The organism is Bradyrhizobium sp. 63_E2_N1_3, from assembly GCF_052076005.1.
GTDB lineage: Bacteria > Pseudomonadota > Alphaproteobacteria > Rhizobiales > Xanthobacteraceae > Bradyrhizobium > Bradyrhizobium barranii.
In genome coordinates this window covers 6791717-6904848 of record NZ_CP197235.1, presented here as the reverse complement: position 1 = coordinate 6904848, position 113132 = coordinate 6791717, and the positions used below count along the sequence as shown (strand labels likewise).

At 64.1% G+C, this 113132-nt stretch carries 108 protein-coding genes and 1 pseudogene (2 of these 109 running past the window's edge); 63 read left to right on the top strand and 46 right to left on the bottom strand.

The window, feature by feature from the left end; translation table 11 throughout:
* Positions 1-712 carry the 3' portion of an NAD-dependent epimerase/dehydratase family protein gene (locus AB7531_RS32850; protein ID WP_063984783.1) on the top strand. It extends 113 nt beyond the left edge of the window, so the window shows 712 of its 825 coding nt (coding positions 114-825); the start codon falls outside the window, past its left edge; the stop codon is at positions 710-712.
* Between the two features lie 69 nt (positions 713-781).
* On the opposite strand, the gene AB7531_RS32845 is transcribed toward AB7531_RS32850, so the two are convergent.
* Complete coding sequence (locus AB7531_RS32845; protein ID WP_187387771.1) at positions 782-1612, bottom strand: potassium channel family protein; 831 nt, start codon at positions 1610-1612, stop codon at positions 782-784.
* A 31-nt stretch (positions 1613-1643) separates the two neighbouring features.
* Entirely contained in the window at positions 1644-2549 is a 906-nt protein-coding gene (locus AB7531_RS32840; protein ID WP_063984782.1) for a transglutaminase family protein, read from the bottom strand.
* A gap of 193 nt (positions 2550-2742) precedes the next feature.
* On the opposite strand from AB7531_RS32840, the gene AB7531_RS32835 reads away from it, so the two are divergent.
* Both AB7531_RS32835 and AB7531_RS32830 read left to right on the top strand, forming a co-directional pair.
* A complete protein-coding gene (locus AB7531_RS32835; protein WP_063986569.1) occupies positions 2743-3006 on the top strand; it encodes a GlsB/YeaQ/YmgE family stress response membrane protein in 264 nt (87 codons plus the stop codon).
* Between the two features lie 23 nt (positions 3007-3029).
* Positions 3030-3416 carry a hypothetical protein gene (locus tag AB7531_RS32830; protein ID WP_371496045.1) on the top strand — a complete coding sequence of 129 codons (387 nt, stop codon included), beginning with the start codon at positions 3030-3032 and terminating at the stop codon, positions 3414-3416.
* Positions 3417-3844: 428 nt separating this feature from the next.
* On the opposite strand, the gene AB7531_RS32825 is transcribed toward AB7531_RS32830, so the two are convergent.
* Both AB7531_RS32825 and AB7531_RS32820 read right to left on the bottom strand, forming a co-directional pair.
* Positions 3845-4744 carry a hypothetical protein gene (locus tag AB7531_RS32825; RefSeq protein ID WP_063984779.1) on the bottom strand — a complete coding sequence of 300 codons (900 nt, stop codon included), beginning with the start codon at positions 4742-4744 and terminating at the stop codon, positions 3845-3847.
* Between the two features lie 32 nt (positions 4745-4776).
* On the bottom strand, positions 4777-5457 hold the full coding sequence (locus AB7531_RS32820; protein ID WP_063984778.1) for a GntR family transcriptional regulator: 681 nt from the start codon (positions 5455-5457) through the stop codon (positions 4777-4779).
* Positions 5458-5631: 174 nt separating this feature from the next.
* Here AB7531_RS32820 and AB7531_RS32815 point away from each other — a divergent pair, with 174 nt between their 5' ends.
* The 4 genes from AB7531_RS32815 to AB7531_RS32800 all read left to right on the top strand — a co-directional run bounded on the left by AB7531_RS32815 (position 5632) and on the right by AB7531_RS32800 (position 10515).
* Positions 5632-7350: an IlvD/Edd family dehydratase gene (locus AB7531_RS32815; protein ID WP_063986568.1), complete on the top strand. Its 1719-nt coding sequence runs from the start codon at positions 5632-5634 to the stop codon at positions 7348-7350.
* A gap of 61 nt (positions 7351-7411) precedes the next feature.
* Positions 7412-8407, top strand: coding sequence for a TRAP transporter substrate-binding protein (locus AB7531_RS32810; RefSeq protein ID WP_063984777.1), 996 nt, complete (start codon positions 7412-7414; stop codon positions 8405-8407).
* A gap of 192 nt (positions 8408-8599) precedes the next feature.
* Positions 8600-9178: a TRAP transporter small permease gene (locus AB7531_RS32805; protein ID WP_063984776.1), complete on the top strand. Its 579-nt coding sequence runs from the start codon at positions 8600-8602 to the stop codon at positions 9176-9178.
* Positions 9175-10515, top strand: a complete 1341-nt coding sequence (locus tag AB7531_RS32800) for a TRAP transporter large permease (RefSeq protein WP_063984775.1) — start codon at positions 9175-9177, stop codon at positions 10513-10515. The genes AB7531_RS32805 and AB7531_RS32800 overlap by 4 nt, the downstream gene beginning before the upstream one ends.
* Here AB7531_RS32800 and AB7531_RS32795 read toward each other — a convergent pair.
* Both AB7531_RS32795 and AB7531_RS32790 read right to left on the bottom strand, forming a co-directional pair.
* Positions 10508-11089, bottom strand: a complete 582-nt coding sequence (locus AB7531_RS32795; protein WP_063984774.1) for a histidine phosphatase family protein — start codon at positions 11087-11089, stop codon at positions 10508-10510. The genes AB7531_RS32800 and AB7531_RS32795 overlap by 8 nt on opposite strands.
* Positions 11086-11880, bottom strand: a complete 795-nt coding sequence (locus AB7531_RS32790) for an enoyl-CoA hydratase/isomerase family protein (RefSeq protein ID WP_063986567.1) — start codon at positions 11878-11880, stop codon at positions 11086-11088. Before AB7531_RS32790 ends, AB7531_RS32795 begins: the two co-directional genes overlap by 4 nt.
* A gap of 228 nt (positions 11881-12108) precedes the next feature.
* Here AB7531_RS32790 and AB7531_RS32785 point away from each other — a divergent pair, with 228 nt between their 5' ends.
* Positions 12109-13329 carry an NAD(P)/FAD-dependent oxidoreductase gene (locus AB7531_RS32785; RefSeq protein ID WP_063984773.1) on the top strand — a complete coding sequence of 407 codons (1221 nt, stop codon included), beginning with the start codon at positions 12109-12111 and terminating at the stop codon, positions 13327-13329.
* Positions 13330-13378: 49 nt separating this feature from the next.
* On the opposite strand, the gene AB7531_RS32780 is transcribed toward AB7531_RS32785, so the two are convergent.
* Positions 13379-14284, bottom strand: a complete 906-nt coding sequence (locus AB7531_RS32780; RefSeq protein WP_063984772.1) for a ribokinase — start codon at positions 14282-14284, stop codon at positions 13379-13381.
* A gap of 19 nt (positions 14285-14303) precedes the next feature.
* On the bottom strand, positions 14304-15197 hold the full coding sequence (locus AB7531_RS32775; RefSeq protein WP_014496984.1) for a sugar kinase: 894 nt from the start codon (positions 15195-15197) through the stop codon (positions 14304-14306).
* 207 nt (positions 15198-15404) lie between these two features.
* Here AB7531_RS32775 and AB7531_RS32770 point away from each other — a divergent pair, with 207 nt between their 5' ends.
* The 10 genes from AB7531_RS32770 to AB7531_RS32725 all read left to right on the top strand — a co-directional run bounded on the left by AB7531_RS32770 (position 15405) and on the right by AB7531_RS32725 (position 25838).
* On the top strand, positions 15405-16253 hold the full coding sequence (locus tag AB7531_RS32770) for a VOC family protein (protein ID WP_063986566.1): 849 nt from the start codon (positions 15405-15407) through the stop codon (positions 16251-16253).
* Between the two features lie 223 nt (positions 16254-16476).
* Positions 16477-17184 (top strand): TetR/AcrR family transcriptional regulator, encoded by a 708-nt coding sequence (locus AB7531_RS32765; protein ID WP_014496982.1) that lies wholly within the window; start codon positions 16477-16479, stop codon positions 17182-17184.
* Between the two features lie 317 nt (positions 17185-17501).
* Positions 17502-18311 (top strand): ABC transporter permease, encoded by an 810-nt coding sequence (locus tag AB7531_RS32760; RefSeq protein ID WP_063984771.1) that lies wholly within the window; start codon positions 17502-17504, stop codon positions 18309-18311.
* A 62-nt stretch (positions 18312-18373) separates the two neighbouring features.
* The gene (locus AB7531_RS32755) at positions 18374-19366 is read left to right on the top strand and encodes an ABC transporter substrate-binding protein (protein ID WP_063984770.1); all 993 of its coding nucleotides are present in this window, start codon (positions 18374-18376) and stop codon (positions 19364-19366) included.
* Positions 19363-20211: an ABC transporter ATP-binding protein gene (locus tag AB7531_RS32750; protein WP_231144403.1), complete on the top strand. Its 849-nt coding sequence runs from the start codon at positions 19363-19365 to the stop codon at positions 20209-20211. The genes AB7531_RS32755 and AB7531_RS32750 overlap by 4 nt, the downstream gene beginning before the upstream one ends.
* Before the next feature lie 4 nt (positions 20212-20215).
* A complete protein-coding gene (locus AB7531_RS32745) occupies positions 20216-21613 on the top strand; it encodes a hypothetical protein (protein WP_063984769.1) in 1398 nt (465 codons plus the stop codon).
* Entirely contained in the window at positions 21610-22761 is a 1152-nt protein-coding gene (locus AB7531_RS32740; protein ID WP_063984768.1) for a Gfo/Idh/MocA family protein, read from the top strand. Before AB7531_RS32745 ends, AB7531_RS32740 begins: the two co-directional genes overlap by 4 nt.
* Positions 22762-22771: 10 nt before the next feature.
* Positions 22772-23962: a dihydrodipicolinate synthase family protein gene (locus AB7531_RS32735; protein WP_063984767.1), complete on the top strand. Its 1191-nt coding sequence runs from the start codon at positions 22772-22774 to the stop codon at positions 23960-23962.
* A complete protein-coding gene (locus AB7531_RS32730; RefSeq protein WP_063984766.1) occupies positions 23962-24825 on the top strand; it encodes a sugar phosphate isomerase/epimerase family protein in 864 nt (287 codons plus the stop codon). The genes AB7531_RS32735 and AB7531_RS32730 overlap by 1 nt, the downstream gene beginning before the upstream one ends.
* A gap of 767 nt (positions 24826-25592) precedes the next feature.
* Positions 25593-25838: a hypothetical protein gene (locus AB7531_RS32725; protein ID WP_310473371.1), complete on the top strand. Its 246-nt coding sequence runs from the start codon at positions 25593-25595 to the stop codon at positions 25836-25838.
* Between the two features lie 138 nt (positions 25839-25976).
* Here AB7531_RS32725 and AB7531_RS32720 read toward each other — a convergent pair whose 3' ends face one another.
* The 3 genes from AB7531_RS32720 to AB7531_RS32710 form a co-directional block, all read right to left on the bottom strand.
* The gene (locus tag AB7531_RS32720; RefSeq protein WP_231144404.1) at positions 25977-27566 is read right to left on the bottom strand and encodes a Spy/CpxP family protein refolding chaperone; all 1590 of its coding nucleotides are present in this window, start codon (positions 27564-27566) and stop codon (positions 25977-25979) included.
* Between the two features lie 477 nt (positions 27567-28043).
* Positions 28044-29261, bottom strand: a complete 1218-nt coding sequence (rocD, locus tag AB7531_RS32715; RefSeq protein WP_063984764.1) for an ornithine--oxo-acid transaminase — start codon at positions 29259-29261, stop codon at positions 28044-28046.
* A 77-nt stretch (positions 29262-29338) separates the two neighbouring features.
* Entirely contained in the window at positions 29339-30571 is a 1233-nt protein-coding gene (locus AB7531_RS32710) for a cytochrome P450 (protein WP_063986564.1), read from the bottom strand.
* 108 nt (positions 30572-30679) lie between these two features.
* Between AB7531_RS32710 and AB7531_RS32705 the strand changes: the two genes are divergently transcribed.
* The 9 genes from AB7531_RS32705 (at position 30680) to cnbZ (ending at position 42150) form a co-directional block, all read left to right on the top strand.
* Positions 30680-31222 carry a phosphonopyruvate decarboxylase gene (locus AB7531_RS32705; RefSeq protein ID WP_063984763.1) on the top strand — a complete coding sequence of 181 codons (543 nt, stop codon included), beginning with the start codon at positions 30680-30682 and terminating at the stop codon, positions 31220-31222.
* The gene (locus AB7531_RS32700; protein WP_063984762.1) at positions 31219-31809 is read left to right on the top strand and encodes a thiamine pyrophosphate-dependent enzyme; all 591 of its coding nucleotides are present in this window, start codon (positions 31219-31221) and stop codon (positions 31807-31809) included. Before AB7531_RS32705 ends, AB7531_RS32700 begins: the two co-directional genes overlap by 4 nt.
* Positions 31810-31950: 141 nt before the next feature.
* Positions 31951-32652 carry a TetR/AcrR family transcriptional regulator gene (locus tag AB7531_RS32695; RefSeq protein WP_084795235.1) on the top strand — a complete coding sequence of 234 codons (702 nt, stop codon included), beginning with the start codon at positions 31951-31953 and terminating at the stop codon, positions 32650-32652.
* 1 nt (position 32653) lies between these two features.
* Positions 32654-33847 (top strand): efflux RND transporter periplasmic adaptor subunit, encoded by a 1194-nt coding sequence (locus AB7531_RS32690; protein WP_231144405.1) that lies wholly within the window; start codon positions 32654-32656, stop codon positions 33845-33847.
* A 70-nt stretch (positions 33848-33917) separates the two neighbouring features.
* Entirely contained in the window at positions 33918-37013 is a 3096-nt protein-coding gene (locus AB7531_RS32685) for a MexW/MexI family multidrug efflux RND transporter permease subunit (RefSeq protein WP_071915899.1), read from the top strand.
* 150 nt (positions 37014-37163) lie between these two features.
* The gene (locus AB7531_RS32680) at positions 37164-39761 is read left to right on the top strand and encodes a sensor histidine kinase (protein WP_063984758.1); all 2598 of its coding nucleotides are present in this window, start codon (positions 37164-37166) and stop codon (positions 39759-39761) included.
* A complete protein-coding gene (locus tag AB7531_RS32675; protein WP_014496960.1) occupies positions 39758-40147 on the top strand; it encodes a response regulator in 390 nt (129 codons plus the stop codon). Before AB7531_RS32680 ends, AB7531_RS32675 begins: the two co-directional genes overlap by 4 nt.
* On the top strand, positions 40144-41394 hold the full coding sequence (locus tag AB7531_RS32670; RefSeq protein WP_063984757.1) for an adenylate/guanylate cyclase domain-containing protein: 1251 nt from the start codon (positions 40144-40146) through the stop codon (positions 41392-41394). The genes AB7531_RS32675 and AB7531_RS32670 overlap by 4 nt, the downstream gene beginning before the upstream one ends.
* Positions 41395-41403: 9 nt before the next feature.
* Positions 41404-42150, top strand: coding sequence for a 2-amino-5-chloromuconate deaminase CnbZ (gene cnbZ / locus AB7531_RS32665; RefSeq protein WP_063984756.1), 747 nt, complete (start codon positions 41404-41406; stop codon positions 42148-42150).
* A 116-nt stretch (positions 42151-42266) separates the two neighbouring features.
* Here the strand turns inward: cnbZ and AB7531_RS32660 are convergent, their stop codons facing one another.
* From AB7531_RS32660 to AB7531_RS32605, 12 genes are all read right to left on the bottom strand, one after another.
* Positions 42267-43154: an ABC transporter permease gene (locus AB7531_RS32660; protein ID WP_039151440.1), complete on the bottom strand. Its 888-nt coding sequence runs from the start codon at positions 43152-43154 to the stop codon at positions 42267-42269.
* A 3-nt stretch (positions 43155-43157) separates the two neighbouring features.
* Positions 43158-44099 carry an ABC transporter permease gene (locus AB7531_RS32655; RefSeq protein WP_231144406.1) on the bottom strand — a complete coding sequence of 314 codons (942 nt, stop codon included), beginning with the start codon at positions 44097-44099 and terminating at the stop codon, positions 43158-43160.
* Between the two features lie 31 nt (positions 44100-44130).
* Entirely contained in the window at positions 44131-45642 is a 1512-nt protein-coding gene (locus AB7531_RS32650; protein ID WP_063984754.1) for an ABC transporter substrate-binding protein, read from the bottom strand.
* Between the two features lie 23 nt (positions 45643-45665).
* Positions 45666-46766, bottom strand: coding sequence for an ABC transporter ATP-binding protein (locus AB7531_RS32645; protein ID WP_063984753.1), 1101 nt, complete (start codon positions 46764-46766; stop codon positions 45666-45668).
* Positions 46766-47755 (bottom strand): ABC transporter ATP-binding protein, encoded by a 990-nt coding sequence (locus AB7531_RS32640; RefSeq protein ID WP_063984752.1) that lies wholly within the window; start codon positions 47753-47755, stop codon positions 46766-46768. Before AB7531_RS32640 ends, AB7531_RS32645 begins: the two co-directional genes overlap by 1 nt.
* Positions 47752-48462, bottom strand: a complete 711-nt coding sequence (locus AB7531_RS32635; protein ID WP_063984751.1) for a DUF1028 domain-containing protein — start codon at positions 48460-48462, stop codon at positions 47752-47754. The genes AB7531_RS32640 and AB7531_RS32635 overlap by 4 nt, the downstream gene beginning before the upstream one ends.
* 9 nt (positions 48463-48471) lie before the next feature.
* Positions 48472-50277, bottom strand: coding sequence for a gamma-glutamyltransferase family protein (locus AB7531_RS32630; RefSeq protein ID WP_063984750.1), 1806 nt, complete (start codon positions 50275-50277; stop codon positions 48472-48474).
* Between the two features lie 87 nt (positions 50278-50364).
* The gene (locus AB7531_RS32625) at positions 50365-51354 is read right to left on the bottom strand and encodes an ABC transporter ATP-binding protein (protein WP_085404388.1); all 990 of its coding nucleotides are present in this window, start codon (positions 51352-51354) and stop codon (positions 50365-50367) included.
* The gene (locus AB7531_RS32620) at positions 51351-52337 is read right to left on the bottom strand and encodes an ABC transporter ATP-binding protein (RefSeq protein WP_063984748.1); all 987 of its coding nucleotides are present in this window, start codon (positions 52335-52337) and stop codon (positions 51351-51353) included. Before AB7531_RS32620 ends, AB7531_RS32625 begins: the two co-directional genes overlap by 4 nt.
* 42 nt (positions 52338-52379) lie before the next feature.
* Entirely contained in the window at positions 52380-53351 is a 972-nt protein-coding gene (locus AB7531_RS32615; RefSeq protein ID WP_063984747.1) for an ABC transporter permease, read from the bottom strand.
* Between the two features lie 10 nt (positions 53352-53361).
* The gene (locus AB7531_RS32610) at positions 53362-54342 is read right to left on the bottom strand and encodes an ABC transporter permease (RefSeq protein WP_063984746.1); all 981 of its coding nucleotides are present in this window, start codon (positions 54340-54342) and stop codon (positions 53362-53364) included.
* A 104-nt stretch (positions 54343-54446) separates the two neighbouring features.
* Positions 54447-56042: an ABC transporter substrate-binding protein gene (locus AB7531_RS32605; protein WP_063984745.1), complete on the bottom strand. Its 1596-nt coding sequence runs from the start codon at positions 56040-56042 to the stop codon at positions 54447-54449.
* 385 nt (positions 56043-56427) lie between these two features.
* On the opposite strand from AB7531_RS32605, the gene AB7531_RS32600 reads away from it, so the two are divergent.
* The 6 genes from AB7531_RS32600 (at position 56428) to AB7531_RS32575 (ending at position 64148) form a co-directional block, all read left to right on the top strand.
* The gene (locus AB7531_RS32600; protein WP_063984744.1) at positions 56428-56685 is read left to right on the top strand and encodes a DUF6489 family protein; all 258 of its coding nucleotides are present in this window, start codon (positions 56428-56430) and stop codon (positions 56683-56685) included.
* Positions 56686-57486 carry an esterase/lipase family protein gene (locus tag AB7531_RS32595; protein ID WP_063984743.1) on the top strand — a complete coding sequence of 267 codons (801 nt, stop codon included), beginning with the start codon at positions 56686-56688 and terminating at the stop codon, positions 57484-57486.
* Positions 57487-57532: 46 nt separating this feature from the next.
* Positions 57533-59083 (top strand): WS/DGAT/MGAT family O-acyltransferase, encoded by a 1551-nt coding sequence (locus AB7531_RS32590; RefSeq protein WP_028157105.1) that lies wholly within the window; start codon positions 57533-57535, stop codon positions 59081-59083.
* Positions 59084-59093: 10 nt separating this feature from the next.
* Positions 59094-60089: an alpha/beta fold hydrolase gene (locus AB7531_RS32585; RefSeq protein WP_063984742.1), complete on the top strand. Its 996-nt coding sequence runs from the start codon at positions 59094-59096 to the stop codon at positions 60087-60089.
* Between the two features lie 117 nt (positions 60090-60206).
* Positions 60207-63443 (top strand): bifunctional cytochrome P450/NADPH--P450 reductase, encoded by a 3237-nt coding sequence (locus tag AB7531_RS32580; RefSeq protein WP_063984741.1) that lies wholly within the window; start codon positions 60207-60209, stop codon positions 63441-63443.
* Positions 63444-63473: 30 nt separating this feature from the next.
* Complete coding sequence (locus tag AB7531_RS32575; RefSeq protein ID WP_063984740.1) at positions 63474-64148, top strand: spermidine synthase; 675 nt, start codon at positions 63474-63476, stop codon at positions 64146-64148.
* Between the two features lie 99 nt (positions 64149-64247).
* Here AB7531_RS32575 and AB7531_RS32570 read toward each other — a convergent pair whose 3' ends face one another.
* Both AB7531_RS32570 and AB7531_RS32565 read right to left on the bottom strand, forming a co-directional pair.
* Entirely contained in the window at positions 64248-64712 is a 465-nt protein-coding gene (locus AB7531_RS32570; protein ID WP_063984739.1) for a nuclear transport factor 2 family protein, read from the bottom strand.
* 124 nt (positions 64713-64836) lie between these two features.
* Positions 64837-65751 (bottom strand): alpha/beta fold hydrolase, encoded by a 915-nt coding sequence (locus AB7531_RS32565; protein WP_063984738.1) that lies wholly within the window; start codon positions 65749-65751, stop codon positions 64837-64839.
* 164 nt (positions 65752-65915) lie between these two features.
* Between AB7531_RS32565 and AB7531_RS32560 the strand changes: the two genes are divergently transcribed.
* The 16 genes from AB7531_RS32560 (at position 65916) to AB7531_RS32485 (ending at position 79964) form a co-directional block, all read left to right on the top strand.
* Positions 65916-66299, top strand: a complete 384-nt coding sequence (locus tag AB7531_RS32560) for a hypothetical protein (protein ID WP_063984737.1) — start codon at positions 65916-65918, stop codon at positions 66297-66299.
* Positions 66296-67378: a PHA/PHB synthase family protein gene (locus AB7531_RS32555; protein ID WP_441280223.1), complete on the top strand. Its 1083-nt coding sequence runs from the start codon at positions 66296-66298 to the stop codon at positions 67376-67378. The genes AB7531_RS32560 and AB7531_RS32555 overlap by 4 nt, the downstream gene beginning before the upstream one ends.
* On the top strand, positions 67375-67968 hold the full coding sequence (locus AB7531_RS32550; RefSeq protein WP_063984735.1) for a GNAT family N-acetyltransferase: 594 nt from the start codon (positions 67375-67377) through the stop codon (positions 67966-67968). Before AB7531_RS32555 ends, AB7531_RS32550 begins: the two co-directional genes overlap by 4 nt.
* 202 nt (positions 67969-68170) lie before the next feature.
* Entirely contained in the window at positions 68171-68626 is a 456-nt protein-coding gene (locus AB7531_RS32545) for a phasin (protein WP_063984734.1), read from the top strand.
* A 163-nt stretch (positions 68627-68789) separates the two neighbouring features.
* On the top strand, positions 68790-70076 hold the full coding sequence (locus AB7531_RS32540; RefSeq protein WP_063984733.1) for a DUF445 domain-containing protein: 1287 nt from the start codon (positions 68790-68792) through the stop codon (positions 70074-70076).
* A gap of 201 nt (positions 70077-70277) precedes the next feature.
* A complete protein-coding gene (locus tag AB7531_RS32535) occupies positions 70278-71048 on the top strand; it encodes an esterase/lipase family protein (RefSeq protein ID WP_063984732.1) in 771 nt (256 codons plus the stop codon).
* Between the two features lie 202 nt (positions 71049-71250).
* Positions 71251-72117, top strand: a complete 867-nt coding sequence (gene paaX / locus AB7531_RS32530) for a phenylacetic acid degradation operon negative regulatory protein PaaX (RefSeq protein ID WP_063986563.1) — start codon at positions 71251-71253, stop codon at positions 72115-72117.
* A gap of 75 nt (positions 72118-72192) precedes the next feature.
* Positions 72193-73185 carry a 1,2-phenylacetyl-CoA epoxidase subunit PaaA gene (gene paaA, locus AB7531_RS32525; RefSeq protein WP_063986562.1) on the top strand — a complete coding sequence of 331 codons (993 nt, stop codon included), beginning with the start codon at positions 72193-72195 and terminating at the stop codon, positions 73183-73185.
* Positions 73186-73195: 10 nt separating this feature from the next.
* Positions 73196-73483, top strand: a complete 288-nt coding sequence (gene paaB / locus AB7531_RS32520; protein WP_014496929.1) for a 1,2-phenylacetyl-CoA epoxidase subunit PaaB — start codon at positions 73196-73198, stop codon at positions 73481-73483.
* Positions 73483-74259 (top strand): 1,2-phenylacetyl-CoA epoxidase subunit PaaC, encoded by a 777-nt coding sequence (gene paaC, locus AB7531_RS32515; protein ID WP_063984731.1) that lies wholly within the window; start codon positions 73483-73485, stop codon positions 74257-74259. Before paaB ends, paaC begins: the two co-directional genes overlap by 1 nt.
* Positions 74253-74756, top strand: a complete 504-nt coding sequence (gene paaD, locus AB7531_RS32510) for a 1,2-phenylacetyl-CoA epoxidase subunit PaaD (protein WP_063984730.1) — start codon at positions 74253-74255, stop codon at positions 74754-74756. The genes paaC and paaD overlap by 7 nt, the downstream gene beginning before the upstream one ends.
* A 2-nt stretch (positions 74757-74758) precedes the next feature.
* Complete coding sequence (gene paaE / locus AB7531_RS32505; RefSeq protein WP_063984729.1) at positions 74759-75841, top strand: 1,2-phenylacetyl-CoA epoxidase subunit PaaE; 1083 nt, start codon at positions 74759-74761, stop codon at positions 75839-75841.
* 55 nt (positions 75842-75896) lie between these two features.
* Positions 75897-76346 (top strand): hydroxyphenylacetyl-CoA thioesterase PaaI, encoded by a 450-nt coding sequence (gene paaI, locus AB7531_RS32500; protein WP_063984728.1) that lies wholly within the window; start codon positions 75897-75899, stop codon positions 76344-76346.
* Between the two features lie 40 nt (positions 76347-76386).
* A complete protein-coding gene (gene paaK / locus AB7531_RS32495; RefSeq protein ID WP_063984727.1) occupies positions 76387-77718 on the top strand; it encodes a phenylacetate--CoA ligase PaaK in 1332 nt (443 codons plus the stop codon).
* 180 nt (positions 77719-77898) lie between these two features.
* Positions 77899-78903 carry a quinone oxidoreductase family protein gene (locus tag AB7531_RS32490; RefSeq protein WP_063984726.1) on the top strand — a complete coding sequence of 335 codons (1005 nt, stop codon included), beginning with the start codon at positions 77899-77901 and terminating at the stop codon, positions 78901-78903.
* A 2-nt stretch (positions 78904-78905) separates the two neighbouring features.
* Entirely contained in the window at positions 78906-79964 is a 1059-nt protein-coding gene (locus AB7531_RS32485; RefSeq protein ID WP_231144408.1) for a YeeE/YedE family protein, read from the top strand.
* On the opposite strand, the gene AB7531_RS32480 is transcribed toward AB7531_RS32485, so the two are convergent.
* A complete protein-coding gene (locus tag AB7531_RS32480) occupies positions 79943-80857 on the bottom strand; it encodes a DMT family transporter (RefSeq protein WP_063986561.1) in 915 nt (304 codons plus the stop codon). The genes AB7531_RS32485 and AB7531_RS32480 overlap by 22 nt on opposite strands.
* An 82-nt stretch (positions 80858-80939) precedes the next feature.
* On the opposite strand from AB7531_RS32480, the gene pdxR reads away from it, so the two are divergent.
* On the top strand, positions 80940-82385 hold the full coding sequence (pdxR, locus tag AB7531_RS32475; protein ID WP_063984725.1) for a MocR-like pyridoxine biosynthesis transcription factor PdxR: 1446 nt from the start codon (positions 80940-80942) through the stop codon (positions 82383-82385).
* Positions 82386-82737: 352 nt separating this feature from the next.
* On the opposite strand, the gene AB7531_RS32470 is transcribed toward pdxR, so the two are convergent.
* The 3 genes from AB7531_RS32470 to AB7531_RS32460 all read right to left on the bottom strand — a co-directional run bounded on the left by AB7531_RS32470 (position 82738) and on the right by AB7531_RS32460 (position 84377).
* Positions 82738-83397 (bottom strand): hypothetical protein, encoded by a 660-nt coding sequence (locus AB7531_RS32470; protein ID WP_231144410.1) that lies wholly within the window; start codon positions 83395-83397, stop codon positions 82738-82740.
* A complete protein-coding gene (locus tag AB7531_RS32465; protein WP_084795234.1) occupies positions 83397-83678 on the bottom strand; it encodes a hypothetical protein in 282 nt (93 codons plus the stop codon). The genes AB7531_RS32470 and AB7531_RS32465 overlap by 1 nt, the downstream gene beginning before the upstream one ends.
* Positions 83679-83816: 138 nt before the next feature.
* Positions 83817-84377 (bottom strand): hypothetical protein, encoded by a 561-nt coding sequence (locus AB7531_RS32460; protein ID WP_063984723.1) that lies wholly within the window; start codon positions 84375-84377, stop codon positions 83817-83819.
* A 484-nt stretch (positions 84378-84861) separates the two neighbouring features.
* Here AB7531_RS32460 and AB7531_RS32455 point away from each other — a divergent pair.
* Together AB7531_RS32455 and AB7531_RS32450 are read left to right on the top strand one after the other, a co-directional pair.
* A pseudogene (locus AB7531_RS32455) lies at positions 84862-85014 on the top strand (transposase); the annotation flags it as partial.
* A complete protein-coding gene (locus tag AB7531_RS32450) occupies positions 84981-86048 on the top strand; it encodes an IS3 family transposase (RefSeq protein WP_231142186.1) in 1068 nt (355 codons plus the stop codon). The pseudogene AB7531_RS32455 and the gene AB7531_RS32450, both read left to right, overlap by 34 nt.
* 153 nt (positions 86049-86201) lie before the next feature.
* Here AB7531_RS32450 and AB7531_RS32445 read toward each other — a convergent pair whose 3' ends face one another.
* The 6 genes from AB7531_RS32445 to AB7531_RS32420 form a co-directional block, all read right to left on the bottom strand.
* The gene (locus tag AB7531_RS32445) at positions 86202-86486 is read right to left on the bottom strand and encodes a hypothetical protein (RefSeq protein ID WP_231144411.1); all 285 of its coding nucleotides are present in this window, start codon (positions 86484-86486) and stop codon (positions 86202-86204) included.
* Between the two features lie 298 nt (positions 86487-86784).
* Complete coding sequence (locus tag AB7531_RS32440; RefSeq protein ID WP_063984722.1) at positions 86785-88008, bottom strand: bifunctional alpha/beta hydrolase/OsmC family protein; 1224 nt, start codon at positions 88006-88008, stop codon at positions 86785-86787.
* Between the two features lie 25 nt (positions 88009-88033).
* Positions 88034-88696 carry a sulfite oxidase-like oxidoreductase gene (locus tag AB7531_RS32435; protein WP_063984721.1) on the bottom strand — a complete coding sequence of 221 codons (663 nt, stop codon included), beginning with the start codon at positions 88694-88696 and terminating at the stop codon, positions 88034-88036.
* Between the two features lie 3 nt (positions 88697-88699).
* Positions 88700-90028 (bottom strand): MFS transporter, encoded by a 1329-nt coding sequence (locus tag AB7531_RS32430; RefSeq protein ID WP_063984720.1) that lies wholly within the window; start codon positions 90026-90028, stop codon positions 88700-88702.
* A gap of 32 nt (positions 90029-90060) precedes the next feature.
* Complete coding sequence (locus AB7531_RS32425) at positions 90061-91281, bottom strand: cytochrome P450 (protein ID WP_063984719.1); 1221 nt, start codon at positions 91279-91281, stop codon at positions 90061-90063.
* Positions 91282-91340: 59 nt separating this feature from the next.
* Positions 91341-91550: a ferredoxin gene (locus tag AB7531_RS32420; protein ID WP_007607931.1), complete on the bottom strand. Its 210-nt coding sequence runs from the start codon at positions 91548-91550 to the stop codon at positions 91341-91343.
* A gap of 152 nt (positions 91551-91702) precedes the next feature.
* On the opposite strand from AB7531_RS32420, the gene AB7531_RS32415 reads away from it, so the two are divergent.
* Positions 91703-92350, top strand: coding sequence for a TetR/AcrR family transcriptional regulator (locus AB7531_RS32415; protein WP_063984718.1), 648 nt, complete (start codon positions 91703-91705; stop codon positions 92348-92350).
* Here the strand turns inward: AB7531_RS32415 and AB7531_RS32410 are convergent.
* The 4 genes from AB7531_RS32410 to AB7531_RS32395 form a co-directional block, all read right to left on the bottom strand.
* Positions 92347-92985 (bottom strand): aspartate/glutamate racemase family protein, encoded by a 639-nt coding sequence (locus tag AB7531_RS32410; RefSeq protein WP_063984717.1) that lies wholly within the window; start codon positions 92983-92985, stop codon positions 92347-92349. The genes AB7531_RS32415 and AB7531_RS32410 overlap by 4 nt on opposite strands.
* A 158-nt stretch (positions 92986-93143) precedes the next feature.
* Positions 93144-94157: an amino acid ABC transporter substrate-binding protein gene (locus AB7531_RS32405; protein WP_063984716.1), complete on the bottom strand. Its 1014-nt coding sequence runs from the start codon at positions 94155-94157 to the stop codon at positions 93144-93146.
* Positions 94158-94169: 12 nt separating this feature from the next.
* Complete coding sequence (locus AB7531_RS32400; RefSeq protein WP_063984715.1) at positions 94170-95519, bottom strand: aspartate aminotransferase family protein; 1350 nt, start codon at positions 95517-95519, stop codon at positions 94170-94172.
* 3 nt (positions 95520-95522) lie between these two features.
* Positions 95523-96395, bottom strand: coding sequence for a MurR/RpiR family transcriptional regulator (locus AB7531_RS32395; RefSeq protein WP_063984714.1), 873 nt, complete (start codon positions 96393-96395; stop codon positions 95523-95525).
* A gap of 87 nt (positions 96396-96482) precedes the next feature.
* Here AB7531_RS32395 and AB7531_RS32390 point away from each other — a divergent pair, with 87 nt between their 5' ends.
* The 3 genes from AB7531_RS32390 (at position 96483) to AB7531_RS32380 (ending at position 99162) form a co-directional block, all read left to right on the top strand.
* Positions 96483-97670, top strand: a complete 1188-nt coding sequence (locus tag AB7531_RS32390; RefSeq protein ID WP_441280222.1) for an amino acid ABC transporter permease — start codon at positions 96483-96485, stop codon at positions 97668-97670.
* A gap of 2 nt (positions 97671-97672) precedes the next feature.
* Entirely contained in the window at positions 97673-98782 is a 1110-nt protein-coding gene (locus tag AB7531_RS32385) for an amino acid ABC transporter permease (protein ID WP_231144412.1), read from the top strand.
* 197 nt (positions 98783-98979) lie between these two features.
* On the top strand, positions 98980-99162 hold the full coding sequence (locus AB7531_RS32380; protein ID WP_135215961.1) for a hypothetical protein: 183 nt from the start codon (positions 98980-98982) through the stop codon (positions 99160-99162).
* 53 nt (positions 99163-99215) lie between these two features.
* On the opposite strand, the gene AB7531_RS32375 is transcribed toward AB7531_RS32380, so the two are convergent.
* Together AB7531_RS32375 and AB7531_RS32370 are read right to left on the bottom strand one after the other, a co-directional pair.
* The gene (locus AB7531_RS32375) at positions 99216-100634 is read right to left on the bottom strand and encodes an amidase (protein WP_063984710.1); all 1419 of its coding nucleotides are present in this window, start codon (positions 100632-100634) and stop codon (positions 99216-99218) included.
* Positions 100635-100750: 116 nt separating this feature from the next.
* Complete coding sequence (locus tag AB7531_RS32370) at positions 100751-101527, bottom strand: SDR family oxidoreductase (protein ID WP_441280221.1); 777 nt, start codon at positions 101525-101527, stop codon at positions 100751-100753.
* Between the two features lie 159 nt (positions 101528-101686).
* On the opposite strand from AB7531_RS32370, the gene AB7531_RS32365 reads away from it, so the two are divergent.
* Positions 101687-102760, top strand: a complete 1074-nt coding sequence (locus AB7531_RS32365) for a tartrate dehydrogenase (protein WP_063984708.1) — start codon at positions 101687-101689, stop codon at positions 102758-102760.
* Positions 102761-102886: 126 nt separating this feature from the next.
* On the opposite strand, the gene AB7531_RS32360 is transcribed toward AB7531_RS32365, so the two are convergent.
* The 5 genes from AB7531_RS32360 to AB7531_RS32340 all read right to left on the bottom strand — a co-directional run bounded on the left by AB7531_RS32360 (position 102887) and on the right by AB7531_RS32340 (position 107905).
* Positions 102887-103528 carry a suppressor of fused domain protein gene (locus AB7531_RS32360; protein WP_063984707.1) on the bottom strand — a complete coding sequence of 214 codons (642 nt, stop codon included), beginning with the start codon at positions 103526-103528 and terminating at the stop codon, positions 102887-102889.
* A gap of 167 nt (positions 103529-103695) precedes the next feature.
* On the bottom strand, positions 103696-104769 hold the full coding sequence (locus AB7531_RS32355) for a malate/lactate/ureidoglycolate dehydrogenase (RefSeq protein WP_063984706.1): 1074 nt from the start codon (positions 104767-104769) through the stop codon (positions 103696-103698).
* An 11-nt stretch (positions 104770-104780) separates the two neighbouring features.
* A complete protein-coding gene (locus tag AB7531_RS32350) occupies positions 104781-105692 on the bottom strand; it encodes an NAD(P)-dependent oxidoreductase (protein ID WP_063984705.1) in 912 nt (303 codons plus the stop codon).
* Between the two features lie 12 nt (positions 105693-105704).
* Positions 105705-106955 carry a Zn-dependent hydrolase gene (locus AB7531_RS32345; protein WP_063984704.1) on the bottom strand — a complete coding sequence of 417 codons (1251 nt, stop codon included), beginning with the start codon at positions 106953-106955 and terminating at the stop codon, positions 105705-105707.
* Positions 106956-106987: 32 nt separating this feature from the next.
* Positions 106988-107905, bottom strand: coding sequence for a LysR family transcriptional regulator (locus AB7531_RS32340; protein ID WP_063984703.1), 918 nt, complete (start codon positions 107903-107905; stop codon positions 106988-106990).
* A gap of 120 nt (positions 107906-108025) precedes the next feature.
* Between AB7531_RS32340 and AB7531_RS32335 the strand changes: the two genes are divergently transcribed.
* From AB7531_RS32335 to AB7531_RS32310, 6 genes are all read left to right on the top strand, one after another.
* Complete coding sequence (locus AB7531_RS32335) at positions 108026-108841, top strand: putative hydro-lyase (protein WP_063984702.1); 816 nt, start codon at positions 108026-108028, stop codon at positions 108839-108841.
* Positions 108842-108930: 89 nt separating this feature from the next.
* Complete coding sequence (locus tag AB7531_RS32330) at positions 108931-110175, top strand: ABC transporter substrate-binding protein (protein WP_063984701.1); 1245 nt, start codon at positions 108931-108933, stop codon at positions 110173-110175.
* Between the two features lie 150 nt (positions 110176-110325).
* Positions 110326-111204 (top strand): branched-chain amino acid ABC transporter permease, encoded by an 879-nt coding sequence (locus AB7531_RS32325; RefSeq protein ID WP_063984700.1) that lies wholly within the window; start codon positions 110326-110328, stop codon positions 111202-111204.
* Positions 111204-112187 carry a branched-chain amino acid ABC transporter permease gene (locus tag AB7531_RS32320; RefSeq protein ID WP_063984699.1) on the top strand — a complete coding sequence of 328 codons (984 nt, stop codon included), beginning with the start codon at positions 111204-111206 and terminating at the stop codon, positions 112185-112187. Before AB7531_RS32325 ends, AB7531_RS32320 begins: the two co-directional genes overlap by 1 nt.
* Positions 112184-112915, top strand: a complete 732-nt coding sequence (locus AB7531_RS32315; RefSeq protein WP_028146884.1) for an ABC transporter ATP-binding protein — start codon at positions 112184-112186, stop codon at positions 112913-112915. The genes AB7531_RS32320 and AB7531_RS32315 overlap by 4 nt, the downstream gene beginning before the upstream one ends.
* Positions 112899-113132 carry the 5' end (the start) of an ABC transporter ATP-binding protein gene (locus AB7531_RS32310; RefSeq protein WP_063984698.1) on the top strand. 471 nt of this gene lie beyond the right edge of the window, so only the first 234 of its 705 coding nucleotides appear in the window; it begins with the start codon at positions 112899-112901; the stop codon falls past the right edge of the window. The genes AB7531_RS32315 and AB7531_RS32310 overlap by 17 nt, the downstream gene beginning before the upstream one ends.

Genomic DNA, 113132 nt, shown 5'->3' with positions numbered 1-113132 from the left:
TCTCGGCGCGAACGAACAATTCAAGGCGGCGGATCTCGCCGATCTCGCGCAGTGCGAGGCGATCTGCGAGGGCGTCGACGGCATCATCCATTTCGGCGGCTATTCGGTCGAAGGCACCTGGGACCAAATCCTCCAGGCCAACATCATCGGCGGCTACAATCTGTTCGAGGCCGCCTACCGCAAGGGCGTCAAGCGCGTGGTGTTCGCCTCGTCCAACCACGCCGTCGGCTTCTATCCCCGCCACCACAACATCGGGACCGACGTCACCCCGCGCCCCGACGGCCGTTATGGCGTCAGCAAGGTGTTCGGCGAGGCCGTCGGCGCGCTCTACGCCGACAAGCATGGCCTGAAGGTGACCTGCCTGCGCATCGGCAATTTCGGCGACATGCCGCTCGACCAGCGCCGGCTCTCGATCTGGCTGAAGCCCGACGACCTCGTGCAGCTCTGCCGCATCGGGCTCGAACATCCCGACATCCATTTCGAGGTCTTCTACGGCGCCTCCCTCAACGAGCGCGCCTGGTGGGACAACCACCGCGCCTACGAATTCGGCTATCGCCCGACGGGGCGCGCCGAGGATTTCCGCGAGCACGCGATGGCCGAGCAGGCCAAGCTGAAGCCGGATCCGGTCGGCGACCACTACCAGGGCGGCGCGTTCTGCAGCAATGAGTTCGACGGCGATGCGAGCCGCATCATTGATTGGAGTAAGCGCTGAAATGCCATGCCCCTCTCTACAGTCATGAGGTGAGGGGGCCTCTCCGCGGCACTCGCGCCGGCATGCAGCCTAGTCCATGCCTTCATCGGGAATGTTCAAGACGGTGCCACAAGCTTTGCAATGCACCGCGTCGACATCGTGGCGCTGCAGGGCGCAAACCGGACAGGGGAAGCGTACCTTGGAGGGCGCGAGCAGTGCCTTGGCGAGATTCAGGAAAAGGGTCACGCCAAAGATCATGATGACGACGGTGATCAGGCGGCCGACGGTCCCGGGCAAGGTGATGTCGCCGAAGCCGGTCGTGGTCAGTGCGGTGACCGTGAAGTAGAGCGCGTCGGCATAGTTGGCGATCTGATGATTGTGAGACTTCTGCGTCTCGTAGACGATCCCGGTCATCACGAAAATAAACACGCCGAGGTTCACGACGGCAAAAACAACTTCCTCGTTTCGCCGGAAGAAGGGGCTGTCGACCCGGAGGCGCGCTACCATCTGGTAGTCGCGCAGCAGCCGCAATGTTCGAAATGCGCGCAAGAAGCCGCCGGCCTCTCCGGCGAGCGGCGCAAGGAACGAGATGATGACGACGATGTCGGTCCAGGTCGAAAGCCGCGCCAGGTCGTGCAGCGGCTGACGGCTGATGATCATCCGTGCGGCGAAGTCCGCAAGGATCAGGACGCCGAACACGACATCGAGCGACTCGACGGCCCTGTTGCGAGGCAGGAACGAGGTCGCGATGATGAACAGAACCGTGACGACGTCCAGCGCAAGCAGGGCGTATCGGAATTTTATGCAGCCGAACGTGTCGCCTTCGTAAAGTTGCCGGATCCTGCCCTTCAGGGCCTCAAATGGGACGGCGACGACGTCGAGCGGCCCATGTCCCTTCGTACTGTTGCGATAAAATGCCATGGTCAGCGACCGCCGCGCCTATCTCGGTAGCCTACGCTTCCGAAGGATCGAGCATTTCGCCAATCTTGTTGACGGCGACATTGATCGACATGCCCAAATAGTCGCCGGGATCGCCGAACCACGAGCCAGTCAGCGGCACGGCCTGGCCCGGATGCCGCGCAATGGCCACCGGAATGAGGTCGAATCCGGCGCTCAGACTGTTGGTTGGATCGTAATCCAGCCAGCCGGCACCGGGCAGGAATACCTGCACCCATGCGTGGGTCGCGCCGGAGCCGGTCATGCCCACGGCACCGCCATCGAGCGCCGCATCATAGAGATAACCGCTGACGAAGCGAGCGGCGAAGCCGAGCCGGCGCAACGTCTCGATCATCAGCCAGGCGAAGTCCCGGCAAGTGCCCGATTTCGTGCGCAGCGTTTCGCCGGGTGACTGTGTGCCTTCGGCATCTCTGCCGCGATAGTTGAAGTCGCTGCGAAACTTGCCGAGCATTCGGCGCAGCACGTCGGCGGTCCGATCCTGATCGCCGGCAACGAAGCTCTTGGTCCACGCCGCATGGCTGCCGTCTGCATCGTCGGCATGCGGGCGCAGGTAACCGGCAAGGTCGGTCCATTCGTCCGGGGTGTACTGCACGGGGACCTCCTCGGCCCGCGGCTCCAGCGGAAATGTCTCCAGACCCTTGATGCCGAAATAGACGCCACGAACCCTAAACGTGAATGTCAGCTCGCTGCCGGGTTCGCTGAAGTCCATCACCGTGACGGCATTGGAGCGGGAGTCGGTGACCCAATGCACCTTTGACGGCAGGCTGGTAGCAGCGGACCAGCGAAGCAGCCGGGTCGCGGCGCCGCGCCGCGGCAGGAACATCGCCCGGTGCGTGCCGAACGTCACCGGCTTTGCATAGCGGTAGGTCGTGGTGTGCGTGATCTCGCCAATGATCGCCATGCATTGATCCGCTTCGCGTTGCGGAGCGCATTGAGCGCCTTCCCGCGCAAGAGAGAGCAGGCGCCAGCTTTCGGCCCGGCCGCTTCCACCCATTGATCTAGATCAACGTCGTTCCCGGGATCGTCTGGCCCATCAAGCGATCACGCATTCCTTCAGACGTTGATGTGCAAACCGACCGAATGGAGCGATGGACATGGGTATCCTTTGGACGATCATCATTGGATTTATCGTCGGCGTGGTCGCGAAATTCATCATGCCCGGTGACAAGTCCGAGCCCACGGGGTTCATCCTGACGACGGTCTTGGGAATCGTCGGCGCGTTCGTCGCGACCTGGCTCGGTCAAGCCGTGGGCTGGTATCATTTCGGAGAGGCCGCCGGCTTCATCGGCAGCGTGGTCGGAGCCATCATCCTCCTCTTCCTGTACGGCCTTGTCATGGGTCGTCAGGGGCGCGCTTGAAAATCACGCTATCAGCCGTCGCGATGCTCGCGATGATCGTCTCAGAGCCGGCGCGAGCCGGAGCGCTCAGCGACGCCGAGGCGACGTTCCTCGACCAGCTCGTCACCGCATCCGTGGTGCTGGAGCAGCGATGCGACGGTTACGAGGTCGATGGCGCCGGCGGCGTTCAGCTCGGCGCGCGGCTTCTCGGCAGCCCTGAGGCGGCGATGGCCATGATCGACGCCTATGCTGCGGCCATCAAGGCCCGCGACGGCGAGACCTACGATCCCGGTAAATTCCGCCCCGAGGTGTCCGACGCGGCCGGCAAAACGTTCAGGCGCGTCCGGGCGGACTTGATCAAGAACCCGAAAGGAGCCTGCGCCGACTACGGCGATGCCAGCGTGGATCGTGGCCTGCTGAGGCGATACTAAACGGGAACAAGCTCTGATTGAGAATGGCCTGTCACTCGCGCTATGCTATCGTCTGCTCCGGGACGTGCATTTCCCGTCCCAGGCAACAAGAACAGGGAGGATGGCTATGAAGACGTTAGCGATGTCAGCGTTGATCCTTGCTACCTTGTCGGTCGCGCCGGTGAGCGCCGCACCGATCGGCTCCGCGGCTCACCTGAACCCAAACCAAGGTCCCGGATGCTCGCTCTCCGGCGCCGCGGTTGCGAATTGCAAGAACGTCCTCAACTTCAAGTCTTACTACGAGTGCCGCAGTAACCGCATGGAGCGAGGTTGGACTGGCGTTGAGAGCGGCTACTACTGCCGGGCTCTCGACCTCAAATAAGAGCGCGGGTCAGTTCAGAATTTTGGGAGGCCGCCTGCGTTGGCGGCCTCTTCTACCGCGATGAGTGTCAGGCACGCATCCCGATCGCCGGACGAAATGGCGGACCGTCCCAAGGCTGCGGTGCGGCGGCATAGCGGTCGAAGCGCATTGTGTGGCTGGCGAGCCCCTGGCTCATCACGCGGAGGCTGTTCGCATAGCCGAACATCGCTATGAGCGGTACCGTCGCATCGATCGCGACCGTGTCTTCGTCGACGACCCTGGAGTGGGCGGTCCCACGCCGCGATGTCAGGTCGTCAACGATCGATTGCGCGAACGGCGTCGGTGTCACCACTTCGACCTTCATGATCGGCTCAAGCAAGACCGATTCCGCCGTTTGCAGCGCCCTGCGGAACGCGGCATTAGCCGCGATCTCGAAGGCGAGCGGTGAAGAATCGACGTCGTGATACTTGCCGTCGATCAGCTGGACCCTGACGTTCACCACCGGAAAGCCCGCAATCACGCCGCAGGCCAGTACGCTTTCGAGCCCTTTCTCGATCCCGGGCATATATTTGTTCGGTAGCGCATCCACACCAATGTTGCGTTCAAGCTGGTATCCCTCGCCAAGCTCATTCGGCTCGATGGCAAGCTTGACGGCGGCAAACTCCCCCTTAGGCCCGTAGATCTTTTTGTGAGTGTATTCCGCTTCCGCACGTTTGGTCGGATGCTCAAGAAATGCCACCTGCAGGGCACCAATATTGACGGCTATTCCAGAGGTCCGGTTGAGGGCGTCGATCGCGCTCTCGATGTGGTTTTCGTTCGTTCCCTTCAGGATGATCTGAGCGGAGTCTTGATCAACCGACACGGCGAGCGCTCCGTCCTTGGCGGTGAGCTTCAAGAGCGCAGCAACGAGCTTCTCATGATCGGCCCTGGACTTCGCTTCGATGGCGACGTCAACAAGCAGGGGTGGCGTGCTCACATCATGCGGCATTGTAAGACCTGTAGCGTTGCCTTGGTCTAGCGTCAGCTCTCCTCACCCGCAATCCGCGCCAGATAATCCGACTTGCTGAACTGCATGTGATCCACGCACAGCTGCGCCAGCGCCCAGCTGTCGCGGCCCTTCAACAGCTCGATCATCAGCTCGTGCTGGCGCCGCGATTGCGCCAACCCCTCGCGGTCGGCGAGGTTCTTGGCGCGCATCGGCAGCGTCAGGTTCATGTAGTCCTGGAGCGAGCGCACCAGATAGGGATTGCCGCAGGCCGAGAACAGCGCGAGGTGGAAGGCGTCGTTGGCCTCGTGAATGCCGCGCAAATCCTGCACATCTGCCTTCGCGCAATATTGCCGCTGCAGCCCAGTCAGCTCGTCGATCAGGTCTTGCGGCGCGGGCAGGGGGATCATCAGCGCGGCCTGCCGCGTCAGCATCTCGCGGACCTCGTAGATCTGCCGGACTTCCTCGGCCGAGTAGAACCGCACGGTGGCGCCGACGTTCTTCTCGCGGCGGACGATGCCGCGGCGCTCGGCATCGACCAAGGCCTGCCGCACGAAGTGCCGGGAGGTGCCGTAGCGCGACATCAGCGCGTCTTCGGTGAGGCGCGCGCCCGGCGGCAGGCGGCCGAAGATGATGTCCTCTTCCAGCCGCGCGACGACATCGTCCGGATCGTCGCGCCGGACCAGCATGGCGTCTGCGGTGCGGATGTCGGACATGCCCTCAGCCTCCGGCTCATGCCGGTCCGCCTTGTGGAGCAGGGAGAACCCGGATTGTCAATAATTTGTGTCGGATGGCGGTGTATGGGGCAGAAAGCGCGACGATCTGGCCCAATCTTATTGACAATCAGGGGGCAGGCTGTAGCACAATGGCAAGCGAGAAGGAGCGGTATGATGACGAGTGGTTTGCGCAAAGGGCTGACGAGCTATGGCGATGCCGGCTTCTCGCTGTTCCTGCGCAAGGCGTTCATCAAGGCCATGGGCTATTCCGACGACGCGCTGGAGCGCCCGATCGTCGGCATCACCAACACCTATAGCGACTACAATCCCTGCCACGGCAACGTCCCGCAGATCATCGAGGCCGCCAAGCGCGGCGTGATGCTGTCGGGCGCGATGCCGTTCGTGTTTCCGACCATCTCGATCGCCGAGAGCTTTGCGCATCCGACCTCGATGTATCTGCGCAACCTGATGGCGATGGACACCGAGGAGATGATCCGCGCGCAGCCGATGGATTCGGTGATCGTGATCGGCGGCTGCGACAAGACCCTTCCCGCGCAGGTCATGGCCGCAATCAGCGCCGACCTGCCGACGGTGGTCATTCCCGTCGGTCCCATGGTGGTCGGCCATCACAAGGGCGAGGTGCTCGGCGCCTGCACCGATTGCCGCCGTCTCTGGGGCAAATATCGCGCCGGCGAAATCGACGATGTCGAGATCGAAGCGGTCAATGGCCGCCTCGCGCCGTCGGTCGGCACCTGCATGGTGATGGGCACGGCCTCGACCATGGCCTGCATGATCGAAGCCATGGGCCTGTCGCTGCCGATGAGCGCGACGATTCCCGCGCCGCACGCCGAACGCTTTCGCCTGGCCGAAGCGAGCGGCAGGGTTGCCGCCGAGATGGCCAAGACCAAGGGGCCGAAGCCGAGCGAATTGCTGACGCCGGCGTCTTTCAAGAATGCGCAGGTCGTGCTCCAGGCGATCGGCGGCTCGACCAACGGCCTGATCCATTTGACGGCAATGGCGCACCGCTCGCCCCACCGCCTCGATCTCGAGGTGTTCGACCAGATTGGCCGCGAAGTGCCGGTGCTGGTCGACCTCAAGCCGTCGGGCGAACACTACATGGAGCATTTCCACCACGCCGGTGGCGTGCCGAAATTGCTGGCGCAGCTCGGCGATCTCGTCGATCTCGACGCGAAGACCATCAGCGGCCAGACGCTGCGCGATGTCGTCGCGAATGCGGAGGACGTGCCGGGCCAGGATGCGATCCGTCCGCGCGACAATCCGATCAAGAAGGAAGGCGGCCTTGCCGTCCTGCACGGCAACCTCGCCCCGCGCGGTGCCGTCATCAAGCAGTCGGCCGCGAGCCCCAAGCTGTTGCAGCACACCGGGCGTGCGGTGGTGTTCGAATCCGTCGAGGACATGACCTTGCGGGTCGACCATCCCGATCTCGACGTGAACTCCGACGACGTGCTGGTGCTGCGCAACGCCGGCCCTAAGGGCGCGCCCGGCATGCCCGAGGCGGGTTATCTGCCGATCCCGAAGAAGCTCGCGCGCGGCGGCACCAAGGATATGGTGCGCATTTCGGATGCGCGCATGAGCGGCACCGCGTTCGGCACCATCGTGCTTCACATCACGCCGGAATCCGCTGTCGGCGGACCGCTCGCGCTGGTAAAGAACGGCGACATGATCCGGCTGGATGTTGCCAAGCGCAGCATCGAGCTGCTGGTCGATGCCGCCGAGCTGGAGCGTCGGCGCGCCGCATTGAAGCCGGCCGCAGCACCCGATGAGGCGCGGCGCGGCTACGCCTGGCTGTTCAACGAGACCATCATGCAGGCCGACGAGGGCTGCGACTTCGATTTCATGCAGAGGACTGGGAAGCAGACTGAGAAGGGGTGACGAACCACCCGAACGAGCGCTCAGACCGCACAAGCGGCGGGCGATAAAACAGGGGGAAACGATGATTGCACGATCCATGCGTGGGTTGGTGGCCATGGCCGCCGTACTTTTCGTCACCGGGGCCGGGGCACAGGAGGTGAAGCATTATCGCTTTGCCTACGATCAGCCGCGCAACACCGGCTATTCCATCGCGGGCGACCTCTTTGCCGACAAGCTCAAGGAATTGAGCAAGGGCACCATGATCATCGACCAGTATCCGGGTGCGCAGCTCGGGCAGGAGCCGCAGGTGCTCCAGCTCGTGAAGGCCGGCGACATCGAATTCGCCATCATCTCCTCGGCCAACACCGCTACGATCTCGCCGCAGGCCGGCGTGATGTCGCTGCACTTCCTGTTCCGCGACGAGAACCACGTGGTCAAGGGGCTGGCCGATCCCCGCGTGTTCGAAGCCCTCAAGACCATGATCGACGAGACCACGCAGGGCCTGCACGTGATCGCGACGGGCTCGCAGGGTGTACGCCACATGTACTCCAAGAAGGAGATCCACAATGTCGGCGACATCAAGGGGCTGAAGATCCGCGTCCAGGCGACCGCGACAGAGGACATGATGTTCCCGGCCTACGGCGCCCAGACCGTGCATATGCCGTTCGGCAGCGTCTATACGAGCTTGCAAACCGGCGTCGTCGACGTCGCCGAGAACAGCATCAACGTCTACCTCGTCAACAAGCACTACGAGGTCGCCCCGGTCCTCAACATCACCGAGCACGAGGCCAACAACGCGCTGGTGTTCGTCTCCGACAAGCTCTGGCAGAGCCTGTCGGCGGAGCAGAAGGGGTGGGTGCAGGCGGCGGCCAACGAGGTCAGCACGAAAGAGCCGCAGAAGGCGTTCGACCTCGAGCGCACCGCGGCCGACAAGCTGAAGAAGATGGGCGTGAAGATCGTCGACAACGTCGACAAGAAGAGCTTCACGGTGATCGCCGATCCCTATCTCGACAAGCTCGCCAAGGAGCTCGGCCCGCATGCCGAGAAGATCAAGAATTTGATCCGGTCGGTGAACTAGCCCGCCTGTGGCCATCCTTCGAGACGCCCGCCTATGGCGGGCCCTCAGGATGAGGTCGTGCTTTCCGGCGAGATTTTAGACCCTCATGGTGAGGAGCCCGCCAAAGCGGGCGTCTCGAACCATGCAGGCCGAGCACGTTCGGCAGCTTCCCAGCTGTCACATGCGATAGCTCCGGGACGAAGGGGAAATTGAATGGCCGTCGCCGACAAACTGCTCGTTCAACGCCAGCGTCACCTCAAGTGGCGCTGGCTCGACTGGCTCGAGCTTGCGCTGATGATCCTTTGCGGCGTGCTCTGCTTCGGCTTCTCGCTGTCGGTCACCGCCGACATCGTCACACGCACCATCGGCCACCCCTGGCTGTGGCTCCAGGAAGTCACCTCGACGCTGTTCATCTATGCGATCTTCGTCGGGACCGCGGTCGCGACCCGACGCAACGATCACCTCTATCTCACCGCGATCTCCGAAGCGATGCACGGCACGGCGCGGCTGATCGTCGAAGTGATCATTCGTCTCGTCGTGCTCGGCGTCGCCTTCTGCCTGATTTGGTACGGCTATCAGAACTATCTTCGCGGCTTCGGCAGCTTTCGCTTGCCGTCGGGCACCCCGATCGCCTCGCTCTATGCGATCATCCCGCTGTCTGGCGTGCTGATCGGCCTGTTCACCATCGAGCAGCTCGTCAACGGCTTGCGCAACGGCTTTGACCATCACGAGCCGCCCGAAGAGGACGGAGCGCCCGTCATCACGGACGTGCAGATGAGGGCGCAGCCGTGAGCGCACCTGTTGTCCTGGCGTTGATGTCGATCTGCTTCCTGTCGTTCGGCTATCTCGGCGTGCCCGTGCCGTTCTCGCTGATGGCCGGCGTCTTCATCGGTGCGATCCTGTCGGATGTCTCGCTGGCCGCGATCATCCAGAAGATATTTGACGGCGTGGACTCCGAGGCGTTGCTGGCGATCCCGTTCTTTCTGCTGGTCGGCGAGCTCATGAGCTCGGCCAACGTGGTGGTACGAATAGCCAACCTGTCAGTATCGCTGGTCGGGCACATCAGGGGCGGGCTGTCGCAGGTCGTCGTCGTCTTCAGCATGTTCTTCTCGGAAATGTCGGGCTCGACCACCGCCGACGTGGCCGTGATGAGCCGTGCGCTGGGCGGCCCGATGAAGCGCGAGGGCTACGAGCCCGCCTTCATCGCCGCGATCATCGCGTCTGCCTCGACCATCGCGGCGCTGGTGCCGCCGAGCATCACGGCGGTGGTCTATGGCGCCGTCGGCAACGTCTCGATCGCCGGCCTGTTCATGGCGGGCGTGGTGCCTGGGCTGATGATCGGCTTCGGGTTGATGATCTATTGCTACTTCTTCGGCCCTTCCGGCCTGCGCAAGCCGCGCGCGCCGCTGCGGCAGGTGGTGTTCGCCGCGGGTGACGCCGCCCTGCCGCTGATGATCCCTGTCATTTTGCTCGGCGGCATCCTCACCGGCTGGTTCACGCCGACGGAAGCCGGCGTCGTTGCGGTGGTCTGGATTGTCGTCGTCGTGATCCCCGCGCTGAACCGCGGGCATATCAAAAAGATCCCATACGATTTCTGCCTTGCAGGCCTGATCTTCTCGCTGCCGCTGATCACCATCGGCGCCGCCAATGCCTTCGGCTGGATGCTCGCTTACTTACGCGGTGCGAGTTACATCGCCGACATGATCACCTCGATTGCCGGCAACGATCCGCATCTGATCATGCTGCTGATGGTGCTGCTCTTCACCGTGGTCGGTGACTTCATCGAGCCGGTGCCGACCATCATCATCTTCATGCCGCTGGTCAACGCGCTGACCGAGGCCGGCGACATCAACGCCGTGCATATGGGCGTGGTGCTGATCGCCACGCTCGCCTTTGGCCTGATCACGCCGCCATACGGCCTGGTGCTGCTGATGGCCTCGAAATTCGTCGGCATCAGTTTTGCCAAGGCCTTACGCGCCGCCTTGCCGATCTATGTGGTGTTCCTGGCCACGATCGCGTTCGCGATCTATTTCCCGAGCGTGGTGCTGTGGCTGCCGCAGAAAGTGCTGCCGGAATCGGTCGGCTGCTTCAAGTCGCCGGCGGGGACAGGCTACATCTGTCCTAAGTGACGAGCTGCTCGACGCGCCATTGCTCGCCTTCACGGAGGTAGCGAAACGGCGTGCCGTGGCTGTTCTTGAAATAGCTGCCGGCGAGCGATTTCGCCATTCCCTGCATCACCGCGTCGTGGCAGACGAACAGGAAGTCGTCGTCAGGATGACGGTCGAGCCATGCGGAGACGCAAGCCAGCGACCGATCGGTCATGGCGTCCCAGTTTTCGCCGTCGGCGGGCAGGATCGAGACGAGGCCCGTCGCTGAGTTGACGCCGTGCTTGATCATGAGGTCGCGGACAGGGAGGCCCTCAAAGCTTCCGAAATCGAACTCGATGATGCCGTCGTCGATCGAGAGCGGCGCCGAAATGGCGTCCGCGATGATCTTGGCCGTTCGCGCCGCGCGCACCAGCGGGCTCGCGACGATGCGGCTGATGCCGGTACCGCGCAACATGTCCGCGGCCTCGTGCGCCTGCGCAAGGCCGTCCGCGTTCAGCGGGTTGTCGGTTCGTCCCTGAAACAGCCCCTGCCTGTTCCAGTCGGTCGCGCCGTGGCGCAGGCCGCAGAACGAGCGCGCCGGTGCCGGCGCGCTCACTTGCCTTTGCTCGTGAATTTTTTCACGGCGACGCGGAAATCCTCCGTGTTCATCGCCATGATGATCTTCTGCTCCTCGGCATCGAGCTGCTGCTTCACCGGTGTGGTCCCGGCCTGGTAGACCAGCGACTTGGTGCCGGCGATCGCCGCCGGCGGATTCTGCGCGAGGCGCTCGGCGAGTTTTCGCGTGGCCGCCTTCAGCTCCGCGGCGGGGACGACCTTCGCAACCAGGCCCCATTCATAGGCCTGCTGCGCGGTAAAACTGTCCTCCGACAGGAAGATCTGGAGCGCACGTCGCGATCCGACCGTACCGACGATCCCGACCGTCGAGCCGCCGTCCGGCGACACCCCGATCTTGGCATAGGCCGGCGTGAACTTGGCATCCTCCGCGGCGATGCAGAGATCGGTGACGAAGGCGAGGCCCATGCCGGCGCCGGCTGCCGAGCCGTGCACGCTGGACAGCGAGATCTTCGGCATGCGCCGGATGATCTCGATGAAGGCATGATAATGCTTCAGCAGCTCGCCGACGACCGGCGTGACCGTGCCGGTTTCGGCCGCAGCGCCGATCGTCTGCAGATCGCCGCCGGCTGAGAAGGCGCGGCCTTCTCCTTCGAGCACGACGACCCTGATGTCGTCGGCGCCTTCGAGATAGGCCGCGAGCTGTTCGAGCTTCTGCGCAATTGCAAGGTTGATCGAGTTGAACGCGGCGGGGCGGTTGAGCGTGATGGTTGCGATCGGGCCGTCGATCCGCAGCAGGGCGGGATCGTCGGGTTTTGAGACGGGAGCTGGCATCTGGAATATCCCCGGCATGAGGTCGTTGCTGCAACTAAATCGCAGAAGGTCGGGGGGGACAATCCCCGCATGCCGCTCTTGCGCAGGACGGAATGATGGGCTCAAATGGGGCCGCCTTCGTTTAGGAACGGACACGAGCGCCGGCTCCTCCTGGGCAAGCCAAGCCAATATCAGCGAGAGAGGAGACGACATGGGTGACGCTCGTGTCTCCGGAAATGGGCTGTTCCAATGACGGGTGGTCCGGTGATCATTGTCGGTGCCGGCCATGGCGGCTACCAGGTCGCGGCATCCCTGCGTCAGGCGGGCTTTTCCGACCGCGTCTGCCTGATCAACGACGAGGCGCATCTGCCCTATCAGCGGCCGCCGCTGTCCAAGGCCTATATCAAGGGCTCGGCCGGGCCGGAGAGCCTGATGTTCCGGCCGGAGAAATTCTACCAGGATCAGAAGATCGAGCTGATTGGGGGCCGCGCGGTGTCGATCGATCGCGCCGGCCACAAGGTGCATCTCGCATCCGGCGAGACGCTGCCTTACGGCCACCTCGTGCTGGCCACGGGCGCGCGCAACCGGCTGCTTGATTTGCCGAATGCGAATTTGCCCGACGTGAAATATCTGCGCATCCTCGACGACAGCGAGGCGCTGCGACAGATCATGCCGTCGAAGTCGCGTGTCGTGGTGATCGGCGCCGGCTTCATCGGCCTCGAATTCGCGGCCACCGCGCGGATCAAGGGCCTCGAGGTGGACGTGCTCGAACTCGCCCCGCGCGTGATGGCGCGCGCGGTGACGGCGGAGGTCTCGGAGTATTTTCAGGCGCGGCATCGCGAGGCCGGCATCCGCATTCACCTCGGTGTGCAGGCAACCTCGATCGAGGCTGAGGGCGGCAAGGTCACCGGCGTTTCCTTGAGCGACGGAAGGCATCTGCCGGCCGACCTCGTCGTGGTCGGTGTCGGCGTGCTGCCGAACATCGAGCTTGCGGCGGAGGCGGGGCTTGCCGTCGCCGCCGGCATCATCGTCGACGAATATCTCTCGACGTCCGATCCTGACATCTCCGCGATCGGCGACTGCGCGCTGTTCGCCAGTCCGCGCTTCGGCGGATCGCAGCGGCTGGAATCGGTGCAGAACGCCACCGATCACGCCCGCTGCCTCGCGGCGCGGCTGACCGGCGACCGCAAGGCCTACGACAGTCACCCCTGGTTCTGGAGCGACCAGGGCGACGACAAGCTCCAGATGGCGGGGCTGACCACCGGCTACGACCGCGTCGTGCTGCGCGGCGATCCCGCGAAGAAAGCGTTCTCGGCGTTCTGCTACAAGGGCGACAGACTGCTCGGCATCGAGTCGGTCAACCGTGCCGGCGACCACATGTTCGGCCGCCGCCTGTTCGGCCTGGAGCGCTCGATCACGCCGGAGCAGGCCGCGGATGAAGGCTTCGACCTGAAGAGCGCGCTGGCCTGATCTTTTCCCTCGGCCTGCTCTCGGGGCGAGGTGAAGAAGTCGCCGCGCTCTACAAGACCGCGGCGACTTCCGCTGCCGTCGGCATCGACGGCCCGGCGCCCATCCGCTGCACGCTGATCGAGGCGGCCGCGTTGGCGAAGGCGAGCGCGGTACGCAGGGACACGCCCTCCGCCAGCTGCGCCGCAAGTGCGCCGACGAAGCAATCGCCCGCGCCGGTGGTGTCGACCGCCTTCACCGCGCGGCCGGACACCGCGAATTCCTTGCGGCCGGCGAGCGCGAGCACGCCCCGCTTGCCGAGCGTCACGCAGATGATCTGGTCCTCGCGTGCCTGCAGTTGTCGCGCGACGTCGATGATTGTTGCGGCCTCGTCGCCGTCGGAGAGCTCCACGCCTGCGAGGAAGCCGAGCTCGGTCTCGTTCAGCACGAGGATGTCGACGAGCGCCAGCAGCTCGGCGGACATCGTTTGCGCCGGTGCGGGGTTGAGCAGCGTCGTGGCGCCGGCGCTACGGGCGCGTTGGAAGAAGGCGGCAATCGTCGGCAGCGGAATCTCGAACTGGCTGACGGCCACATCGCCCTTCGCCAGCGGCGCATCCGCGACGTCATCCGCACTGACCAGCGCATTGCTGCCGGGGATGACGACAATGGTATTGTCAGATTCTGCGACGGTGATGATGGCGGTGCCGCTATGCGTGTCGGCGTCGCGGACGGAGCCGAGATCGATGCCCTGGGCGCCGAGGAATGCCCGGAGCTCGGCCCCGAACGAATCCTTTCCGAGCCGCCCGATCAGCGTGGTTTTCACGCCGAGCCGTGACGCCGCGACTGCCTGGTTCGCGCCCTTGCCGCCAGGAAAATACAGCACCTGCCGGCCGGCGACGGTCTCGCCGACTTTGGGGTGGCGATCGGCGGTCGCCACCACATCCATGTTGATGCTGCCGGCGATAAAGACGCGCCCCATGATATGCCCTTACAAAACCCTAGACCCTGACTTCGAACTCGTGCCTGACTTTGGCGATGTCCACAAGGGTCGGCAGCCCGGCCTCGTTGCCGAGGCGCTGGATCTTGAAGGTCGAGGCGGCGCGGGCAAAATCAAAGTGTTCGCGCCAGCTTTTGCCGGGATGGGCGAGGTAGGAATAGACATAGGCGCCGTGGAAGACGTCGCCGGCGCCGTTGGTGTCGATCACGCGCTCGCGCGGGATCGGCATCGCCGGCATGACCTCGACCGCACCCGTCTCATTGTACCAGAGCAGGCCCTTCTCACCCATGGTGACGCCGCCGATCTTGCAGCCGCGGCTCTTGAGGTAGTCGAGCATCTTCTCGGGCGTCAGGTCCATCTGCTCACACAGGCGTTCGGCGACGATGGCGACGTCGATGAATGCGAGCAGCTCATGCGTGTTGGTGCGCAGGCCGCCGCCGTCGAGCGAGGTCAGGATTCCGGCCTCGCGGCAGACCTTTGCATAGTGGATCGCGGCATCGGGCTGATGGCCGTCGATGTGCAGGGCGCGACAGCCACCGAGATTGAGCATCGGGAACGGATGGATGTGCTCGTCATCGCGGCAGCGGACGATGGCGCGCTTACCGTCCTTGGGCATGATGAAGGACAGCGAGGACTGGTTCACCTTCCGCCCGTGCAGCGAGATCGCGTATTTCGCGCACATGTCCTGGAACATCCGCCCCAGCCAGTCATTGGCCGCCGTGGCGATGAGGTCGGGCACGATGCCGAGCTTGGCGCAGCAGAACGCCGCCGTCACCGCGTTGCCGCCGAAGGAGACCGCGTAGTCCGTTGCCACGTGCTTTTCGTCGCCGGTCGGCATGTGGTCGGTGATGAAGACGACGTCGATATAGGTCTGACCGATAAAGAGAGCCTGCATTGGTTGTCCGTGATGCGCTGGGTGGTCCCGGCCGGCGAGCTTACTCTAACACCGGTTCCGCTCTGGGGACGCTGAAATTATTCGCAAATCTGCCGCCCGAGCGCTTGAGGTCGGCATGGGGCCGGAATACGACCATCACCGGTCCATGCCAAGCCCGGACAAACGCCGTCCTTCGGAATGGTTCCAGGTCGATCAAGGGGGGGAATGATGATCACCGGCCTCGATCACGTCGTCGCCCTAGTGAGGGATATCGGTGCGGCCAAGGCGGCGTATCAGACGCTGCTCGGGCGCGCGCCGGCCTGGCAGAATTCCGGCGAGGGCGCCGACCGCGTGCTGTTCACGCTTGCGAACATGACGATCGAGCTGATGGCGCCGAGCGGCTTTAACGTCGCGGCGGACCGGATCCGCGCGCTGCTCGACGACCGCGAGGGCGTGCTCGCCAGCCTGTGCTTTCGTGTCGCAGACATGAGCAAGATGCACCGGCGGCTGGAGCGGGTGGCCTTGAGGCCTGATCCGGTCGCCGAGGTCGAAAGCAGCGACGTCGCGAGCGGCGCGGTCCTGCACTGGAAACGCACGCGTGCCGCAACCGAATTGACGCGCGACGTGCGCATGTTCTTCCTCGAGCTCGCCGAGGAGCGGCCGCTGTCGGCTGCGACCGACATCGCGCCGATCGATGGGCTCGACCACGTCGTGGTCACCACCGAGGATTCCGACCGCGCCGCTGCACTCTATGGCGCGCGGCTCGGCCTTGATCTCGCACTGGACCGCTCGCACCAGGATTGGGGTCAGCTGATGTTCTTCCGCTGCGGCGACCTCATCGTCGAAGTGGTGCGCCGCCCCGTGGCGGGTGGGGATTCCCTGCATGACCGTCTCTGGGGCCTGAGCTGGCGGGTCGCCGACATCGACGCCACGCGCGCCCGCCTGATCGCCGCCGGCCTCGACGTCACCGAGGTGCGCAACGGCCGCAAGCCGGGCACGCGGATCATGACGGTCAGGAACGGCACCTGCGGCATCCAGACGGTGCTGCTGGAGCGTTCGCCGAAGCCGGCGGAGTAAGGGGCCGTACTCTTCCCGCGTCGTTGTGCGGATGCGACGAAGACTCCCGTAGGGTGGGCAAAGCGGAGCGTGCCCACGTCTTTGCCCAATTGATGAGAAGACGTGGGCACGGCGCAAATGCGCCTTTGCCCACCCTACGAAGCTGCGTCCGGGGCACGAGATCGTTCTCAAACGCCCGCCCGCGTGTTACACGCGTCATGACAGCACCCAGCGAGCAACCGGTTTGGCGAAGGCAAAGCGAACTCTGAAATGGCAGCGCGACCCCGAGGGGATGCGGCTGCGCATTCTCGAAGCCGCCAAGCAGGAGTTTTCGGCGCACGGGCTCGCGGGCGCGCGTGTCGACCGCATCGCGGCGAAGGCCGGCGCCAACAAGCGCATGCTCTACTATCACGTCGGCAACAAGGACGAGCTCTATCTCGCGGTGCTTGAAGGCGCCTATGACAAGATCCGCAGCGAGGAGCGGGGGCTGGATCTCGAGCATCTCGATCCGCCCGAAGCGATACGGCGGCTGATCGAGTTCACCTGGAACTACTTCCTGCGCAACCCGGAATTCCTGTCGCTGCTCCAGACCGAGAACCTCGCGCGCGCAAAGCACCTCAAGCGCTCGACCAAGGTCAAGTCGATGCACTCGCCCTTCGTCGAGATGATCCGCACCGTGGTGCTGCGCGGCGTCGACAGCGGCGATTTCCAGGTCGCGGTCGATCCGGTGCAGCTCTACATCTCGATCGCGGGGCTCTGCTTCTTCTATCTCTCTAATTCGGCCACGTTGAGCGTGATCTTCGGCCGCGATCTGCTGGCCAAGGACGCCAAGGACGAGAGGCTTTCGCACATGGTCGGCCTCGTGCTGGCCGCGCTGACGGGCCGATCGACCGCGCTGTTCGAGATCGCCAAGGCGCCGAAGTCGCGCAGCGCCGTGGCGCAGACGGTTTAGCGGCCTAGTCCGCGCGTTGGTGGACTAATCGTCCGTCGTTTCCTCAATCTCCGCCGTCATTGCCCGCGAAGGCGGGCAATCCAGTATTCCAGAGACGGTTGAGATTGAACCGAGAAGCCGCGGCGTACTCCCCCGCCTTCGCGGGGAATGACACCGAAGGTGAGGCGGTCTCGTGCCCCGGACGTAGCGCAGCAGCGCGTCCGGGACACGAGAGGAGGCCAGGAACCGGCACAAAACGTCACAGGGAAAGCTCTGGACAGTATTTATCCAACGAGTTAATTTCTCCCCCGAACGAAGAAGAATGCCGGGAGTGAGACGTGGCTGAGTTGAAGCCGCAAGGTGCGGTATCCAAGATGCTGAATGCGGCCTGGGTCCGGCCGTTTTTGTTCCTGGTCTTCATCGTCGTCGCCTGGGATCTTGTGATCCGCCTGTTCAGGATCCCCGCCTATCAGATCCCGGCGCCGGCCGACGTCGTCGCGGTGCTGCGCACCGAATGGCCGGAATTGCTGCGCCAGTCCTGGCCGACCACCTATGCCACCGTCTGCGGCTTCCTGCTGTCGGCGCTGTTCGGCATCCCCGTTGCGATGCTGATCGCGGGGTCGAAGACAGTGGAGAGCTATGTCTATCCGCTGCTGGTGTTCTCGCAATCCGTGCCGAAGATCGCGATCGCGCCGCTGTTCGTGGTGTGGTTTGGCTTCGGCATCATTCCCAAAGTGATTTCCGCCTTCCTGCTCGGCTTCTTCCCGGTGGTGGTCTCCGCCGTGCAGGGCTTCAAGTCGGTCGACCCTGACATGGTCGATCTCGCGCGCGCCATGCAGGGCAGCCGGTTCCGGGTTTTCCTCGCGGTGAACCTGCCGCATGCGCTGCCGGCGATCTTCTCAGGCCTCAAAGTGTCGGTGACGCTGGCCGTGGTCGGCGCTGTCGTCGGCGAATTCGTCGGCTCCAATTCCGGCATCGGCTACGTGATGCAGCGCTCGATCGGCACGTTCGACCTGCCGACGATGTTCGCAGCGCTCGTGATCCTGGCGCTGCTCGGCGTGATCCTGTTCTGGATCGTGGACCGGATCGAGAAGCTGGTCATTCCCTGGCATGTCAGCCAGCGCGAAGACGTGATTTTCGCCTCGTAACAAAAACTAAGGCAACGAACGGCCATCAACGGCCGACGCAACAAGGGCAAGGGAGAGAAACGATGAAGCGGTGGATAGGAGCTGTCTCGGCTGCGCTGATGGTGTTTGCGACGATGCCCGCGCAGGCCGCCGACAAGGTCGTGCTGATGCTGAACTGGTACGTCTATGGCGAGCACGCGCCGTTCTATTACGGCAAGGCCAAGGGCATCTATGCGGCCGAGGGCATCGACCTCGAGATCCAGGAAGGCCGCGGCTCGGCTGCGACCACGCAGGCCGTGGCCGCCAAGACCGCCGATTTCGGCTATGTCGACGTCCCCACCATGATGCGCGCCGCAATCAAGGGCGCACCTGTCGTCGCGACCGGCGTGCTGCTCCAGACCAGCCCGATGTCGGCCATGGGCTTCGTCGACAAGAACATCAGGAAGCCTGAGGACATCAAGGGCAAGACGGTGGCGATCACACCGGCCGATTCCATGACCCAGATCTGGCCGCTGTTCCTGAAGAAGACCGGCCTGAAGGAGAGCGATTTCCAGACGGTCGCCGGCGACGGCCAGACCAAGCTCAATGCCGTCATCAACGGCCAGGCTGATCTGCTGCTCGGCTACGTCATGGACCAGTCGATGAAGATCAAGGACGCTACCGGAAAGGACGTGTTCCCGATCAAGTTCGCCGACTACGGCATCAACATGGTCTCCTCCGGCATCATCGCCAACGCCGACTATGTGAAGGCCAATGCCGACCTCGTCCGCCGCTTCATGTCGGCGACGACCAAGGCGGTCGAAGCCGCCGAGAAGGAGCCGAAGGCGGCTGCGCAATCGATCCTCGATGCCAACCCCAAGGGCGGCAAGATCGACACCCTGACGCAGGGCTTTGAGCTGACCATTCCGCTCTACCGGACCGCGGAGACCAAGAGCAAGCGGCCGTTCCAGGTCACCGACCAGAACATGACGGACTCCGTCAATCTGATGGTCGAATATGGCGGACTGGATGCCAAGGCCAAGGAGAACCCGAAGGCCTTCTACACCAACGATTATCTGCCGAAGAGCGGATCGTGAAGCAAGCCGCAGTCGTGAGCGAAATCGTGCAGCAGGCCGCGCATCTGAGACTGGTGAGCGACCGGGCTGCCGGCGATGCGTCGGGCATCAAACTTTCCGGCGTGTCGAAGACCTACCGGACGCGCGACGGCGACGTGCCGTCGCTGCGTCCGCTCGATTTCCACATCAACGACGGCGAATTCTTCGTCGTGGTCGGCCCAAGCGGTTGCGGCAAGTCCACGCTGCTCAAGCTGATCTCGGGGTTGCTGCCGCCGACGTCAGGCGAGGTCCTGGTCGAGGGTGAGAAGGTCACGAAGCCGCACGGCAATGTCGGCATCGTGTTCCAGAACGCGCTGCTGCTGCCCTGGCGCAACATCCTCGCGAACGTGATGCTGCCGATCGACATGAAGCGGCTGCCACGACAACACTATCTCGATCGCGCCAAGGCGCTGCTGAAGCTGGTCGGCCTCGAAGGTTTCGAGAAGAAGCTACCCTGGCAGCTCTCGGGCGGCATGCAGCAGCGAACCTCGATCTGCCGTGCGCTGGTGCACGATCCCAAGATCATGCTGATGGACGAGCCGTTCGGCGCGCTCGACGCGTTGACGCGCGAGCGCATGAATGTCGAGTTGATGCGGATCCAGCGCGAGACCAGGAAGACGGTGCTCCTGATCACGCATTCGATTCCCGAGGCCGTGTTCCTCGCCGACCGCGTGCTGGTCATGACCGAGCGGCCCGGCGCGATCGCTGCGATTTACGACGTGCCGCTGCCGCGCCCGCGTTCGCTCGATGTGATGGCCGATCCTGTCTTCACCGAGCTCGTGCAACGCATCCGCAAGCATTTCTTCTCGCAAGGTTCGCTGGATTGAAGTCATGGCGCCGCGCCTGAAGCTGCGAGACATCGCGTTCTTTGAACGTCCCGTGCATTTTGCGCGGCCGTTCCGCTTTGGCGCGATCACCATCAACGCGACGCCGCAGCTGTTCGTGCGGGTCGAGATCGAGGTCGAGGGCAGGGGGAGCGCGGTCGGTGCCAGCGCCGAGCTGCTGGTGCCAAAATGGTTCGACAAGCGGCCGGAGCTGTCGCCGGCGCAGACGGTCGACGGCCTGCGGCGTTCGCTGGAGATTGCGCGGGGCCTTTATCTTGCGCGGACTGGATTCTTGACGGCGTTCGATCTGCATGCCTCGTGCATCGGTGCCCAGATCGCGACTTGCGCGAAAAAGAATATTCCGGCGCTTGCGGCGGCTTATGGCCCCGCGGAAATCGACAAGGCGATCCTCGACGCACTGCTGCGTGGGGTTGAAACCAACTTTTTCGACGGCATGGTTGGCAACGTCGCGGGCATCGATGCGCGACTTTCTCCTGACCTGAAGGAAACGGATATCGCGCAGTTTCTCGCGGGCCGAAAGCCGCTGCCGCGCGTTGCCATCAGGCACACCGTGGGCCTCGACGATACCGTCGAAGGTGAGGGCGGTGTTGCCGATGCACGCGAGAACGCCGGTGCCAATTACTTCAAGCTGAAGCTATCAGGGGATTTCGCGGCTGATGCGGCTCGGTTGACGCGTATTGGCAAGGAGCTCGATACGCTGGGGCGTGACTACAAGGTGACGCTTGACGCCAACGAACAGTATGCCGATCTCTCCGCACTGCATGCGCTGACCGACCGGCTCGACCACGATGCAGCGCTGCGGTCGATCGCGTCACGGCTGCTCTATGTCGAACAGCCGATGCCGCGCGATATCACGCGGCAGTCGCCGCTCGGCTCGCTCGCCGCGCACGGCTTCATCATCGACGAGGCCGACGATTCCTACGATGCGTTCCCGGCGGCGCGCGCGCTCGGCTATTGCGGCATTTCCTCGAAATCCTGCAAGGGCCTCTACAAGTCCATCGTCAATGCGACCCGCGCAGCGAAATGGAGCACGGACGGCGCGCGGTTCTTCGTGACGGGTGAGGACCTGACCTGCCAGGCAGGTCTCGCCGTGCAGCAGGATCTCGCGCTCGGTGCGTTCATCGGCGTTACCCATGCCGAGCGCAACGGCCATCACTATGTCGACGGTTTTGGCGAGACGCCTGCCGCCGAAGCGCAGGCCTTCGCGGCCGCGCATCCCGATCTCTACGCCGACGCCGGGCAGGGCATCCGGCTCTCCATTCACAACGGCGATCTCCTGACGGGATCGCTGACCGCAACGGGCTTTGCGACATCGGTCCATCCGGACTGGTCGGCGCTCCGTCCGCTCGAACAGCCAAAATCACTTCAGGAGCAATTGGCATGACCACCCAACGCCTCGGCCTCATCATGAACGGCGTCACCGGCCGCATGGGGCTCAACCAGCATCTCATCCGTTCGATCGTCGCGATCCGCGAGCAGGGCGGCGTTCGGCTGAAGAACGGCGACCGCGTGATGCCCGATCCGATCCTGGTCGGCCGCAGCGCCGACAAGGTCGAAGCCCTCGCCAAGCGCTACAACATCACGCGCTGGACCACCGACCTCGATGCGGCGCTCGCCGACAAGAACGACATCATGTTCTTCGACGCAGCGACCACGCAGGCCCGCCCCGGCCTGCTGACCCAGGCGATCAATGCCGGCAAGCACGTCTATTGCGAGAAGCCGATTGCGACGAATTTCGAGGAGGCGCTCGAGGTCGTTAAGCTCGCCAACGCAAAGGGCGTCAAGCATGGCACGGTGCAAGACAAGCTGTTTCTGCCCGGCCTGAAGAAGATCGCCTTCCTGCGTGACTCCGGCTTCTTCGGCCGCATCCTCTCGGTGCGCGGCGAATTCGGCTATTGGGTGTTCGAAGGCGGTTGGCAGGAGGCGCAGCGACCGTCCTGGAACTACCGCGACGAGGACGGCGGCGGCATCATCCTCGACATGGTCTGCCACTGGCGCTACGTGCTCGACAATCTCTTCGGCAACGTCCAGAGCGTGGTCTGCATCGGCAACACCGACATCCCCGAGCGTTTTGACGAGCAGGGCAAGAAATACAAGGCGACCGCGGATGATTCCGCCTACGCGACCTTCCAGCTCGAGGGCGGCGTCATCGCCCACATCAACATGTCCTGGGTGACGCGCGTCTATCGCGACGACCTCGTCACCTTCCAGGTCGACGGCACACACGGTTCGGCGGTCGCGGGCCTGTCGGATTGCATGATCCAGGCGCGGCAGGCAACGCCCCGGCCGGTGTGGAATCCCGACGAGAAGCGGCTGCACGACTTCTACGGCGACTGGCAGAAGCTGCCTGACAACGTCACCTACGACAACGGCTTCAAGGAGCAGTGGGAGATGTTCATCCGCCACGTCTACGAGGACGCGCCCTACAAGTTCACACTGCTCGAAGGCGTCAAGGGCGTGCAGCTCGCTGAATGCGCGCTGAAGAGCTGGAAGGAGCGGCGCTGGATCGACGTCGCCCCGATCAAGGCCTGAGGAGGGACACATGAACAAGCCCGTCCAGCCGATGTCGTCGTTGTCCCTGAAACTGCCGAAGGCCGATCGCTCGATCGAGACCTATCGGCTCGCGGCCTCGCGCACGTTCCCCGCAAAACTCGAAGGCCCTTTGAACCGCATCGCGTTCTCGGCCGTGCACACGGTCGTCGATCCCTTTGCGGACAACGATCCCTGGCTCTCCGCCGCTGTCGACTGGGACAAGACCATCGCCTTCCGCGAGCACGTCTGGGACCTCGGCCTCGGCGTCGCCGAAGCCATGGACACCGCGCAACGCGGGATGGGGTTGGACTGGCCGACTTCGCTGGAGCTGATCACCCGCTCGGTCGGTGCCGCCAAGCGGCGCAATGCGCTGGTGTTCTCCGGCGCAGGTACGGATCATCTTGCGGTCGAGGATGCCAAGAGCCTCGACGACGTCATTCGCGCCTATGAGGAGCAGCTCTCGGCCGTCGAGAAGGTCGGCGGCCGCATCATCCTGATGGCGTCGCGTGCTCTCGCAAAACTCGGCCGCAGCGCCGACGATTACGCCAAGGTCTACAACCGCGTGCTGTCGCAGGTCCGCGAGCCCGTGATCATCCACTGGCTCGGTGACATGTTCGATCCGGCGTTGACGGATTATTGGGGCACCAAGGATTTGGACAAGGCGATGGACGTTGCGGTGGCCATCATTAACAACAACGCCGCCAAGGTCGATGGCGTCAAGGTCTCACTGCTCGACAAGCAGCGCGAGATCGACATGCGCCGCCGCCTCGACAAGCGCATCAAGATGTATACCGGCGATGACTTCAATTACGCGGAGCTGATCGCCGGCGATAGCCAAGGCTTTTCGCACGCACTGCTCGGCATCTTCGATGCCATCGCGCCTGCAGCGTCCTACGCGCTGTCGCGGCTCGCGGCTGGCGACGAGGCCGGCTTCCACGACGTGCTGGGGCCGACGGTGCCGCTGTCGCGCCACATCTTCAAGGCGCCGACGCGCTTCTACAAGACCGGCGTCGTCTTCATGGCGTATCTGAACGGCCATCAGGACCACTTCACCATGGTCGGGGGCCAGGAGAGCGCGCGCTCGATGCTGCATCTGGCCGAGCTGTTCCGGCTGGCCGATCAGGCCGGCCTGCTCGCCAATCCTGAAATGGCGATGCGGCGGATGAAGACCGTGCTGGCCTCGCACGGACTGGAAGACTGATGCGCGATTTCTCGTCCGACCATCGCTGGCTGTCGCTGAACACGGCGACGGTCCGCAAGCAGGGTGACCTCGTCGAGATCATCGAGGCCTGTGCAAGGCATGGCATCCGCGCCATCGACCCCTGGCGTGATCAGGTCGCTGCCGTCGGTCTCGATCGTACCGCGCGCGCGGTGCGTGAGGCCGGGCTCGATCTCTCAGGCTATTGCCGCGGCGGCATGTTCACTTCGGACGCATCGCGCCGGGGGGAAGTGCGCGACGACAATCGCCGCTGCGTGGATGAGGCCAAGGCGCTGGGCGCGCCCTGCATCGTTCTCGTCGTTGGCGGCCTGCCGCAATATTCGCGGCCGGGCAGCGAGGCGTCGAAGGATATCGCGGGAGCGCGCGGGCAGGTCGAGGAAGCGCTTGCCGACATGCTCGTCTACGCCAAACAGGCAAAACTGCCGCTGGCGATCGAGCCGCTCCATCCGGCCTATGCAGCCGACCGCGCTTGCGTGAACACGACGAAACAGGCGCTCGACATCTGCGATCGGCTCGACCCCGGCCGCAGCGGCATGCTTGGCGTCGCGCTCGACGTCTACCACATCTGGTGGGATCCGGAGCTGATGGCCCAGATCGCGCGCGCCGGCAAGGATCGCCTGCTCGCGTTCCATGTCTGCGACTGGCTGGTGCCGACCAGGGACATCCTCAACGACCGCGGCATGATGGGCGACGGCGTCATCGACATCCAATCGGCGCGCGCCGCGGTCGAGGCGCAGGGGTTTGCCGGCTATTCGGAGATCGAGATCTTCTCCAACGACTGGTGGAGCAAGCCGATGGACGACGTGCTGCGCACGTGCATTACGCGGCACAGGACGGTGGTCTAGCCCCCACGCGCGCTGTCCTCACGGGCTTGCGACTTGTTGCCGCGTGTTGAAGCGCGCCTTCCGCTTGACGGCACCGAAGCGGCGGGCTCGCTCAGCGAGCCGGTTGGAGTACCACCAACGAGAGGTGGACAGCCGTCAGCTTTCAGGCAGAATGATATCATCCCGATGCCGCAGCCTCGCCACGGTCTGCGCCAGATCGGATGCGGTAATGAGTGGCATCAACGATCGGCAGGCACGGCGGATGTACCCACGCCTGATGATCTTGGATGGCCCCGACGCGCAATCGTCGGGGCCATTGTTGTGATCGGCGTGCCGAAGGGCCCCGGCGTGATCCAGCCCCGGCCCGTTCTATTGCGGCGATAAGGAAAGACCGCCCGAAGGCGGTCTTGCAGTCCAATGTGCCGGGCCAAAATAGTTTCGGGATCAAACCTTGTCCGGCCCGGTCTGATCGCCAGCTAACCACTATCGCGGGAAGGCCGCTGACAATTAAGATTTCGGTCCTGAAATGAATGCACCTGCGACTTGGGAACCCGTCGTTCGACGCGAGTCTTGTTGCGCGCCTGCGTACAGCGCTGGCCGAAGGGGCTGCGGCGCTGAGAGCTCGACTAGCTCTCAGGGCTGGAGCTGCTCACGTCGGTGAAAAGTCAGACGATTGCGCTATCATCGATTGACCGTCAAACACCGGACTATCACTCGTCAATTCAATCTGCGAAATTGTGACAACATAAATGCGCTTGTAAACAAGCTGGCGCGAAGGGAGGTTCGCAGTGGAGGCAGTGGAGAGAGTGCAGCGCTTGCGTGCGATGGGTTCGCTGTGCCGCCAACAGGCCGCGTACAACAGCATGAACAAATGGAAGCTGCTCGCAGAAGCAGAATACTGGGACCACCTGGCCGATCTTGAGTTGTCTGCTCACTCCCAGCAATGCAACGCCATCAGCTCGGATGAGAAAGAGCGGCCTCAAGCGATCCCAACCGCGAATGACGCTGGACCGAAGACGATTTCCGTCGCGTGAGGTCAAGACGAGGCGGTTGTTTGCATTCCGTGCCACCGCACTTCTCACGGAGAGAAGCGGCTGTGGAGCAGGGCGATGACGGCGCCCCGCGTCGTTCGGCCGCTGCTCGCATTGCAACGAGAGAATGCGACGCCGCCGTCACGGGCCTGCGAGCTGTTGCAGCGTGTTGAAGCGCGCCTTCTGCTCGCTGCTCAGCGTGGCATAGAACTCGTCCAGGGCGGGCTCGACCAGCTTGGCGGCCTGAAGCATGGCTTCGAGCCGGTGCTGCATCGCCTCCAGTCGTCCAACCGGCGTCAGCGGTACATCGTTCGGACAGGCCGCCTGTAGGCCCTCAACGCCCTTCGCCGTCGCCTCGCCGAGGCGGTCGAGCGCTTCCTTCTGCTTGCCCGCGGGGTGAAGCACAGCCTCGATCCTCTGGATCGGCAACTGGGTCAGGCCGGACTTCGGATCACCGCAGCCTTCGGCACTGGCTTCCTGGGCACTGGCTTGCTGCTGCCGAGGCGAGCGGTCGCCGATGTTGGGGCCGAGCGCGTTGAAGCGGGCCTGCTGCTCGTCACTGAGCGAGTTGTAAAAAGTCTCCAGTGCCGGTCGCACGATCTTGACAGCATCCAGTGTCGCGCTGACGCGGTTCATCATCGCCCGCAAGCGGCCAGGCGGCGTCAGTGCATAAGTCTCCGCACAGGAGTCCTTGAACACACCGGCGGCGTTGGCCGCCGCGGTCTTCAACGCGTTGAGCAGCGCGCGTTGCTCCGCCGTCGGCCGCACCGCCCGCGTGATATCGTCAAGCGGCCAAGCGGTGACGCCCTTGTCCGGTGTGCCGCATAATTGCTGCAGCGTTTGCGGGCTCGCGCTGGCGCGCTGGCGCGCGCGGGTGCCGCCGCCGGCTTGCGGATAGTCATTCGGGTTGGTGCTGGCATAGGCGGAATAGGGGCTGTCATCGCCCCAGAACACGGTGTCGACGAAGTCGTCATACGCGTACGCCCAATAGCCGGGCTCGTAGGCATAGGACCAGAACGTGTAGTCAAAAATGTCGGAATAGGCGTAGGGCCAGAACACGGGCCCAAGCCATGCCACGAACACCGCGGGATGGCGGTGTCGCCAGGCCTGCCGGGGAGCCCAGCCGCTGTGGCGGGTGACGAGGGCCGCCTGGGTTTGCGCAGTCGCCCGCTCGCGGAAGTGCGCGGCAAACCGCCCGCGCGCGGCGACAGCCGCTGCGGCTGTTGCAGCGGGGGCCTGCGGTCCCAGCCTCTGCTGGCGCGACAGATCGATTTGCTGCGCCCGTTGCTCGTGCTGCAGCAGACGGTTCTGCGCCTGCAGTGCGCGTTCTTGTGCGCGTTGTGCGCGTGCGCCTTCAGGTTTTTGCGACTGCAAGGTCTGCACACGTTGCTGGAGGCGATCGATGCGGGTCTGGCGCTCCGTGGTCTGGCGCGACAGCATCTCGCGCTGTCGCTGCTCGACGTGCTGCTCACGCTGTTGGACGCGCTGCTCGCGCTCCAGCAGCCTATTCTGCGACTGCAGCAACCGCTGCTGCTCGCGTTGCGCTCTTGCGCCTTCCGGCTTTTGCGACTGCAATGTCTGCACACGCTGCTGCAAATGGTCGATGCGGCCCTGGCGTTCCGAGGCTTGGCGCGACAGCGTCTCGCGCGGCTGTTCCCGCCGCTCGCTCACGGTCGGCGGCGCGCTGGGGTGTGAGGGGGCGGCAATATGCGGCGTCGGCGGCGGTGCCATCGCCGGACGTTGCGGTGCTGCCGGAGCGCGGTGGAATTCAGGTCGCGGTGCCGCCACGAGCGGGGCAGCTCGCTGCGGCGGTGCCGCGAAGTGCGGGGCCGGGCGCGGCGGCGGGGAGGCCATGCGAGGCGCCGGATTCGGCGCCATGGCCGGCCGCTGCGGCATGGGTGGGGGATGAAATGCCGGCGCGGCAGGACGCGCCATCGCAGGTGGCGCCGCCGGTCGGGCCATCGCGGGCGGCGCTGCCGGTCGGGCAGCCGCTCCCGGTGGTCCACCCCGATGGTCCTGGGCGGACGCTCCGACGCTCGCCGCGAGCATCGAGGCACCGACCAAAAACGCCGAAAGGCACACGGCACGCGGAAGCATGATCGCAACTCCACGCTCGTCCCAGTCGCCCGGAACCGTTCAACGCGCAGGCGGCGAAATCGTTCGTTGTTGACTGTCAGCGGCCTTGCGGTCTTCCGACGCAGGCAGACCTCAGGCGAAATCCTGCGTCAGGGCGGCAGCGATTCTCTCCAAGGCCCAATCAACCTGGTCACTGGTAATCACCAGCGGCGGGGCGAAGCGGATCGTGTGCTCGTGGGTATCCTTGGCGAGGATGCCTTCGGTCTGCAGAGCCTCACAGTAGCGGCGTGCACGGCCGGCTTCAGGATTGAGCTCGACCGCCAGCATCAGGCCTCGTCCGCGCACGTCGCGCACGGTGTTGGCGCGGATGCTTCTGAGGCCTTTCAGGAAGCGTTCACCTTGCACCGCAGCGTTCTCGATCATCCCTTCCTCGACGAGAACGCGGAGCGCCGCGCGCGCCACCGCGCAGGCGAGGGGATTGCCACCGAATGTTGAGCCATGCTGACCTGGTTTCAGCGTGCCGAGGACCTCGTTGTTGGAAAGCACGGCCGAGACGGGATAGAAACCGCCGGACAAAGCTTTGCCAAGCAGCGTCACATCCGCCTCGATGCCCTCGTGCTGTTCCGCAAGCAGCTTGCCGGTGCGGCCGAGTCCGGTCTGGATCTCGTCGAGGATCAGCATCACGTCGTGCGCCGTGCAGAGCTCGCGCACCCCCGTGAAATAGCCTGCCGGTGGAATGATGACGCCGGCTTCGCCCTGGATGGGTTCGACCAGGAAGGCGACGGTGTTCGGCGTGATGGCGTCTTTCAGCGCGGCGAGATCGCCGAAGGGGATGATTTTGAAGCCCGGCGCAAAGGGGCCGAAATGTTCGCGCGTGGCCGCGTCGGTCGAGAAACCGACGATACCGAGGGTGCGTCCATGGAAATTGTTGGCGCAGACGATGATCTCGGCTTGCCCGTCGGGCACCCCCTTCACCTCATAGCCCCATTTACGCACGGACTTGATCGCGCTCTCAACGGCTTCGGCTCCGCTATTCATCGGCAGCACCTTGTGAGAGCCGGTGAGTTCCGCGATCTCCTCGTAGAAGAGAGCGAGCTGGTCGTTGTGGAATGCACGCGAGGTCAGGGTCAATCGGCCGGCCTGCTCGACCATGGCGGCCAGGATTTTCGGGTGGCAATGGCCCTGGTTGACCGCCGAATAGGCGGAGAGGCAATCCAGATATCGGTTGCCCTGGGTGTCCCAAACGAAGACGCCTTCGCCGCGCGACAGGACAACGCCAAGCGGCTCATAATTGCGGGCGCCGAAGCGCTCCTCCCTCGAGATGAAATCAGCGACTGGCGGACTACTCATTCGTCACTCCAGCTCACGTGTCTTGCGCATTCTAACAGATCTAATGCGTGGCTCGTTCGAAATGATGCGCGCGGGCCTCAACCTATGGAGCAGGGCACGCTCAGGAAGCCGCGGAACCGCACCCGTCCGCCCCGCACCGGACGGCCGCTCACGGCATAATTCGGGAAGCGCGCCAGGAAGCGCGAGATCGCAATCGCGCCTTCGAGCCGCGCCAGCGCCATGCCGGCGCATTGATGTGCGCCGGTGGCGAAGGCGAGATGCCGGTTCGGCGTGCGCGCGATGTCGAAGCGTTCGGGCTCCGGAAACTGGGCGGGATCGCGGTTGGCCGCCCCGATGCACAGCGTCACCGACGTGCCGGCGTCGAGCATGACGCCGCCGAGCTCGATCTTCTCTGTCGTCATGCGGTTGCCGAGCTGGTTCGAGCTCTCGTAGCGCAGCATCTCCTCGACGGCAGTCTTGATCATGTCGGAGTTTTCGATCAGCCGCTGCTTCTGGTCCGGATTCCGGTGCAGCGCGACGAGGCCGTTGCCGATCAGATTGGTGGTGGTCTCGTGCCCGGCATTGAGCAGGAAGATGCAGTTGTGCAGCAGCTCCTTCTCGGTCAGCCGCTCGCCGTTCTCCTCGCCGTTGCCTTCTCCCTGGATCAGGCGCGTCAGCACGTCACGCTCGGGATTGCCGGGCTTTTGGCGCCTGCGCGCGACCAGGGTTTCGAGATAGGTGAGGAAGTCCTTCACCGCCTTGTTGCCGCGCGCAGCCACTTCGGGCGACACCACGGGCTCGAGCGCACCGAGGATCGCCAGTGACCAGTCGCGCAGCGGCTCGCGTTCGTCGTGGGGAACGTCGAGCAGATTGCCGATCACTTCGATGGGGATCGACGCGGCGAAGTCGTCGATCAGCTCGCAAGTCCCCTTGGCGGCGATGGCATCGAGCAGGCCGTCGACCAGCTTGACGATATCAGGCTCCATCCCCGCGATCGCGCGCGGCGACAGCGCGCCCATGATCAGGCGGCGCACGCGGGTGTGGGCGGGCGGGTCGTTGAAGACGAGGCTCGTGGTGTGGTGCTCGTAAAGCGGGGTGTCGCCGTATTTCGGCGCGAACTCGCGCTTCTTGTCCGAACTGAACGACTTTGTGTTCTTGTAGGTGGTGACGAGATCGTCATAGCGGGTCAGGAACACAGTGCCGTTGGGAAGGCGCTTGACCGGCTCGTTGTCCCGCAGTGCACGATAAGTCGGGTAGGGATCGTCGTAGAATTCGGGTGTCAGCTTCTCCAGATCGAAATTGGCCGCCAGTTCTTTCGCACTTGCGTTCATCGCCGCCATACTCGCCGGTTGAGACCGATATGCTGTTTTCGCTCTTTCGAGCGGCTCGGCTCACCGTCTACAGTCGTGTCGTGATTTGCAAGCCGACCGGACAGGAAAATGCACGCCCGCGCTGACGCTGCCGACACGGCCCCGAATTGGCCCGACGATATTTTCGCGACATTGCAACGCTTCGACGTCCGGCAGGTGCCGTACGTGCCCGATGCCGGCCATTCGAAGCTGATCCAGCGCGTGCTGGCCTCATCCACGATGCGCGGCATTCCGCTGACGACGGAGGAGGAGGGCGTCGCGCTCCTGGCCGGGGCCTGGACGGGCGGACAACGTGGCGTGCTGCTGATGCAGTCGAGCGGGGTCGGCAATTGCATCAACATGCTGTCGCTGATCCCGATCCTGCGCTTTCCGTTCCTCACGCTCGTGACCATGCGCGGCGAGTGGGGCGAGTTCAATCCATGGCAGGTGCCGATGGGATCGACCACGCAGGGCGTGTTCGAACTCTCGGGCGTCCAGGTGCTGCGCGCGTCCAATGCGGCCGAGGTGCCGGCGGTGATGGAGGCAGCCGCAGCGCAGGCCTACAACGCGCTCACGCCCACCGCCGTCCTGCTGTCGCAGCGCCTGATCGGCGCGAAGGTTTTCACCAAATGAGCAAGGCCAACCTCCTCGACCGCCGCCAGGTGGTGTCCACCCTGCTTGCGAACCGCAAGGACGTCGTTGCGATCGGCGGCCTCGGGGCCTCCACCAACGACATGTGTGCCGCCGGCGACCACGCGCGCAACTTCTACCTCTGGGGCGGCATGGGCGGCGCGGCGATGATCGGGCTTGGCCTGGCGCTGGCGCAACCAAAACTGCCGGTGCTGGTCATCACCGGCGACGGCGAGATGCTGATGGGGATGGGGAGCCTTGCCACCATCGGCCTGCAGAAGCCGTCCAACCTCTCGATCGTGGTGCTCGACAACGAGGCCTATGGCGAGACCGGTGGCCAGACCAGCCACACCTCCGCGGCTGCCGACCTCGTCGGCGTCGCCAGGGCCTGCGGCATCGGGGACTCCCGCGCGATCTCGACCATGGCCGAGGTCGAGGCCTTCGCCAAAGCCGTCCACAACGTCTCGGCGGGGCCGCGATTTGCCAATGTGAAGATCGATAGCGCCAGCCTGGACCGGATTCTCCCAGTCCGGGACGGGACTTACATCGTCAACCGGATCCGTGGCGATCTCGGCTTCCAGCCGATCTAGCCCTGCTTGGCTCCGTCCTGAGCAACGTTCCCGGCCCTCCGGGCGGGGAAGTGTGGCCATTTTCCAACAAGTTTGTACCCACGTAGGTTGCGTCGCAGCATTCTGCTTGACTTTTGCGTGGGTGAGTGCTTACTCACTAACATGAGCTCACTGCGAATGACGAGCGACCTGAGGCGTCAATTGATCCTCGGTGCCGCAAAACGCTGCTTTGCCCGACACGGCTATACCGGCACCACGACCAAGAGCGTGGCGGCCGCCGCTGCCATTTCCGAGGCGCTGCTGTTCAAGCATTTTCCGTCCAAGGCGGCGCTCTACGCCGAAATCCTCAGCGACGAATGCGAAGCCGATCCGGCACTGATGGACCTGCTCGAACGGGAGCCCTCGACGGCCACGCTGGTCGAGTTGATCCGTGGCATGGTCCAGCATTTCCTCCACATCGCCGACGGGCCCGATCAGGAAGAGGCGCAGCGCCTGCGACTGATGGCCACCAGCCATCTGGATGACGGCGAATTCGCCCGTCTGCTATATGCCAAGATCGAGAAGCTGATCGGGGCGGTCTTCCTCGCCTCGCTCGAGCGTGCGGTTGCCAGCGGTGACGCGCGACCGTTCAGCGGCGATCCGCTCAACCTGTTCTGGTTCGCGCATCATTCGGTGATGATGGCTGCGCTGACCAGGCTGCCGGCCACGCCCTGCCTCGTCTACGGCAAGGCGAACGATCTGGAGCGGCAGCTCTGTGAGTTTCTCCTGAGGGGTATCGGACTTAACGACGCCGCAATTGCTTCGCATTTGGGCCGCGATCGGGCCGCGGATGCGGGCAAGACGGCGATTGCAGAAAGCGCATGACATGAACATCGTAACCGAACACAAGATTTCGGGCGAACCGATCGACACCAAGGCTCGCCGGCGTCCGGTTAGGCCAGTGCTGTGGTTCATCATCGTCGGCACGCTCCTGGGCGTGCTCGTTGGCGGCCTCGTCTGGTTCAATTACTTCCGCGGCCAGATGATCAAGCAGTTCTTCGCCAACAACAAGCCGCCGCCGACCGCGGTCAGCGCGGCCGAGGCGAAGTCCGAGGTGGTCCCGAACCTGCTCACCGCAGTCGGCGGCCTTGCCGCCGTGCACCAGGTCGACGTCAGCGCCGACGTCAATGGCCGCGTCACCGAGATCAAGTTCGAGCCGGGTACGCATGTCGATGCCGGCACGCCACTGGTGCAGTTCTTCGACATGCCGGAGCAGGGCGACCTCGCCAACTACAAGGCGCAGGCAACCGTCGCACAGCTCTCGCTCGACCGCGCCAAGCAGCTGGCATCGCGCCAGTTCGGCCCGCAGGCGACCGTCGATAACGCGCAGGCCGCCTACGATCAGGCGCTGGCCGGCATCGCCAAGACCGAGGCGGTGATCTCGCAGAAGCTGGTGCGTGCGCCGTTCTCCGGCGATCTCGGCGTCCGCAAGGTCGAAGTCGGCCAGTACCTGACGGCCGGCACGGCGATCGTCTCGCTGACCGATCTGTCGGAGCTGTGGGCCAACTTCACGGTGACCGAAAAGGACTCGGGCAACCTCAAGGTCGGCCAGCCGGTCCGGCTCAAGGTCGACGCCTACCCCGGCCGCACCTTCGATGCCAAGATCACCACGATCGAGCCGCAGGTCGCGGCCGACACCCGCAACATCCGCGTGCAGGCGACGGTCGCCAATCCGGAGAAGATCCTGAAGCCGGGCATGTTCGTGACCACGACGGTGGTGCTGCCGGCGAAGCCGGCCGTGATCACCGTGCCGGAAACGGCGGTCGATTACACGCTCTACGGCGACTCCGTGTTCGTGATCACCGAGAAGAAGGAAGAGGACGGCAAGACCAGCCTCTCCGCAGTGCGCACCTTCGTGCAGACCGGCAGCCGGGTCGACGGTCGCGTCGAAATCATCAAGGGCGTGAAGGTGGGCGACAAGGTCGTCGCCGTTGGCCAGCTCAAGCTGCAATCGGGCGCTCCGGTGTCGATTTCGACCGACCCGGCTCCGCAGATCCCGGCGCAGCCGCCGCGCTACTGATCAACACCATCCAAGTGATCCGGCTCGACCGGATCACTTTTCTTGAGACAAAGAAATCGAGATCGCCGCGATGCGCTTTACCGATATTTTCATCAAGCGACCGGTCCTGTCGGTCGTCGTCAGTCTGCTGATCCTGCTGATCGGCCTGCGCGCGGCGATGGTGCTGCCGATCCGGCAATATCCGAAGCTGTCGAACACGGTCATCAACATCACGACCGTCTATCCCGGCGCGTCCGCAGACCTGATCCAGGGCTTCATCACGACGCCGATCGAGCAGGCGGTCGCCTCGGCCGAAGGCGTCGACTACATGACCTCGTCCTCGGTGCTCGGCACCTCGACGATCCAGGTCTACATCAAGCTGAACTTCGATCCGAACCAGGCGCTCACCGAGGTGCTCGCCAAGACCAACTCGGTCAAGTACCTGATTCCAAAGGAATCCAACGACCCGATCGTCACCAAGACCACCGGCCAGACCACGGCCGTGATGTATCTCGGCTTCTCCTCCGAGGAGCTGTCGGGCTCGGCGATATCAGACTATCTGACGCGTGTGGTGCAGCCGGTGCTGTCGACGGTCGACGGCGTGGCCTCGGCCGACATTCTGGGCGGCCAGACCTTTGCGATGCGGCTGTGGCTCGATCCCATGAAGATGGCCGGCCGCAACGTGTCGCCGGCCGATGTCGCCGCCGCGATCGCCGCCAACAACTTCCAGTCCGCAGCGGGGCAGACCAAGGGCTATCTGATCGTTTCCAACATCTCGACGAACACCAGCCTGACTGACGTCAACCAGTTCAGGAAGATGATCGTCAAGGCGAAGGACGGCGGCTTTGTGCGGATGGAGGACATCGCCACAGTCGAACTCGCCGCCCAAAGCACGGATGCCAGCGTCGCCTTCAATGGCGAGCATGCGATCTTCATTGGCGTGAACGCGACGCCGCAGGGCAACCCGCTGACGCTGGTCAAGGGCGTGCGCGCGCTGTTCCCCGAACTCGAGCGCAATCTTCCGCCGTCGATGAAGATGAAGGTCGCCTACGACTCGACCAAGTTCATCCAATCTTCGATCGACGAGGTGGAGAAGACGCTGGGTGAAGCCGTGATCATCGTGATCGTGGTCATCTTCCTGTTCCTGGCCTCGCTCCGTTCGGTCATCATTCCCGTCGTCACCATTCCGCTGTCGATGATCGGCGTCTGCACCTTGATGCTGGCGTTGGGTTTCAGCTTCAACCTTCTGACCCTGCTCGCGATGGTGCTCGCGATCGGCCTCGTGGTCGACGACGCCATTGTCGTGGTGGAGAACATCCATCGCCATCTGGAGGAGGGGAAGACGCCGGTTCAGTCGGCGCTGGAAGGCGCGCGCGAAATCGTTGGGCCGGTCATCTCCATGACCATCACGCTCGCGGCGGTGTACGCGCCGATCGGCTTCCTCGGCGGCCTGACCGGTTCGCTGTTCCGCGAATTCGCCTTCACGCTCGCGGGCTCGGTGATCGTGTCAGGTGTGATCGCGCTGACGCTGTCGCCGATGATGTGCTCTATTCTGCTCAAGAATACCGAAGAGGGCCGCTTCGCCAAGCTGGTCAACAAGGTGTTCGGCGCTTTGACGCGCTGGTATGGGCGCAGGCTCGACCGCTCGCTCGATTACAAGGCGATCACCGGTCTGTTCGCGGTGACGATCCTCGGGCTGGTCGGCTTCCTCTACATGCACACCTCGAAGGAGCTGGCGCCTGAGGAGGACCAGGGCATCGTGTTCGCGGTGACCAAGGCGCCGAAATACGCCAACATCGACTATGTCGATTTCTACGGCGAGAAGCTCGACGAGAAATTCCAGAAGTTCCCCGAAACCGATCTGCGCTTCGTGCTGAACGGCATCAACGGCCCGCAGGGCGGCATCGCCGGCATGCTGCTGAAGTCGTGGGACGAGCGCAAGCGCTCGTCGATCCAGTTGAAGCCGCTGGTGCAGGCCGAGCTTTCCAAGATCGAGGGCGTGCAGGCTTTCGCGTTCAACCTGCCGCCGTTGCCGGGTGGCCCCGGCGGTCTGCCGGTTCAGATGGTGATCAATTCCACCGCGGGCTTCCAGACGGTCTATGAGCAGATGGAGAAGCTGAAGGACGCCGCGCGCAAGAGCGGCATGTTCATCGTCTCCGACAGCGACCTCGCCTACAACCAGCCGAACGTGGAGGTCACGATCGACCGCACCAAGGCGCAGGATCTCGGCGTTAACATGCAGAACCTCGGCTCTACGCTCGCGGTGCTGCTCGGTGGCAACTACATCAACCGCTTCAATCTGGAGGGCCGGTCCTACCAGGTGATCCCACAGGTGCCGCGCAGCAGCCGGCTCTCGCCGGAATCGCTCGGCGGCTATTATGTGACGACCAACACGGGCCAGCAGCTCCCGCTGTCGACCGTGGTCTCGGTCAGGACCAAGACTGATCCGAATTCGCTGACGCATTACAATCAGCTCAATTCGGCGACGTTCTCGGCTGTGCCGATGCCCGGCGTGACGGTCGGATCGGCGGTCGACTTCCTCGAAGGCGAGGCCAAGAAGCTGCCGGCCGGCTTCAGCCACGATTATCTCGCGGACTCCAGGCAATACGTGCAGGAGGGCAACCAGCTTGCGATCACCTTCGGTTTTGCGTTGATCATCATCTTCCTGGTGCTGGCGGCGCAGTTCGAGAGCCTGCGTGACCCGTTCGTGATCATGATCTCGGTGCCGATGGCGATCGTGGGTGCGCTGATCCCGCTGTTCTTTGGCATGGCGACCATGAACATCTACACCCAGGTCGGTCTGCTGACGCTGGTCGGGCTGATCACCAAGCACGGCATCCTGATGGTGGAGTTCGCCAACGAGCTCCAGGTCAACGAGCGGCTCGACCGCCGCTCGGCCATCGAGATGTCGGCCCGTATTCGTCTGCGGCCGATCCTGATGACCACGGCCGCGATGGTGACCGGCCTGATCCCGCTCCTGACTGCGTCCGGCGCGGGCGCGGCCAGCCGCTTCTCGATCGGCCTCGTTGTGGTCGCCGGCATGTCGATCGGTACGCTGTTCACGCTGTTCGTGCTGCCCGCGGTCTACGTCGTGCTGGCAACCGACCACCGCGCGGCGGCCGATTCCGAGCGGAACAAGGAGGTCAACGATCTCGACCTCAATTCCAAGGCGCTGCGACCGACCTGAGCCGCAGGTCAGCGAACCAGAAGGGCGGCAGCGGCATCCGTTGCCGCCCTTTTCATTTGCCCCGCAGCCTGCGGACGCCGTCAGGCTTAGGGGGAGCCCTTTCCGCGTTGGCGAGAGACAAGTTCCGGCCTTCTTGCTAGATTCGCCGGGATGAGCATCTCCCTCCACCCCGACACCCCGCAAGCCAGGACGGCGCCGAGCGCGGCCGCGGCTGGCGTCGTGCCCGGCGAGGCGGCGGGGCGCGGGATCAGGACCCGGCTTTTCACCAAATATGTCGCGCTCTTCGTGGCCGTCGTCGCCATTGCGCTGCTGGCCAACGGGCTGTTCGAGGTCTTCTTCTATTATCGCGAGCACAAGGCCGCGCTGATCCGGGTCCAGCATGAGCAGGCGGAGGCGGCCGCGGCCAAGATCGGCCAGTTCGTCAAGGAGATCGAGAGCCAGCTAGGCTGGACCACGCAGCTGCCCTGGTCGGCGGGCTCGATCGAGCAGCGCCGGTTCGACGCACAACGGCTGCTGCGCCAGGTGCCCGCGGTCACAGAGCTCGCCCAGGTGGATGCGACCGGCAAGGAGCGCTTGCGGGTCTCGCGGCTGGCCATGGACGCGACCGACAGCGGGATCGACCTGTCGGCCGACCCGAAGTTCACCGAGGCGGTCGCGCACAAGGTCTATTACGGCCCGGTCTATTTCCGCAGGGAGTCCGAGCCCTACATGACGCTCGCGCTGGCCGGCGCGCGCAAGGATGCCGGCGTCAGCATCGCGGAGGTCAATCTCAAGCTGATCTGGGACGTCGTGTCCCAGATCAAGGTCGGCGAACACGGGCACGCCTATGTGGTCGGCCCGGAGGGACGCCTGATCGCGCATCCCGACATCAGCCTGGTGCTGCGCAACACCGACATGTCGGGCCTCGCCCAGGTGCGCGCCGCGCAGGCTGGAGGCGGCACCCTGTCCGACGCGCTCCCCGAAGCGCGCAATATCCAGGGGCAGAAGGTGCTGACCACATCGGCCCCGATCGAGCCGCTGCATTGGACCATGCTCGTCGAGCTGCCGGTCGAGGAGGCCTATGCGGCGCTCTATGCTTCGCTGCAGCGGCTGGCGATCGTGTTGCTCGCAGCGTCGATCTTCGCGGTGCTCGCCGGGATTTTTCTCGCACGCCGCATGGTCGGACCGATCCAGGCCCTGCGCAGCGGCGCCGAGCGGATCGGCGGCGGCGATTTCTCGCAGCGCATCTCGATCAAGACCGGCGACGAGCTCGAAGGACTCGCCGACCAGTTCAACGACATGGGCGCGCGGTTGCAGGAATCCTATGCGGATTTGGAAAACAAGGTCGAGCGGCGGACAGCTGAATTGTCCGAAACGCTCGAGCAACAGACGGCGACTTCTGAGGTGCTGGAGGTCATCAGTTCCTCTCCGGGCGAACTCGCTCCCGTGTTCTACAAAATGCTCGAAAATGCGACGCGGGTCTGTGGCGCAAGTTTCGGCGTCATGAATCTCTGGGACGGTGAAAGCTTCACGATTGCGGCGGATTACAATGTGCCGGCTGCGTTCGCTGCTTCGCGAAAAGATGTGGAAATCCGACCTCGTCCGAACAGCGCGCTCGCCGAGGTCGTCAGGACACGTGAGGTCGTCCACGTTCACGATGTGCGAAACACACCTGCCTATCTTGCTGGTGGGCCTGCCGTTCGCGCGATCTCAGACGTCGCCGGCGCCCGTACGATCGTCATCGTGCCGATGCTGAAGGAGAACGAGCTGATTGGCACGATCGCGGTCTATCGCAAGGAGGTCCGTCCGTTCGCCGACAAGCAGATCGCACTGGTTGAGAATTTCACCAAACAGGCTGTGATTGCGATCGAGAACGCTCGACTGCTCAAGCAGCTTCGTGAGCGTACCACGGAGCTGTCGCAGTCGCTCGACAATCTGCGTACCGCGCAGGATCGCCTGATCCAGACCGAGAAGCTCGCCTCCCTCGGCCAGCTCACGGCGGGGATCGCCCACGAGATCAAGAACCCGCTCAATTTCGTCAACAATTTCTCCTCGGTCTCGACCGAGCTGATCGATGAACTCAACCAGGCCCTGCAATCGGCTTCGCTCGACGGCAAGACGAAGGAGGAGGTCGACGAGCTGACCGGCATGCTCAGGAGCAATCTGGAAAAGGTGGTGCAGCACGGCAAGCGCGCCGATTCCATCGTCAGGAACATGCTGCTGCATTCGCGCGCGGGTTCCGGCGAGCATCGCCCCAGCGATATCAATGCCGTCGTCGAGGAAAGCCTCAATCTCGCCTATCACGGTGCGCGCGCGGAACGGCCCGCCTTCAACGTCACGCTTGAGCGCGAGTTCGATCCCGGGGCCGGGACGGTCGATGTCTATCCGCAGGAGATCGCGCGCGTCTTGCTCAATTTGATCTCGAACGGCTTCTATGCTGCGGCCAAGCGCAAGGAGAGCGCGACGGACGGCTTCGAGCCCACCTTGAACGCGGCCACCAAAAACCTCGGCGACAAGGTCGAGATCCGGATCCGCGACAACGGCACAGGGATTCCGCCCGAGGTGAAGGCGAAATTGTTCAATCCGTTTTTCACCACCAAGCCGGCCGGCGAGGGCACCGGGCTCGGCCTGTCCATGAGCCATGACATCGTCGTGAAGCAGCACGGCGGCACGATCGACGTGAACACCGAGCCCGGTGTATTCACCGAATTCATCATCACGCTGCCGCGCCAGATGGCGGCGGACGATACTCCCGGAGGCAAGAATTGAACGTTTACATCCTGGTCGTCGATGACGAGCCCGACGTCGAGGCGCTGTTCCGGCAGCAGTTCCGGCGTGACCTGCGCGCCGGACGCTTCCAGATGGAATTCGCGCCGTCCGCGTCCGATGCGCTCAGGCTCGCCTCCGAGGTGCGCGACCCCTCGTTGATCCTGATCCTGTCCGACATCAACATGCCCGGCATGAGCGGGCTCGACATGCTGCCCAAGGTGCGCGCCGAGCATCCGGACGTTCCCGTCATCATGATCACGGCCTATGGTGACGCCGAGACGCGCCGGAAGGCGATCGAGCGTGGCGCCATCGGGCTCCTCACCAAGCCGATCGATTTTGCGCTGCTGCGGCAGGAGATCGACACGAGGCTCGAGCAAGCCGCATGACTTCGACCATCCTCTTCGTCGATGACGAGCCAGACCTCGAGGCGCTGATCCTGCAGAAGTTTCGCAGGCAGATCCGCGACGGGCTCGTCGACATCATGTTTGCACGCGACGGCGTCGAGGCGCTGGAGTCCCTCGAGCAGAACCCGCATGTCGACATGGTGGTCTCCGACATCAACATGCCGCGCATGGATGGGCTGTCGCTGCTGGCGAAGCTCCAGGAGGCCGAGGACAAGAAGTCGACTATCATCGTCTCGGCCTATGGCGACATGAGCAACATCCGCACCGCCATGAACCGCGGCGCGTTCGACTTCCTCACCAAACCGATCGACTTCGCCGACCTGGAAGCCACGATCGAGAAGACCATTCGCCATATCGAGATGCTGCGCGAGGTGCGGCGCCGTCAGATGGAGGCGGAGCGGGCCCATGCCGCGCTGTCGCGCCATTTCTCGCCCGAGCTCGCCAAGCGTCTGGTGGCGGGCGGCGAGGGTGAGGGGATCGAGGTGCAGTGGCGCGATGTCGCCACCATCTTCACCGATATCACCGGGTTCACCTCCCTGGTCGAGAGCGCGCCGCCCGAGACGCTCGGCGCGCTCCTCAACGAATATGTCGGCGGGATGACCGAAACCATCTTCGCGCATGAGGGGACGGTCGCAAAAATCATCGGCGATGCGATCCAGGTGCTCTTCAATGCGCCCGGCGATCAGCCGGACTATGCGACGCGTGCGGTCGCCTGCGCCCATGACCTCGATGCCTGGGCACAGGATTTCTGCGCGCGCCAGAGGGCCGTGGGCGTGAATTTCGGCACCACCCGCATCGGCATTCACGCCGGGCCGGCACTGGTCGGCAATTTCGGAGGCAACCGCTTCTTCGACTACACCGCCTATGGAGACACCATCAACATCGCGGCGCGACTGGAGGCCGCCAACAAGCATCTGGGAACACGCATCTGCGCCAGTGCCAGCGTCGCCAAGGCTGCCGAGCATTTTCAAGGCCGTCCCGTGGGTGATCTGATGCTGCGCGGACGCAGCGAACCGCTGCGTGCGTTCGAACCGTTGCCGCAGGATAAATTCGAAGCGCCAAGGACGGCGCAATATTCCGAGGCTTTTGCCAAGATGGAAGCCGGCGACGTCGCGGCCATGCCGGCCTTTGCCGCGCTGGTCGGGATGCACGCCGACGATTCCCTGGCCGGCTTTCACCTGAAGCGCTTGCTCAACGGTGCCAAGGGCATCCGCATGAAACTGGATTAGGAGTTCGACATGATTGGTGATTTCTCCGCCGGCAACTATCGGTTCATTCCGTCCGTGTTCCAGTATTCGGCGGGTGCCGCCGCTGACGACGGATACGAGATTGAGCGGGTTCGGTTCGATCGCCTGGTGCCGCTGGCCGAGGGATTTGCGCTCGCGGCGAAGTATATCCAGGAAGCAGGGCGTCCGCTGACGGCGTTCTGTGCCTGCGAGTTGCGCTCACCGGCGGCCTTCAGCGAGGAAGGCTTTCGCGCATTCAACCTGCATTATGTGAAGACGCTGTCCGAATGGGGCATCTTCGACGGCACCACCAATCCGGTGGCGCGCAGCAATGTCTGTCCGGAGATCGATCCGCCGTCCGAGCCGTCGTTCTATGCTTTCTCCTTCACGCGTCCGACAACCTCGAAGGCACCAAGCTTCGTGATCGCCGGTGGCGCCGAGGCGCGCGAGGGCGGCGGCACCTATGTCGAGCGCACGGTGCGCTACCGCGACCTCAGCCCGGAGGGTCTTCGCGAGAAGGTGCGGTTCACCACGACGTCGCAGATGGAGAACCGGATGACGGCCTTCGGCTTCGGCTGGAAGGACACCACCGGCGTGCAGGCCTATTCCGTGCACGATTTCCACCACGCGCTGGTCGACGAGCTGGTCCGCCACGGCGCGCTGCGCTCCGGCCTGACCTGGCATTTCGCCCGTCCGCCGGTGGTCGACCTCGAATACGAGATGGATTGCCGTCGCGTGATGCGCGAGACCGTGATTTGAGGTCCTCATCCTGAGGAGCGGCCGTCAGGCCGCGTCTCGAACGATGGCTCCAGGTGACAGTCGGGCCTTCATGGTTCGAGACGCGCGTAAGAACGCGCTCCTCACCTGAGGGACTGCTAGCGCTGGCGCGGGTCGAGCGCGTCGCGCAGGCCGTCGCCGAGCAGGTTCAGCGACAGCACCACGAGGAAGATCGCAAGGCCCGGCCAGATCGCCATCCACGGCGCCTGGGTCAGGAAGCGCTGCGCCGCGTTGAGCATGCTGCCCCAGGACGGTGCCGGCGGCTGCTGGCCGAGGCCGAGGAACGACAGCGCGGCTTCGGCGATGATGGCGGCGGCGATCGACAGCGTCGCCTGCACCAATAGCGCGGGAAGGATGTTCGGCAGGATGTGCGAGAACGCGATCCGCCACGGCGGATTGCCGAGCGCGCGCGCCGCCTCGACATAGTCTTCGGCCTTGACGCTCAGCACCTGCCCGCGCGTCAGGCGGATGAAGATCGGCGTTGCCGAGATGCCGATCGCGATCATGGCGTTGCCGAGGCTGGGACCGAGGAAGGCGGCCAGCGCGATCGCCAGGATCAGGAACGGGCAGGCCAACATCGCATCGGTGATCCGGCTGATCAGCGCGTCAACAAATCCGCCGCGATAGCCGGCGAGGAGACCAAGAGGGACACCGATCCCGAGCGCGATCGCGACCGAGATCAGACCCGCCATCAGGGAGGCCCGCGCGCCGTAGATGACGCGGCTGAGGATGTCGCGGCCGAGATCGTCGGTGCCGAACCAGTGGGCGGCGGTGGGCGGCTTGCGCACCAGGCTCCAGCTCGTTGCAATGGGATCATAGGGCACGACCAGCGGCGCAAGGGCCGCAAGCAGGATGAAGGCTGTGATCACGACAAGCCCGAAGACCGCGGCCTTGCGCTTGAACAGGCGCCGCCGCGCACGGCGGGCCGGGCTGTCCAGCTCGTAGGCCTGGGTGGCGGGACTGGCTGGCAGTGCGGCGTCGGTCATCGTCTAACCTCGCAGCCGCGGATTGACGAGGACATAGGCGACGTCGGCGACGAGATTGAGCGTGATGTAGACTGTGGCCGTCACCAGCACCACGCCCTGCACCACCGCATAGTCACGGTTGAAGACGGCGTCCACGATCAGCTTGCCGAAGCCGGGAATGGAAAAGATCTGCTCGGTCAGCACCGCGCCCGACAACAGCGTGCCGAGCTCGAGCGCGCCGAGGGTGATGATCGGCGTCAGCGCGTTGCGCATCGCGTGCTTGAGGATCACCGAGCGCTCGGAGAGACCTTTCGCGCGCGCGGTGCGGACATAGTCGCTCTCCAGAACCTGGAGCATGGCGCTGCGTGTGTGCCGCATCAGGACCGCTGAAATTGCGTTGCCGAGCACGAAGGCCGGCATGATGGTGGCGGCCAGGCTCGCGCGCCAGTCCTCCGTGAGCGGCACATAGCCTGAGGCCGGCAGCCAGCCCAGGTGAATCGAGAACAGGAAGATCATGAGGATTCCGAGCCAGAAATTCGGCGTCGAGATGCCCCATAGCGCGAACAGATTGGCGCCATAGTCCCAAACCGTGCCCTTCTTCACCGCGGAGATGATGCCGGCGGGAATGCCGATGAGGAACGCGATCAGGATCGCCATTGAGCCGAGCTGGAGCGTCACCGGCAGTTTCTGGGCGATCAACTCGCGCACCGGCATCTTGTTGCGCAGCGACTCGCCGAAATTACCGGTGAGGACTCCCTTGAGCCAGTAGACATATTGCACGGGGATCGACTGATCGAGCTTGTACTGCTGCCGGATCTGCTCGATCGCTGCGGGATCGCGCTCCTCGCCGGCCATCACCAGCGCGGGATCGCCCGGCAGCAATTGCTGGAGCGAGAAGATCAGCACCGACACGAAGAACAGTGTCGGCACGATCTGCGCGATGCGGCGGGCGAGGAAGTTCAGCATGGCTCCACGCGTTTCCCGAGTGATGCCGCGATCACTTGAACTTCAGCCCGACCACGCGCACGAGGCCATCAGGCATCTGCCGGTAGCCCTCGAGCTTCTTCGTATGCGCGATCAGGAGCGTACGATGATAGATGTAGATGATCGGCAGGTCGTCGAGCAGGATCTTGGTCAGCTTCCCGTAGATCGCCTTGCGCTCCTCGACATTGGACGTCGCCCGTCCGTCTTCCATCAGCTTGTCGGCTTCGGGGTTCGAATACACGCCGTCGTTCTGCGGCGCCTTGCTGCGCATGAAGATGTAGGAATTGCCGTCCGGGTCGATGCGTCCGCTCCAGTTGATCTGGAACACCTGGAACTCGCCGGCCTGCGCCTGCTTGAAGGTGGTCGCGAATTCAACGACGCGGACCTTGATGTCGAAGCCTGCTTCGGCGGCCATGGACTGCACGACCTGGGCGACGGCCTCGTACTCGGTGCCCTTTGGTACCATGTAGTCGACGGTGACGGGCAGGCTGACACCGGCTTCCTTCAACAGCGCCTTGGCCTTGGCGATGTCGCGACCCGGAATGGGGAAAGCCTTCTGATAGTATGGATGCGTCGGGCTGACCCATTGATTGCCCGGCGTGAACTCGCCGTTGAATACGACCTGGTTGATGGCCTCGCGATCGATCGACAGGCTGAGTGCCTGGCGTACCTTCGCGGATTGGCTGAGTGGCCCCTTGGTCTTGTCGTTGCCGATATTGATCGTCAGGCCCTGATAACCGAGCTCGGGCGCCGTCGACAGCACCAGCTTGGGATCGGCGCGCACATCCTTGATGTCGGTGGCCAGCACGCGCTCGATCAAATCGAGCCCGCCGGACTTGAGGTTGGCAAGGCGCACCGTCGCGTCGACAATCGGCAGGAACACGACGCGGTCGATATGGATGTTGTCCTTGTTCCAGTAGTCGGCAAACTTCTCGAACACCATGCGGTCCTGTTGGACGCGCTCGACGAATTTGTAGGGGCCGGCGCAGACCGGATGCAGGCCGAACTTGTCGCCCGCCTCCTTCGCGGCCTTCGGCGAGACCATCATGCCGGAGCGGTCGGTGAGCTGGGCGATCAGCGGCGAGTAAGGGGTCTTGAGCACCAGCTTGATGGTCAGGGGATCGACCACCTCGACATGGTCGACGCTGGCAAGCTCCGACTTCCGGAACGAGGTCGGCAGCGTCATGTGACGCTCGATCGAGAACTTTGCGGCTTCGGCGTCCAGCGGTTCGCCGTCATGGAATTTGACGTTCGGCCGGAGCTTGATCGTCATCTCCTTGCCGTCGGCCGAAGTCTCGTAGGACAGCGCGAGCTGCGGCACGATGTTGAGCTTCTCGTCGATGTCGAACAGCTTGTCGCAGAAGGCGGAGAAGACGATGCGGCCGACATAGGTGCGGCCGATGCTGGGATCGAGGATATCGGGGTCTTCGGCGATGCCGATGCGAAGCGTGGTCTGAGCCTGGGCTGCGCCCGCGAGCGACGTCAGCACAGCCGACGCCAGGATTGTCAAACGCATGAAACTCATCGCTCTCAACCTCTGTTTTGCGGCTATGCCGGGTCCGTTCCCAATGAACTAACCCCGCTGCCGCGGACTGCTTCCGGGCCCCCGCTGAAGGCGGCGACCAATTTTTCAAGGACCGGCGAGAAGCCGCCGTCGGACGGGACGATCGCCGCGGAGGACGGCAGTTCCGACGTTCGGTGACAGGCCGTTGCATGTCCGATGCCATCCGGCACGAGCTGCGGCATTTCACTGCGGCAGCGGTCGATCACGTAGGGGCAGCGGGTGTGGAAGCGGCAACCCGGCGGCGGGCTGAGTGCGCTGGGGATCTCTCCCTGCAGCACAATTCGGCTGCGCTTTGCCCGCGGTTTAGGCATGGGGATCGCGGACAGCAGCGCACGGCTGTAGGGATGGCGGGGTGCCGCGAACAGGGCGTCCGCCTCGGCAGTCTCGACGATCTGGCCGAGATTCATCACGGCGACATGGTCGGCGATGTGCTTGACCACGGCGAGGTCATGCGAGACGAAGATATAGGCCAGCCCAAGCCGGTCCTGAAGCTCGCGCAGCAGGTTCAGGATCTGCGAGCGGATCGAGACGTCCAGCGCCGAGACCGGCTCATCGCAGATGATCAGTTTTGGTTCGACCGCGAGCGCGCGGGCAATGGCGATGCGCTGGCGTTGGCCGCCGGAGAATTCGTGCGGATAACGCCGCTCGAGCCGTGGCTCGAGGCCGACCAGCCGCAAGATTTCCGCGACGCGCTCGCGCCGTTGCGCCGGCGGTACCAGATCGTGCAGCGCCAGCGGCTCGGTGAGAATCTGGCCGACCGTCATGCGCGGATTGAGCGAGGCGTAGGGGTCCTGGAAAATGATCTGTGCTTCGCGGCGGAAGGCGCGGAGCGCCGCGGCGTCCAGCGAGAGCAGGTCACGGCCGGCGAAACGCACCGTGCCTGCATCCGGCTCGATCAGCCGCAGCACCAGGCGACTGACGGTGGATTTGCCGCAACCGGATTCGCCGACCAGGGCCAGCGTCTTGCCGGCGTCGAGAGAGAAGCTGACGCCATCGACCGCTTTGACATGCCCCAGTGCCCGGCCGAACAGCGAGCGCCCGGCGACAAAATGCTTGACCAGGCCTTCGACCTCGAGAAGCGCCATCACGACACCAGAAGTTCGAGCGGTGCGCGGATGCAGCGCGAGAGGTGGCCGGGGCTGACCTCGACCAGCGGTGGCGGCACCTCCGTGCAGGCGTCCAGCACGAAGGGGCAGCGCGCGGCGAAACGGCAGCCGGCGGGTGGCTGCGCCATGTTCGGCACCATGCCTTCGATCGTGGCCAGCTGCTCGGCGCGGTGGTCGAGCCGCGGGATCGAGCCCAGCAGGCCGACGGTGTAGGGATGCTGCGGCATCGCGAACAGCTCGTCGACCGGCGCGCGCTCGACGATCTCGCCGGCATACATCACCGCGACCTCGTCGCAGACTTCGGCGACAACACCGAGATCGTGGGTGATCAGGATGATGGCGGCGCCGCTCGCCGCCTTCAGTTCGCGCATCAGCTCCAAGATCTGCGCCTGCAGGGTGACGTCGAGCGCGGTGGTCGGCTCGTCCGCGATCAGCAGCCGCGGGTCGCAGGCCAGCGCCATCGCGATCATCACGCGCTGGCGCATGCCGCCGGAGAGCTTGTGCGGATATTCGTCGATCCGCCGCTCCGGCGAGGGGATGTGGACGCGGCGCAAGAGCTCGATGGCCCGCTCGCGCGCGCTGCGCCGTGAGCCGCCGCGGTGGCGCAGAATGGTCTCGATGATCTGGTCGCCGATGGTGAAGCTCGGGTTGAGCGACGTCATCGGCTCCTGAAAAATCATCGCGAGCCGGTTGCCGCGGAGATCGCGCAGCGTCTGGTCAGGAGTCTTCAGCAGGTCGAAGCCGTCGAAGCGGATTGCGCCCGAGATCTCCGCGCTTTGCTTCGGCAGCAAACCCATGATCGCCAGCGACGTCACGCTCTTGCCGCAACCGGATTCGCCGACGAGGCCGAGCGTCGCGCCATTGGCGACGCTGAGATCGACGCTGTCGACGGCGTGGGTCACGCGGCCGTCGTCGCCGTGGAAGCGGATGCGCAGATCCTTGATCTCGATGAGAGGACTTGCGCTCATGATTGCCTTGCTCGGCTCGCAGCAATGCTGGCGTCGATGACGCTGCGATCGGTGTTGCCTGCCGGGTTCTGCCGCGTCGGCATGGAAGAGCGGAAATGCACCCAGAGTTCCTGACTGACGCGCTCCAGCCGTTCGAGTTCGCCCAGCGGATCGGGATGATCGTCGGCGCGAATGTCCAGCGCCGGCCATTCCTCCTCGCCGTGGATCAGGAGCGCAGCGGATTGCTTGCCGCGCTTGTCGCCGCCGGCGGCCTCGCCCGCGCGCATGGCGGCGAGCAGGCGGCGCGGGAAGGGCAGGCTGTCATTGGCGATATAGGTCTTCGCGGTCTCGTCGAGCACGTCGGCGCCGGCCAGCATGTTGCCGGCAATGGAGAAGCCGCTGCCGGCGATGTGTCCGCACCAGTCGACGCAGTCGCGCCCGGTATGCGCGGCGATCGCGCCGCTGGCGTCCATGATGTGGATCTGGCGGCTCTCGCGGCCGTCGTCGGTCGCGAGCTGGGTGGCGAGAACGTCATGCGCGTTCAGGCCCTCGCGCAGCAGCTTGACGCCGTCGATGCCATAATAGGGATTGACGAAGGCCTGGGTCGCGATGGCGCCGAGACCGGCCGCGATGTAGGGCACGCGCGCGCCGACAGCGAAGAAGCGGGTCGCTACCGCGATGCCAAACTGGCCGGTGGCAGGGTCTCGCGCGATGATCGACCAGGTCATGTGCTGCCTTCAGCGCCCTGCGGCGTAGCCCTGCATGCCGCGCGGGTTGGCGGCGGCGCGGCGGCGCACCCCGACGCGCGAGGCCGCGGTGAGGCGACCTTCCGACCAGTCGGGGCCGACCTCGACAATGTGTCCGCGCTCGCGAAGGTTCTCGATCGTCGCCTTCGGCACGCGGTTCTCGACCACGAGCACGCCGGGGCGCGCGGTGCGCGGCCAGAACGAGATCGGGAAATGCTCGGAGTGCCAGGCCGGCGCATCGATCGCTTCCTGGAGATTGAGGTTGCAATGGACGTGCCGTAGGAAGAACTGCGTGATCCACTGATCCTGCTGGTCGCCGCCGGGCGAGCCCCAGGCCAGATACGGCTCGCCGTCGCGTAGCGCCATGGTCGGCGACAGCGTCGTGCGCGGCCGCTTGCCCGGCGCAAGCGCTGCGGGATGGTCTTCCTCCAGCCAGAACATCTGCGCGCGGCTGCCGAGGCAGAAGCCGAGCTCCGGAATAATCGGTGAGGATTGCAGCCAGCCGCCCGATGGCGTCGAGGACACCATGTTGCCGGCCTTGTCGATGATGTCGAAATGCACGGTGTCGCCGCGCACTTCGCCGAAACGCCCGACTGTCGGCTCGCCCGCGCCAAGCGCGCCGACCGCCTCGCGCTGCCCCTCGGCGCGGCGCAGCTTGACCACGCCGCCAAAACCTTCGACCGAACCGGGGAGGAAGTCGAGCGATGCCTTCTCTGAGATCAGTTTGCGGCGTTCGTCGTTATAGGCATCCGACAGCAGCGTCGCGATCGGGATCTCGCTGAACTTGGGATCGCCGTAGAATTTTTCGCGGTCGGCGAAGGCCAGCTTGGCGCATTCGATCTGGAGGTGGATGAATTCCGGCCCGGTCGGATCGAGCCCGTCGAGCGCAAAGCCCTTGAGCAGCGCGAGCTGCTGGAGCGTCACCGGACCCTGGCTCCAGACGCCGGCTTTGCAGACCGTGTAGCGCCCGTAGTCGTAGGTGAGCGGTGCCTCGATCGTCGGCTGCCAACGCGCCATGTCGTCGGCCGAGAGCACGCCGCGATGCGGCGAGCCGCTGACATCCATCACCTCCTGGGTGCGGCAGAACTTGTCGATGGCTTCCGCAACGAAACCTTGCGACCAGGCCTTTCGCGCGCGCTCGATCTCGGCGTCGCGGTCACCGCCGCCGCTCTCGGCTTCGCTGAGAATGCGGGCGTAGGTCGCAGCCAGCGTCTTGTTGGTGAAGAGCGTGCCGGGCCTCGGCACTTCGCCATTGGGCAGATAGACCGCGGCCGAGGTCGGCCAATGCTTGCGGAACAGTTGCTCGACGGTCTGGATCGTGGCGCAGGCGCGCTCGACCAGCGGATAGCCGTCGCGCGCGTAGGAGATGGCTGGCTCCAGCACGTCGCGCACGCGCATCGTGCCGTAGTCGCGCAGCAGCATCATCCAGGATTCGAACGTGCCGGGGACGCAGGCCGCGAGCAGGCCGGTGCCGGGCACCATGTCGAGGCCTTCGCTCTTGTAGTGGGCGATGGTGGCGCGCGCCGGCGCCGGGCCCTGGCCGCAGATCACCTCGGTGCGTGCGCGTTTGACGTCATGCACGATGATGGGCACGTCTCCGCCCGGGCCGTTCAAATGCGGCTCGACGACCTGGAGCGTGAACGCTGTGGCGACGCCGGCGTCGAAGGCATTGCCGCCCTTTTCCAGGATGGCCATGCCGACCGCGGTCGCGATCCAGTGTGTGGTGGCGACGACCCCGAATGTGCCCTCGATCTCGGGGCGCGTCGTGAAGGGATCGGGATTGACGTTGCTGGCCATGGGATTTCGCTACCTTATTTGTCGCGCGCGCAATTGATCACAGGCGATGCCGTGCCGCCAATGCGTGGACCGCATGGCACGCGCGCGTCACGCCGGGACCGGCGCGGTGTTCACCGCATGGCAGGCGACGCCGGCGATCAGTTCCGGGGCTTCCTTGCGGCAGAGATCGAACGCCAGCGGGCAGCGCGGATTGAAGGCGCAGCCGGGCGGCGGATTGATCGGATTCGGGATCTCGCCCTTCACCGGAATACGCTGGCGGCCCGACATTGCGAGATCGGGCACGGCGCCCAGCAGCATCTTGGTGTAGGGCATGCGCGGTCTGGCGAACAGCTCGCGTCCCTCCGCGATCTCGACGATGCGGCCGAGATACATCACGCCGACGCGGCTCGCCATGTGGCGGACCACGGCGAGGTTGTGGCTGATGAACATGTAGGTCAGGCCGAACTTGTCCTGGAGGTCGCGCATCAGGTTCAGGATCTGCGCCTGCACGGAGACATCGAGCGCCGAGGTCGGCTCGTCGCAGACGATGAACTCCGCATCGGAGGCGAGCGCTCGCGCGATCGCGATGCGCTGGCGCTGGCCGCCGGAGAATTCGTGTGGAAATTTCAACCGGTCGTCGGGATGCAGCCCGACAAGGCTGAGCAATTCGCCGACGCGCGCCTGGATATCGCGCTCGCCCTGGATCAGGTCGAAAGCGCGGATCGGCTCGGAGATGATGGCATCGACCCGGAAGCGCGGGTTCAGGCTCGCATAGGGGTCCTGGAAGATCATCTGGATGCGGCGGCGCAGTTTTCGCCGCGCCTGCGCCTGCCGTGGATCGGTCATCGAGATGCCGTCGATCAGCACGTTGCCGGAACTCGGCGGCAGCAGGCCGACCACCATTCGCGCCACCGTGGTCTTGCCCGAGCCGGACTCGCCGACCAGAGCAAAGGTCTCGCCCTTCCTGATGTCGAAGCTAACGTGATCGACAGCCTTGAGATATTCGAGATGCCCGCCTTCGAGCACGCGGTTGAGCCAGGGTTTTGAGACGTCGAAGACGCGGCGCAGATTTGTGGCCTGGACGAAAGGCGTGCTCATGCCGCGCTCTCCGCAGGCACGGTGTCGTAGAGATGGCAGGCAACGGATTGTGTGCCGCGCGATAGTGGCTCCGGCCGTTCAACCCGGCAGCGATCGAAGGCGAAGGCGCAGCGCGGATTGAACGAGCAGCCACGCGGGATCGCCGATAGGCGCGGCATGGAGCCGGGGATCTGCACCAGGCGCTTGTCGTCCCCGGCAAGCGTCGGAATCGCGCCCATCAGGCCCTTGGCGTAAGGGTGCAGCGGATTCCTGACGACGTCCTGTACCGGGCCGATCTCGGCGACGCGGCCGGCATACATCACCGCGACGCGGTCGGAGGTCTCCGCGATCACGCCCATGTCGTGGGTCACCAGCATCACGGCGGTGCCGTGATCGCGCCCGAGCCGCTTGATCAGGGAGATGATCTGCGCCTGCACGGAGACATCGAGCGCGGTGGTCGGCTCGTCCGCGATGATCAGTTCGGGCTCGGCGCAGATCGCCAGCGCAATCACAACGCGCTGGCGCATGCCGCCGGAGAATTCGTGGGGATAGCCGTCGATGCGCTTTTCCGGCGCGGGAATACCGACCTCGGCGAGCAGGTCGATGGCGCGGCGGCGGGCGGCCGCCTCGGACAGGTTCAGGTGGGTTTTGATCGTCTCGATGATCTGGTCGCCGACGCGGTACAGCGGATTGAGCGAGGTGAGGGGATCCTGGAAGATCATGCCGATCCGTTTTCCCCGGATGCGGCGTATCTGCTCGGCGGGCAAATTGTCGATGCGCTGGCCGGCGAGACGAATCTCACCGCCGGCGATGCGGCCGGGCGGATCGATCAGGCCGATCACCGCCAGGCCGGTGACGGACTTGCCGGCGCCGGATTCGCCGACCACGCCGAGCACCTCGCCCTTGGCGATGTCGAAGGAGACGCCGTCGATCGCGCGCAGCGTGCCGCGGCGGGAGGCGAACTCGACCTGAAGATTGCGCACGGAGAGAACGGGTTCGGTCATGGGCGAGGCGATTTCATCGAAGCTTTGCTCATCGAGTCTTGCTCATCGAAGTTTCGGGTTGAGCGCGTCGCGCAGCCAGTCGCCGAGCAGGTTGATCGACAGGATCAGCGCGGCGAGCGCAAGCCCGGGGAAGGCGACGATCCACCATTCGCCCGCGAACAGATAGTTGTTGCCGATGCGGATCAGCGTCCCGAGCGACGGCATGGTGTCGGGCAGGCCGACACCGAGGAAGGACAGGGTCGCCTCGGTGATGATGGCAAGCGCGAGGTTGATGGTGGCAATGACCAGGATCGGTCCCATCGTGTTGGGCAGCACGTGCCGCAGCATGATTTTTGGTGCGGGCAGGCCGATCAGCTGCGCTGCGGCCACGTAGTCCTTGTTCTTCTCGACCATCACGGAACCGCGCACGGTCCGGGCATATCCGACCCAGAAACTAAGCCCGATCGAGATGACCAGCACCACCAGCATGCTGTTGGCATCCAGCCGGTTGCCGAGGATCGATTTCGCGATGCCGTTGACCAGCAGCGCGATCAGAATGGCGGGGAAAGTGAGCTGCACGTCGGCGATCCGCATGATCACGCCGTCGACCGCGCCCCCGAAATAGCCGGCGGTCAGGCCGAGCGCGATTCCGAGCGCGCCGGCGAAGACCACGCCGGCGACACCGACGGCGAGCGAGATGCGCAAGCCATACAGGATGGCGGAGAACACGTCGCGGCCCTGCTCGTCGGTGCCGAGCAGGAACGGGCTCTGGCCGTCGGCGGTCCAGAGCGGTGAGATCCGCGAGTTCATCAATTGCAGCTGCGCCGGATCGAACGGGTTCTGCACCGCGAGCGCGGATGCAAAGATCGCGAGCAGGAAGAACAGCACGGTAATGGCCGCCGCCACCATGGTCAGCTTGGAGCGGCGGAACGAATAGAAGATGTCGCTGTCGAGCGCGCGGCTGAGCCAGCTCCGGGCGGCATGCGTCGGCAGCGTGCTCGGCTTGTCGGAATTTGAGGCGACTACGTCGGACATGAAGGCTGCCTCATGCGGCGCGGCCGATGGTCGAGCGCAGGCGCGGATCGACCACGGTGTAGAGGATGTCGACCACCAGATTGATGGTGACGAAAATCAGAGAGACCATCAGCAGGTAGGCGGCCATAATCGGGATATCGACGTTTTGCACGGCCTGCACGAACAGAAGTCCCATGCCGGGCCATTGGAATACGGTTTCGGTGATGATCGAAAATGCAATAACCGAGCCAAACTGCAGTCCGGCCACCGTGATGACGGGAATGAGCGTGTTCTTCAGCGCGTGGCCGAAATGGATGGCACGGGTGGTCAGCCCGCGGGCGCGAGCGAAGCGAATATAGTCGGTTCGAAGCACTTCCAGCATTTCGGCGCGCACCAGCCGCATGATCAGGGTCATCTGGAACAGGCCGAGCGTGATCGAGGGCATGATCAGCGCCTTCAGGCCCGACAGCGTGAGCAGCCCCGTCGTCCACCAGCCGAGCTTGACCACCTCGCCGCGACCGAACGAGGGCAACCAGCCCAATGTCACCGCGAACAGATAGATCAGGAGAATGCCGATCAGGAAAGTCGGCAACGAGATGCCGATCAGCGAAACCGCCTGGAATAATTTGGCGAGCACGGTGTCGCGTTTGAGCGCCGAATAGACGCCCATCAGGATGCCGAACACCATTGCGAATACGGTCGCGCAGATCGCCAGTTCCAGCGTCGCGGGCATGCGCTCCATCAACAGCGTAGAGACCGGCTGGCGGAACTGATAGGAGACGCCGAATTTGAACTGCGCGGCGTTGCCGAAATAGCGGACGAACTGCACCGGCACGGGATCATCGAGGCCGAGCGATTTGCGCACGGCTTCGCGTTCGGCCGCCGACGTATCGATCGAGACGATCTGGTTGACCGGGTCGCCGGCGAAGCGGAACATCGAGAACGCGATGATGCCGACGGCGAACATGACGCCGATGGCCTGAAGGGCGCGGCGAAGAGTGAAAGCGAGCATGCCTTCCACTATCCTTGGGTGTGCGTTTGGCTGACGTCTTTGTCAGCCGGAAAAGGAAAGGTCCCGGAAGCCTGACGCTGCCGGGACCTCGTGTTCAACTGTCGCTATTCCTTCTTGGTCGCCCAGTGGAACATGACCAGATTGTCGGCGCGCTGCGGCAGGTTGACCTTCTTTGATACGCCCCAAGCCAGCGCCTGCTGGTGCAGCGGGATGTAGGACCAGTCCTTGTTGCCGATTTCGTAGGCCTGCTTGATCAGCTGGTTGCGCTCGGCGGTGTCGGTTTCGACCAGCACCTTGTCGGTGATGGCGTCGAACTCCTTGTTGCAGTAACCGCCGAGATTGGCTTCGCCGCGCGAGGATTTGGCATCGTCGCGGCAGCCCATGATGTCAAAGAGCACGTTGTGGGAATCCATCGTGCTCGGCGTCCAGCCCAGCATGTAGAACGAGGTCTGGTAGCCGCCTTGCTTCAACACCTTGGCGAAGTATTGCGCCTTGGGCTGCGCCAGCAGATTGATCTTGACGCCGATGCGGGCGAGCATGCCGACGACGGCCTGGCAGATCGCGGCGTCGTTGACGTAGCGATCGTTCGGGCAATCCATGGTGACCTCGAAGCCGTCGGGGTAGCCGGCCTCGGTCAGGAGCTTCTTGGCGCCTTCAGGGTCGAATTTCGGCCGGGTGAACTCCTTGGACAGCAGGAACAATTCCGGAGCGATCATCAACGCCGACGGCGTCGACAGCCCGCGCATCACGCGCGTCTTGATCAGCTCGATGTCGATCGCCTTGTAGAAGGCCTCGCGGACGCGGATGTCCTTGAATGGGTTCTTGCCCTTGATGCTGGAGTAGAGCAACTCGTCGCGGACTTGATCGAAGCCGATGAAGATGGTGCGCAGCTCCGCCCCCTTCAGCACCTGGGCGTTCGGGCTCGAATCGACGCGGGAGATGTCCTGGATCGGCACCGGCTCAATGACGTCGACTTCGCCCGACAGCAGCGCGGCGACGCGGGTGGCGTCGGAGGCGATCGGGGTGAAGATGATCTCCTTCAGGTTACCTTCGACCTTGCCCCAGTAATTGGGGTTGGCCTTGAACACCGTCTTCACGCCGGGCTGGTGGCTCTCGATGACGAAGGGACCGGTGCCGTTCTCGTGGAGCGAGGCGTAGCTCGGCGTGGTCGCCGCCACCGGCGTCGGGTCGACGACGTTGTTCTCCTCGGCCCATTTCTTGTCCATGATGTACCAGACATCCCACGCGTTATGCAGGATGGGATTGGGCGAGGGCAGGACGAAATCGACGGTGTAGTCGTCGACCTTGATCACCTTGACGTCCGGAGCAAGGCGGGTCTGCATGTTGGACCCCTTCTTGCGGACGCGATCGGCCGAGAACAGCACGTCGTCGGCGGTGAAGGGATCGCCGTTGTGGAATTTCACGCCTTTGCGCAAATGGAAGCGCCAGCGGGTCGGCTCCGGGGTTTCCCAGCTTTCCGCCAGCGCCGGAATGATCTTGAGGTCCTTGTCGCGCGCGGTGAGGCCTTGATAGACGTGACCGAGATGGGCGTGGGTGGTGCTCTCGTTGAGCGTATAGGGATCGAGCGACTTCAGGTCACCCTGGTTGGCATAACGTAGCGTCTGGCTCGACGCCGGCGAGACCGCCAACGCAAGCGTACCGGCGAGCGTCGCCGCAAACAGAGTTCGACCGACTGACATTCTTGACCCTCTCCACTCTGCCGCGCCGTGATTTTTGATTGTTCGGCGGGCGTCCCAATCCATGTTGCCCAGAGTTCACGACCCGTGCAAGCGCCATTCCAGCAAGGAACGCGCCAAGTTGCGCCGCTGTGCAGCAATGCTGGCCGACAATCTGGCGGCGAGGGGTTCGCGGGCGATATTCGACTTTCGATCGGTGAAGTCCCCGGCCGCGGGGCCCTCGTGCCCCGCCGGGCGCCGAGGAAGCGGGCTCATGGCGGGCGCGATTTCATTGACCATATCCGCCGATCGCGGAAGCAAGGCCGGCCGCCAGCCTCAGGTCGCTTGCGTTGCACACCGTCTCGCGGCGATACTGCGACAGGCCGCTCGAATCTCATCTGGAGGGGACATGAAAGTTAACATCGAAATTGACTGCACCCCCCTTGAAGCCCGCCAGTTCTTCGGACTACCCGACGTGATGCCGATGCAGACCGCCGTGATGGACAAGTTGCAACAGCAGATGATGTCCAACATCGACAAGGTCTCGCCGGAATCGCTGATCCAGAGCTGGTTCACCTTCGATCCCAAGATCGCCGAGCGGTTTCAGGACATGTTCGTCACCATGGCCGGTCTCGGCAGCCCGCGCAGCAGCGACAAGAAGAAATAAATGTCGCCCGGGCCGGACGAGCCGCAGGGGTCGGGCCGGCTTCGTCCGCCGAGCCTCGGCCTGCTGCTGGCCGAAGCCCGTGGACTTTTCGAATTCAACGCCAGCGTAATGCTGTCGCCGCTCCTGATGCGCGCGCCCAGGGGCGACGGCCATCCGGTGCTGGCACTGCCGGGCTTTCTTGCCAGCGATCTCTCGATGGCACCGATGCGGCGCTATCTCAGCGAGCTCGGCTATGAGGCGCATGCCTGGCGGATGGGGCGCAATCTCGGTGGGCTGGAACGGATGAGGGAAGCCCTGCGCGCGCGCCTTGCCGAAATCCACGCCACGAGCGGACGCAAGGTCAGCCTGGTCGGTTGGAGTCTCGGCGGCGTCTATGCCCGCGATCTCGCGCTCCAGGCGCCCGAGATGGTCCGCTACGTCGTCACGCTCGGCAGCCCGTTTGCCGACGACGTGCGGGCGACCAACGCCACGCGGCTGTACGAAGCGCTGACCGGCGAGCGTGTCGAGGATTTCGCCGAACTGCGCGAGGCGATCGCCGGCGATCTGCCGGTGCCGGCGACGTCGATCTATTCGCGCGCCGACGGTATCGTGAACTGGCGAACCTGTTTGTTGCGTCCCTCCGACCGCGCCGAGAACATCGAGGTGCACCTGGCGAGCCATATCGGGCTCGGCGTGAACCCCGCGGCGCTGTGGGCCGTGGCGGACCGCCTGGCCCAACCGGAGGGGGAGTTCTGGCCGTTCGACCGGGCAGGGCCGTTTGCCATTGCATATGCCCCGCCGGAACGGGCAGTATCGGCCTGACGAGAAGCGCCGGCAAAGGCGCCCGTCAAAACGAGCGGAGGGAACTATGGCTGACGGTAAGAAGCTGTCGTCGCTGGACGCATCATTTCTCTATCTGGAAACGCCGGAGATGCCGATGCATGTCGGCAGCATGGCGATCTTTCGCCTGCCTGACGACTACAAGGGCGACTTCTTCGAAGACTTCAAGGCGATGATCGTCTCGCGCTTGCACATCGCGCCGATCCTGAAGGCGCGGCTGGAGAAGGCGCCGCTCGATATCGATCATCCCTCCTGGGTCGAGGACGACCAGTTCGACATCGACCGCCACATCTTCCGCGCCAGCCTGCCGCAGCCGCGCGACCGCGCCACGCTCGAACGCATCGTCGGCTGGATGCACGCCAAGCTCTTGAACCGCGCCCGGCCGCTCTGGGAGTTCTACGTGTTCGAGGGCATGAAGGACAACGAGGTCGGGCTCTATTCCAAGATGCACCACGCCGCCATCGACGGCGGCGCCGGGGCGGCGCTGACCAACATGATCTACGATATCTCGCCCACCCCCCGGAAGGTCGATCCGCCGACGGCGGGCAGCAAGCCCGGACAGGAGCCGCGCGACATCGCCGCCAACCTGCTCGATTCCTATCAGCAGCTCTTCACCCAGCCGCTCGATGCCTCGGCCGCCGCGAAGAACCTGCAACTGCCGCGCACGGGCAAGAGCGACATCGGCTCGATCCTGTTCGACAATGCGATGTACCAGATCGAGAGTGCGGTGCGCTTCGCCGGCAACATCCCGACCATGGTCAAGAGCGTCTCCGACGTGCTCGGCAAGATCTCCGATCCGAAATCCCGGGAAAGCCTCGCCAGCATGGTGTCGCCGCCGACCATGCTGAACAAGACGATTTCCTCGGAACGCAGCTTTGCCGGCGTCTCGATCTCGCTGTCGCGTTCGAAGGCGCTCGCCAAGCAGGCCGGCGGCAAGCTCAACGACGTGGTGCTGGCGCTCGCCTCCGGCGTGGTCCGGCGCTACCTCCAGCAATATGGCACGTTGCCGGCGAAATCGCTGACCGCCGCCGTGCCGATCTCGCTGCGCGAGGAAGGCAACACCGAGGCCAACAACCAGGTGTTCGGCATGATCTGCTCGATCGCGACCAATATCGACGATCCCAAGGCGCGGCTGGAGGCGATCATCGCGCAGTCGACCAAGTCCAAGGAGATGTCGCATCCGTTGCGGGCCCTGATGCCGCAGATTTCCAACATCTCGATGCTGGGTGCGCCGATGATGGTGCAGGTTTTGGCGCTGCTCTACAGCCGCTCGAACCTGTCGGATGTGCTGCCGCCGGCGGCCAACATCACGGTGTCCAACGTGCCGGGGCCGCGGCAGACGCTCTATGCCGCCGGCGCGGAGCTGTTGCACATCTTCCCGGTGTCGATCTCGACGCATGGGCAGGCGCTCAACATCACCGTGCAGAGCTATCGCGACCAGCTCGACTTCGGCTTCATCGTCGGCGCCAACATCATTCCGCACGTGCAGGTGATGTGCGACATGCTGCCGGAGGAGTTCGCCGCGCTGGAGGCGGCCTACGCGCCGCCGGCGGCCGACGTCAAGGGCGCCGCAGAGTAGGAATATTGCGATGATTGAGATGCCACCGCTCAAGTTCGTGCAGACGAACGGAATCCGCATGGGCTACTACGAGGCGGGCCCGGTCAGCGACAAGCCGCCGATGGTGCTGTGCCACGGTTGGCCGGAACTCGCCTTCTCCTGGCGTCACCAGATCAAGGCGCTGAGCGAGGCCGGCATCCGGGTGATCGCGCCGGACCAGCGCGGCTATGGCGCGACCGACCGGCCCGAGCCGGTCGAGGCCTACGACATCGAACATCTGACCGACGACCTCGTTGGGCTCCTCGATCATCTCCAGATCGACAAGGCCATCTTCGTCGGTCACGACTGGGGCGGCTTCATCGTCTGGCAGATGCCGCTGCGGCACATCGACCGGGTTGCGGGGGTGGTCGGCATCAACACGCCTCATACCAACCGTGCCTGGGCCGATCCGATCGAGCTTCTGCGCGCTCGCTTCGGCGACAAGATGTACATCGTGCAGTTCCAGGATCCGGCGCGCGAACCCGACCGGATCTTCGGCAATCGCGTCGAGCAGACATTCGATGCGTTCATGCGCAAGCCGGCGCCACGCCCGCCCGATGCGCCGGCAGAGGAAGTGATTGCCGGCGTGGGCGCCTCGCCGCGGGTCAATCTGGCGTTTCCGCAGATGATTGCGGCTTACGACGCGAAGCACGATCCGCGCACGCCGATCCTGTCGCCGGAAGAGAAAAAGGTGTTCGTCGACAATTTCACCAGAACGGGCTTCACCGGCGGCATCAACTGGTACCGCAACATGTCGCGCAACTGGACGCGCGCCGAAGGGCTCGATCATACGGTGCGCGTGCCGTCGCTGATGATCATGGCCGAGAACGACGCGGTGTTGCCGCCGTCTTCCGCCGACGGCATGGACAAGCTGATTCCCGATCTCGAAAAATATCTGGTCCGCGACAGCGGCCATTGGACGCAGCAGGAGAAGCCGGAAGAGGTCAGCGCCAAGCTGATCGAATGGCGTAGAAGGCGGTTTGGCTAGCGCTCGTCGTTGCGAGGAGCGAAGCGACGAAGCAATCCAGACTGCCTCCGCGGATATATTCTGGATTGCTTCGCTTCGCTCGCAATGACGACATTGAGGCAGGGGGACTACATTTCGATGTCATCCAAGAACCGTCTGGACCCGATTCCGCAGCCGCCGACCAAGCCGGTGGTCGGCAACATGCTGTCGCTGGATTCGGCCGCGCCGGTGCAGCACCTGACCCGGCTTGCCAAGGAGCTCGGGCCGATCTTCTGGCTCGACATGATGGGCTCGCCGATCGTCGTCGTCTCCGGCCACGATCTCGTCGACGAGCTCTCCGACGAGAAGCGCTTCGACAAGACGGTGCGCGGTGCGTTGCGCCGCGTGCGCGCGGTCGGCGGCGACGGCCTTTTCACGGCCGACACCCGCGAGCCGAACTGGAGCAAGGCACACAACATCCTGCTGCAGCCGTTCGGCAATCGCGCCATGCAGTCCTATCACCCGAGCATGGTCGATATCGCCGAGCAGCTCGTCAACAAATGGGAACGGCTCAACGCCGACGACGAGATCGACGTCGTCCATGACATGACCGCGCTGACGCTGGACACGATCGGCCTGTGCGGCTTCGAGTACCGCTTCAATTCCTTCTATCGGCGCGACTATCATCCCTTCGTCGAGTCGCTGGTGCGCTCGCTCGAAACCATCATGATGACGCGCGGCCTGCCGTTCGAGCAGCTCTGGATGCAGAAGCGCCGGAAGACGCTCGCCGAAGACGTCGCCTTCATGAACAAGATGGTCGACGAGATCATCGCCGAGCGCCGCAAGAGCGCCGAAGGGATCGACGACAAGAAGGACATGCTCGCCGCGATGATGACCGGCGTCGACCGTTCGACCGGCGAGCAGCTTGACGACATCAACATCCGCTACCAGATCAACACGTTCCTGATCGCGGGGCACGAGACCACCAGCGGCCTGCTGTCCTACACGCTCTACGCCCTGCTCAAGCACCCGGACATTCTCAAGAAGGCCTACGACGAGGTCGACCGCGTTTTCGGCCCCGACGTCAATGCCAAGCCGACCTACCAGCAGGTGACGCAGCTCACCTACATCACGCAGATCCTCAAGGAAGCTCTGCGGCTGTGGCCGCCGGCGCCGGCCTATGGCATCTCGCCGCTGAACGACGAGACCATCGGCGGCGGCCAGTACAGGCTCAGGAAGGGCACCTTCATCACCATCCTGGTGACGGCGCTGCATCGCGATCCCTCGGTCTGGGGCCCGAATCCAGACGCCTTCGATCCCGAGAATTTCAGCCGCGAGGCGGAGGCCAAGCGGCCGATCAATGCCTGGAAGCCGTTCGGCAACGGCCAGCGCGCCTGCATCGGACGCGGCTTCGCCATGCACGAGGCCGCGCTCGCGCTCGGCATGATCCTCCAGCGCTTCAAGCTGATCGATCACCAGCGCTATCAGATGCATCTGAAGGAAACGCTGACGATGAAGCCGGAAGGCTTCAAGATCAAGGTACGTCCGCGCGCCGATCGCGAGCGCGGCGCTTATGGCGGGCCCATCGCGGCTGCGGTTTCAGCGCCGAGAGCACCGCGTCAGCCGACGGCGCGGCCCGGCCACAACACGCCGATGCTGGTGCTTTACGGCTCCAATCTCGGCACGGCCGAGGAGCTGGCGACGCGCATGGCCGATCTTGCCGAGATCAACGGCTTTGCCGTGCATCTCGGGCCGCTCGACGATTACGTCGGCAAGCTGCCGCAGGAGGGCGGCGTGCTGATCATCTGCGCCTCCTATAACGGTGCGCCGCCTGACAACGCGACGCAGTTCGTCAAATGGCTCGGCGACGATCTGCCGATGGATGCCTTTGCCAATGTGCGCTACGCCGTGTTCGGCTGCGGCAACAGCGATTGGGCGGCAACCTATCAATCGGTGCCGCGCTTCATCGACGAGCAATTGTCGAAGCATGGTGCGCGCGCAGTCTATCCGCGCGGCGAAGGCGATGCGCGCAGCGATCTCGACGGCCAGTTCCAGAAATGGTTCCCTGCGGCCGCGCAGGTTGCCACCAAGGAATTCGGCATCGACTGGAATTTCACCCGCACCGCGGAGGACGATCCGCTCTATGCGATCGAGCCTGTCGCAGTAACCGCCGTCAACACCATCGTGGCCCAGGGCGGTGCTGTCGCGATGAAGGTGCTGGTCAATGACGAGCTTCAGAACAAGTCCGGCGCCAATCCGTCCGAGCGTTCGACGCGCCATATCGAGGTGCAGCTGCCGTCCAACATCACCTACCGCGTCGGCGATCATCTGAGTGTGGTCCCGCGCAATGATCCGACGCTGGTGGATTCGGTTGCCCGTCGCTTCGGCTTCCTGCCGGCGGACCAGATCAGGCTTCAGGTCGCCGAAGGCCGCCGCGCGCAGCTGCCGGTCGGCAATGCCGTCTCGGTCGGACGCCTGCTCAGCGAGTTCGTCGAGCTGCAGCAGGTGGCGACACGGAAGCAGATCCAGATCATGGCCGAGCACACCCGCTGCCCGGTCACCAAGCCTAAGCTGCTGGCCTTCGTTGGCGAGGAGGCCGAGCCGCTCGAGCGTTATCGCACCGAGATTCTGGCCAGGCGCAAATCGGTGTTCGACATGTTGCTCGAATATCCGGCCTGCGAACTGCCGTTCCACGCTTATCTGGAAATGCTCTCGCTGCTGGCGCCGCGTTATTACTCGATCTCGTCGTCGCCGTCGGTCGACCCGGCGCGATGCAGCGTCACGGTCGGCGTGGTCGAAGGGCCGGCCGCCTCCGGGCGCGGTGTCTACAAAGGCATCTGCTCGAATTATCTCTCCAACCGGCGTGCGGGCGATGCGATCTATGCCACCGTGCGCGAGACCAAGGCCGGCTTCCGGCTCCCCGATGAGTCATCCGTGCCGATCATCATGATCGGCCCGGGCACCGGACTGGCGCCGTTCCGCGGCTTCCTCCAGGAGCGCGCTGCGCGCAAGGCGAAGGGCGCCGCGCTCGGTCCGGCCATGCTGTTCTTCGGCTGCCGCCATCCCGACCAGGATTTTCTCTACGCGGAGGAGCTGAAGGGGCTGGCGGCAAGCGGCATCACCGAGCTCTTCACGGCATTCTCGCGTGCAGATGGACCGAAGACCTATGTGCAGCACATGCTTGCCGCGCAGAAGGACAGGGTCTGGCTGCTGATCGAGCAGGGCGCGATCATTTATGTCTGCGGCGATGGCGGCAAGATGGAGCCCGACGTGAAGGCCGCGCTCGTTGCGATCCATCGCGAGAAGAGCGGCAGCGATGCCGCCACGGCTCTGCGCTGGATCGAGGAGATGGGCGCGAAGAACCGCTATGTGCTGGACGTCTGGGCGGGAGGGTGATTGTTCGTCCGATCGTGCTAAAGCTCTCCCATGATTCCCTGGGAAAAGATCGACACCGCCAAAATCCCCGGCTCCGACGAAGAGCTCCGCCTGATGCGGCGCGGCAAGGAGTTCTCCATCAAGCTCGGCACCAACGAGCTGATGAACAATCGCCTGTCGGGCTCTGAGGCCGCGCTCGCAACTCTCGCGGCAAAGCAGATCGAGACGGTCGCAAAACCCGTTGTCCTCATCGGAGGCCTCGGGATGGGCTTTACGCTGCGCGCGGCGCTGACTGTGCTCGGGAGCAAGGCGAAGATCGTGGTCTCCGAGCTCGTGCCGGCGGTGGTCGCCTGGGCGCGCGGCCCGATGGCCGAGGTCTTTGGCGACAGTCTCGATGATGTCAGGGTGAAGATCCGGGAGACTGACGTCGGCGGGATCATCCGCGCGCAGCGGTCGGCCTTCGACGCCATTCTGCTCGACGTCGACAACGGGCCGGAGGGGCTGACCCGGAAGGGCAATAACGCACTCTACAATGCGAGCGGGTTGAAAGCGGCGAAGGTGGCGCTGCGGCCGGGCGGCGTGCTCGCCGTCTGGTCGTCGGGACCCAACCCGGCCTTCACCAAGCGCCTCGGCAGCGCCGGCTTCGATGTGAACGAAGTCAACGTTCGCGCCACCGGACGAGGCGGCGGCGCGCGCCATGTGATCTGGATCGCGAGGAGGAGCTAGGCGGCGATTTGTAGCCCGGATGGAGCGAAGCGAAATCCGGGGCGGTCGATCCGCAAAGAGTGGTCCCGGATTACGCTGCGCTTCATCCGGGCTACGGCTCTAGAACATCGTATTGTTGTTCGCCGGATTTTCCGGGATGTCCTGAACAACGTCCCAGTGTTCGACGATCTTGCCGTTTTCCAGCTTGAAGATATCCACGATCGCGCGGCCCCTGCTGCCGGGCTCGCGAACGGAGTGGACGTGCAGGATGACAAAGTCGCCGTCGACGAATGAGCGCTTGACCTCGCTGTGCGAGCTCGGGAACTTTTCGCGCAGGAAGCCGATGAACTTGCGAAAACCGTCCGGACCATCGGGCGCGTTCGGATTGTGCTGGACATAACGGTTGCCGACATAGGCGAGGGCGGCGTCGGCGTCCTTTTGGTTAAGGCCCTTCTCGTAGAAGGCCAGTACGGCGGCGCGGTTGGCTTCTTCCTGCGCGCTGGCGGCCAGCGCAGCGCCGTTGCCGAGGGACAGCATGAGAATGGAAGCCGCAATCATTGCGACGGACCGGACGATGAGATGCATGTGAGCTCCGAGAGGCCGCAGCCTCTGTCTTGCGATTGAGGAAGGCCTGTATAGCTTTCGCCCCGGCTCGCGTTAAGAGAGTAACCGGAAGCTCACATGGTCACCGCGAGGAGACCGGTCGCGTCTACGCCGCCTGCGCCGCCGCCCCATGAGCGTGTTTGTCGATGGCGCGGATGATGTCGGGCCAGAAGCGCATCGGCAGCGCATGGCCCATGCCGTCGATCATCAATAGCTTTGCGCCGGGAATCGACTCTGCGGTGTCCTTGCCGCCTTCGGGCCGCACCAGCGGATCGACGGTGCCGTGAATGACCAGCGTCGGTGTTTTCACGCCACGCAGCCGCTCCTTGCGGCTGCCGGAGGCGAGTACGGCGCGGAGCTGCCGGCCGACGCCGGCCGGATTGAGGCCGCGTGCGAAGACGCGCTCGGCACGATCGGGGTCGAGCGCTTCCTCTTCCGGAAAGGACCCGGCGCGCAGCACCTTCCAGGTCTCGCCGAAGCGGACGATGAACTCCTCCTTGCTGCGTGGCGGCGGCGCCATCAGCATCGCGGAGGCCTCGCGTGTCGGCGGCGGCACACGCGGATTGCCTGTCGTCGACATGATCGAGGTCAGCGAGCGCACGCGCTCTGGAAACGACAGCGTCACCTCCTGCGCGATCATGCCGCCCATCGAGGCGCCAACCAGATGCGCCGACTTGATGCCGAGCGCATCCATCAGGCCGACCGTGTCCTTCGCCATGTCGATCAGCTTGTAGGTCGCGGCCACGGGAATCCTGAGAAAGCGCAGCTTCAACAGCTCGAGTGGCGTCAGGCGTTTACCGCCCGTCAGATGGCTCGACTTGCCGATGTCGCGATTGTCGAAGCGGATCACGCGAAACCCATGCACGGCGAGCTGCTCGCAGAACGCATCGTCCCAGTGGATCATCTGCGCCCCGAGCCCCATGATCAGCAGCAGCGGCTCGGCATTGTCGTTGCCAAAGATCTCGTAGCAGATGTCGATGCCGTTGGCGCGGATGGTCTGGGGCGGCTGATGGGTGGTCACGGGCGCGTTCCCTCCTGCTGATCGATGCTGTATCGCACGATTTGCCGCCGCAAAGAAGCCGTGTGCGCCGCACCGCGCGACCTGCCGGTTGACCGCTCCCTCGCAACGGTGTGGTATGGCGAAAAAAGAAGGGCATCGCAGCTCTCGATATCAGGAGGACGCCGATGACCGACAAGACCAATGACCCGGTCGCCATGTGGCAGAAGATGGTTGGTGAGATGGAGAAGGGGTTCAACTCCTTCGCCAACCAGGCCATGTCGTCGCCCGAGTTTTCACAGGCGATGAACCGCGCGGGAGGAGTTGCTGCAGGTGCTCAGAAGCAACTCGGCGAGCTCATGGAAAAATATCTGGTCTCCATGAACCTGCCCAGCCGCGATCAGGTCACTGGCCTTGCCGAAAGGTTGCAAGCCATCGAAGGCCAGATCGGTGAGATCAAGTGGATGCTGAGCCAGATGGCGGCACGTTCCGGCGTATCTCAGGGCTCCGATACGGCATTGCGACCGCCGCGCACCAAGCGCCCGCCGTCCGAGGGCGGAGAGCAGACATGAATGCAGCCACCGGACTAGATTTCGCATCGCTCCCTGATCGCATCCAGTCCGAGGTGCAGCGCGCCATCCAGCGCAGCATCAAGGGCGTCGAATATTTTTCGACTTCGGGCCCTTCGCTCGGCTCGACGCCGAAGGACGTGCTGCATTCGCGCGGCACCATGAGCCTCTATCACTACCGGCCGATGTCCGACGAGATCTACCGCGTACCGGTCTTGATCGTGATGGCGACCACCAATCGTGGCTACATCCTCGATCTCGTGCCTGGTCAGAGCTTCATCGAGTTCCTGCTCAAGCGCGGCTACGACGTCTACATGCTGGACTGGAGCGCGCCGCGGCCGGAGGAGAAGAGCCTGCGCATGGAGGACTATGTCCTCGACTTCATCCCGGATTGCGTCCGCCGCGTGCAGGCCGATTCCGGCGAGCAGGACGTCTCCGTGATCGGCTATTGCTTCGGCGGCGTGCTGTCCCTGCTCTATGGCTCGATCCACAAGGACGGGCCGATGAAGAACCTGATCTGCTTCACCACGCCGATCGACTTTCGCGAGATGAAGCTGTTCTCGAATTTCTCCGACCGGCGTTATTTCGACGTCGACCGCCTCGTCGACAGCGTCGGCAACGTGCCGCCGGAGATGATCCTGTCCTCGTTCGAGATGCTGCGCCCGGCCTCGCGCACGGTGAGCCAGATCCAGCTCTGGGAAAACATCTGGAACGACGAGTTCGTGAAATCGTACCGGATGTTCGACCGCTGGGCGACCGACACGCTGCCGCTGGCGGGCGAATATTTCCGCACCATCACCAAGGACCTGATGTGGGACAACAAGCTGTTCAACGACACCATGTCGGTCGGCGGCCGCTCGGCGAAGCTCGAAGACATCAAGGTGCCGTTCCTGCACGCGGTCGCGGAGCACGATCACATCGTGCCGTATGAGGCCGCAAAACACCTGATCGCCAAGATCGGGTCCGAGGACAAGGAAGAGGTGATGCTGAAGGGCGGTCACGTCTCGCTGGTCGCCGGCGCCAATGCGGTGAAGCGGCTGTGGCCGAAACTGGATACCTGGCTGGGGAAGAGATCGACATGAGTGAGCAGCGTTCCTATCCGCGTCAGGTCAAGACCGACGCTGGCGATATCGAGATCCGCCTGATGTCGCCTGCGGACGAGGCCGCGATGCTGGCCTTCGGCAAGGGCCTGCCGACCCATGATCTGTTGTTCCTGCCGCGCAACATCAGCGAGCCGAAGGTGCTCTCGGCCTGGGTCAAGGAGATCGAGCGCGGCGCGATTACCAGCCTGCTCGCGGTCAGGGACGCCAAGGTCGTCGGCTGCGGCACGCTGGTGCGCGATCCGCATTCCTGGTCGCCCCATGTCGGCGAGATCCGGATGGTTGTTTCCCTCGACGTGCGCGGGAAGGGGGTCGGGCGGGCGCTCTCGCAGGAGACCTTTGCGCTCGCGCTCGGCGCCGGCCTGGAAAAGCTTTCGGTCCAGATGACGGTCGACCAGCAGGCGGCGATCGCCCTGTTCGAGAGCCTCGGCTTCAAGGCCGAGGCGCTGCTGCGGGACCATGTCCGGGACGTCGACGGCAAGACCCACGACATTGTCGTGCTCGGCCACAACATCGCACAGGTCCAGGCCCAGATGGAGGCCTATGGCTTGCCGGGAGCCGTCCAGCATTAGGGCGGCCGTCTCGCCTTCCGGGAACCCAACTGGCTAGGGAGGCGCCAAATTGCCTCCCATTAAGGCTGTTCACGATTTCGTGATATCGCAGTGCAATACGAATATTGCATCGCACCATTAATTATGTCATATAAGCCGTGCCCCGGGCCAATGAGGACGGGGTGAGCCCATAGCTCAACCCAATGAGGATGGAGAGAACCCCATGACCACCGAAACCAACACTGCCTTCGAGGGCTTCAAGGACGCTTTCAAGAACATCCAGAACCTGGAAGTTCCCGAGGCCGCCCGCGAGTTCGTCAAGAAGTCCGCCAACACCGCCAAGGACCGTGCTGCCGAGGTGTTCGCTGGCTCCGAGCGCGTGACCGCCGCCGTCGAGAACGCGGTGACCGAGTCCGTCACCGAGGCCGGCAAGATCAGCCGCAACATCCAGCAGGCGATCTACGAGGACGCCGAGGCGTTCTTCGCGGGCATCGACAAGCTCGCGTCCGCCAAGTCGATCAGCGAAGCCGTCGAGATCCAGTCGAGCCTGCTCCGCGCCCGCGGCGAAGTTTTCGTCTCGCGCGCCAAGGCGACCGCCGACTATGTCGGCAAGCTCGCTGCCAACGGTGCGAAGTCCGCTCAGGACAACTTTGCCAAGGTCTACACCAAGACCGCTTGATACGGCACCCTGAGTACAAACTGAAATTTGAGGCCCGCTTCGGCGGGCCTTTGTTTTTTGCGCTGCCGTCATTGCGAGCGAAGCGAAGCAATCCAGTCCGTCTCCGTGGAAAGACTCTGGATTGCTTCGCTTCGCTCGCAATGACGAGTAGGGTGATGCAGTGATGACCCCGCCCGCTACCTTCTCCTTCGACACCCCCGGTGACGCCGAACGCGCGGCGGAGCTTCGCCGCGTCAAAGCACTGGCGACGCTGGTGCTGGCCTCGACGCTTGCCCTGTTCGTCGTTGCGAAATGGCTTCTGCCAGTGCATCCCGTGTTCGGCTTCATCGCGGCCTTCGCAGAAGCCGCGACCATCGGCGGGCTCGCCGACTGGTACGCGGTGGTCGCGCTGTTCAAGCGGCCGCTCGGCCTGCCGATCCCGCACACCGCGATCATCCAGAGCAATCAGGCCCGCATCGCCGACAAGCTCGGCGAGTTCATCCAGGTGCATTTCCTCGAGGCCCGCCCCGTCGAGGCCAAGCTGAGGGAGATCGATTTCGGCTCCTTCGTCGCCGACTGGCTGCGCGACCGCAAGCGCAGCGATGATCTCGCGCGTTTCGCGCTGCGCCTGCTGCCGGAGGCCGTCTCCGCGACGGAAAGCTCGGGTCTGATGACCTTCATCATTCGCCGCATGTCCTCGCAGCTCCAGGCGATCGACCTTGCGCCGCTCGCGGCCGGCACGCTGCGCGGCTTCGTCGCGGAAGGGCGGCATCAGATCCTGTTCGATGATCTCCTGCGCGTGATGCACGAGACGCTGAACCAGACCGAGACGATGGCGATGATCCGCGAGAAGGTGCGCGCGGAGTTGCCGACCCTGCTCAGGCTCTATCGCGCCGACAAGTTTCTGGTGAACAAGATCGTGGCGTCCGCCACGGCTTTTTTCAACGAGGTGCGCAGCGATCCCAAACATCCGTTTCGCGGCGAGTTCGATCGCATGGTGCTGGGCTTCGTCGATCGGCTCGGCACCGATCAGGCCTATATCGATCGTATCGACGGATTGAAGCGCGATCTGCTCGCCCGGCCCGAGCTTGCCGATCTCGCCCGGACCGTCTGGACCAACATGCGCTCCTTCATCGAGCGCAGCGCAAGCGGCGAGACGCAGGTACTGCAGCATCATCTCGCCGGCATGTTCGTCGCCGCGGGTGAGGTGCTCGCCGGCGATGCCGAGCTCCGCGGCGAGATCAACAAGGGCCTGGTGGCGGTGCTGCGCAGCTTCGTTGCGGATCAGAAGAGCGGCGTCTCGACCTTCATTTCCGACCAGGTCAAGGCGTGGGATATGGCGCAGTTGATTTCGCTGATTGAAATCAACATCGGCCGCGACCTGCAATACATCCGCTTCAACGGTTCGTTGATCGGCGGGCTCGCAGGTCTTGCGCTCTACTCCGTAGAATTCCTGCTTCGATGGTTGTGACTTTTGCGTCACGGACGCTGGCATTCACCTGCGGGCCTATTGTCGCCTTGGGCTTCACCCGCTTGAATGTCTGGAACCGGCCGCCTAGCTGATTCATGCTGCGTTGCGGAACGTTCGAGAAGCCGGACTGTTGGAATTCGTACCCATTTGCCGGCATCGCAACCGGTAGCCTTTTCAGCAATTCTGCCCAGGGGACCATTGATGACCGCTACTGCCCAGACGCTGCGTCCGCCGTCCCGTACCTTGATGTTCCTGGAAGGGCGCGCGATCCACGAGTTCGGCGCATTCCTCGGCGCGCTGCCGCTGCTGAGCCTCGCGCCCCGCGGCGATGGGCATCCGGTGCTGGTGTTCCCGGGCCTCGTGGCCTCCGACGCGTCGACGCGCGCGCTGCGCTCCTTTCTGACCAGCAAGGGCTACGCGGCAAGCGGCTGGCGCCAGGGCCGCAACTACGGCCTGCGCGAGGGCGTGCAGCATGCGATGGTCGATCTCGTGCAGGAGCTCAGCGACAAGCATGGCCGCAGGATCAGTCTGGTCGGCTGGAGCCTCGGCGGCCTCTATGCGCGCCAGCTCGCCAAGATGATGCCGGCGCGCGTGCGCCAGGTGATCACGCTCGGCAGCCCCTTCGCGGGCGATCCCCGTTCGACCAATGCCTGGCGCGTCTATGAATGGGCGAGCGGCCGGAAGTCCGACGAGGTCGATCCGCAGTTCGGCGGCGAGCTCGCCGTCCCGCCGCCGGTGCCGACCACCGCCATCTTCAGCCGCACCGACGGCGTCTGCGCCTGGCAGGGCTGTATGGAGAAGACGGGCGCGCAGACCGAGAGCATCGAGGTCGAGAGCAGCCATTGCGGCATGGGCCATCATCCCGCCGCCGTCTATGCGGTCGCCGACCGCCTCGCGCAGAAGGAAGGCCAGTGGCGGCCGTTCGACCGCAGCGGCTGGCGCAGCATGGTCTATCCCGATCCGCATCGGTAAGCGCGGCCTGCATGGTTCGAGACGCGCGGCTTTGCCGCGCTCCTCACCATGAGGACTGAGAGCTAGTGATGCGGCGCGAAAGCGATCAGACCTCATCCTGAGGAGGCGCGAAGGGCCGTCTCGAAGGATCGAGCCCGGCTCTCGCTTTGATTGTAGCTCCCGTCCATTGTCGCGCCCGCACCAAACGCGCTATGCCTCGCGCATGGCGCATCCATTGTCCCGCATCATCGACCAGCTCAAGCGTGAGCCGTCACGCACGGGCTCCATCGTCATCACCGTGTTTGGCGACGCGATCGTGCCGCGCGGCGGCTCGGTGTGGCTCGGCACGCTGTTGGAGTTCTTCGAGAGTGTGGACATCGATAGCGGCGTGGTGCGCACCGCGATGTCACGCCTTGCTGCCGATGGCTGGCTGACACGCGAAAAGGTTGGCCGGAACAGTTTTTATCGCCTGGCCGATAAAGGAAGTCAGACCTTCGAGGCCGCCACGCGCCACATCTACGATCCGCCATCGTCGGACTGGACCGGGCGTTTCGAGCTGCTCCTGATCGGCAACGGGGAGGATCGCGACGTCTCGCGCGAAGCGCTGCGCAACGCCGGCTTCGGCAGTCCGCTGCCCGGCGTGTGGGTCGCGCCATCAGGTGTGCCGGTGCCGGACGAGGCTGGCGGGGCAATCCGTCTCGAAGTCTCGGCTGAGGATGACAGCGGGCGCCGTCTGCTCAGCGCGAGCTGGCCGCTGGACCGCACCGCAGACGCCTATCTGAAATTCATGAAGACGTTCGAGCCGCTCCGTGCCGCTATCGCGCGCGGTGCGGATCTGTCCGAGGCCGACGCCTTCACCGCGCGCATCCTGCTGATCCACTATTACCGCCGTGTTGTGTTGCGCGATCCGCTGCTGCCCGAGAGCTTGCTGCCGGGCGACTGGCCCGGCAGGGCAGCACGTGAACTCTGCGGCGAGGTCTATCGCGCGCTGCTTGCGCCGTCGGAACAATGGCTTGATAGCCATGGAACCAATGAGAAGGGGCCACTGCCGCCGGCTCGAAAGCTCCTGGAGCGGCGGTTCGAGGCCTGATTTATATGTTACAGAAATATCTTGCATGACGTAATTTTTGTTATATATTGCCTCCCAATAAACGGGAGGATGCGCATGTATACCCAGGCGCTGAATACGGCCGAGACTGACGATCGCGGTCTCGAGGATGCGGCGAAGGCTGCGCAGTTCCAGGCCCGCATTGATGCCGAGGAGCGCATCGAGCCGAACGACTGGATGCCGGCGGCCTATCGCAAGACGCTCACCCGCCAGATCTCCCAGCACGCCCATTCCGAAATCGTCGGCATGCTGCCTGAGGGCAACTGGATCACGCGCGCGCCGACCTTGCGCCGCAAGGCGGCGCTGCTGGCCAAGGTGCAGGACGAGTGCGGCCACGGGCTCTATCTCTATGCCGCCGCCGAGACGCTCGGTACGTCGCGCGAAGAGCTGGTCGACGCGATGCTCACCGGCAAGGCCAAATATTCCTCGATCTTCAATTATCCGACGCTGACCTGGGCCGACATCGGCACCATCGGCTGGCTGGTCGACGGCGCCGCGATCATGAACCAGATCCCGCTGTGTCGTTGCTCCTATGGCCCGTACGCACGCGCGATGATCCGCGTCTGCAAGGAGGAGTCCTTCCACCAGCGCCAGGGCTACGAGATCATGCTGACGCTGTGCCGCGGCTCGGATGAGCAGAAGGCGATGGCGCAGGACGCGCTGAACCGCTGGTGGTGGCCGGTGCTGATGATGTTCGGTCCGCCCGATGCGACGAGCCAGCACAGCGACACATCGACGAAGTGGAAGATCAAGCGCTTCTCCAATGACGAGCTGCGCCAGAAGTTCGTCGATGCCACCGTGCCGCAGGCGCAATATCTCGGCCTCGCCATCCCCGATCCCGGCATGACGCGGGACGCCGAAGGGCACTGGCGCTACAGCGAGATCGACTGGACCGAATTCAAGCAGGTGCTCGCCGGCAACGGCCCGTGCAACCGCGATCGGCTTGCCGCGCGTCGCAAGGCGCACGATGAGGGCGCCTGGGTGCGCGAGGCGGCAGCTAGCTATGCCGCAAAGCGCGCGCAGCGTCAGACCGCACAAGCCGCGGAATAAGGAGATCACGATGGCCACGCCGAACACACCGCTGTGGGAAGTCTTCATTCGCAGCCGCAACGGGCTCGCGCACAAGCATGTCGGCTCGCTGCATGCGAATGACGCCACCATGGCCCTGCAGGCCGCGCGCGACATCTACACCCGCCGCGGCGAGGGCCTGTCGATCTGGGTCGTGCCGTCGACCGCGATCACCGCGAGCGATCCCGCCGAGAAGGGCATGATGTTCGAGCCAGCGGAATCGAAGATCTACCGGCATCCGACGTTCTACGAGGTGCCTGAGGAAGTGGGGCACATGTGATGCTTGTGGCCAACATCCAGGTCTCCGAAACGCCGCTGGTGCTCTACGCGTTGCGCCGCGCCGACGATGCGCTGATTCTCGGTCATCGTCTGTCGGAATGGTGCGGACATGCGCCGATGCTGGAAGAGGACATGGCGCTCTCCAACATCGCGCTCGATCTGATCGGCCAGGCGCGTGAACTCTACACCTACGCAGCCAAAGCCGAAGGCAAGGACAACAACGAGGACAAGCTCGCCTATTTGCGCGACGTCAGGCAGTACCGCAACCTGCTGCTGGTCGAACAGCCGAATGGCGACTTTGCCCAGACCCTGGTGCGGCAGTTCTTCTATTCCGCCTTCGCCGACCTCTATTGGCGCGCGATGATGAATTCGCGCGATACGACGCTCGCGGCCATTGCCGCCAAGTCCGAGAAGGAGAGCGCTTATCATCTGCGCCACGCCTCGGAATGGATCATTCGGCTTGGCGACGGTACCGGCGAGAGTCACGCCAGGGCGCAGGCCGCGATCGATCATCTCTGGGCCTTCACCGGAGAGATGTTTGCCGTCGACGAAGGCGAACGCGCTTTGATCCATGCCGGCATCGCTGTGGATCCCGGCACCTTGCGCGGCCGCTGGCTGACAACGTTGTCTGACGTCGTTGGTGAAGCAACGCTCAGGTTGCCGCAGAATGACTGGATGCAGCAGGGCGGCCGCGTGGGCCGCCACAGCGAGCATCTCGGTCATCTCCTGTCCGAGCTTCAGTCGATGCAGCGTACATTTCCGGGGCAGACATGGTGACGGTGCTCGAGCGCGACAGCGAGCTGCGCCGGCGCGCCTGGGATGCCGCGGCGAGCGTCGTTGACCCTGAAATCCCGGTGCTGACCATCGCCGATCTCGGCGTGCTCCGTGATGTCGTTCTCGATGGCGATCATGTCGAGGTCGCGATCACCCCGACTTACTCGGGCTGCCCGGCCATGAACATGATCGCGTTCGAGATCGAGCTTGCGTTGGAACGCGCCGGTTTTCGCCAGCCGAAAGTGCGCACCGTGCTGTCGCCGGCCTGGACCACCGACTGGATGAGCGAAGAGGGGCGCCGCAAGCTGCACGCCTACGGCATCGCGCCACCGCAGGCGTCAAGCTCTCGCCGCGCGCTGTTCGGCGAGCAGGCCGTTGCGTGCCCGCAATGCGGCTCTGACAAGACCGAGCTTCTGTCCGAATTCGGCTCGACCTCCTGCAAGGCGTTGTGGCGCTGCAAGGCCTGCCGCGAACCCTTCGATTATTTCAAGTGTCATTGATCATGTCCGCAGCCGCACCGCGCTTTCATCGCCTGACCGTCAACGACCTCCGCCGCGAGGCGGCCGACGCGGTGTCGATGACCTTTGCGGTCCCCGGCGAACTCGCGGGCGATTACGCTTTCGCGCCCGGCCAGTACCTCACGCTCCGCACCATGCTCGATGGCGAGGAAGTCCGGCGCTCCTATTCGATCTGCTCGGGTCCTGACGATGGCGAGATCCGCATTGCCGTGAAGAAGGTCGATGGCGGAGCATTTTCGAACTGGGCGGCGGATGAACTCAAATGCGGCGACGAGCTCGACGTCATGACGCCGACCGGACGCTTCGGCGTGATCCCGCCGGCAGATAGCGGACGCATCCATGTCGGCTTTGCCGCAGGCTCCGGCATCACGCCGATCCTGTCGATCGTCAAGGGCGTGCTCGCGCGCGAGGCGGACAGCCGCTTCTTCCTGTTCTACGGCAACCGCGCCACCGACAACATCATGTTCCTGGAGGCACTCGAGGAGCTCAAGGACCGCTTCATCGATCGCCTCTCGATCTTCCACGTCATCTCCGGCGAGGAGCAGGACATCCCGATCCTGCATGGCCGACTCGATGGCGACAAGGTGAGGGTGTTGCTGCGCTCGCTGGTGCCGGCCGCGAGTGTCGATCATATCTTCATCTGTGGCCCCCTTGGCATGAGCGAGGAGATCGAGGCGACCTGCCGCGATCTCGGTATCGCGGAAGAGCGCATCCACGTGGAGCGCTTCGTCTCCGAATTCGGCGGCAAGCCGCGACCGAAGAAGATCGTTGCACCCGACGCGCCGCCGAAGGCGATCGCCTCGCTGATCATCGACGGCAAGCGCCGCGACGTGCCGGTCGCCGAAGATGAGGCGATCCTCGATGCCGCGCTGCGCGCCGGCGTCGATCTGCCCTTCGCCTGCAAGGGCGGCATGTGCTCGACCTGCCGCGCCAAGCTGGTCGAGGGCGAGGCGCCGATGGACGTCAACTATTCGCTGGAGCCCTGGGAGTTGAAGGCCGGCTTCGTCCTTACCTGCCAGGCGAAGCCGTCGTCGGAGCGGGTCGTGGTCGATTACGATCACGTTTGACAGTTATGGCCGGGCAGCAGAGCATTATGGCCAAACATTTGGCCGGGAGAAGCGCGTGAACGTCAAAGCCAACCTGTCGCCCGAGGATGTTGCCCGCGCCTGCGCCGACGCGATGTGGGCGGAGGATGATGCCTCCAAGGGTCTCGGCATGGAGATCGTCGAGATTGGTCCGGGCTTTGCGACGCTGGCGATGAATGTGCGGCCGGACATGGTCAACGGCCAGCGTATCGCCCATGGCGGCTTCATCTTCACGCTGGCCGATTCCGCCTTCGCCTTTGCCTGCAATTCGCACAATGAACGTGTCGTGGCGGCACAGGGCCAGATCACCTTCATCAAGCCGGGCAGGCTTGATGACCGCCTCGTTGCAAAAGCGCGCGAGGTCAGCCGTGGCGGACGCTCAGGCATCTACGACGTGCGCGTGACAGCGGGCGACACCGTCATCGCGGAATTCCGGGGGCATTCGCGTGTCATTCCCGGCACGTGGCTGCCGACGCAAGAACCGTAAGACTCCAATAAAAAGAACCAACCAATGTGGGGAAACGAGGATGGCTCTGACGAGGCTCAAGGAAGGTGGCAACGCCTATCGCGCCGAGATGGACGCGCATGAGCGCGCGTCGCGTGACGAGATCATGGCGCTGCAAACGCAGCGGCTGGCCTGGTCGCTGAAGCACGCCTACGACAACGTCGCGCATTACCGCCAGGCCTTCGACAAGGCCGGCGTGCATCCGTCCGACTTTCGCGAACTCTCCGATCTCGCAAAATTCCCGTTCACCGTGAAGACGGATCTGCGCGACAATTATCCCTTCAACATGTTCGCCGTGCCGCGCGAAAAGCTGGTGCGCGTGCATGCCTCCTCCGGCACCACGGGAAAGCCGATCGTGGTGGGCTATACGCAGCGCGACATCGACACCTGGTCGGAGGTGATGGCACGCTCGATCCGCGCCGCCGGCGGCCGCACCGGCATGATCATCCACAACGCCTATGGCTACGGCCTGTTTACCGGCGGATTGGGTGTGCACTACGGCGCGGAAAAACTTGGTTGCACCGTGGTGCCGATCTCCGGCGGCATGACCGAGCGGCAGGTGCAACTCATCAACGACTTCCGACCCGACATCATCACGGTGACGCCGAGCTACATGTTGGCGATCCTCGACGAGTTCAAGCGCCAGAAGCTCGACCCGCGCCAGTGCTCGCTCAAGGTCGGCATCTTCGGCGCCGAGCCCTGGACCAATGCGATGCGCGGGGAGATCGAGGACGCCTTCGATATGGATGCAACCGATATCTATGGCCTCTCGGAGGTGATCGGTCCAGGCGTTGCGCAGGAATGCATCGAGACCAAGGACGGTCTGCACATATGGGAGGACCATTTCTATCCCGAGGTGATCGATCCCGAAACCGGCGCGGTGCTGCCGGACGGCGCGAAGGGCGAACTGGTCTTCACCTCGCTGACCAAGGAAGCCTTCCCGGTGATCCGCTATCGCACCCGGGACCTGACGCGGCTGCTGCCGGGCACGGCGCGGCCGGGCATGCGGCGCATGGAGAAGGTGACGGGCCGCTCGGACGACATGATCATCCTGCGCGGCGTCAATCTGTTCCCGACCCAGATCGAGGAGGTGCTGCTCGCGACCGACTGGTGCGGCGGTCACTTCATCATGGAGCTGACCCGCGAAGGCCGCATGGACGAGCTGACCATCATCGCCGAGGCGCGCCCGGAGAGCTGGGACGGCCGCGGGCTGGTCGATCATGCCGACCGCATTTCGACCCACATCAAGAACACCATCGGAATCAGCTCCAACGTGCGGGTGGTCGCCCCCGCCACGCTGGAGCGCTCGCTGGGCAAGGCCAAGCGCCTCTACGACAAGCGGCCGAAGGACTAGCTGTCGCTCCTCATGGTGAGGAGCGCCGAAGGCGCGTCTCGAACCATGAAGGCCCGGATGCTGCAGCGCGGGCCTGTATCCTTCGAGACGCCGCTCGCGCGACTCCTCAGGATGAGGGGAGGCGGTTGACTTGACCGGTCCCAAAGGCGACAAGGCCCGCGAGAAATCGTGGGTCTTTCGATGTCACCAGCCGATTGCAAAACCGTCGAAGCGCGCTGCGTCCGCCTCAATGCCAAGGCCGATAATGCTGCGGCGATCGCGCCGCTGATCGAGCGTCATCTACTCACGCGCGGTCCGAAGGATCTCCTGATCGAGATAAGGGCCGCCGCCGTCAACCCCTCCGATGTGAAGGCTGCGACCGGGCTGATGCCCTATGCGGTCTTCCCCCGCACGCCCGGCCGCGATTATGCCGGCGTGGTGATTGACGGACCGGCCGATACGATCGGCCGCGAGGTGTTCGGCTCCTCCGGCGATCTCGGCATCCGCCGCGACGGCACCCATGCCAGCCATCTCGTCGTCGAAGCCGACGCCGTGGTGGAGAAGCCGAAGACGGTGTCCTGGGAGGAGGCCGCCGGCATCGGCGTGCCTTTCGTCACCGCAATGGAAGGCTTTCGCCGCGCCGGCATTCCGAAGCCCGGCGAGACCGTGCTGGTGTTCGGCGTCAACGGGAAGGTCGGTCAGGCCGCGGTCCAGATCGCGACGTGGCAGGGCGCGCGCGTTATCGGCGTGGTGCGCAAGGCGGAAGCCTATGAGGGCCATGCCAACGCAGCCATCGAGGTGATTGACGCCTCGGCGACCGATGTCGCCACGCGCGTACGCGAACTGACCGGCGGCAAGGGGGCCGACATCGTCTTCAACACGGTCGGCGATCCCTATTTCCAGGCCGCGCACAAGTCGCTCGGATTGCGCGGCCGCCAGATCCTGATCGCCGCGATCGACCGCATCGTGCAGTTCAACATCCTCGAATTCTACCGCGGGCAACACACCTATGTCGGCATCGACACGCTCGGGCTGTCCTCGGCCGCGACCGGCGCGGTGCTGCGCGACCTCGGCCCCGGCTTTGCGAGCGGGCACCTGAAACCGTTCCCGATCAAGGCGAATGCCGTCTATCCGCTGGAGCGCGCCAAGGAGGCCTATGTCGCGGTCGCCGGTTCGTCGCGGGATCGCGTGATCCTGAAGCCTTGACCATGGACTCGTCCACCCAACTCGTCATCCTCGCCGGCCTCATCATCGGGCTCATCTATGGCGCCGTGGGCCTGCTCAGCGGCTTCTGCCTGATGAGCAGCATGCGCGGCTGGCTGGCCGAAGGAGACGGGCGGCTGGTGCGGACCTTTGCGATGGCGATTGCTGTTGCGGTTGCTGCGAGCCAATTCCTTGCCGGTAGCGGCATGGTCGATCTCGGCAAGTCGATCTATCTGCAACAATCCTTTTCAGTGCCGGTGCTGTTCCTCGGCGGCCTGTTGTTCGGCTACGGCATGGTGTTGTCGAACGGCTGCGGCTCGCGGGCGCTGGTGCTGCTCGGCCGCGGCAATCTCCGCTCCTTCGTCGTCGTGATCGTGCTCGCCATCGCCGCGCAGATGACGCTCAAGGGCTTGATCGCGCCGGCGCGCATTGCGCTGGTTCAGGCCTCGCAAACGACCGTCAACGCCAATTCGCTGCCGTCACTGTTGGCGACGCTCGGTCCCGGCGAAGCGGCCTCGCGTGCGCTGAGCGCTGCTATAATCGTCGTTGCGCTGATCCTGTTTGCGTTCGCGCACCCGGCGTTCCGGCGTTCGCCCGGCCAGATTGCAGCCGGCGTCGTCGTCGGCCTCCTGGTCGCCAGCGGCTGGTTCGTCACCGGCTATCTTGGTGCCGACGATTTCAATCCCGTCCCGGTGACCTCGCTGACCTTCGTCGCGCCGATCGCCGATAGCCTGCAGTATGCCATGCTCTCGACCGGTCTGACGCTCAATTTCGGCATCGCCACCGTGGCCGGCGTTCTCGCCGGCAGCCTTGTCACCGCGCTCGCCACAGGCCGTTTCCACCTCGAAGGTTATTCCTCGCCGCGCCACATGCTGCGGTCTGCCGGCGGCGCCGCGCTGATGGGGATCGGCGGCGTGATGGCGTTCGGCTGCTCGATCGGGCAGGGGCTCACCGGCGTATCGACGCTCGCTCTGGGCTCGTTCGTCGCGGTCGCCGGCATCCTGCTCGGCACGACGGCCGGCCTGCGCGGCGCACTGCGGGTTCAGCCGCTCGCGGTGGCCTGACCGCGCAGCAGCCGGTCGCCCAGCGTCGCAAGACCGATGCCGGTGACGATCAGTCCGGCCGCGACAGCAAGACTCATGTCGATTGGCTCGCCCAGCAGGATCGCAGCACTGGCGATACCGACGAGCGGCGTCCCGGTGGTGCCGAGCGACGTCGTCAGGGCCGAGATGCTCTTGTTGACCATCGACATCGCCCAATAGGCCAGCGCCGTTCCGATCAGGCCGGAATACAGGAAAAGCAGCACGAGCTTCCACGACCATTCCGCGTGCGGCGGGCCTTCCGTGATAACAGCCGATCCCGTCAGTACGATCGTCGCCACGAGCACCTGCCAGAGCAGGAGCTGGAGCGGCGATGCAATCCAGCGATGCGCGCTCATATAGATGATGTTCGCGGCCCAGGACATCGCGGCCAGGACGACCATGCCGGCCCCGAGCAGGACGTTGGTATTGGTCCAATCGATCGACGTGGGGTTCAGGATCACGGCAAGGCCGATCAGCCCGAGCAAGGCGCCGGCGAGCTTGGGCGCCGTCAGCGTATCCTTCCCCAGCAAGGGCGCGGCGATCGCGACCCAGAGCGGCGTGGTGTAGCCGAGCACGATTGCCTTGCTCGCGGGCAGGAAGCGCACACCGGCCGCAACCAGGACCGAGAACACCGTCATGTGCAGCAGTGCGACGCTCAGGATCGCCGGAATGTCGCGCCGCTCCGGGATCATCAGATTGTTGCTCAGCCCGAGGATCACGAACAATCCGGCCAGCGCGATCCAGCTCCGGATCGCCGAAGTCCATAGTGGCGGAAGGAACTGGACGAGTTGCTTCGTCACCGACCAGTTCACGCCCCAGGCCAGCACGACGATCAGGAACAGGCCGACGGCCGCGCGGGAGGAGAGGGAGTTCATCGCAAAATCCTTGAAGCAGTCCAGTCCGGCGGATAGCATCCGGATTGGCACCTGAAAAAGTGCCAGATCGGAAAGGAATTAGGTGCCAGTTTCGGAAGGTGTGATCTCCGCCCTGATCGAGCTGAAGCGGACCGACGACGAGGGGCTGACGGCGCAACTGACGAGCCAGCTGCGAGACCTGATCGCGACCGGTCGACTCGGCAAAGGCCGCGCGCTGCCGTCGAGCCGCCGGCTTGCGAGCGATCTCGGCGTCTCGCGCAACACCGTCACTTATGCCTTCGAGCAGCTCGCCGCCGAGGGATATCTCGAGGCGTCGCACGGTCGTCGTCCCATGGTCACGGTCGACGGCGGCCGTAACGAAGAGACGGGTGCCGTCGCACCGAGCGTCCGCTCTGGTAAGCCGCGGCTCTCACCCTGGGCGTCGAAGCTCAAGCAGACCGACTGGCCGATGTCCTATCAGGCGCCGCTAAAACCCTTGCGTCCGGGGCAAGGAGATGCGCGGGAGTTTCCGAACGAAGTGTGGGCCCGCTGCCTGCGCCGCAGCGCGGTGCGCGCAGCTAAGCGCGAGCTTGGACCGGTCAATCGGACGCGCCTGCGCCAGGCGCTGGCGCATTATCTGGCCGCCAGCAGGGGCGTCCGCGCCACCGCAGACCAGATCCTGATCCTGCCGAGCGCGCAGGCCGCGCTGACCCTGATTGCAGCTGCGCTCATCACGCCCGGCGACGATGTCTGGGTCGAGGACCCCGGCTATCCCGGCGCTGCGGCGGCTTTCCGCGCCTCCGGCGCGCGCGTGATGGGAATGAAGCTGGACGAGCAGGGCATGCAGCGGATGCCGGGACTGGCCGCGCCAAAGCTCATCTTCATGACGCCCTCGCATCAGCATCCGACCGGGCGGCTGATGTCGCTCGCGCGCCGCACTGAATTCCTGGGCATGAGCAGGCCAGGCGAGACCTGGATCGTCGAAGACGATTACGACGGCGAATTCCATTATGACAGCCGGCCGGTGCCGGCCTTGCAGGGGTTAGACGCCCACGGCCGCGTGTTCTATGTCGGAACGTTCTCGAAGGCGATGACGTCGGATATCCGGCTCGGCTATGTCGTCGCGCCACCAGGGCTGGTCGGCACCCTTGAGATCGCACAGCGACACGTCGGGCTGATCGCCTCCAGCCACATCCAGGAAGCGCTGGCGGAGTTCATCGCAGACGGGCATTTTCTCGCGCATCTGCGCCGGATGCGACGGCTCTATCACGCGCGCCGCGATCACCTCGTCGAGGGACTGGAGCGCCATCTGGGCGAAGTTCTCTCCGCTGAAGTGCCCTCGGGCGGCATCCAACTGGTCGCTCGCCTCAAGCGCGGTCGCGCCGATCAGGCGGCGGTGCAACGGCTGGTCGAGGCAGGCGTCGAAACACGGGCCCTGTCCAGCCTGGCGCTCGGCCGTCCACGCGACCATGGCCTGCTGCTCGGCTTCGCCGCCTGGCGCGAGAATGAGATCAGCGCGGCGGTGCGGACGATGGCGTCGTGCTTCTAGAGCAGCCGCGCTAGCGCGGTACTCCATCGATGTAAATTCGACGGGAAATCTTGCTCCACCCCGGGTTCATACGAACGCCGGCCTTCGGGGGCTTTCTAAGAAACTCCGCCACGTCGTCGAGCGCGCGAAAGCAGACGGCATCAACGTTCTTTCCGAAGTGGAAGTAGTGGTACTGGCCATCTGCATCGGGCTCGGCGCGCTGCGTAGGCGAACCGCTGGAATCGAATTTCTCGATTCGGGTTACTGGCAAGGCATTCTCTCTCGTTAGATGCCGGCGATGGCGCGGCGGTAGATTGAAGACGGCGATCGCGGAATGCACCGTGGCCGTGCTGCCACGAGCAGAAAAAAGGCTCTATTTTTCCTCGACAATACAATCTGGTTGTGTGTTTACGATCGAAAACGATATAGATCCGTCGGCCTTGGCGAATAGGTCTTTGCCCAACGACCAACCAGCACAATCTGGCTTTGGTCCGAAAATCGAAGGGTTGCCGAGTGCTTCTGTCAGTTTGTCGCGGATAATCCCGGACGATTGCTCAGTTGTGAAAAAGAGCAATGCTCGAATCTTTCTGTCCTTCAGATTCTTCGGCCGATCAAAAAAATACGTAACTTCCCTGAACGTGGCGTGGTCTAATTTAATCGACCAATATGAGGCAACGTTCTTTGTAACTTTTTCCTCTGGATAGTTACCAAGAATGGCTTCAGGACTGTCGCCGATCTTCACTTTGCTCAAACCAATGGGATAAGGGTTGCCCACCGAGAATACGTTGTTGATCTGGGCTGCTTTGAGCTCGAGCTTGGCCTTCGCAGTGTCTTCAGTCGCCTTCTTGAGCTGTTCCCTTAACGCCGCAACTTCTTGCGTTTGGCTTCGCGCCGACGAGACTTCATTTTGAAGCGATGCTGTCATCGTCGGAAAGATCACGGTCTGCGCAAAGATCAGCGCGGCAGCGCCGCTGCCGATTGCGATGACAACTGGATGATCTTGCCACTTTTTTGTGTCGTCAGGCGTCGGCATCAACTGTAACCTTGGCTCGGCTTGTCATCGTTGGGTGCCTTCCATCCGTTCATCTCATCGTGGAGCAGGAAATCGAGGTCGTCGGTGTTAGGCGCCCGAACGATGGCGGGAGTCCAGTGATACCGCTCGACCAGGTAGAACCAGACGGCCTCGAGTCCCCATCGATCGTACTTGTGTTTCTGCGCAAGGTGATCACCGAAGCAGTCGATCAGGTGCTGGATCTCGGCTTGCGATTTTCGGAGGCTCCGGTTGATCTTCCGTCCCTCGCTGTCTGTCGTCATTCGTTCCCTCATGAATCGATTCGCGGGCGATGAGGATGGCACTCTCGCCGCTAGTGGTGGAGCGAACGATCGCTTTTCGCGACTCTATTCACAGGGAGTCCGTCGTCCGATCGCCGAGTGGGCGGTGGCTGTGCTTCCCTAAAGCCCCGGCTTGATCTCTCTAGTCACATTCATCGTCTTGAGCGTCTCGCCTTCATCGGCGAGCTTGATCCGTAGAGTGAATGTGATGTCAACGCCATTGATAGGCCAATCGTCTTTTTCGTCGGTTACGCCGGATACGGTTCCCTTCATGGTAGCTGAATTCTTTGGAGCAATGACCCCCATCGATTTGAGGCTCAGGGACGTACTGAGCTTCTCTACATTTTGACGCGAGCCCGACAGATAGAGATCACCATGTTCGAGTAGATGGAGGGCGGTGATGTCTTGCGGCACGATGTTGATGTCCCCACGATTGAAAATGTAGATCGTGAGGTCGGCGCTTCTCGCCTTGCTATTGGGGGCGACTTGCACATCGACGATCGGTGACTTCTCAAGAAGTTCGCGCTGGTCTTTTGCCGCGCTGAGGTCGTAGGAGCGCTTCGTAAAAAGCAGGCTGCCGCCGGAGATTATCAGCGCAATGGTCGAGACCACGGCGGCGTAATGCGCCGTTGAAAATGTGCTCTTCAATGACGGACCGCTGGGGGGGCCGGTTTTCTCCATGTTTAGGTCTCTCACTTTTGTGGTGGTTTCGACCAATCTACCGGCCCGCTCCGAAGCAGGAGGCCGACGCGGCGACGTTGAGCGTCAACGGTTTCACCGGAGACCCAAACGTATAGGCGCGATCGTCGCCGCGATTGCCGGAGCGATTGATCCGCCTTCACAAAGAAGGTCAATCGGAGAGAGTTGCTCTCCGGTATTTCTGCAGGCGGAGTGATCACAATCGACCGACATCCCTCTGGGAGTTCAATCGATCGGTCGTAGATCATGATCGCTTTTACGGAGTCTTCGTCTGTGTAGGCGTACCCACCAAGGCCAAGCGGCCACAAGACGCGGAGGCGTCCTATCCGGATCGGTGAGGCTGTCCAGCTCCTCAAATTCAACTTGGCCCACCGCACATTCCGGCGATCGACTCCATCGGTAATGACCTGCCCCTGCCGATTTCCTCCAGTTGAAGTTAGAGTCCGGCCTTCTGAAGGACGGACAGATGAAGCGAGCCAGGTTTACGGAAGAGCAGATTATTGGCGTGCTGCGTGAGCATGAGGCGGGTGCGAAGGCTGCCGATTTGGCGCGGAAGCATGGCGTCTCTGAAGCGACGCTGTACAATTGGAAGGCGAAGTTCGGCGGTCTGGACGTCTCCGATGCCAAGCGGTTGCGGCAACTCGAGGACGAGAACGCCAAGCTGAAGAAGCTGCTGGCCGAGCAGATGCTGGATGCTGCAGCGCTACGCGAGCTTTTGTCAAAAAAATGGTAGGGCCCGTCGCCAAGCGCGAAGCCGTCGCGCACCTGCAGGCCGTCATGGGTCTGGCGGAGCGGCGGGCCTGCGGCATCGTCGGCGCTGACCGCAAGATGGTTCGGTACCGATCGTGCCGACCGCCGGACACCGAACTACGCGGCCACTTGCGCGAGCTTGCTAATGCCCGTCGGCGGTTCGGCTACCGCCGGCTGTTCGTGCTGCTTCGCCAGCAGGGCGAGCCGTCCGGGCGGAACCGGATCTACCGTCTGTATCGAGAGGAAGGCCTCAGCGTGCGCAAGCGCCGGGCCCGCCGCCGCGCCGTGGGCACCCGAGCGCCGATACTGGTCGAGGCTCGGCCGAACGCCCGGTGGTCGCTGGATTTTGTCCACGACCAGTTCGCCAGCGGCCGTCGCTTCCGGGTCCTGAATATCGTCGATGACGTGACCCGGGAATGTCTGGCGGCCATCCCCGACACCTCGATCCAGGGGCGGCGGGTGGCACGCGAACTGACGGCGCTGATCAATCAGCGCGGCAAGCCGGGCATGATCGTCTCCGACAACGGCACCGAGTTCACCTGCAATGCCATGCTGGCCTGGTCGGAGGAGAACAAGATCGACTGGCACTTCATTGCGCCGGGCAAGCCGATGCAGAACGGCTTCTGTGAAAGCTTCAACGGCCGGATGCGGGACGAGCTTCTCAACGAAACCTTGTTCTTCGGCCTCGATCACGCCCGCGCCAAGATTGCGGATTGGGTCGGCGACTACAACGGCCAACGCCCGCATTCCTCGCTCGGCTATCTGACCCCTGCGGCCTATGCCGCCTACCTCACCGCAACGTGCGATCGGCTGCGCAACCCCGACCAGCTCCGCCGATCGCACGTTGCTCACACCGCGCCAAACGGCGTAACATCCGCCGAGACTCTAACCGCTACTGGGTGAAACTTCAGGGGCAGGTCAGTAACCGTCAAGGTCGAACCTGCCGCTTTCTTCCGTTCGTAGTCGCGCCATCGAAAGAACAGGGTAACGGCTGTCGCGAAGGACAGTCCGGACGCGAGATACTTTAGCCACTCGAACATGCCTAGCGCGGTGTCGCTAGATGCGAGCATTGATCCAGTCCCAAATCTCCTTCGAGAGCCAGCCTTGGTGCTGCCCGTTCACGAGTTTGGTGACCATCAACCTGTCGTTGGTATCCATGTGGCCCCGAATGTCAGAGTCCAGCGCGTCGGCCGTGGAGGTTGATTGGATGAACCATACGGAGTCTAGACCCTCATCTTTGATATGGGGGTAGCGCGACATGTGATCGACAAGGTTCTGTCGAGCCTGCGCGTAGTTCGGCTTGTGCCTATTCAAATCCCAAGTCACCAAATAAACGCCCATCGGCAATCTCCCTGATTCGCGTGATGCGATCAGGATGCCGTGTCACCCGCATTAGGCGAACCTATTGTCGAAGTTATCCTTGTTACGCACAGGCCAGCGCGCCCCGGGTTTTTTGGTCTAGTCCCAATGTGGGCGCAACTTCGATCCTGCATTTGATAGGCAGTTCGAAACGACCGCGATCAGCGATCTCGACTTGCTTTCCCATCAGCGGCACCAAGCGGATGAGCCGTGCGGCTGTTTCGGGTACGGAGTATTTTCGCCAGGCTCCGGACAAGAAGAAAAATACTATCTTGGCCGTCTAGTCCACGACCTTCGTCACGATGCGGATCTCCGAGGTCAGCGTCCGGTGCACCGGACACTTGTCGGCGATCTCCATCAGCTTCTTGCGCTGCTCCGCATCGAGCGCGCCGTCGATCGCGATGTCGCGCTCGATCTGGTCGAGCATGCCATCGCGCGTCTCGCACTCCGCGCAGTCCTTGGCGTAGATCTTGGAGTGCTTCAGCGTGACCGTGACGCGATCGAGCGGCAGCGATTTGCGATCGGCATAGAGGCGCATGGTCATGGAGGTGCAGGCACCAAGGCCGGCCAGCAGGAAGTCATAGGGGCCGGGACCGGCATCCTCGCCGCCGGCCGCGATCGGCTCGTCCGCCACCAGATGATGCGGGCCGACGGTGATGGCCTGGTTGAACTTGCTCTTGCGGGTCTCCTGCACCACCACTCTGCGCGGCTCTTCCGCGAGATCCATCGCCTTCGCGGGCTTCGCGGTGTCGATGTAGCGGCTGGCCCAGGCCGTGATCACGTCGGCCGCGTAGAGGGCGTCGGCCGGCTTGCTCAGCAGGTGATCGGCGTGGTCGAGCGAGACGAAGCTCTTGGGGTGTTTTGCCGCAACGAAAATCTTGGTCGCATTGTCGATGCCGACGGTGTCGTCGACAGGGGACTGCATCACGAGCAGGGCCTTGTGCAGGCCGGTGATGTCCTTCATCAGTTCTTGCTCGGCGATGTCGTCGAGGAATTCGCGCTTGATCCGGAACGGACGTCCCGCGAGCGAGACCTCGACTTCGCCCTGCGCGCGGATGCTGTCGAGATGCTCGCTGAACAGACCTGTGACGTGCGCGGGATCGGACGGCGCCGCGATGGTCACGACAGCCTTGGCTTCCGGAATCCTTCCGGCGGCGGCGACGATCGCGGCACCACCGAGGCTGTGGCCGATCAGGATCGACGGCGCCGTGCGGACCTGGCGCAGATGATCGGCGGCGCGCAAGAGGTCGGCGACGTTGGAGGAGAACGTCGAATTGGCGAAATCGCCTTCGCTGGAGCCGAGCCCGGTGAAGTCGAAGCGCAGCACCGCAATGCCCTTGGCGGCGAGCGCGACCGAGATGCGTTTTGCCGCCAGCGTGTCCTTGCCGCAGGTGAAGCAGTGCGCGAACAGCGCGTAGGCTGCGGGCTCGCCATCGGGCAGCTCCAGCGCGGCGGCTAGTTGATGACCGCCTTCGCCGGTGAATTGAAAGCGTTCCGTCGGCATGGGCTTCCCCCGTCCTTGCGTGAACCTAATCGGCTGAATAACGCTGCTCGGCCCAGGGATCGCCGCGGTTATGATAGCCGCGGACTTCCCAGAAGCCCAGCGCGTCCTCGGTCAGGAACTCGATGGCCTGAAGCCATTTGGCGCTCTTCCAGAAATACAGATGCGGCACGACGAGCCGTACCGGGCCGCCGTGCTCTTCGGTCAGCGGCTGACCCGACCAGCTGTGGGCGAGCAGCGCGTCCTCGGCGGCAAAGTCTTCCAGCGTGAGGTTGGTGGTGTAGCCGTCATGGGAATGCAGGACCACGAAGCGCGCGTCCTCGCGCGGCTGGCAAGCCGCAAGCAGCTCGCGCGTGGCGAGGCCTTCCCACTCATTGTCGTAGCGAGACCAGGTGGTCACGCAGTGAATGTCGGAGGTGATCTGCGCCTGCTTCTGCGCCGCGAATTCGGCAAAGGTCCAGAACACGGGGGTCTCGATCGCACCGTAAACGTCGAGCCGCCAGCGCTCGCGCGAAACCGGCGGCACGACTCCGAGATCGAGCACCGGCCAGTCCTTGGTGAGATGCTGGCCCGGCGGTAGCCGCTGATCCTCCGGTCGCGTAACGCGGCCCGTGAGGAAGCGGCCTTCGCGCGCCCATTTCTCCTTGGTGCGCGTCAGCTTGCTGTCGGGCAGCTCGTTGTCGTCGGCCATGAGCTACTCGTGGCGATGCATCGCGGAGGCGTGCTTGGTGTCACGCATGGTGGAATAGATGATCAGCGACAGGCAGATGACGCCGGCGAGATAGTAGTAGAACCACTCCTCGTGCCCGATGCTCTTGAAATAGAGCGCGATCGCCGGCGCCGTGCCGCCGAAGATCGAGACCGTGATGGCGTAGGGCAGGCCGACACCGAGGGCGCGGACATTGGTCGGGAACAGCTCGGCCTTCACCACCGCGTTGATCGAGGTGTAACCGGCGACGAACAGCCACGCGCAGCAGATCAGAATGAAGGCCATGAACGGCGACTTGGTCTCCTTCAGCGTCATCAGCAGCGGCACGGTCGCGAGCGTACCGGCGACGCCGAAGAAGATCAGCAACGGTTTGCGGCCGATCTTGTCGGAGATCGCGCCGTAGATCGGCTGGAGGATGGTCGCGAAGATCAGCGTGCCGAAGATCACGAAAGTGGTCTGGTCCTCGGTCAGGCCGACCGAGAGCTTGACGAAGGTCTGCATGTAGGTGGTGAAGGTGTAGAACGCCGCGGTACCGCCGGCCGTGAGGCCGACCACCAGCAGCAGCTCGCGGGGGTAGCGCAGCAAATTGGTGATCGAGCCGGTCGGCTTCACCACCTTCTTGGCTTCCTCGAAGGCCTCGGTCTCGTGCAGATTGCGCCGCATCACTGCGGCAAAGATCGCCAGCGCCGCGCCGATCGCAAACGGGATGCGCCAGCCCCAGGCCTTGAGCTCCTCCGGCGTGAGGAAGACCTTTTGCAGGAGCAGCAGCACGATGATCGCGGTGAGCTGGCCGCCGATCAGGGTGACGTATTGAAAGCTCGAATAGAAGCCGCGATGCTTGGGATCGGCGACCTCGCTGAGATAGGTCGCGCTGGCACCATATTCGCCGCCGAGGCTCAGGCCCTCGATGACGCGGGCGAGCGCCAGGATCACCGGCGCGGCGAAACCGATGGTCGCATAGGTCGGCGTCAGCGCGATGATCAGCGAGCCGAAGCACATGAAGACGACCGACAAGGTCAGCGAGATGCGCCGGCCGAAATGATCCGCGATGTAGCCGAACAGCCAGCCGCCCAGGGGGCGCATCAGGAAGGTCGCCGCGAACACCACGGCGACGTTCAATTGCTGGACGACGGGGTCGTTGCCAGGGAAGAAGGCCGGAGCGAAATAGAGCGCGAACGCCGTATAGGCGTAAAAATCGTACCACTCGACGAGATTGCCGATCGAGCCGATGAAGATCGCCTTGATCCGCCGTTTGGCGTCGGCGATGTCGATGTCGATGTGATCAGAGGCCGGTAGGGTTGCTTGCTCTGTCACGTCCGGCCTCTCTCCGTTGGTCTTGGAAAGGCCTACATCGCCTTTCCGAACAGAAATGGCAACTGGCGGGGGCCTCTCACCGTGCCCTGTGACCAGGTCACCGTGCCTGCCGGATCGAGGGAGAAGTCCGGGATCCGCTTCAGCCATTCCTCCAGCGCAACCTGCATCTCCATGCGTGCAAGGTTGGAACCGACGCAGCGGTGGATGCCGAGGCCGAAGGCGGCATGGCGATTCTCCCGGCGGTCGATCACGACTTTGTCAGCGTCCGGAAACATCTTGGGGTCGCGGTTGGCGGCCGGGAACGACAGCAGCACCATGTTGCCCGCCTTGACCGGGCAGCCCGAGATCGTGGTCTCCTTGACCACCTCGCGGGCCATGGTCACCGGCGAATAGGCCCGCAGCAGCTCCTCCACGGCGATCGGGATCAGCCCGGGCTCGGCGATCAGCCGTTCGCGGTCGGCCGGCGTCCGGGCGAGATGCCAGAGCGAGGAGCCGATCGCACTCCAGGTGGTGTCGATGCCGGCGATCAGGAGCAGCCGCAGCGAACCCAGCACATGGGACTCTTCCAGCGGCTGGCCTTCCTTGTCCTTGGCGTTCATCAAATAGGAAATCAGGTCGTCGGTCGGCTTCGATCTGCGCTCCTCGATATGCGTCCTGAAATAGGCGCTCATCTCCTGCACGGCCTGGAGCAGCTTGCTCTCGTCCTTGATGCCGAGCTCGAGGATCATGTGGATCCAGTCGATGAACCGATCGCTGTCGCTCTCGGGAATGCCGAGCATGTGGGCGATAGCCTGAACCGGAATATATTTGCTGTAGCGCGCTGCGGCATCGACCTTGCCATCGGCGATGAACCCGTCGATCAGCTCGTTGCAGATCGCGCGCATCCGCGGTTCCAGCTTCTTCATCGCGTCCGGCGTGAAAGGCGGCAACAGCAATTGCTTGGCTGGCTTGTGTACGGGCGGGTCGGAGGTGATCGGCGGAGCGGCGTTCCTGGCGACTTCGGGTCGAACGTCACGGACGATGATGCGGCGCGAGGAGAAATGCTCGGTGTCGTTGGCGATCTCGCGCACCGCCTCATAAGTCGTCGGCATGTAGCAGCCGAGGAAGCGCTTTGTATGCACCACCGGGCTCGCGGAGCGAAGCTCCTCCCAGATCGAGAACGGATCCTCCGTCCATTGCGGATCGGTGTGGTCGAAATCGTTGACCCAGTCGGTGACGGGCGGGTGGGCGACAGGCTGGCTGACGTCGGACATGGCAGGAAATCCCTCGGGGCTCGTGTTCGCTAAAAGCACGCAAGCGGGCAGGGGCCGCGCTACTCCTCGATCACATCGATCGCAATTTCCGGGCAGTTGGATTTGGCAAGCCACGCCTTGTCTTCGAGACCGGGGGGCACGGTGCCGTCCCCGGCCTCATGGGCGTTGCCGTATTCGTCGAGCTCGAACAGCTCCGGCGCGAGCGCCTTGCAGCGCGCGTGGCCCTGGCATTTGTCGGGATCGACGTGAACCCTCAGTCGCTCTGTCATGGCGGCTTCCTCGGTCGTGTGCGCGGGGCCCGAAGGCCGCGCGATCCTCATGTCAATTTTATCGGCGGCATTTGCCGCCGCTTTAAGTTATATGCTATTACATTCGCGGCGGGCTTCCCCTGTCAAGCGCAAACTTATAGGCTTGACGTAACATGCGTTCACAACTCGTCCGTAAGCCGGAGAATACTTACCACCATGGCGATCTCCGTGACGCCTTGATCAAGGCCGCGCTGCGCGAGGCGGAGCAGGGCGGCGCCGAGGCGATCAGCATCAAGGCGCTTGCCAAACAGCTCGGCGTCTCGCAGCCGGCGCCGTATCGGCATTTTGCCGACCGTGATGCGCTGCTAACGGCGGTGACGGCGGAAGCGTTCCGGCAGCTCAGTGCACTTCTGCGCGAGGCGATGGCGAAGCCGTCGAAGCAATCGAAACTGTCGCGGCTGGCGCAGGCGACGCTCGATTTCGGTCTGCGCCGCAACGGCATCTATCGCCTGATGTTCGCTTCCCGCACCGTGTCATGCGCGGCAAAGGGCAGCGAGCTGCACGACGCCACGCGCGAGACTTTTGCGCTGGTGATCGAAGCCCTCGAGGCGCCGGCGGTCGGCTTCTTGCGCGAGCGGCAAGCGCTCAAGATCTGGGCGGCGTTGCATGGCGTGGTGATGCTGGCCGAGCAGGGCCTGTTCACCGGCGAGGCCGCGCATGCCACGCGCGAGGAACTGGTCGAGGACTTTGTGAACGAAACGAAGGCCGCGCTTGCTGCTGCGATCAAGGATGCGCGTCGTCGGAAAAAGGCCGGCGCCTAGGCCTTCGCTTTCAGCAGCCTCATCAACTTGTCGACCGCGCTGTCCGGGGTCGTCACGACCGGGCGGCCGGTGGCTTCGGCGACCAGCGGCGCGGTTGCCGCGATGCTGAATTGCGCGAGCGCAATGACGTCGCAATCGCGCAAGTCCTTTGAAGCCTCGACAATCAGCCTGTCGTGCGTGGCGCGATCGCCGCGATCGAGCGCCGCCAGCGCGCCCTCGGCGAGTTTCGGCACGACCTGGGCCGAGGCCGGAAACTCCGGTGGCATCGAGGCCAGTGTCGGCGGGAAGGTCGAGAGCAGGCCAATTCGCTTGCCCATGGTCACGGCCTGCTCGATCATCGCCTCGTTCGGCTTCAGCACGGGCATTGGCGCATGTGCGCGCGCGACGGCCTCGATGCAGGGGCCGAACGCCGAGCAGGTGAACAGGATTCCGTTCGCTCCCGTAGCTGCCGCATAGTCGCCGAGCGCGAGGAAGTGCTCGGTCATGGCATCGTTGAGCACGCCGTCGCGGGCCAGATCCGCCGACAGGCTGTCGTCGAGCAGGTTCATCAGCCGCGCCTCTGGCCACGCCTTCGCGAACGCAGCCTCGATCGGCGCGATGGAATGCTTGAGGGCGTGAATCAGGGCGATGCGCATCGGTGTCTCTTCTCCCTCTCCCCGTTCTTACGGGGAGAGGGTCGGGGTGAGGGGCTCTATCCACGTTGAAAGTGAGGGATGAATTCGCGGAGGCTCCCCCTCACCCGACCGCTGCGCGGTCGACCTCTCCCCGCAGGCGGGGAGAGGTGAAGCACCGTTTACTTGAACGGCACCGCGTACATCAAGCCGCCCTTGCTCCAGAGGCCGTTGAGGCCGCGGTCGAGCTTGAGCGGGCTCGCCTTGCCGACATTGCGCTCGTAGATCTCGCCGTAATTGCCGGTGGCCTTGATCACCGTCACCAGCCATTTGTTATCGAGACCGAGCCGCGAGCCGAGGTCGCCGGAGGCACCCAGCAGGCGCTGGACCGCCGGCGTCTGTGACTTCGCCATCTCGTCGACATTGCCTTGCGTGACACCGAGTTCCTCGGCCTCGATCAGGCCGTAATGCAACCAGGTGATAATGTCGCTCCAGACTTCGTCACCGTTGCGGGTGAACGGGCCGAGCGGCTCCTTGCTGATGGTCTGCGGCAGCACGACGTAGTCGGCCGGATTCGGCGCCGCGGTCGTCACGGCGCCGGCGAGCGCGGAGGCATCCTGGGTCATGGCATCGCAGCGGCCGCCGAAGAAGGTCTGGTACATGGTGTCGACGCGGTCGAACACCAGCGGCTTCCAGTCGATGCCGTTGGCGCGGCCGTAATCGCCGAGCGTGACTTCATGCGTGGTGCCCTGCGCGACGCAGACAGTCGCACCCTTCAAATCCTTGATCTCCTTCACGCCGAGGTCCTTCTTCACGACAAAGCCCTGGCCGTCATAGAAGTTGACCGGCCCCTGGCGGAGGCCCAGCGTCACGCCGCGCAGATAGGTCTGCGTCGAGTTGCGGTAGAGTACGTCGATCTCGCCCGATTGCAGCGCGGTGAAGCGATTCTGCGCGGTCAGCGAGACGTAGCGCACCTTGCTGGCGTCGCCGAGCACGCCGGCCGCGAGCGCGCGGCAATAATCGACGTCGAGACCCTTGTAATTGCCCTGCGAGTCCGGCGCGGAGAAACCGGCAAAGCCGGCGCTGACGCCGCAGATCAGCGTGCCGCGGCTCTTCACCGTGTCGAGCGTCGCCGCCGACGCGGCAACCGTCGATGCTGCAAGCATGCCGGCTACGATAACCACTTTCCTCATCATATGACTCTCCCCTCAGTGATTGACACTACGCAACACGTTGTCGACGGCGGTGCCGAGCTTGTCGACGATCAGATCGATCTCGGCAGCCGAAGCGATATAGGGCGGCGCCAGCAGCACATGGTCGCCACGGGCGCCGTCCACGGTACCGCCACCGGGATAGCAGCCGAGCCCGTTGGCGAAGGCTTCCGCCTTGATCTTCTGGTTCAGCTTGAGCGCGGGATCGAACGAGGTGCGGCCGGCGCGATCGGCGACGAGCTCGATCGCCCAGAACAGGCCGCGGCCCCTGATGTCGCCGATATGGCGGTGATTGCCGAAGCGCTCGGTCAGGCGCTGCTCGAGTTGCTTGCCGCGCTCCTTGACGCGGTCTAGCAGGCGGTCCTCGCGGATCACATCCTGCACCGCGAGCGCGGCTGCGCAGGCGAGGGGATGCGCCAGATAGGTGTGGCCATGCTGGAACGCGCCGGAGCCCGAGCGGATGGTGTCGATGATCTTGCCGCTCGCGAGCATCGCGCCGATCGGCTGATAGCCGCCGCCGAGACCCTTTGCGATCGCCTGGATATCCGGAGCAACGCCCTCCTGCTCCCAGGCGTGCGTCGTGCCGGTGCGGCCCATGCCGCTCATGACTTCGTCGAGGACGAGGAGGGCGCCATGCCGGTCGCAGATCTCGCGCACCGCCTTGAAGTAGCCGTCCGGTGCCGTCACCGCACCGGCGGTGGCACCGACGACGGGCTCGGCGAGGAACGCGGCGACGGTGTCGGGGCCAAGCCGCTGAAATTCGGCTTCGAGCTCCGCGGCCAGTCGCGCCACGAACTGCGCATCGGATTCGCCCTCGTGCTTCTCGTGATAGGCGAAGGCCGGCGTCACATGGCTGAAGGCACCGGACAGCAGGGGCGCATAGGGCGCGCGCCGCCAGGTATTGCCACCGGCGGCGAGCGCGCCGAGCGTGTTGCCGTGATAGCTCTGCCGCCGCGCAATGAAGTGCTGCCGCTGCGGCTCGCCGCGCTCGATGAAATATTGCCGCGCCAGCTTGATGCTGGCTTCGATCGCCTCCGATCCGCCACTGACGAAATAGGCGTAGGCGAGACCGCCGGGTTCATGCCCGACCAGCGTCTCGGCCAGCGCCTCGGCCGGCTCGGAGGAGAAGAAGGCGGTGTGCGCATAGGCCAGCGTCGAGGCTTGTTTTGCCATCGCCGCGATCACGCGCGGATGCTGATGGCCGAGGCAGGAGACGGCTGCGCCGCCGGAGGCGTCGATCACGCGCCGCCCGTCCTCGGCGAAAAGATAGACGCCTTCGCCGCCGATCGCCTTGGGTGGCGTTTCGCGCAACGAACGGTGCAGCACGCGGCTGGTGCGAGCGGCCATGGGTCAACCTTTCTCTGAAATGTATGTGGAGGCCGCGGCGAGCCGCGCCTCGGTGGTTTCCAGGCGCTTCTTCGCGGCCGTGCCGCCGAGCGAGAACGTGACCGCCGCGAGCGATTGCGCAATCGCGATGGCACCCGTGAGACTCGGGAAGAAGCCGGGGGACGAGGCCGCCTCGAACAGCAGCACGTGGTCGGCGCCTTCTGCCATCGGCGCTGAGAGGCTGTCCGCGATCGCGATCAGCGCTGCGCCGGCACGATGGGCGGCCTGCGCAACGCGGACGCTCGCATGCGTGTAGGGCAGGAAGCCGATGACGATGACGGCTTCGCCGGTACGAAAGGCGCCGAGATCGAGATCGTCGGGGCCGGATGCGCCGACGAGTTGCACCTGTTCGGGACGGAACAGCCGGAGCTCGTAGTTCAAGAGCTCCGCGACGCTCCGGCAGCTTCGGTAACCGGCAATCCAGATACGCTTGGCGTCGTGCAGCGCGCGGGCTGCATCCGCAATCGGCTGGGCCGGAATGCGCAGAAGGCCGGCGCCCTCGGCCTCGAGCTTGTCGGTGACGAGCGCGACATCGGCGTTCGGGCCGTGACGGCGGCTCTTGGCGCGGCCCGAGAAAGGTGAGATCTGCGAAGGCCGCCGCGCTTCGGTGAGTGCCGCGCGCAACTGGTCCCAGCCGGAATAGCCGATGGCCTTGGCAAGCCGCGTGAATGCAGCCGGGTCGGCGCCGGCCTCGGCGGCGAGATCGCGCATCGAACGGGTGGTGGCGTCGTAGTCATTGGCGGCAACGAAGCGGCCGACCTCCTGCAGGCGCAGGGGGAGCGATGGCAACGCAATGCGCAGTTCGCTCAAGGGCGAGGATTTCGTGGGCTCGGCCATGAAACATTTGTTGCACGCTTTTAAGATTGGTGCAACAGTTGACGTGCGCCGCCGGAAATCGTTGCTCGCCAGAAGGATTTTTGTGCTGTGACTTCAGACAGTCCAAGACCGCCGCCCCGCCGTCGCTTCTTCGGCGGATTTGGCCGCCGAGAGCTGCAAGGCCTGTTCTGGCAGGTGCTCGTCGTCGGAATCGTGCTTGGGGTTGTCGCCTTCCTCTGGTGCAACACCGTCACCAATCTCTCGGCCCGCCGCATCACCACCGGCTTCGCTTTCCTCGGCCGGGAAGCCGGCATGCCGATCGCCGACAGCCTGCTCTCTTATAATCCGAGAGACACGTACCTGTGGGCCTTCGTCGTCGGCATCGCCAACACCTTGCGCGTCGCCGTGATCGGCATCGTGCTCGCGACGATCCTGGGCACGCTGATCGGCATTTCGCGTCTCTCCGCCAACTGGCTGTTGTCGCGGCTCGCCGCCGTCTATGTCGAAACGCTCCGCGACATCCCGCTGCTGCTTCAGCTCTTGTTCTGGTACGTGTTGATGCAGGCGCTGCCGGCCGCGCGCGCGGCCTGGCGGCCGGTCGAGGGCGTATTTCTGTCCAATCGCGGCCTGATCCTGCCGGCGATTCCGGTCGGCTCGCCGCAGCTCTGGGTGCTCGGTACAGCCGTGCTCGGGCTTGCCGTGTTCTATCTCATCAGGCGATGGCTGATCGCGCAGCAGATGCGCGACGGCAAGCCGCGGCCGGCGTGGCCCTTTGCGGTTGGCCTCATCGTCGCGCTGCCGGCGGCAATGTCGGTGGCGCTTGGTGTGTCCTGGAAGATCGAATGGCCGGAGCTGCGCGGCTTCAACTTCGTCGGCGGGCTGACGCTCGCGCCGGAGTATTTCGCGCTGCTGATCGCGCTCGTGACCTACACCTCGGCCTTCATTGCCGAGATCGTGCGCAGCGGCATCCAGTCCGTGCCGCGCGGACAATGGGATGCCGCCAATGCGCTCGGCTTGCGCCGCAGCTTCATGCTGCGGCAGATCATCCTGCCCCAGGCGCTGCGCGTCATGGTGCCGCCGAAGACGAGCCAGTACCTCAACCTGACCAAGAACTCCTCGCTCGCGGTCGCGATCGGCTACCAGGACGTCGTGTCTGTCGCCAATACCACGCTGAACCAGACCGGGCAGGCGATCGAGGCCATCGCGCTGATCATGGCGGTGTTCTTGACCATCAGCCTCTGCATCAGCTTCTTCATGAACTGGTACAATTCGCGCATCGCGCTGGTGGAGCGCTGATCATGACGGCGATCGCCGATATTCCGGACGCCCCGCGCGCTGCCCGCCGCCCGCAGATGGGCAACCCGGTGCTGCGCTGGCTCCGCACCAATTTGTTCTCGTCGATCCCGAACGCTATTCTTTCGGTCGTGTTGCTGGCAGTCCTCGCCAAGGGCATCTTCAGCTTCGTGCAGTGGGGCATCGCGAATGCCGTGTGGCTCACGCCGGCAAACGACTCCAGCGCCTGCCGCGCCGCGCGCGGCCTCGGTGCCTGCTGGGCGATCATCCCCGAAAAATATCGCTTCATACTGTTCGGCACCTATCCGTTCGACGAGCAGTGGCGGCCGGCGCTGTCGGTGGTGCTGTTCATCGCGCTGTTCTATCTCTCCACCCGCCGCGCCCTGTGGCGGCGCGAGCTGGCCTATATCTGGATCGGCGCGCTGGCGCTGATCAGCGTACTGATGTGGGGCGGCGTGTTCGGCCTCTCCTTCGTCTCGCAGGACCGTTGGGGCGGATTGCCGGTGACACTGATCCTGGCGACGTTTGGATTGGCCTTTGGTTTCCCGCTCGGCATCCTCGTCGCGCTCGGCCGGCGCTCAAAGCTGCCGGCGATCCGCTCGCTCAGCGTGCTCTATGTCGAACTGATCCGCGGCGTGCCGCTGGTGAGCCTGTTGTTCATGGCGAGCGTGATGTTTCCGCTGTTCATGCCGAGCGGCTTCAATATCGACAAGCTGCTGCGCGCGCAGATCGCCATCATCCTGTTCGCGGGCGCGTATCTTGCCGAAGTCATCCGCGGCGGCCTCCAGGCCGTGCCGCGCGGGCAATATGAGGCCGCCGATGCGCTCGGGCTGTCCTACTGGCGCAAGCATCGTCTGATCGTGCTGCCGCAGGCGATCCGCCACGTCATCCCGCCGCTGGTCAACACCTTCATCGCGTTTTTCAAGGACACCAGCCTAGTCCTGATCATCGGCATCTTCGACCTGCTGACGACGGCCAAGACCGCGATCATCGATCCGGCCTGGCAGCAATTCTCGGTCGAGGTCTACATCTTCGTCGCCGCGATCTACTTTGTCTTTTGCTTTGCGATGTCGCGGTACAGTCGCGGCCTGGAGGCGAATACCGCCTCGAGGTGAGCGGCTTTCCCCGCCGCGGGAGCGAGCCAGAAACGCTGGAAGCCTATACTGGAGCGCGAAATGCTTATGCCGCGCCTATATCGCGTGCCTGGATTCAAACTGGCAATCCTACGCGGCGAGATCCATCTGCAATTTGCTGGTGGCACTCACAAGAGGCACGTCACATCATGATGAAATCAGTTCTCGCAGCGTCGGCCATGCTGGTCGCGCTTTGCTCCGCCGCCTCTGCCCACGAGGCAATGAATCACTCGCACATGGCTTCGGCGGCCACCGCCCAGATGTCGGAAACGCATCCGAACTCCTTCGCCTTCGCCGCTCCAACGGATGAGGCCGGATACGATGCGCATCGGTATCACGGCGGGCCGAAAGCGAACGACTAGGGTCTGACCGGCGCACGGCGGGGACGGCCAAGTCCCCGCCGGTGCGGCTCGCGTCAGGCCTTCACCTTGGGATCGATCGGCGTGGAGCCGCGCAGACCCAGAATATCTTCCAATACCTTCGCGCCGGCGATCACCTGCGCATCCGCGCGCGGGGCACCGACGACCTGTACGCCGACCGGGAGGCCAGACGCCGTGAAGCCGCAGGGCAGCGACAGCGACGGGCAGCAGGCGAGCGTGATAGCGTAGACGATGCCGAGCCATTCGACATAGTTCTCGAACTTCTTGCCGGCGCATTCGGCGACATAGCGGTGCTCGATCGGGAAGGGCGGCACGATCGTGGTTGGCGTCAACAGCAGGTCGTAGTTTTTGAAGAACTCGATCGCGCGCGCGGTCATGCCGACGCGTTGCGCCTCGGCGCGCGCGAGCTGCTCGACGGTGAGCTTGAGGCCTTCCTCGATGTTCCAGATCACCTCGGGCTTCAGGAGGTCGCGCTTGGTCCGCAGCAGATTGGCCTTGGTGATCGCGAAATCGAAGGCGCGCAGGACGTGGAAGCATTCATGCGCCTCGCGCCAGTCCGGATGCGCTTCCTCCACGATCGCGCCGGCCTCCGCGAAGCGTTCAGCGGCCTTGCGCGTGATCGCCTTGACCTCGGGATCGACCGGGGTGATGCCGAGATCGGGCGAATAGGCGATGCGCTTCGGCTTCTTGCCTGACTGCGCCGCCGACAGGAACGAGGTCGCAGGTGCGGGCAGCGACAGCGGGTCGTCCGCATAGTCACCGCTCATGGCATCCAACAGCAGCGCAAGATCCTCGACGTTGCGCGCCATCGGCCCCACCACGCCGAGATTGCGGTCGATCGCCGATTTGGGCGTATGTGCGACGCGCCCGATGCTCGGCCGCATGCCGACGACGCCGCAGAACGCCGCGGGGCTGCGCAGGCTGCCGCCCATGTCGGAGCCCTGGGCGAGCCAGGCCATGCCGGTGGCCAGCGCCACCGCCGCGCCACCGGAGGAGCCGGCCGCAGACTTCGTCGTATCCCAGGGATTGAGCGTCGCGCCAAACACTTCGTTGAAGGTGTTAGCGCCGGCGCCGAATTCCGGTGTGTTCGACTTGGCGTAGACGACCGCGCCATTGCCTTCGAGGTTCTCGACCATGAGATCGGACTGCTTGGGCACATTGTCCCTGAAGATTGGCGAACCCTGTGTGTTCAGCACGCCCGCGACATCGGTCAGGTCCTTGATCGGTACCGGCAGGCCCGCGAGCAGCCCGCGGGCTCCGGCCGGCTTCTGCATCAGCGCCTTGGCGTTGTCTCGCGCGCGGTCGAAGCATAGCGTCGGCAGCGCGTTGACCTTGCCGTCGACCTCACCGATGCGCTTCTCCAGCACATCCAGAAGCTCGAGCGGCGAGACGTCGCCGGATCGCAGCTTATCGACGACGGCGCAGGCCGTTTCGCGGATCAGGTCTTGAGACAACTATTCTACTCCTGTGCTTATTCAATCGTCATTGCGAGCGCAGTGAAGCAATCCAGAAATGTACCTGAGATGGCAATCTGGATAGCTTCGCTGCGCTTGCAATGACGCGGATAGAGTTAACCCCAGCCCGCGCTGATGCCGCCATCCACGGTATAGATGACCCCCGACGTATATCCGGCGCGATCGGACGCCAGGAACGCCATGAGATCGCCGATCTCGCGCGCATGCGCGGGCCGGCCGAGCGGCAGGCTCTTCTGGAATTCCTTGTAGCGGCTCTCGTCGCCGAATTGGTGCTTTGCCCGCGTCTTGAGCAGGGTGACGTGGCGATCGGTGCCGACCGGGCCGGGATTGATGCCGACCACGCGGATGTTGTCGGCGAGGCTCTTGCCGCCGAGCGCGCGGGTGAAGGCCATCAATGCGGCGTTGCCGGCGCTGCCGCAGATGTAATTGGCATCGAATTTTTCGCCGGCCGCGCCGATGTCATTGACGATGACGCCGCCGCCCTTCGCCTTCATCTGCGCGTAGATCTGCCGCGTCAGGTTGATGTAGCCGAACACTTTCAATTCCCAGGCGTGCCGCCAGGTCGCCTCGTCGATCTTGTCGATCGAGCCGCCGGGGATGGCGCCGGCATTATTGACGAGCACGTCGATGTCGGCGGCTTCCCTCGCGAGCCGCGCCAAATCCTCGGCCTTGCGCAGGTCCACGATGCTCGTCGCGGCATCGATCTGGTGCGCGGAGCGCAGGCGGTCCGCCAGCGCCTTGAGCTGGTCGCCGCTGCGGGCGGCGAGCAGGAGGTTTGCGCCTTCCTCGGCAAACGCCTCGGCGGCGGCTGCGCCAATGCCTTTGGACGCGCCTGTGATCAGGACGCGCTTGCCACGCAGATGCAGATCCATGAAGGGTACTCGCTCGGTGGGAACATCAGGATCAAACCAGTAGGCGCTCGGCCGCGCCACGGTCAACATTGCAGTGCAGCGTTGCACTGCTGCCGAGTTTGGTCCATTGCAGTGCGGTCAAAAAGGCGGCGGCTGCCGGACCAACCAGGGACGTTCTCGATGAGCAAGAAACAATACCGGATTGCAGTCATTCCCGGCGACGGCATCGGCAAGGAAGTGATGCCCGAGGGCCTGCGCGTTCTGGAGGCAGCGGCGAAGAAGCACGGGGTGTCCCTGCATTTCGACCATTTCGACTTCTCGTCCTGGGACTATTACGAGAAGCACGGCCAGATGATGCCGGACGACTGGAAAGAAAAGATCGGCAAGCATGACGCGATCTATTTCGGCGCCGTCGGCTGGCCGGCCAAGATTCCGGATCACGTCTCGCTGTGGGGGTCGCTGATCAAGTTTCGCCGCGAGTTCGACCAGTATGTGAATTTGCGCCCGGTGCGGCTGATGCCCGGCGTGCCGTCGCCGCTGGCGAACCGCAAGCCCGGCGACATCGATTTCTGGGTGGTGCGAGAGAACACCGAAGGTGAATATTCCTCCGTCGGCGGCCGCATGTTCCCGGACACCGACCGCGAGTTCGTGACGCAGCAGACGGTGATGACCCGCATCGGCGTCGACCGCATCCTGAAATTCGCTTTCGAGCTCGCGCAGTCGCGGCCGAAGAAGCACCTGACCTCGGCGACCAAGTCCAATGGCATCTCCATCACCATGCCCTATTGGGACGAGCGCGTGGAGGCGATGGCGAAGAAGTTTCCGGGCGTGAAGTGGGACAAGTACCACATCGACATCCTGACCGCGAACTTCGTGCTGCATCCGGACTGGTTCGACGTCGTGGTCGGCTCGAATCTGTTCGGCGACATCCTCTCCGATCTCGGCCCGGCCTGCACCGGCACCATCGGCATCGCGCCATCGGGCAACATCAATCCCGAGGGCGATTTCCCCTCGGTGTTCGAGCCGGTGCACGGCTCGGCGCCCGACATTGCGGGGCAGGGCATCGCCAACCCGATCGGCGCGATCTGGTCCGGCGCGATGATGCTCGAGCACCTCGGCGAGAAGGAGGCCGGTAAGTCGATCGTCGATGCGATCGAGCGCACCCTCGCCGAACGCACGCTCCGCACCAAGGATCTCGGCGGCAACGCCGACACCACCGCCTGCGGCAAGGCGGTCGCGGATATGGTGGATTGAGGCGGGGCGAGCTGCGTAGGGTGGGTTAGCCGAAGGCGTAACCCACCACTGCTCGTATCCGCGGAGACAGAAGAGGTGGGTTACGCCGAGCAACTGCGCTTCGCGCAGTTGCAGGGCTAACCCACCCTACACATACGATTTCCGCGTCGGATCGAAGATCGGCGGATAATCGTTCTCGTCGAGCAGATCGAGAAACGGGTCGAGTCCCTGGGACTTGATGAGGCCGAGCTCTTGATGCGAGATCAGGTTCACGGTCAGGATCTCCACGGGATCGCACGCGATCTCCAGCGCCTCGGCGATCTGCTTATCGGGGCCGATGATCGGTGTGAGAAACAGGAACGTCTGGAAGTCCGTTCCTGCAACCGGCGGACACGGCAGCGCGACGCGATGACCAAAACCGAACCAGGTCGTGTCGATGAACGGCAGATTGGCGAGCCAGCGCAGATTGGCGCAAACCTCCTCTGTCGGCTCCCGGACATACCACATCAGCTCGGCACGTGGCTTTGCGTCGCCATGCACCCCCGGCATTCGCTGTTCGCTCATGCCGTTGGTCAGAAGCACATAACCTTCGTCAGATCCCTCTTCGCACACCGGCACGAAATCGCGGCCAAAGGCGTGGATGTCGATGCGGCGCTCCGCGCTGTCCGTGAAGCTGTGCTCGGGCTCGCCCAGCTCGCTTTCATAGATCGCGAGCCGGTGCCGGTAGAAGTCGATTTCGGGTAACGGCTCGCTCGAGCCGGACATGAGCTTTGCAAGACGGGAGAACATGTGAACCTCGGGGGCGGATGTGGACCGGGATATTCGCGTTGTCGTGAGACGACGCGGGCCGGTTCAAATCCGCTCCACGAGTGCGGTGATGCTTCGCTTTAGTCCAGACCTCGTTGCGCGATAGTGCACTTGGCCGGGCTATTCTCAGCGATGCGCTTCGTTCCCGACTAGCCCGCGATCTTCTCGATCGCAGCCTGGTCCAGTCCGAACTTCGTCCCGGCCTCCAGGATTTCCTGCCAGGTGGTCGGGTCGACCGGAATGCCTTCGGCCAGACGCTTCTTCCTGGTCTCGCGCTCGGGATCGCCGGCGATCTTCACCTTGTCGATGCCGGGAGCGGGCGGCGAGCCGGTGTGCCAGGCAACAAAACTCTCGACCTCGCTCGCAAGGTTGTCGCCGGTGCCGAGCTTGTTCGGGTCGATGACGATCGAGAGCATGCCGTTGAGGACGTTGTACTTGCCGTCGGACGGGCCCTTGACCACCTGCCCGCCGGAGAGCGCCCCGCCGAGGATTTCGCACACCAGTGCGAGCCCCGAGCCCTTGTGCTCGCCGAACGGCAGGATGGCGCCGTGCGGCGGGATCACGGTGTAGCGCGGATTGACGGTGGGCTTGCCTTCGTTGTCGATAATGGTGCCGGGCTCGAGCTCGACGCCCTTGTTGTGGGCGACGCGGGTCTTGCCCTGCGCGATCCTGCTGGTGGCGAAGTCGAGCACGATCGGGTCCTTGCCCCTGCGCGGGATGCCCACGCAGAACGGGTTGGTGCCGTGGCGCGCATCGCTGCCGCCCCACGGCGCCACGATCGGGCGCGAGATCACGTTGACGAAGTGGATCGAGACCAGCCCGTGGTCGATGCACTGCTCGGCCCAATGGCCGATGCGGCCGATGTGGTGCGAGTTGGAGAGGCCGACGAGACACACGCCGTTGCGCTTGGCGCGCTCTGCCGCCAGCTCCATCGCCTCATGGCCGATCACCTGGCCATAGCCGGTGAGGCCGTCCAGGGTGAGAAGCGGACCGGTGTCGAGCACGATCTTGACGTGCTGGTTCACGGCGAGGCCGCCCGTGGTGACGCTCTGGACATAGCGCGGGATCATGCCGACGCCGTGCGAGTCATGTCCTCTAAGATTGGCCTCGACGAGGTTGGTGGACACGAGCTCGGCTTCGCGGTCCGTAGATCCGCCCGCCTTGACGATGGCACGGACGACATTGGTGAGCGGCTGTGCCTTGATGGTGCGATAGTCGGCCATTGTTGTTGCTTTTATCCCTTCACGATCCGGCGGCAATGGACCCATGCCGCTTCAATCAGGTTCTCGCTCGCTTCCGGCGTGCGGAAGGCCGAATGCGCCGACAGCGTCACGTTCGGAATCTTCGTCAACGGATGGTCGCCGGGCAGGGGCTCGATGTTGAAGACGTCGAGGCCGGCATGGCGGATGTGGCCGGACTTCAGCGCGTCGATCATCGCGGTCTCGTCGACGACGGCGGCACGCGCGGTGTTGATCAGGATGACACCGGGCTTCATCGCAAAAATCTTCTCGCGCGTAATCATGCCGCGGGTCTCGTCGTTGAGCAGCAGATGCAGCGACACGACGTCGCTTCTCGCCAATAGCGTGTCGAGATCGGTGAACTCGACGCCCGGATGGCTCTTTGGCGACCGGTTCCAGGCGATCACCTTCATGCCTGAGCCGACCGCAATGCGTGCGACTTCCGCGGCGATGCCGCCGAAGCCGATCAGGCCGAGCGTCTTGCCGGTTAGCTGCATGCCGTCCTCGCGCAGCCAATTGCCGACGCGCATCTCGCGGTCCATCATCGCGATGACGCGGGCGGAGGCCCACATCAGGGCGATCGCGGACTCCGCGACTGCCGTGTCGCCATACCCCTTGATCAGGTGCACGGAGATGCCGAGCTCGGCGAGCTCTTCCGGATTCATGTAGCTGCGCGCGCCGGTGCCGAGGAACACGACATGCTTCAGGCCTGTGCATGTCTTCGCGACCTCGGTCGGCAGCGCGGTGTGGTCGACGATGGCGATCTCGGCGCCATCGAGGACTTCAGGATATTGTTCGGGCTTGATGTCGGGATCCCTGTGGATCCGCACCTCGGGGTCGCCGGGCTTCCCGAGCCGCTCCATGATCACGGCGAGGGCTTCGTTGGCGTCGACGAAAACTCCGCGCATGGCTCTCTCCGATCAGGACGCGACGCCGGCGATCGCCAGCACGGTATGCATCAGCACGTTGGTGCCCGCGGCGCAGTCGGGCTGCGTGGCGTCTTCCAGCTCGTTGTGGCTGATGCCGTCCTTGCAAGGCACGAACACCATCGCCGCCGGCATGACGGTGTTGAGGTTGCAGGCATCGTGGCCGGCGCCGGAGGTGATGCGGCGAGAGGAATAGCCGAGCGTCTTCGCCGCGTTCTCGACCGCCGCGATCAGCTTGGGATCGAAATGCGTCGGCGGCTTGCGCCAGACCAGGTCGATCTTGACCTCGACCTTGCGGCGCGCGGCGATCTCGGCAATGGCGGCGCGCAGATCGCGATCGAGCGCGTCCATGATGGCGCCATCCGCGCTGCGGCAATCCATGGTGAAGGCGATCTCGCCGGGAATGACGTTGCGCGAGGGATTTGCGATCACGGCCTCGCCGATGGTGCCGACTGCTTTGGGCCCATGCTTCTTCGCAATGGCCTCCATCGCCAGCACGATTTCGGAGAGCGTCGCGAGCGCATCGCGCCGCAGCGGCATCGGCGTCGATCCGGCATGGCTCTCGAAGCCGGAAATCTTGCCGTCGTACCAGAGCACGCCCTGGCCGGAATCGACCACGCCGATGGTCTTGCCCTCGGCCTCGAGGATCGGACCTTGCTCGATGTGCAATTCGACGAAGCAGCCGAGCTTCTGGAAGCCGACCGGCTTGTCGCCGCGATAGCCGATGCTGTCGAGCGCCTGGCTGACGGAAGTGCCGTCGATATCCTTGCGCGACAGGATGTCATCGGTGGTGAAATCGCCGACGTAAGCGGCGGAGGCCATCATCGCCGGTGCGAAGCGCGAGCCTTCCTCGTTGGTCCAGTTGACGACGCAGATCGGCGCTTCGGTTTCGATGCCTGCGTCGTTCAGCGTGCGGATCACTTCCAGCGCGCCGAGCGTCCCCAGAATGCCGTCATACTTGCCGCCGGTCGGCTGGGTGTCGAGATGCGAGCCGATCCCGACGGGCAGCTTCGTCATGTCGCGGCCCTTGCGCAGGCCGAACTGTGAGCCGAGCGCATCGGTGTGCACATCGAGGCCGGCGTCCTCGCAAGCCTTGCGGAACCAGTCGCGCACCTGCTTGTCTTCGCTGCTCAGCGTCAGCCGCCGTACGCCGCCCTTGGCCGTCCCGCCAAACTGGGCGGTCTCGTGGATGGAGCCCCAGAGGCGGGCGGAATCGATTTGCAGATTGGTGGCGGCTCGGCTCATGCGGTCGGTCTCTCGGTTGTCCGGCGCCTTTTTCAATGACGCGCCGGCGCGGACTCGTCAACCGCGAGGCTGCTCTGCGCAATCTGCCGTGCGAGCTCGGCGACGCGCTCCACCGCGACGACGTCAGGCGAGGCGAGCCAGCTCGCCGTGAATGTCAGCGGCGCTATGGCGAGATCGGTTTGGAGCAGTTGCAACCGCCCGTCGGCGAGCTCGTTCTCGACGATGGCGTCGGGGATCACGGCGATGCCGAGCCCTTCGACCGCCATGTGGATGACCGTCGCCAGCGATGCGGACGCATGCAGCCGGATCGGCGGCAGCTCCGGCCGGTCGAAGACTTCGCGCACGACCTCGTAGGGCCTGGTCTTGCGCGGGAAGGTGATGATCGGAAACCGCGCGAGGTCGGCGCGCGTCACCGGGCCGTCGCCGAGCCCGAGCGAGGGGCTTGCGAGAAAGCCGATCGGATAATCCGCGAGCACGCGATTGTGGACGCCCGACGCCGACAGCGGCCCCACCACGAAGGCGAGCTCGATTTCCTGCGCGAGCAGGCGCGCAGTGAGGTTCGGCGTGATGTCGACCTCGATCTCCAGCGACAGGTTCGGATAGACTTCGTTCATGCTCTTGACGAGCCGCGGCAGCCAGGTGTGCACGATGGTCTCGGCGACGCCGAGGCGCATCACGCCGCGCATCGCCGAGCGATCGCCGATCTCGGCGATCATCGCCGCCCTCAGACCGATCAGCTTCTCGGCATAGACCATCATCTGCCGGCCGCTCGGCGTCGGCGAAGCAACGCGATGATCGCGGTTGAGGAGCTTCACGCCCATCTCGCGCTCGAGCTGGGCGATGCGCTGGGAGATCGCCGGCTGGGTCGTATTGAGCCGTGCTGCGGCGCCGCGAAAGCTGCCGAGCTTCACAACCCAGAGAAAGGTTTCGATCGACCTGAAGTCCAGCATTGAGAAGGATTTTCCCGATCGATAAATTGAATTTATCGATATCGATTAGAAAGGAAGATTAGACTTTATAGCATGCTTGGTGTTGGCTGTCTTTGTCGAGTTTATAGGCAGGTCGATCAAATGACTGTTTTGGTGGCAGCGCAGCAAACTGAAACGCCCGACACGCTCCCGAGCCGCCTGGCACGGCTCGCCTATCGCGGCGGCCAGGTCGGATCTACCGCCGGCGTCGCTCCCGGCTTCGTCCAGGGCAATCTGGCGATCCTGCCGGCCGAATATGCCAGCGCCTTTCACCGCTTCTGCCAGCTCAATCCGAAACCGTGCCCGATCATCGGCATGTCCGATGTCGGCAGCCCGCACATCCCCGCGCTCGGCGCCGATCTCGACATCCGCACCGACGTGCCGCGCTATCGCATCTGGCGCGACGGCGAGGTGGTCGACGAGCCGACCGACGTGACCAAGCATTGGCGCGACGATCTCGTGACCTTCGTGCTCGGCTGCTCGTTCTCGTTCGAAGAGGCGTTGCTCGACGAGGGCATGCCGATCCGCCACATCGAGCAGAACGTGCGCGTGCCGATGTACCGCACCAACATCGCCTGCGGCGAGGCCGGTCCGTTCGCCGGTCCCATGGTGGTGTCGATGCGTCCGTTCAAGCCGGCCGATGCGATCCGCGCGGTGCAGATCACCTCGCGTTATCCCGCCGTGCACGGTGCCCCCGTGCATCTCGGGCATCCGCATTTGATCGGCATCAAGGATCTCGCCAAGCCGGATTACGGCGATCCCGTGCCCGTCGCCGACGACGAGATCCCGGTGTTCTGGGCCTGCGGCGTGACGCCGCAATCGGTGATCAACGCCGCCAGGTTGCCGTTCGCGATCACGCATTCGCCCGGCCTGATGCTGGTGACGGATCTGAAGAACCGGAACATGGCCGTGATTTAGTAGGCAGCGTTTGCTGCTTCTTCGGGCTTTACCGCGTCCATCAATCGCTCCATTCGATCAGTCGAAATTTAGTAACAGGGGACTTTGCCATGACGATCTCTCGCCGCGACGTGCTGCTTGGTGCCACAGCCACTGCCGCGCTGGTGCCGCTCGCTGCACGCGCCCAGACCTCCGAGGTCGTGATCGGCGTGATCTATCCGTTCTCCGGCGGCAGCGCGCAGCAGGGCGTCGACGCGCAGAAGGCCTATGAGACCGCGCTCGAGGTCATCAACAAGGACACCGATTTCGATCTGCCGCTGGCCAAGGGCGAGGGTCTGCCGGGCCTCGGCGGCGCAAAAGTCCGCCTCGTGTTCGCCGACCACCAGGCCGATCCGCAAAAGGGCCGCGCCGAGGCCGAGCGCCTGATCACGCAGGAGAAGGTCTCCGCGATCATCGGCACCTATCAAAGCGCGGTCGCCGTCACCGTCAGCCAGATCTGCGAGCGCTACCAGATCCCGTTCGTCTCCGCCGACAACTCCTCGCCGAGCCTGCATCGCCGCGGCCTCAAATATTACTTCCGCGCCGCCCCGCATGACGAGATGTACTCGGCTGCGATGTTCGACTTCTTCGATGCTTTGAAGAAGAAGGGCACCAAGATCGAGACGCTGTCGCTGTTCCACGAGGACACCATCTTCGGCACCGATTCCGGCAACGCCCAGGCCAAGATCGCCGGCGAGCGCGGTTACAAGATCGTCTCCGACATCAAGTATCGCGCCAATTCGCCGTCGCTGTCGGCCGAAGTGCAGCAGCTCAAGAGCGCCAATGCCGACGTGCTGATGCCCTCGAGCTACACCACGGACGGCATCCTGCTCGTCAAGACCATGGGCGAGCTCGGCTACAAGCCGAACGCGATCGTGGCGCAGGACGCCGGCTTCTCGGAGAAGGCGCTCTATGATGCCGTCGGCGACAAGCTCGAAGGCGTGATCTCGCGCGGCACCTTCTCGCTCGATCTCGCGCAGAAGCGTCCCATGGTCGGCAAGATCAACGAGATGTTCAAGGCGCGCTCGGGCAAGGACTTCAACGACCTGACCTCGCGCCAGTTCATGGGCCTGATCATCCTGGCCGACGCCATCAACCGCGCCAAGTCGGCCGACGGCGAGAAGATCCGCGATGCACTGGCCGCGACCGACATCCCGGGCGAGCAGACCATCATGCCCTGGAAGCGCGTCAAGTTCGACGAGGCCGGCCAGAACAACGACGCCGACCCGGTGCTGCTGCAATATGTCGGCGGCAAGTTCGTCACCATCTTCCCGCCGCAGGCCGCGATCGCGGAAGCGATCTGGCCGATGAAGTAAGATTGGGAAGCGGGAGCTCGGACGTAGCTCCCGCCCTCATCCTGAGGAGCGGGCGTAGCCCGCGTCTCGAAGGACGAGGGCTGGGCCATCCTTCGAGACGTGCGCTGGTGCGCGCTCCTCAGGATGAGGATCTATTTCGGGGGACGACTTTTGACAGCTCAAGCCATTATCCAGAGTCTCGCGAGCGGCCTTCTGATGGGCCTGCTTTACGGACTGATCGCGGTCGGCCTCGCGCTGATTTTCGGCCTGATGGACGTCACGAACTTCGCCCATGGCGAATTCCTGATGCTCGCGATGTACCTGTCCTTCTTTCTGTTCGCGTTCTTCGCGATCGATCCCCTGCTGTCGGCCCCATTGGTCGCCGCGGCGATGTTCGTGTTCGGAGCGGTGGTCTATCTACTCCTTGTACGCTTCGCCATGCGGGCCAAGGCCAATGCCGGCATGGTGCAGATCTTCACGACTTTCGGCCTTGCGATCGTGATGCGCGGCCTCGCGCAGTACTTCTTCACGCCGGACTATCGCAGCATTCCACAGTCCTGGCTCGGCGGTAAAACCATCTCGGTCGCCGGCATCTTCCTGCCCGAGCCGCAGCTCATCGGTGCGCTGGTCTCGATCGCGGCCTTCGCCGGGCTCTACCTCTTCATCCACCGCACCGACTTCGGCCGCGCGCTGGAAGCCACCCGCGAGGATCCCGGCGCCGTCGCGCTCGTCGGCATCGACAAGAACCGCGTGTTCGCGTTCGGCTGGGGCCTCGGCGCCGCGCTGGTCGGTCTCGCCGGTGCGATCATGGCGGTGTTCTTCTACATCTATCCCGATGTCGGCGCGTCGTTCGCGCTGATCGCCTACGTCACCGTGGCGCTCGGCGGCTTCGGCAGCGTGTTCGGCGCCTTCGCCGGCGGCATCATTGTTGGCCTGGTCGAAGCGGTGACCGCGCTGGTGTTGCCGCCATCGCTGAAGTCCGTCGGCATCTATGCCGTCTATCTCCTCGTCGTCTTCATCCGGCCGCGTGGCCTGTTCGGGTCGATGTGATGGACAAGGCTTTTGCAGCGCGGCGCCGCCGCGATCTCATCATCGCCGCAGTGCTGGCCGGGCTCGCAGCGCTGGCTCCGCTGTTGATCAAGGATGTTTACGTCCAGAACATCCTGATCCTGACCCTGATGTATGCGGCGCTGTCGCAGAGCTGGAACATCCTGTCCGGCTATTGCGGGCAGATCTCGCTGGGGCACGCGCTCTATTTCGGCATCGGCGCCTACACCACCGAGCTGCTGTTCACCAAGTTCGGCGTGCTGCCCTGGTTCGGCATGCTCGCCGGCGGCGTGATTGCGGCGATCATCGCAATGGGGCTCGGCTATCCCTTCTTCCGCCTGCGCGGCCATTACTTCGTGATCGCGACCATCGTCATCGCCGAGATCGGACTGCTCTTGTTCCAGAACTGGGAATGGGCGGGGGCTGCGATGGGAATCACCGTTCCCGTGCGCGGCGACAGCTGGCTGAAATTCCAGTTCATGCGCAGCAAGCTGCCGTACTTCTATTTCGCGCTGGTGCTGTGCAGCCTCGCCTGGTTCGTCACCTGGTGGCTGGAGGACTCCAAATGGGGCTTTTGGTGGCGCGCGGTGAAGGACAATCCGGAAGCGGCCGAGAGCCTCGGCGTCGTCGTGTTCAACTCCAAGATGGGCGCGGCCGCGGTCTCCGCCTTCCTCGTCGCCATCGGGGGCGCGTTCTATGCGCAGTTTCTCGCCTATATCGATCCTGAAAGCGTGATGGGCTTCCAGTTCTCGCTGCTGATGGCGCTGCCGGCCGTGCTCGGCGGCATCGGCACCCTCTGGGGGCCTGTGCTTGGGGCTGCCATCCTGATCCCGATGACGGAGCTGACGCGCTCCTATATCGGTGGCTCCGGCCGCGGCGTCGACCTCATCGTCTATGGCGCGCTGATCGTTGCGATCTCGCTGGCCCTGCCGCGAGGCTTGGTGAGCCTGTTCTCCCGTTCGAAGGCAAGAGGAGCCACGCGATGACTGCGCTCCTTGAAACCCGCGGCGTCTGGCAGCGGTTTGGCGGCCTCGTCGCCAACAGCGATGTCTCGATCTCGGTCGGCCGCGGCGAGATCGTCGGTCTGATCGGGCCGAACGGTGCCGGCAAGTCGACGCTGTTCAATCTCATCGCCGGCGTCTTGCCGCCGACGCAAGGGTCGATCTGGTTCGACGGCGAGGATGTCACCAACATGCCGGCGGCCGAACGCTGCCAGCGTGGCGTCGGGCGCACCTTCCAGGTGGTCAAGAGCTTTGAGACCATGACTGTCATCGACAACGTCATCGTCGGTGCTCTCGTGCGCAACACTGTGATGCGCGAGGCGCGCCGCAAGGCGCATGAGGTGCTCGAATTCACCGGCCTTGCCGCACGCGCCGACGTGCTCGCGAGCGACCTCGTGCCGGCCGAGAAACGCCGCCTCGAAGTCGCCCGTGCGCTGGCGACCGAACCAAAGCTGCTGCTGCTGGACGAAGTTCTCACCGGCCTGACGCCGACCGAGGCGCAGACCGGCGTCGCGCTGGTGCGCAAGGTGCGCGATGCCGGCATCACCGTTTTGATGGTCGAGCATGTCATGGAGATCGTGATGCCGCTGGTCGACCGCGCCATCGTGCTCGACCTCGGCAAGGTGCTGGTCGAGGGTAAGCCTTCCGACGTCGTCCGCGATCCCAAGGTGATCAGCGCATATCTGGGAGATCGTCATGCTGTCGGTGCATGAAGTCACGACCGCCTATCAGGGTCTGGTCGCGATCTCGGCGGTCTCGATCGAGGTCCAGAAGGGCGAGATCGTCTGCGTCGCTGGCGCCAACGGCGCGGGCAAGTCGACGCTGCTCAAATCCATCGCCGGCGCCGAGCGTCCGCGTTCGGGCACGGTGACGTTCGACGGCAAGCGTCTCGACGGCATGGCGCAGCATCACATCACCGCCACCGGCATC

Bases quoted from the DNA above. Each gene is read 5' to 3' on its own strand.
- paaA (WP_063986562.1), top strand. From the start codon at position 72,193: ATGTATACCCAGGCGCTGAATACGGCCGAGACTGACGATCGCGGTCTC.
- AB7531_RS32560 (WP_063984737.1), top strand. From the start codon at position 65,916: ATGACCGACAAGACCAATGACCCGGTCGCCATGTGGCAGAAGATGGTT.
- AB7531_RS32805 (WP_063984776.1), top strand. From the start codon at position 8,600: ATGGCCGTCGCCGACAAACTGCTCGTTCAACGCCAGCGTCACCTCAAG.
- AB7531_RS32595 (WP_063984743.1), top strand. From the start codon at position 56,686: ATGTCGCCCGGGCCGGACGAGCCGCAGGGGTCGGGCCGGCTTCGTCCG.
- paaX (WP_063986563.1), top strand. From the start codon at position 71,251: ATGGCGCATCCATTGTCCCGCATCATCGACCAGCTCAAGCGTGAGCCG.
- AB7531_RS32770 (WP_063986566.1), top strand. From the start codon at position 15,405: ATGATCACCGGCCTCGATCACGTCGTCGCCCTAGTGAGGGATATCGGT.
- AB7531_RS32365 (WP_063984708.1), top strand. From the start codon at position 101,687: ATGAGCAAGAAACAATACCGGATTGCAGTCATTCCCGGCGACGGCATC.
- AB7531_RS32370 (WP_441280221.1), bottom strand. From the start codon at position 101,527: ATGGATCTGCATCTGCGTGGCAAGCGCGTCCTGATCACAGGCGCGTCC.
- AB7531_RS32425 (WP_063984719.1), bottom strand. From the start codon at position 91,281: ATGTCCGACGTCAGCCAGCCTGTCGCCCACCCGCCCGTCACCGACTGG.
- AB7531_RS32605 (WP_063984745.1), bottom strand. From the start codon at position 56,042: ATGTCAGTCGGTCGAACTCTGTTTGCGGCGACGCTCGCCGGTACGCTT.
- AB7531_RS32735 (WP_063984767.1), top strand. From the start codon at position 22,772: ATGAACAAGCCCGTCCAGCCGATGTCGTCGTTGTCCCTGAAACTGCCG.
- AB7531_RS32470 (WP_231144410.1), bottom strand. From the start codon at position 83,397: ATGCCGACGCCTGACGACACAAAAAAGTGGCAAGATCATCCAGTTGTC.
- AB7531_RS32380 (WP_135215961.1), top strand. From the start codon at position 98,980: ATGCTGGTCGCGCTTTGCTCCGCCGCCTCTGCCCACGAGGCAATGAAT.
- AB7531_RS32685 (WP_071915899.1), top strand. From the start codon at position 33,918: ATGCGCTTTACCGATATTTTCATCAAGCGACCGGTCCTGTCGGTCGTC.
- AB7531_RS32585 (WP_063984742.1), top strand. From the start codon at position 59,094: ATGATTGAGATGCCACCGCTCAAGTTCGTGCAGACGAACGGAATCCGC.
- cnbZ (WP_063984756.1), top strand. From the start codon at position 41,404: ATGATTGGTGATTTCTCCGCCGGCAACTATCGGTTCATTCCGTCCGTG.
- AB7531_RS32580 (WP_063984741.1), top strand. From the start codon at position 60,207: ATGTCATCCAAGAACCGTCTGGACCCGATTCCGCAGCCGCCGACCAAG.
- AB7531_RS32405 (WP_063984716.1), bottom strand. From the start codon at position 94,157: ATGATGAGGAAAGTGGTTATCGTAGCCGGCATGCTTGCAGCATCGACG.
- AB7531_RS32825 (WP_063984779.1), bottom strand. From the start codon at position 4,744: ATGCCGCATGATGTGAGCACGCCACCCCTGCTTGTTGACGTCGCCATC.
- paaB (WP_014496929.1), top strand. From the start codon at position 73,196: ATGGCCACGCCGAACACACCGCTGTGGGAAGTCTTCATTCGCAGCCGC.
- AB7531_RS32335 (WP_063984702.1), top strand. From the start codon at position 108,026: ATGACTGTTTTGGTGGCAGCGCAGCAAACTGAAACGCCCGACACGCTC.
- AB7531_RS32835 (WP_063986569.1), top strand. From the start codon at position 2,743: ATGGGTATCCTTTGGACGATCATCATTGGATTTATCGTCGGCGTGGTC.
- paaD (WP_063984730.1), top strand. From the start codon at position 74,253: ATGGTGACGGTGCTCGAGCGCGACAGCGAGCTGCGCCGGCGCGCCTGG.
- AB7531_RS32435 (WP_063984721.1), bottom strand. From the start codon at position 88,696: ATGGCCGACGACAACGAGCTGCCCGACAGCAAGCTGACGCGCACCAAG.
- AB7531_RS32610 (WP_063984746.1), bottom strand. From the start codon at position 54,342: ATGCTCGCTTTCACTCTTCGCCGCGCCCTTCAGGCCATCGGCGTCATG.
- AB7531_RS32360 (WP_063984707.1), bottom strand. From the start codon at position 103,528: ATGTTCTCCCGTCTTGCAAAGCTCATGTCCGGCTCGAGCGAGCCGTTA.
- AB7531_RS32775 (WP_014496984.1), bottom strand. From the start codon at position 15,197: ATGCAGGCTCTCTTTATCGGTCAGACCTATATCGACGTCGTCTTCATC.
- AB7531_RS32720 (WP_231144404.1), bottom strand. From the start codon at position 27,566: ATGGCACCGCCGCCGACGCCGCATATTGCCGCCCCCTCACACCCCAGC.
- AB7531_RS32340 (WP_063984703.1), bottom strand. From the start codon at position 107,905: ATGCTGGACTTCAGGTCGATCGAAACCTTTCTCTGGGTTGTGAAGCTC.
- AB7531_RS32410 (WP_063984717.1), bottom strand. From the start codon at position 92,985: ATGCGCATCGCCCTGATTCACGCCCTCAAGCATTCCATCGCGCCGATC.
- AB7531_RS32600 (WP_063984744.1), top strand. From the start codon at position 56,428: ATGAAAGTTAACATCGAAATTGACTGCACCCCCCTTGAAGCCCGCCAG.
- AB7531_RS32830 (WP_371496045.1), top strand. From the start codon at position 3,030: ATGCTCGCGATGATCGTCTCAGAGCCGGCGCGAGCCGGAGCGCTCAGC.
- AB7531_RS32460 (WP_063984723.1), bottom strand. From the start codon at position 84,377: ATGGAGAAAACCGGCCCCCCCAGCGGTCCGTCATTGAAGAGCACATTT.
- AB7531_RS32400 (WP_063984715.1), bottom strand. From the start codon at position 95,519: ATGGCCGCTCGCACCAGCCGCGTGCTGCACCGTTCGTTGCGCGAAACG.
- AB7531_RS32485 (WP_231144408.1), top strand. From the start codon at position 78,906: ATGGACTCGTCCACCCAACTCGTCATCCTCGCCGGCCTCATCATCGGG.
- AB7531_RS32490 (WP_063984726.1), top strand. From the start codon at position 77,899: ATGTCACCAGCCGATTGCAAAACCGTCGAAGCGCGCTGCGTCCGCCTC.
- AB7531_RS32555 (WP_441280223.1), top strand. From the start codon at position 66,296: ATGAATGCAGCCACCGGACTAGATTTCGCATCGCTCCCTGATCGCATC.
- AB7531_RS32330 (WP_063984701.1), top strand. From the start codon at position 108,931: ATGACGATCTCTCGCCGCGACGTGCTGCTTGGTGCCACAGCCACTGCC.
- AB7531_RS32690 (WP_231144405.1), top strand. From the start codon at position 32,654: ATGAACATCGTAACCGAACACAAGATTTCGGGCGAACCGATCGACACC.
- AB7531_RS32790 (WP_063986567.1), bottom strand. From the start codon at position 11,880: ATGCCAGCTCCCGTCTCAAAACCCGACGATCCCGCCCTGCTGCGGATC.
- AB7531_RS32710 (WP_063986564.1), bottom strand. From the start codon at position 30,571: ATGAACGCAAGTGCGAAAGAACTGGCGGCCAATTTCGATCTGGAGAAG.
- rocD (WP_063984764.1), bottom strand. From the start codon at position 29,261: ATGAGTAGTCCGCCAGTCGCTGATTTCATCTCGAGGGAGGAGCGCTTC.
- AB7531_RS32355 (WP_063984706.1), bottom strand. From the start codon at position 104,769: ATGGCCGACTATCGCACCATCAAGGCACAGCCGCTCACCAATGTCGTC.
- AB7531_RS32615 (WP_063984747.1), bottom strand. From the start codon at position 53,351: ATGTCCGACGTAGTCGCCTCAAATTCCGACAAGCCGAGCACGCTGCCG.
- AB7531_RS32480 (WP_063986561.1), bottom strand. From the start codon at position 80,857: ATGAACTCCCTCTCCTCCCGCGCGGCCGTCGGCCTGTTCCTGATCGTC.
- AB7531_RS32640 (WP_063984752.1), bottom strand. From the start codon at position 47,755: ATGAGCGCAAGTCCTCTCATCGAGATCAAGGATCTGCGCATCCGCTTC.
- AB7531_RS32680 (WP_063984758.1), top strand. From the start codon at position 37,164: ATGAGCATCTCCCTCCACCCCGACACCCCGCAAGCCAGGACGGCGCCG.
- AB7531_RS32810 (WP_063984777.1), top strand. From the start codon at position 7,412: ATGATTGCACGATCCATGCGTGGGTTGGTGGCCATGGCCGCCGTACTT.
- AB7531_RS32780 (WP_063984772.1), bottom strand. From the start codon at position 14,284: ATGGGGCGCGTCTTTATCGCCGGCAGCATCAACATGGATGTGGTGGCG.
- AB7531_RS32815 (WP_063986568.1), top strand. From the start codon at position 5,632: ATGACGAGTGGTTTGCGCAAAGGGCTGACGAGCTATGGCGATGCCGGC.
- AB7531_RS32730 (WP_063984766.1), top strand. From the start codon at position 23,962: ATGCGCGATTTCTCGTCCGACCATCGCTGGCTGTCGCTGAACACGGCG.
- AB7531_RS32550 (WP_063984735.1), top strand. From the start codon at position 67,375: ATGAGTGAGCAGCGTTCCTATCCGCGTCAGGTCAAGACCGACGCTGGC.
- AB7531_RS32575 (WP_063984740.1), top strand. From the start codon at position 63,474: ATGATTCCCTGGGAAAAGATCGACACCGCCAAAATCCCCGGCTCCGAC.
- AB7531_RS32420 (WP_007607931.1), bottom strand. From the start codon at position 91,550: ATGACAGAGCGACTGAGGGTTCACGTCGATCCCGACAAATGCCAGGGC.
- paaK (WP_063984727.1), top strand. From the start codon at position 76,387: ATGGCTCTGACGAGGCTCAAGGAAGGTGGCAACGCCTATCGCGCCGAG.
- AB7531_RS32395 (WP_063984714.1), bottom strand. From the start codon at position 96,395: ATGGCCGAGCCCACGAAATCCTCGCCCTTGAGCGAACTGCGCATTGCG.
- AB7531_RS32315 (WP_028146884.1), top strand. From the start codon at position 112,184: ATGACTGCGCTCCTTGAAACCCGCGGCGTCTGGCAGCGGTTTGGCGGC.
- AB7531_RS32545 (WP_063984734.1), top strand. From the start codon at position 68,171: ATGACCACCGAAACCAACACTGCCTTCGAGGGCTTCAAGGACGCTTTC.
- AB7531_RS32320 (WP_063984699.1), top strand. From the start codon at position 111,204: ATGGACAAGGCTTTTGCAGCGCGGCGCCGCCGCGATCTCATCATCGCC.
- AB7531_RS32535 (WP_063984732.1), top strand. From the start codon at position 70,278: ATGACCGCTACTGCCCAGACGCTGCGTCCGCCGTCCCGTACCTTGATG.
- AB7531_RS32785 (WP_063984773.1), top strand. From the start codon at position 12,109: ATGACGGGTGGTCCGGTGATCATTGTCGGTGCCGGCCATGGCGGCTAC.
- AB7531_RS32700 (WP_063984762.1), top strand. From the start codon at position 31,219: ATGAGCAAGGCCAACCTCCTCGACCGCCGCCAGGTGGTGTCCACCCTG.
- AB7531_RS32740 (WP_063984768.1), top strand. From the start codon at position 21,610: ATGACCACCCAACGCCTCGGCCTCATCATGAACGGCGTCACCGGCCGC.
- AB7531_RS32660 (WP_039151440.1), bottom strand. From the start codon at position 43,154: ATGACCGACGCCGCACTGCCAGCCAGTCCCGCCACCCAGGCCTACGAG.
- AB7531_RS32695 (WP_084795235.1), top strand. From the start codon at position 31,951: ATGAGCTCACTGCGAATGACGAGCGACCTGAGGCGTCAATTGATCCTC.
- AB7531_RS32635 (WP_063984751.1), bottom strand. From the start codon at position 48,462: ATGACCTGGTCGATCATCGCGCGAGACCCTGCCACCGGCCAGTTTGGC.
- AB7531_RS32705 (WP_063984763.1), top strand. From the start codon at position 30,680: ATGCACGCCCGCGCTGACGCTGCCGACACGGCCCCGAATTGGCCCGAC.
- AB7531_RS32755 (WP_063984770.1), top strand. From the start codon at position 18,374: ATGAAGCGGTGGATAGGAGCTGTCTCGGCTGCGCTGATGGTGTTTGCG.
- AB7531_RS32590 (WP_028157105.1), top strand. From the start codon at position 57,533: ATGGCTGACGGTAAGAAGCTGTCGTCGCTGGACGCATCATTTCTCTAT.
- AB7531_RS32440 (WP_063984722.1), bottom strand. From the start codon at position 88,008: ATGCCGACGGAACGCTTTCAATTCACCGGCGAAGGCGGTCATCAACTA.
- AB7531_RS32415 (WP_063984718.1), top strand. From the start codon at position 91,703: ATGCGTTCACAACTCGTCCGTAAGCCGGAGAATACTTACCACCATGGC.
- AB7531_RS32620 (WP_063984748.1), bottom strand. From the start codon at position 52,337: ATGACCGAACCCGTTCTCTCCGTGCGCAATCTTCAGGTCGAGTTCGCC.
- AB7531_RS32385 (WP_231144412.1), top strand. From the start codon at position 97,673: ATGACGGCGATCGCCGATATTCCGGACGCCCCGCGCGCTGCCCGCCGC.
- paaE (WP_063984729.1), top strand. From the start codon at position 74,759: ATGTCCGCAGCCGCACCGCGCTTTCATCGCCTGACCGTCAACGACCTC.
- AB7531_RS32845 (WP_187387771.1), bottom strand. From the start codon at position 1,612: ATGGCATTTTATCGCAACAGTACGAAGGGACATGGGCCGCTCGACGTC.
- AB7531_RS32670 (WP_063984757.1), top strand. From the start codon at position 40,144: ATGACTTCGACCATCCTCTTCGTCGATGACGAGCCAGACCTCGAGGCG.
- AB7531_RS32645 (WP_063984753.1), bottom strand. From the start codon at position 46,766: ATGGCGCTTCTCGAGGTCGAAGGCCTGGTCAAGCATTTTGTCGCCGGG.
- AB7531_RS32445 (WP_231144411.1), bottom strand. From the start codon at position 86,486: ATGGGCGTTTATTTGGTGACTTGGGATTTGAATAGGCACAAGCCGAAC.
- AB7531_RS32745 (WP_063984769.1), top strand. From the start codon at position 20,216: ATGGCGCCGCGCCTGAAGCTGCGAGACATCGCGTTCTTTGAACGTCCC.
- paaC (WP_063984731.1), top strand. From the start codon at position 73,483: ATGCTTGTGGCCAACATCCAGGTCTCCGAAACGCCGCTGGTGCTCTAC.
- AB7531_RS32625 (WP_085404388.1), bottom strand. From the start codon at position 51,354: ATGAGCACGCCTTTCGTCCAGGCCACAAATCTGCGCCGCGTCTTCGAC.
- AB7531_RS32655 (WP_231144406.1), bottom strand. From the start codon at position 44,099: ATGCTGAACTTCCTCGCCCGCCGCATCGCGCAGATCGTGCCGACACTG.
- AB7531_RS32630 (WP_063984750.1), bottom strand. From the start codon at position 50,277: ATGGCCAGCAACGTCAATCCCGATCCCTTCACGACGCGCCCCGAGATC.
- AB7531_RS32840 (WP_063984782.1), bottom strand. From the start codon at position 2,549: ATGGCGATCATTGGCGAGATCACGCACACCACGACCTACCGCTATGCA.
- AB7531_RS32650 (WP_063984754.1), bottom strand. From the start codon at position 45,642: ATGAGTTTCATGCGTTTGACAATCCTGGCGTCGGCTGTGCTGACGTCG.
- AB7531_RS32350 (WP_063984705.1), bottom strand. From the start codon at position 105,692: ATGCGCGGAGTTTTCGTCGACGCCAACGAAGCCCTCGCCGTGATCATG.
- AB7531_RS32345 (WP_063984704.1), bottom strand. From the start codon at position 106,955: ATGAGCCGAGCCGCCACCAATCTGCAAATCGATTCCGCCCGCCTCTGG.
- AB7531_RS32570 (WP_063984739.1), bottom strand. From the start codon at position 64,712: ATGCATCTCATCGTCCGGTCCGTCGCAATGATTGCGGCTTCCATTCTC.
- AB7531_RS32540 (WP_063984733.1), top strand. From the start codon at position 68,790: ATGACCCCGCCCGCTACCTTCTCCTTCGACACCCCCGGTGACGCCGAA.
- AB7531_RS32820 (WP_063984778.1), bottom strand. From the start codon at position 5,457: ATGTCCGACATCCGCACCGCAGACGCCATGCTGGTCCGGCGCGACGAT.
- AB7531_RS32465 (WP_084795234.1), bottom strand. From the start codon at position 83,678: ATGACGACAGACAGCGAGGGACGGAAGATCAACCGGAGCCTCCGAAAA.